This window comes from Enterococcus sp. DIV1316a, assembly GCF_050536915.1.
Lineage (GTDB): Bacteria > Bacillota > Bacilli > Lactobacillales > Enterococcaceae > Enterococcus > Enterococcus faecalis.
The window spans coordinates 1,784,628-1,899,970 of sequence record NZ_CP172913.1 but is presented as its reverse complement, the minus strand read 5'-3'; the positions used below and the strand labels follow the sequence as shown (position 1 = coordinate 1,899,970).

The following is a 115,343-nucleotide window of genomic DNA, read 5'->3' as shown; positions in this document are numbered from 1 at the left end:
CCGATGAAGCTAGTTTAGATCAATCATACCGTGATTACGAAAAAGCTTACTCACGCATTTTTGAACGCTGTGGACTAGAATTCCGTGCCATTATTGGGGACGGTGGTGCCATGGGTGGTAAAGATTCTAAAGAATTTATGGCGATTTCTGAAATTGGGGAAGATACTATTTGTTATTCAACAGAAAGTGATTATGCTGCCAATTTAGAAATGGCAACAAGTCTTTATACACCGAAAAAATCACATGAAACACAATTAGATTTAGAAAAAATTGCAACACCAGAAGTGGGTACAATTGCCGAAGTGGCAAACTTCTTTGAAGTTGAGCCACAACGTATTATTAAATCAGTACTATTTATTGCCGATGAAGAGCCAGTAATGGTCTTGGTTCGTGGCGATCATGATGTCAATGACGTCAAATTGAAAAACTTCTTAGGCGCTGATTTCTTAGATGAAGCAACAGAAGAAGATGCCCGCCGTGTCTTAGGAGCTGGCTTTGGTTCAATTGGTCCAGTCAATGTTTCCGAAGATGTTAAAATTTATGCAGATTTAGCTGTTCAAGATTTAGCCAACGCCATTGTTGGAGCTAACGAAGATGGTTATCATTTGACAAATGTAAATCCAGATCGTGATTTCCAACCAATTAGTTACGAAGATTTACGCTTTGTTCAAGAAGGCGATCCTTCTCCTGATGGCAATGGTGTCTTAGCCTTTACTAAAGGAATCGAAATTGGTCATATCTTTAAATTAGGAACGCGTTATAGTGATGCTATGGGCGCAACAGTTTTAGATGAAAACGGTCGTGAAAAATCAGTGATCATGGGTTGCTATGGCATTGGCGTTAGTCGTTTACTTTCAGCAATCGTTGAACAAAATGCAGACGAGCGTGGTATTAATTGGCCAACAGGAATTGCGCCATTTGATTTACACGTGGTCCAAATGAATGTGAAAGATGAGTATCAAACAAAACTATCACAAGAAGTTGAAGCAATGATGACCGAAGCGGGCTACGAAGTATTAGTTGATGACCGCAATGAGCGCGCAGGTGTAAAATTTGCTGATGCTGATTTAATTGGTTGTCCAATCCGTATCACAGTCGGGAAAAAAGCAGTCGATGGTGTGGTAGAAGTCAAAATCAAACGTACTGGTGAAATGTTGGAAGTACGCAAAGAAGAATTAGAAAGTACACTTTCTATTTTGATGAACACAACATCAGAAGCGGAATAAATAAACAAACTTAATAACAGTATAAAGCTTAAAACGAAATCAAAGTTTCTCTGATTTTGTTTTAAGCTTTTTTAATGTAATAAAAAACTTAAATGTCTCAAGCTATAAACAATATTCGATTTTAAAGATTAATCTATATAAAATTATTTCATTTATTGTTTTTAATAATAGAGGAAATAAATAAGTGATTTAAGCTGATTAAATGATATTTTTTTGTTTTTAAACAAATTTTTCATATATAGATAAGATTTAAAATTATATTTACATAAATTATATGTTAATGATATTATAAAATGGTGACTAATTCATTAGATTAAATAGAGGAGGTTATAACTAATAAAAAATAGGTTAGAAAATTAAAGAAAATACTCTTTCAGAATAGAAACGATTGAATGAAGTTAGGTTAGTAAAGGGAACCCAGTAGCATTGGCGCTGTACTAGTGAAAGGGATTTATGGGACGAATCCAGTAGAATGTTAAAACACGATTGTACATAAAAAGAAAGGAGGAAAGCCAGTGGAAAAAGGAAAATGGTGGTTAATTGGTTTAGCTACTATCGTGTTAATTATTTTAGGAATCGGAGGGAAACAATACATGGATAAAAAAGCAATAGAAAAAGATTACCAACAAGGAATCGATTTAATTCAAAAATATGTATCGAACTATTTAGTGGAAAACTATGAAGGCATTGAGAAGATTGAGTGGCAAGGCGTTGGCGTGGAATGGCGGAATGCAAAAGGATATGGGCCTTCGTTGTTGGGGAATTATGTGGATAGCGATGTGAGAATTTATGTATCTGAGGATAATTATTTTACGATGTCGTTTACGTTAAATTACAATACTGAGTACGATGATAAACTTGAAAAATATATTCAATTAGATTATCTAAGACCTCAAAAAATAGATTCTATTTTAGTGTTGGAGGTAGAAAATGCAACAAAAGGCTTGAATATAGGAGACAAATTAGAGATATCAGAGTCTAAAAAAATTAAAAAATCTTCTGAAGGAAGTTCAAATGCAAAAGTAATCTCTAATTTAGAGATTCATGAATTAGTTTATTAGGAGGCATGTTTTAGTGAGTGATGAAATGACTACTGAAGTTTTAGCAAAATCAATAGATTCAGCAAAAAAAATCGTTCAAAATAGAGAAAATGGAAATAAAATATCTATTCAAGGGCTAGAGGAAGATTATTACCTTATAAACAAAGCCGCCAGCACCCAATCCAGCCAACTAAATGCCATGGCCATCGCGCCTTTAGATGACCAAGGTAAACCTGACTATAACAACGTCGCTGTCGTGTACGCTGGTACCAATTCCTTTGGGGATGAAGGTAAAAAAGGCTTTGAAACAGCTGGAACAGCTTTTGTAGGTGGACTTTCTGAAGAATATCAGGAAGCTGAAAAATTTTTAAAACAAACGCAGCAAAAAATCGCCTCGCAAAACGGCACAATTACCGATGTTGCAGGCTTTAGTCAATCAGGTGGCTACATGATGAAAATGGCAGGGAAATACGGGCAAGAAATGGGCTTTCGTACCACCAGTTTTGATGATTGGGGCCGCAATCAATTTGAACGTTTAACGGCGAGTGAAAAACAGTGGCTACAAGAAAATCCAGAATTTTTGATTCGCTACCAAAATGATTCGTGGGCAGCACTATCAGGACGTGATAGTAAATATGGCACGATTTTTTCGATTTCAGGGGTTGGTGAACATAATACTTTAGCCAACTATTTTGATGGAGACGACTTGGATTTGGATCGTTTAGCCAAAGATGGCATTTTCGCACCGAATATGACTTTGGAGCAAGTCAAGTTAGCAGCAAAAGTCTGGGCAAAGAAAAATGGCGACTGGGATCCCACCACAAATAATGAAGCCGAAGCGAAAAAACGAGTGCAGGAGTACTTAGAACTCTATGGCGAATTTGCGCAAACGAATGCGAATTTGGAAAAATTAAAACCTAGTACTGATAAAGCTATTCGTTCTTTACATACAAAAATTGCCAGTGCTTCTGGCGGTCAAAAAATCAAGTTACGAGCAGACTTGGCATTACAAGTAGCTAATCAGGCTAGGACAATCGGTGAAGAAGCGGAGAAATTGCTGAAACAAAGCCAGCAAGACACAGAACAAGCGTTAGCAGAAATTTCCAAGGAAATTTTAACAAGTGCCAATGAAATAAGACAATATTTGTCTTATTCTGAGGTCCAAGCAATGATTGCACCCTATGAAAAAAGTCGTTTGTGGGACGAGGCACAGGCCAGTCACAATCGGAAACAAGTTCAACAGTATAATCAAAAACTGATGACATTTAGTGAAAAGTTAACAACTGCGGCTAAAAATATTCAAGAATACGATCGCCAAGCAGGGAATCAGTTATTTGCACAGAAATGAAAGGATGTCGCACATGGATGAACTGGAAAGAGAACTTCAATTGGAATTAGAACGCGTACAAAAGATACAAGAACGCCAAGCCATTCAAGCTGTGATTACAGCAAAACAAACCAGAATCGCAACAATCAAACAAACCTCCACACATACAAACAAGAAACTTTCAGAATTGATGAGCAAACAATCAAAAACTGCGTTGCCATCTTCCTTAAAAGGTGCGTTCCAAGGGCAAGTGGCGGACGCAGCGAGCCATTATTTGAAAACGATTCCTGACGCAAATTTAAAAACACCAGCAAAAGGAGGTTAAGAGATGACACCGGAAGAAAAACGCCGCAGTTACCAGATGATTGAAGACAACTATTATCAAGAAAAGCGCAGAATCAATCAACAACAGCAACATGTTTCCGCTGAAATCCAGCGATTTAGACAACAAACGAACCAACTAGTAGACAAGGTGGCTTATTTTACTAGAAATGATACTTGGGACAAACGAATGTTTCATCATCAAATAGCCACCAGTTTAGATGAAGTGAAACGAACAGAAAATCGGTTTGTTTCAATCCTAGAAGAAACAGAACAAGCCATGCGGAAAAATTATCGAAAAGAGATTGAGAAATTGGAAGAAATGGCAAGAATGGATTTGTAAGGGATTGGTAAATACGGATTGACAGGATGTCTTTTTGTTCAATATGTTCAAACAAATAATGGAATTCTTCAGGAGTACATTACTCTTGTTCTCTAATTTTTAGCAAGCCAGTGACGGAACAAGATTGTTTTTTTACAAAAAACGAGTATACTTAATAGAGAAGCGAATGCAGAGAAACCGAAAAAAGGCACTTGACAGATTTGTCTGAGGGCCTTTTTTCAATGATAGAAGGAGGTTCATTTTGTGACAGAAAAAGCACGCGATTTATTTGATAAACTGATGACGCAAATTCAGTTAGATGACACAGCGAAAGAACATCCCTTAATTCAAAATGGCCGGATTGACAAGGTCATTGTTCACCAACAAAGTCGCTTATGGGAATTTCATTTAAGTTTTGATGAATTGATGCCAGTGATGCTATATCAAACATTTATGCAACAATTGGAACTAGCTTTTCAACAAATTGCGCAGGTTTCCGTTCAAATAACCACAAATCAGACAACATTTACTGAGGAACAATTAACGGATTATTGGCAATTGGCCTTGTTAAATAGTCAATGCAATACACCGTTAGTTCAGAAAGTCTTAAAAACACAGACACCACAATTTGAAGATCGGAAAATTATCTTACCTGTTGATAATGAAGCAGTTATTCCTTATTTGAAGCAACAATATTTACCAATTATTGAGGAACTTTATTTCTCTTATGGGTTTCCTAAATTTCATATTGAACCAAAAATGGATCAACAGCAAGCTGCAGAAGTGCTGAAAAAGTTTGAAGAGCAAAAATTAGAACAAGCCGCAGCCTTTCAACAACAAGCTGCTGAATCGCTTGTTAAACATGAACAAATGAAAAAAGAAAAACAACAACAAGCGCCTGCGTTTGATGGTCCAATTCGTTTAGGTCGGAATATTCCCAATGATGAACCCATTATGCCAATGGGAAATATACTGGAAGAAGAACGTCGGATAACGATTGAAGGCTTTATTTTTGATAAAGAAGTGCGTGAATTGCGTTCTAAACGAAAAATTTTAATTTTGAAAATAACTGATTATACTTCCTCTTTCGTGGTGAAGAAATTTTCGAATGGGGAAAAAGATGAACAAGTTTTTGATGCGATTCAACCACAAAGTTGGATTCGTGTTCGTGGTAGTGTACAAGAAGATACCTTCATGCGTGATTTAGTCATGAATGCTCAAGATTTGATGGAAGTCGCCCATGCGCCAAGAAAAGACTACGCGCCTGAAGGTGAAAAACGTGTAGAATTACACATGCATAGTAACATGAGTACAATGGATGCGACCAATAAAGTCGGTGACTTGGTGGCGCAAGCGGGGAAATGGGGGCACAAGGCCATCGCAATTACGGATCATGGCGGAGCCCAAGCGTTTCCTGATGCCCATGCTGCAGGTAAAAAAGCAGGCGTTAAAATTTTATACGGCGTGGAAGCCAATATTGTTGATGATGGTGTACCCATTGCTTACAACGAAGAACATATTGAATTAACAGATGCTACCTATGTGGTCTTTGACGTGGAAACAACGGGGCTTTCCGCTGTTTATGATACAATTATTGAATTGGCCGCTGTCAAAATGCACAAAGGAAATGTCATTGAGACTTTTGAGCAGTTTATTGATCCTGGTCATCCATTATCTCAAACGACGATCAATTTAACTGGGATTACAGATGAAATGGTGCGCGGCTCAAAGTCCGAAGAAGAAGTTTTACGCATGTTTAAAGAGTTTTCAGAAGGAACTATTTTAGTGGCCCACAACGCTTCTTTTGATATGGGGTTCTTAAATACAAGTTATGGCAAACATGGAATACCTGAAGCGGCTAATCCCGTCATCGATACATTAGAATTATCCAGATTCTTGTATCCACATTTCAAAAGCCATCGTCTAAATACCTTATCGAAAAAATTTGGCGTCAACTTAGAACAACATCACCGCGCCATCTATGACTCGGAATCAACAGGTCATTTGTGCTGGATTTTCTTAAAAGAAGCGAAAGAGAATCATGATATGCATTTCCATGATGATTTGAATCGTCATATTGGCGAAGGAGACTCATACAAACGAGCTCGACCTTTCCATGCAACGATTTTAGCAACAACTCAAGCAGGATTAAAAAATCTTTTTAAATTGATTTCCATGTCCAATGTAGATTATTTTTTCCGAGTACCACGGATTCCTCGTTCGCAATTATCGAAGTTAAGAGAAGGACTTTTAATCGGTTCCGCATGTTCAAACGGCGAAATTTTTGAAGCAATGATGCAAAAAGGTGTCGAAGAAGCAAAAAATCGTGCCAAATTCTACGATTATATTGAAGTTATGCCCAAACCAGTTTACGCGCCATTAATTGAACAAGAATTGGTGAAAAATGAAGCAGATTTGGAAGAAATTATTAGTAATCTGGTGAAAATCGGTGACGAACTTGGTAAGCTGGTTGTCGCCACTGGAAATGTTCATTATTTAAATGAAGAAGATGCCATCTATCGGAAAATTTTAGTCGGGTCTATGGGTGGCGCTAATCCGTTAAATCGCCATAGTTTACCAAAGGTTCATTTCAGAACCACCGATGAAATGTTAACGGAATTTCAATTTTTAGGACAAGACGTCGCTAAGCGAATTGTAGTAGAAAATCCCAACAAAGTCGCTGATTTATGTGAAGAAGTTATTCCAGTAAAAGACGATTTGTATACGCCAAAAATTCCTGGGTCTGAACAAGAGATCACTGATTTAAGCTACAATCGTGCGCGCGAATTGTATGGCGATCCTTTACCAGAAATTGTCGAAAAACGGTTAGAAAAGGAACTGAATTCGATTAACGGGAATGGTTTCTCGGTCATTTATTTAATTTCTCAAAAACTGGTGCATAAAAGTAATGAAGATGGCTATTTAGTTGGTTCACGGGGCTCTGTCGGTTCGAGTTTTGTTGCGACAATGACAGGGATTACTGAAGTAAATCCTTTAGCGCCACATTATTATTGTCCTGAGTGTCAATATTCTGAGTTCTATGAAGATGGTTCCTATGGTTCAGGGTTTGATATGCCTGAAAAAGCCTGTCCAAAATGTGGCGCTCGATTGTTTAAAGATGGTCACGATATTCCTTTTGAAACGTTCTTAGGATTCCATGGCGACAAAGTTCCTGATATCGATTTGAACTTTTCTGGCGATTATCAAGCCGAAGCCCATAACTACACGAAAGTTCTTTTTGGTGAAGAATATGTCTACCGGGCAGGAACCATTGGTACAGTAGCCGACAAAACAGCGTATGGCTTTGTTAAAGGATATGAAAGAGATCATAATTTACATTTGCGTGGTGCTGAAATTGATCGCTTAGCCAAAGGTTCAACAGGGGTTAAACGGACGACTGGGCAGCATCCCGGCGGTATTATTGTAATTCCTGATTACATGGATGTTTATGACTTTACGCCAATTCAATACCCTGCTGATGATCAAGAGGCAGAATGGAAAACGACGCACTTTGATTTCCATTCCATTCACGATAATATTTTAAAACTTGATATTCTAGGACATGATGATCCGACCGTGATTCGGATGTTACAAGATTTATCTGGGATTGAGCCAAAAACCATCCCAACAGACGATCCAGAAGTGATGCGTATTTTTGAAGGACCTGATGTTCTAGGTGTGGATGCAGAGCAAATTTATTCTAAAACAGGAACTTTAGGAATTCCTGAATTTGGGACACGTTTCGTTCGAGGTATGTTAGAACAGACGCATCCATCAACTTTTGCAGAATTACTTCAAATTTCTGGACTGTCTCACGGAACCGATGTGTGGCTAGGGAATGCAGAAGAATTGATTCGCCGTGGCGAAGCCAATCTTGCTGAAGTAATTGGTTGTCGGGATGATATCATGGTTTATTTAATTCATGCTGGTTTGGACAGTGGGATGGCCTTTAAGATTATGGAAACGGTACGTAAAGGACAATGGAATAAGATTCCTGATGAACTACGGGATACGTATTTAAATGCGATGAAAGAAAACAACGTCCCTGACTGGTATATTGATTCTTGTTCTAAAATTAAATATATGTTCCCGAAAGCCCATGCGGCAGCATATGTATTAATGGCGTTGCGGGTCGCTTACTTTAAAGTTTATTTCCCAATCTTATATTACTGTGCATTTTTCTCCGTTCGGGCGGATGACTTCGACTTAGTGGCAATGTCACAAGGGAAAGAAGCTGTGAAAGCACGAATGAAAGAAATTACGGACAAAGGGATGGACGCCTCCACTAAAGAGAAAAACTTATTAACGGTTTTAGAATTATGTAATGAAATGCTGGAACGGGGCTATAAATTTGGCATGATTGATTTGTACAAATCAGATGCTGAAAATTTTGTGATTGAAGGGGATACCTTGATTGCACCTTTCCGAGCAGTGCCAAGTTTAGGCCTCAACGTAGCGAAAGCCATTGTCGCTGCGCGAGAAGAGCAACCGTTCTTGTCGAAAGAAGATTTGGCAACACGAGGCAAAGTTTCTAAAACGTTGATTGAATACATGAATGAAAATGGTGTCTTAAAAGACTTGCCAGATGAAAACCAATTATCATTATTTGATATGTTATAAAAGAAAAATCTCTTAGAAAAAGGCCGGTGAAGCAACTTATTCATCGGCCTTTTTTAGTCATCAAATAAATTAGAAAATCATTGCTAGAAGCGTTTTAATTACTTATTAAAAAGCCATCTTTATTTAATTATGTTGAGCTTGTGCATAAAAAGTAAAATGCTTATGATAAATGAAGAGCTTTATTTTTTTAATAAGAAAGGAATTGGTTATATGGACAAAAAGCAATTACGATGGTTCACCGTCGGGTTAATTGCCTTTAACATGGTCTGGGGTCTTGGAAATGTTGTGAATAATTATGCACAACAAGGGATTTCAGTGGTCACTTCATGGCTTTTGATTTTAGTTTTATATTTTATTCCCTATGCGTTAATCGTAGGACAGTTAGGTTCAACATTTAAAGACAGTAATGGTGGGGTTAGTTCGTGGGTGCAAAATACCAGTACTAAACGTCTAGCCTATTATGCAGCATGGACTTATTGGGTAGTGCACATTCCTTACTTGGCACAAAAACCACAAGCAATTTTAATTGCCTTAGGTTGGGCAGTTCAAGGGAATGGAAACTTAGTCAATACGATGCCAATTGTAACGGTATCATTTATTTCATTAATAATTTTCTTGGTTTTCTTGTTATTATCAACAAAAGGGTTAACCACCTTAAAAGTTATTGGTGGTTTAGCTGGAACCGCCATGTTTGTGATGTCTATTTTATTCATTTTATTAGCGGTAGGCGCACCATTTATTAATTCAACGGTTGAATTTGCGACGCCAAACATGTCACAAGTCAGCACCTATATTCCTAAATTTGACTTTAGTTATTTTACAACCGTATCAATGTTAGTTTTTGCGGTAGGTGGCGCTGAAAAAATTTCTCCTTACGTAAATGCAACTAAAAATCCAGCCAAAGAGTTCCCTAAAGGAATGATTTTCCTAGCAGCAATGGTTGGTTTATCGGCTGTTTTAGGTTCATTTGCAATGGGAATGTTATTCTCAAGTGACAATATTCCTAAAGATTTAATGGCAAATGGTGCCTATAGTGCCTTCCAAAAATTAGGCGCGTATTATGGTGTCGGTAATCTCTTAATGATTGTTTATGCGTTAACGAATACAGTGGGTCAAGTGGCTGCGTTAGCCTTTTCAATTGATGCTCCACTGAAAATTCTTTTAGCTGAAGCAGATCCAGAATTTGTTCCAAGTTGGTTACGTAAACGTACGAAAAAAGGTACGTTAATTAATGGTTACTTATTAACAGGTATTTTAGTAAGTATTATTATCGCTTTACCAATGTTTGGGTTGAAGGACATGAACGAAGTGGTTAAATGGCTAACTAACTTAAATTCTGTAGTTATGCCAATGCGTTACTTATGGGTCTTCTTTGCCTATATGCTTCTAAACAAAGCATACAAACAATTTAATTCAGAATATAAATTTGTTAAAAATCCTAAAATTGGTTTTGTGTTTGGTCTTTGGTGTTTCCTATTTACAGCCTTTGCTTGTATCCTAGGAATGGTGCCTAAATTTGAGTATGCTTCAGACCCTCAAGGCTGGTTGTTCCAATTAGCTTCTAACATTGTGACACCAATCGTCTTAATTCTATTAGGAATGATTTTACCAGCAATTGCACGTCGCGAGAAAAAAGACACGATTTTGCCAATTGATTCAGCAGAATAATTGGTTACATGTCCAAGGATAAAATAGTCAGTTTAAGTATTTTACGTGAGATAAATGGTCAATAGGACTGTTTATCTCACGTTTTTTTTTCTGTCGATTTTTCTCTAAAATTTCTATTGTCTCTTAAAAATATGAGAAAATCAGAAGAATTTCTCCTGTATACTAAAAGTATCTATCATTAAAAAATGGTTATTAACGGAGAAAAAGGAAGTGAATCTCATGACTAAAACACTTGAAACACAACCAGAAGAGAAAACGGTCTTTCTTTGTAAAGAAACGAATCCAGATTTTTTAGGACGAGAAATTTATGCAGATAATGTTGAAACACCGTATAATTTTTACTTAATTCGCAAGCTTTATTTAGCGAAAGAGTATCAAAATTTAGCAGAAGGGGAACAATTTTTTGAGGCTTTATGTGAAAGTTGGGATGAATCAGAACAGTTTGAAGAGTTAATTGTTAAAAAGATTTATGTTTATGTTGAAACGGAGTTAATGTACTACACTGTTTATTTTGGAAGTTTTGAGCCGACCACTCGTGACTTACGATCCGCACTGAAGCAATGGATGTATGAAATACCAACAACTAAAAATAAAAAAACAGTCCGTATGAATGAAACCAATGTGCAAGTAGTGCCGCAAGAAAATCAATTAACGGAATTAGCTGGTGAAATTGCTGTCTTACGTGAAATGTTGACACTTTTAAAAGAAAATTTAGCCTCCTTAAATGAAGCCGTTAATCAAACGAGAAATCCCGTCATTTCTAGACAAATAAAAACGATCCATTTGAAAAGAGCTTCTCCTGTAATAGCCGCAGAACAGGCATCGCTGAAAGTATCAGAGGATACTAATCTGGAACAACCAGACGTCAATCTATCGCCTGATAATCTGGAAAATCAAGAAGGTGAAACAACTGTAGCAACAAGTGAAGCAGTGCTTCCCGTTAACAAACTAGTGCTTGAAGAACCAGCGAAAGAACCAGTGTTATCTGAACCAGCGCCAATTAAAGAAGCGCTGCCAGAAAAAAAACAAGAAAACCAGCAGAGTACCGCGGCAAAACCTTTATTTACTTTTCCACAAGAAACAGAAAAAAGCTCGCTAAATTCAGTAAATAAGTCTGCCGAAAAAGAAGAGGAGCAGAAGCCAGAAAAAGAAGCTGTCTCTATGGAAAGTGAGAAAGAAAATTCATCAAGTCGGACAATTCCTGCGGACTTTCAACGACAATTGGACGAACTAGAAGAGGAAATTTATCGTCGCTTTATGAGTCGCCAGTTAGAGGATACTGATGGAAATCAAGCAGTACCGAAAATAACGATTGAAAAAAGACAGTTAGAAGCACAAATGTTTGAAGCAAAAGCATTCTCACAATCATTTAAACAAGTTCAAAAGAAAAAGGCAGGAGACGTGCGAATTTGCAATCAGTTAAGTTGTATGAAATTAGAAAAAGGATTAGATAAATTTTTAGACGAAGTTACAGAATATGTTGAAAAGCGGACACTATTTAATAAAAAGGTTCGTTGTCCGCTCCCAGTAATCAGAGAATTGGAAGGCTATGGGCAATTAAACCAGTATATGCAGAAAATCCTTGACTGTTATTAATCGTTTATTTAGGAGAAGGTAAGACAAAACCGTTCAGTTTATCAGCTTTTAAGCCTGAAACAAAAATCACTTTGGATTTTTGTTTCAGGCTCTTTCTTATTATTTCTGGAAAAGATTTCAAGAGAATTTTTGAAATACTAGTGAAAATCCTATAAATTGTAGTATAATTTTCAAAGATGAATGAAAGGCGTGAAGTCATTGAAAGACAAACAAGTGTATGCAGTAGTTGACCTTGAAACGACTGGAACAGATCCTACAAGTGATCGGATTATTCAGTTTGGATGCGTTCTCGTTCAAGATGGAAAGATTATTGCGAACTTTGCGACAGATGTGAATCCCAATCAAGTAGTACCAAAACAAATTCAAAGTTTAACGGGGATTAGTAATACGCAAGTTCAAAAAGCGCCTTATTTTGAAGATGTAGCACATACAATTTATCATTATCTGGAAGATACTATTTTTGTGGCGCATAACGTCCACTTTGATTATAATTTTTTAGCTCGTGAACTGGTACGGTGTGGCACGCCGCCACTTACTATTCCAGCCATTGATACAGTGGAATTGGCACAGATTTTTTTACCGACAGAAAAAAGTTTCCGTTTAAGTGATTTGTCGGAAAGCTTAGGTTTGTCTCATGAGAATCCCCATCAAGCAGATAGTGATGCGCAGGTTACAGCCGAACTTTTGTTATTAATTCAAGAAAAAATGAAATCTTTACCATTAGTCACTATGGAAAAAATTGCGGAATTAAGTCAACAGACAGCGCGGGAAACCAGTACTTTTATTCAACAAACGTATGAACAAATGAAAAAACAAGTCACACCATTAAATCCAGCTTATCAAGTGGTCAGTGGCATTGCTTTACGCAAAAAAGAAGTTCCTCTTTTTGAAGAAACGTTCTATCAGACTAGTACGTATCCCAAAACTAAAAAAGCCAAAGAAAAACTGTTTGGCGAACGTTTCGCTTATCGTGCGGAACAGAGTCGGATGATGAATTTAGTCTATGATCATTTTACAGAAGGAACGACAAAAGATTTATTTATTGAAGCGGCGACTGGAACGGGAAAAACATTAGGCTATCTGTTGCCGATGAGCTATTTAGCAACGCCAGAAAAACCAGTCATCATTTCAACAGTTTCGATTGTTTTACAAAATCAATTAGTGGAAAAAGATTTACCATTAGCCAATCAAATCTGCCAAGGGAAATTACGAGGCATTGTTATTAAAAGCCATCGACACTATCTTGATTTACAACGCTTTAAGGCAACGTTGAATCAGCCAACTCCGCAAAAACAATACGCTCTTTATCAAATGGGCGTTCTCGTCTGGTTGCTAGAAACAGAAACGGGCGATTTAGATGAACTACAATTGACGAATTTAAATCATTTATTCTGGAAAGAAGTTACACATCGCGGATTGGATTTTCTTTCAAAAAAAGATGAACTTTATGAAGTTGACTTTTTAAGACATCTGTATAAAAAAGTCGCTCAAAGTAACGTGTTGATTGTTAATCATGCATTTTTGGCGCAAGAGTCGCTAAGAAAACAACCGTTATTACCTGAAAGTCCGTGGCTAATTATTGATGAAGCACATCATTTACCAGACATCGCTAGTCGGATGGCAAGCGAACGAGTAAACAGTGTGATACTAAAAAAACAAGTCACGCATTTTATTGAAAAAGAACAACTTTTTGTTGCTTTACAGCAAATTTTTCAACAGTTTTCTGAAGAGCAGCGGCTTGTAAAAATTTATCAGCAAGGTTTACTGGATTTTGTGGATGAATGGCAAGATTTTCTTTTTGAACTGCATCGTTTATTTAGTAAAACGCAGAAGCGAATAGACCATCAGGAGTTGCTTTTAACCAAAGAACGTATTGATTATTTATCTGCTGCGGGAGAAAAACATAGTCAAACGCTCCAGCTTTTACTGCAGGAGCTGTTGACTATTCAAAGTAAGTTACAGCAAACAATTATGAGTCAGTTGGAAACCTTTAGTTTGGCTGATCGCATCGTTTTTGTTCGCTTGTTTCAATTTTTTGATGAAATTGAACGTATTCATCACTGTTTTACCATTTATCTTGATGATTGGCGTCCACGTTGGGTAAAAGAATATTTACCACAAAATGAAGACCATGGCTTGATTGAAATTCATGACTTAGAAGCTAGTTTGCTTCCTGAAACAAAGTGGTATCCGCGGTATGAACGAATTATTTATACAAGCGGCACATTGAAGTTTGGCAACAATAAAAAGTATTTACCGCAACGGTTAGGTTTAACAGAGGTGACGTTCAAAACCCTGCCAACGCCATATAACTATGCAGAAAATGCGCGAGTCTATGTACCGGAAGAAGCAGTAGCCATTCAAAATGCCTCTTCCTATGAAATGGGTCAATACATTTCAGATACCATTGAAAAATTGATGGCGCAAGAGGAACGTTCGATGTTGGTTCTTTTTACTTCGCATGAATTATTGTCCACCGTGTATCATCAAGTCCAGCCGAGATTATTGGAAAAAGGACAAGAGGTCCTCGCCCAAGGGATTAGCGGCAGTCGTGAAAAAATTCTTAAACGGTTCTCTAATGGAAAACCAAATGTCTTGCTAGGAGCCGATAGCTTTTGGGAAGGTGTGGACTTACCAGGAACAGCTTTACAGTTATTGATAGTCACGCGTTTACCTTTTGAAAACCCGAAACGACCACTTGTGCAAGCAAAATATGCGTATTTAGAAGCAGAAGGGATACAACCATTTGCTCAAGAAGCGGTACCGAAAGCAGCCTTACGTTTGCGACAAGCACTGGGCCGTTTAATCCGTTCTGAAGAAGACAGAGGGGCATTGCTGATTCTGGATCGTCGTTTAGTCACTGCAAAATATGGCAAACGATTAATCAAAGCGTTTCCTAAGGGACTCTCAGTAAAAGAAGCGCCCATGCCTGAAATTTTAGAAGAATTAAAGGAATTTTTAAACAAATAATCGATTATTTTTAGGTCATATTTGTGAAAGGCCGCTATTTTTCTGCTATAATAAGACCCAGTAAGTTTAGAGAGGATGGAAGGATTTTTGGAGGAATTAGAAGAAAAGAAAGAGAAGAAACGGATTACTGTCCTTTTAACCCTATTGGCAATCCTTTTAGCAATTCTTGTAACAATAATTATCTTTTTTGTACGAACCAATCAACCAATGGCTCAAGCCAAAAAAGAAGCAACCGCAATTGCCAAAACTTCTGCTAATTTAGAAACAGTTGATAAATTTTACTGGTTTACACGCAAAAATACGTATTTTACTTTAACCGGCAAAAATGATAAAGGCACAGAGATTGTCGTGATTGTCCCTAAATCGGGAGAAAAAGTCACGGTCTTAAATCAAAAAGATGGTCAAACTGAACAACAAATAACAGACATTGTTGCTAAAGCCCATCCCGATGAATCGGTGATGAAAGCTACGTTAGGGCTTTATGATAAGCGCCCTGCATGGGAAGTGGTCACCGAAAATGATCAAGGAGTACTAACATATTATCTTATGAGCTTTGATAAAGGCGAAGAGATCAACGTTGTCAAAGATATTTAATTTAGATAGGTTTTGATGAAAGTGGGAGTGAAAGGTGTATGAACGTATCAAATCGAGCACAGCAATTGACTCCTTCTGTTACATTAGCAGCTGCCGCCAAGGCGAAAGCATTAAAAGCAAAAGGTGTAGATGTTTTAAGCTTAACGGTTGGGGAACCAGATTTTGTAACCCCGAAAAATATTCAAAAAGCAGCAATTGCTTCAATTGAGGATGGAAGAGCAAGTTATTACACACCTTCTGGCGGCATTCCTGAATTAAAGCAAGCAATTGTCTCTTATGTGGAACGAGAATATCAACTTCGTTATCAACCCAAGCAAGTTATTGTGACAGATGGTGCCAAATATGCGCTGTATCTATTATTTCAAGCCATTTTGAACGTTGGGGACGAAGTGATTATCCCTGTCCCTTATTGGGTAAGTTATGGTGAACAAGTCAAATTAGCAGAAGGCAAGCCAGTATTTGTATCAAGCACGCAAGAGCAATCATTTAAAGTGTCAGTCGCACAATTAGAAGCTGTACGAACGGACAAAACAAAAGCAATCATTTTAAATTCACCATCTAACCCAACTGGTGTTATTTATACGGAAGAAGAATTACGCCAAATTGGTGAATGGGCAGTTGCTCATAATATCCTCATTATTGCAGATGATATTTATGGTCGTTTGGTGTACAATGGACATCGGTTCACACCAATTGCAACCATCTCAGAAGCAATTCGTCAACAGACAATCATTATTAATGGTGTTTCCAAAACATATGCAATGACAGGCTGGCGCATTGGTTTTGCAGTCGGTGATGAAAAAATTATTCAAGCAATGACACAACTCGCTTCACAATCCACCAGTAATCCAGTCGCAGTTAGCCAATATGCGGCAATTGAGGCTTTAACAGGTGAACAGTCGACAGTTGAAGACATGCGTCAGGCCTTTGAAAAACGCCTGAATCATATCTATCCAAAAGTAGCAGCTTTGCCAGGTGTTTCGCTAATAAAACCTGAAGGCGCCTTTTATCTATTCCCGAATGTCAAAAAAACGTTAGAAATTTGTGGGTATGATAACGTGACTAACTGGGTGGAAGATTTATTACAAGAAGCGCATGTTGCTCTGGTAACGGGAGAGGGCTTTGGTGCACCAGAACATGTGCGGATGAGCTATGCGACAGATTTAATGACGTTAGAAAAAGCGATTGAGCGAATGAATGACTTTATAGAAAAGAAACGAATTCAGCACAACGCCTAAAAGAATAAACTAAGAAATGAACGGAGAGACAAACGTGGAACAAATTCAAATTATTGATTCAAACAAACATGTTGGAGAAACAGTAAAAATTGGCGCTTGGATTGCTAACAAACGCTCAAGCGGGAAAATTGCCTTTTTACAATTACGTGACGGGACAGCCTTTTTCCAAGGTGTCGTGTTCAAACCAAACTTCATTGAAGCCTTTGGTGAAGAAGCTGGTACAGAAAAATTCCAAGAAATTAAACATTTATCACAAGAAACAGCAGTCATGGTTACTGGTGTTATCAAAGAAGATAGCCGTTCTAAATTCGGCTATGAAATGGATATCACTGATTTAGAAGTCGTTGGCGCTTCAGAAGATTACCCAATTACGCCGAAAGAACACGGCACAGATTTCTTAATGGATCATCGTCATTTATGGTTACGTTCAAGCAAACAACATGCGATCATGTTAGTTCGTAACGAAATTATTCGTGCTACTTACGAGTTCTTTAACGAACAAGGATTCATTAAAATTGATAGCCCAATTTTAACAGGCTCAGCACCAGAAGGCACAACAGAATTATTTGAAACAGATTACTTCGGACAACCAGCATTCTTATCACAAACAGGTCAATTATATGCAGAAGCTGGTGCGATGGCATTTGGAAAAGTCTTTACTTTTGGACCAACTTTCCGTGCGGAAAAATCCAAAACTCGTCGTCACTTAACGGAATTCTGGATGATTGAACCAGAAATGGCATACACAACTCATGAAGAATCACTAGATATTCAAGAAGCCTACGTAAAACATTTAATTAAATCGGTATTGAAAAATCAACAATATCCATTGGATGTTTTAGAACGTGATACAGCGTTACTGGAAAAATATGTTTCGGAGCCATTCAAACGTATTACTTACGATGATGCGATTGAGTTATTACAAAAAGAAGAAGCAAACAATGATTATGATCACATTGAATGGGGCGAAGACTTTGGTAGCCCACATGAAACCTTTATTTCAAATTACTATGGCGTTCCAACATTCATTTTAAATTATCCAAAAGCAATTAAAGCCTTCTATATGAAACCACATCCAACACGTGAAGATGTTGTAATTTGTGCCGATTTAATTGCACCAGAAGGTTATGGTGAAATTATCGGTGGTTCAGAGCGTGCAACTGATTATGATTATTTGAAAGAAAAAGTAGCTGAGTTTGGCTTATCAGAAGAAGAGTACAGCTGGTATTTAGATTTACGTAAATACGGTTCTGTGCCACATTCTGGCTTCGGATTAGGTTTAGAACGTGCTGTTACGTTCATTACTGGTAATGAACACATTCGTGAAGCGATTCCGTTCCCACGTATGTTAAACCGTATTTATCCATAGAGAACAAATAAAAAAGAGAACTTCAGCAAAAGCCGAAGTTCTTTTTTTAATTCTGCCATAATTTTTGCATCTGGTCCAAAATATCAATGACTTCTGTCGTGAAAAATAAGGAGCGGTTGGGTTGTGTACCTTTGATTGCTTCAACCATATTGTAGATTTCATAATTCATGGCTTCAGCTGAGTACCCAGAAACGATGGTCTCAACCGTACCGTCATTGTAGTGAACAATCGCTTCATCTGCACGTGGATAATCTGTAATGGTAATATAGGCATCTTCAAAAGCAACAATTCCTTGCTTTGGCATTTTTGCTTGGAATGTTAATGAAATAGTAGCCAACTCATTTTCTTTATTCCGAAGCAATGTCACCGATTGTTCATCAACGCCAGTAGAGAAGGGAACCATGCTAGAAGCTAAAACGTCTGGCTGTGAGCTGAGAAACCAACGAGCAAACGAAACCGCATAAGTACCAATATCTAACAATGCGCCGCCTGCTAAGTCAGGATTAAAAAAGCGATTTTTAGGATCGGGTTCTTTGTAACTTCCAAATGGTGCTTGAATCATTTTTAACTGACCAAATTTGCCAGCATCCATCAAGCGACGTAATTCGTCGTATAGTGGCATGTTAAAAATAGTCATGGCTTCTGCTAAAATAAGGTCATTTTTTTCTGCAACTGCCAAGGCTTGTTTTAATTCTGCCGCGTTCATCGTAATAGCTTTTTCACACAACACATGTTTTCCGGCCTGGAGCGCTTTTAAAATGTGTTCAGCATGTTGTTTATTTGGCACTGCTATATAAACAACATCGATTGTTTCATCTGCTAGCAATTCTTCATAAGAACCATAGGCTTTAGGGATTGAATAATCAGCGGCAAATTGTTCTGCTTTAGTCAATGTCCGTGAAGCAACAGCTGCAAGTTGGCTAGTTTCTTGTTTAAACGTTGAAGCAAATTCGTGGGCAATTCCACCTAATCCTACGATGCCCCATTGATATAATTTTTTTGTCAAAAGAAGTCCTCCTAATCTATGCAATTTCTTCAAATCTTCTTCATTATTTATTATACTGTAAACAAGAGAAATTAGAAAACAAGGACAATTTTGTAAATATGATAAAATCCAGAGATAAAAAGATGCTTTTTTTAGAGAATTTCAGTAAAATAGAAAATGGAGGCGAATGATTATGCATCAAGTTTATGTAGATATTATTGTTGACGCAATTATTGAACAGTATCAAACAGAAGAAAATTTTTACTCCGCTTATCAAATTCAAGCAGCCGATTGGCAAGCTTGGAAAGAAGGCCAATTTGGTTTGGACAATGAAGTCATGCAAAAAATTAAGAATTTGTTTACGGATTATGAGTGGATGCTGACTCAAAAAATACTCCGCCAAACCATCTTATTTCCGGAAAAACGTAACCTAGCTGTTTCGGAATATAAACGGTTAAAAACAACAATTGCCAAAAAATGGCTACAATCTGATTTGGGCGTTGTAGAATTAATTCCTAACAATAAACAAGAACAAGAAATTGCTGCTGGTTATATTGATTTGAAAGTGACGCTGGCCTATGGTGAATGGGGTTTTGATGATATTATTACATTCCGGTTACCAGCTACGATTCAACGACAATTGGAAGGTTCAAAAGTTGAATTATTAGATTGGGTCAATGAAAATCTGATGGATACTTACGTAGGTGAATAACGAATAGGAAGGATGGTCTTTTGAAATACACAATTGCTGGGATTTTATCTGTGATTATTATGTTTGGTGCGGTAATTTTTGTCTTTTTTGGCAAAAAGCCAGTTGAAGAATCTGTTCACACATCAACTGAAACAACAGTGAAATCATCCACTAAAATTTCTGAAAGTAGTACAGTTTCTTCAACTGCTACCACTGAATCAAGTACTGAAATCACGAGCGTAAGCAGTGATGAAAGTTGATAATTTTCTGTGAAAATGATACAATTATTCGGTTATAGTAACAAATGAAATCAATCACGAAAGTGAAAGATAGTGAAACATTTTATCGGAAAATAAAAGATGAAGTGGGGAATTAATGAAGTGAGCAACTATCAGAAAAAAAGAAAAAAGCAGCTGAATTTGCCAAAGTTATTCTTAGGCGTAGTTGTCGTCGGTTTGGCCTTTGTCTTTTCGTTATCTGTCCTTTCTGATTCAGATAAGGGACAAAGCGAGTCAGTCAATCGCCAAAATGAAAACATCTCAAAAGAAGAATTTGTTGCTGAAATCACACCGTATGCACGTGAATTACAAGAATCTTACGGGGTATTACCAAGTATTATTATGGGACAAGCAGTTTTAGAATCAAATTTTGGACAAAGTCAATTAGCATCGAAATATAACAATCTTTTTGGGATTAAAGCATATGGCAATCAACCAAAAGTCAATTTAGAAACAAAAGAGTATGTCAATGAGGTCTGGATTACGATTCAGGGTGATTTTCGAGTTTATGACAATTGGGAAGAATCCATGCGAGATCATACCAAGTTATTTGTTGATGGGGTCGATTGGGATCCAAATTTATATGAAAAAGTCTTGTTAGCCAAAAATTATAAAGAGGCTGCACAAGCGCTTCAAGATGCTGGATACGCAACGGATCCTACATACGCTGATAAGATCATTCATGTAATTGAAGAATACAATTTAAATAAATACGACCGTTAAGCATGGAGGAACGATGACAATGAGCGAAAAGTGGATTCCAGAAATTATGACGCCGCTGAAACAAGATATTGTAAAAATGCCAGAGATTATTCGGCAAGCCAGTGGCATTAAAATTTTTGGCCGTAAAATAAAATCAATTATTTTTACGACAGATATTGCGATTATCCGCAATACGGATGCACAGGCAGTGATTGCTGTATATCCTTTTACACCGCATCCAGCGATTACAAAAGGCATTATTGAAGCAGCGGATATTCCTGTCTTTTCAGGAGTCGGCGGCGGTTTAACGCAAGGCATGCGTTCTGCTTATATGAGTTTATTTGCAGAAGCACAAGGCTCAATGGGTGTCGTTTTGAATGGTCCTACACCAATTGAAACAATTAAAATGGTGGATGAAGCAATCGATATTCCTATTATCAGTACAGTAACTTCTATTCATACACCAATTGATGAAAAACTTGCGGCTGGCGTGGATATGATTAATATCAGTGCAGGAAAAGACACTGCAGCCACCGTACGCTATTTCCGTGGCAAGTATCCAGAATTACCGATTATTGCAACAGGAGGACCAACTGAATCGAGTATTCATGAAACCATTATCGCCGGAGCGAATGCTATTACATATACGCCCCCTAGTAACGGTGAATTATTCAGCAAAAAAATGAAAAAATATCGTGAACAAGAAAAAGCAACCGATGAAGAATAAAAAACGCTTTGGCAGTCTATCCTGCCAAAGCGTTTTTGGCTATTTAATGTTCGCTTTTACGGAACAATGGAAGAATGAACCAATTATTTGAAAATTCTAATGAAAAAAAGTTGTTAAACCATTGAAAGTTAGAGATTTTTGTACTATCCTAGAGAAACATAGAAGCTTGTATAAGGTCAAAATACGGTTGACCGTCTCTACCCAGCACCGTAAATGCTGGTCTATAAGTGAAGAAGAGCGGATAGCCCTTTTTTGCTTTGGCAAAATGGGCTTTTTTCTTTTGTTAGAACACGAATATAAATAGCACTTTGTTTTATTTCGTTCGTTTTTAACGAACCGTCCTTTCCTCAGGATGAGAACAAAGCATCTATCGAAAAATAAGTAAAGGAGTTCATATTGTGAAGGAATTAGTCGAACGTATTAAAAATGATGGCCGTGTATTAGGTGAAGGTGTTTTAAAAGTAGATAGTTTTATTACGCACCAAGTGGATCCAGAATTGATGGAGGCTATGGGTAATCGTTTTGCTGAGGTTTTCGCAGAAGCAGGCATTACCAAAGTAATTACAATTGAAGCATCAGGAATCGCTCCTGCCTTATACGCAGCGCAAAAATTAGGCGTGCCAATGATCTTCGCTCGTAAGGCAAAAAGTTTAACCATGGATGAAGAGCTCTTAACGGCTTCAGTTTATTCATTTACAAAACAAGTGACAAGTCAAATTTCCATTTCAAGAAAATTTTTATCTGATGCTGATAAAGTGTTGATTATTGATGACTTTTTAGCTAACGGACAAGCTGCCAAAGGGTTGGTAGAATTATGCCAACAGGCTGGTGCAAAGGTTGAAGGAATTGGTATCGTAATTGAAAAATCATTCCAAGATGGTCGTCAGTTATTAGAAGACATGGGCTTAAATGTAGTCTCTTTAGCACGTATTGCTTCATTAAGTGAAGGAACGGTGACGTTTTTAGAGGAGGATGCATAATCTTGGAAACAAAACAATTGAATACACCACAACAGACGGAAACACCAAATGGGAAAGCCGCCGTTTTAGGATTGCAGCATTTATTAGCGATGTATGCTGGAGCAGTTGCCGTACCTTTATTAATCGGAACCGGCTTGAATTTTGATTCGCAACAAATGACGTATTTGATTTCAATCGATATTTTTATGTGCGGCGTTGCGACACTTTTACAATTAACGGTGAATAAGTTTTTTGGGATTGGCTTGCCAGTCGTTTTAGGTTGTGCCATTCAAGCAGTTGCGCCTTTAATCATGATTGGTACGAACAAAGGGGTTGGTGCAATTTACGGTTCAATTATTGCTTCGGGCATTTTTGTCGTTCTTATTGCAGGATTTTTCTCAAAAATTAAACGTCTATTTCCGCCTTTAGTCACCGGCACAGTCATTACAGTTATTGGTTTGACCTTAATTCCTGTTGCTGTTGAAAAAATGGGTGGCGGCTTAGCAACGGACAAAAGTTTTGGTGATCCTAAAAACTTGCTCCTCGCATTTGTAACAATTGCCTTAATCATTGTTGTGCAAGTTTGGGGACGTGGCTTTATCAAGTCAATTGCCGTGTTAATCGGCCTAGTCGGTGGCACAATTTTAGCTGCGTTTCTGGGATTAGTGGATTTATCTCCTGTTGGTCAAGCTACGTGGTTTCATTTTCCACAGCCATTTTATTTTGGCAAACCAACGTTTGATCTTTCTTCTATTGTGTTGATGATTATTATTTCAATTGTTAGTATGGTTGAATCAACAGGTGTTTATTTTGCCTTAGGAGATATTACAGGGAAGAAAATTGGCGAAGATGATTTACGTCGTGGGTATCATGCAGAAGGTTTAGCCGTCATTTTAGGGGGGATTTTTAATACGTTTCCTTATACAGGTTTCTCTCAAAATGTCGGGTTAGTTCAATTATCTGGGATCAAAACACGTCGACCAATTTATTTTTCTGCTTTTTTCTTAATTATTTTAGGCTTATTACCAAAAATTGGTGCGATGGCCCAAATTATCCCAGAGCCGGTTTTAGGCGGCGGAATGCTGGTTATGTTTGGAATGGTGGCTGTCCAAGGAATGCGCATGTTGTCAAAAGTTGACTACTCAAATGACAAAAATTTATTAATTATTGCCATCTCGATTGGCTTTGGTTTAGGCTTTAATATTATGCCGACGCTCTTTAATAAAGTACCAGAAACTGTTAGCATGTTTACTGGTAATGGAATTGTCATGAGCAGCATTACCGCAATTATTTTAAATCTTTTATTCAATGGTTTAAAAGAAACCTCAGAAAGTAACGAATAGTTTCAAAAAAGTATGATAGATAAGGTCAGGTGGCTTTTCTTTCATACTTTTTTGACCTAATCATCGTTTAGAAAAATTTAATGTTTTCATCAATCTGAAGAGAAAAAGAGAAAAAAGCTTGGTTACAAAGAGACGAGTAGTAAGTTACCGCTGTTTTATCCTAAAGTATGTTAATAAATTCTGATGAGAAAACCTAATGGAAACACTGCTGGCACTTGAAGTTGAGCCTTTTTCCTTGTATCATGTAAAAAGAGCACTCTTAAAGGCTAGACTGCGACGAGAAACCGCAGAAGGATTTTAAGGATAAAACTGTGATGGAAAGTTGTGATGAACTTGGATAAACCACTATTACCTGGTCAAGTGATTGGTATCATTGGTGGCGGACATTTAGCAAAAATGATGGCCCTTAGTGCAAGAGAAATGGGGTTTCGAGTGGGTGTGCTAGATCCACAAATTGATTGTCCTGCTGCACAAGTTGCCGATTGGCAATTATTAGGAGCATATAATGATCCTGAAGCGTTAGAGAAATTGGCAAAACGTGCCCAAGTGATTACGTATGAATTTGAACATGCAGATGTTGATGCGTTAACAGCGATTCAACATTTAGCGAATATACCACAAGGAACAGACATTTTAGCGATTACGCAAGATCGTTTAATGGAAAAAAGTTTCTTGGAAGATAATAATATTGTAATTGCACCTTATGCAACGATTGTTAGTCCGACTGATATTCAAGAAGCAATTGATGGCATTGGTTATCCGTGTATCTTGAAGAATACGCGAGGGGAAGGTCGTTATGTACTACATAGTACTTCAGACTTAGCGCCATCCATGAATCTTCTGAGAGAAGGAACCTGTGTCTTGGAAGCTTGGATTCCTTACGAAAAAGAATTATCTGTTCTGATTTCTGGTAATGGTCGTGGCGAATTTGCGACATTTCCAGTTGTGGAAACAATTAAAAAAGAGCGTAAGCTACATGAAACGATTGCGCCAGCCCGAATTGATGACGAAGTCAGTGGCGAGTTGCAACGAATTGCTAAGGTGATTGCTAAAGCAGTTGGTTTAGTCGGCACCCTTTCAATTGAAATGTTTTATACAGAAACAGGCGGGATTTATGTAAATAAAATTTTACCTCGTCCAGAAGATGCTGGGAATTTTTCAATAGATGCTTGTTCTTTTAGCCAATATGATACGCATATTCGTGGTTTATGTAATTGGCCAATGCCAACGATTCAACTGTTGTCAGAAGCGGTTACGGTCAATGTGCTTGGGAATGAAGCCTATGAAACGATGGACATTATTAATGAACATCCAGATTGGCATTTCCACTATTATGGCCACAGTGAAGCAAAAGCGCAACGAGCGATGGGGCATATTACTATATTAACCAAAGAAATCGATGAAACACTGGAAGAAATTAAAGAAACAAAGATTTGGTCGTAATTATTTTTCAAAAATTGAGGAGTAAAGAGGGGATAAGGCACAATGATTGATCGTTATACAAGACCCGAAATGGGCGCAATTTGGACAGATGAGAACCGCTACAAGGCATGGCTAGAAGTTGAAATTTTGGCGGATGAAGCTTGGGCAGAACTTGGCGAGATTCCTAAAGAAGATGTACAAAAAATCCGAGAAAATGCATCATTTGATGTTGCACGTATTTTAGAAATTGAAGCAGAAACACGTCATGATGTTGTCGCTTTTACTCGTGCCGTTTCAGAAACGCTTGGTGAAGAGCGAAAATGGGTACACTATGGGTTAACCAGCACAGATGTTGTGGATACTGCCTATGGTTATCTATTGAAACAGGCGAATGATATTTTACGGAAAGATTTACAAACATTTACGGAGATTGTCGGAGCCAAAGCCAAAGAGTATAAACATACGGTCATGATGGGAAGAACGCATGGCGTTCATGCAGAACCGACTACATTTGGTTTGAAATTAGCGTTGTGGTATTCTGAAATGAAACGCAACATTGAACGTTTTGAACATGCAGCCAAAGGTGTCGAAGCGGGTAAAATCAGTGGAGCCGTAGGTACCTTTGCCAATATTTCACCATTTGTTGAAGAATATGTTTGCGAACATTTGGGGATCCGTGCTCAAGAGATTTCGACACAAGTTTTACCACGTGATTTACATGCAGAATATGTTTCTGCCATGGCATTAATTGCGACAAGTATTGAAAAATTTGCAACAGAAATTCGTGGTCTACAAAAATCAGAAACACGTGAAGTAGAAGAATTTTTTGCAAAAGGACAAAAAGGATCTTCGGCAATGCCGCATAAACGGAATCCAATTGGTTCTGAAAATATGACTGGTTTGGCACGTGTGATTCGTGGTCATGTCATTACTGCCTTTGAAAATGTGAGTTTATGGCATGAACGAGATATTTCTCACTCGTCTGCTGAACGGATTATTATTCCCGATACGACGATTTTACTAAATTACATGTTGAATCGTTTTGGTAATATTGTCAAAAACTTAACGGTCTTCCCAGAAAATATGAAACGTAACATGGATGCGACCTATGGTCTAATTTACAGCCAACGTGTCTTGTTAAAATTGATTGATCATGGCATGACACGTGAAGAAGCGTATGATCTGGTCCAACCAAAAACAGCTTACGCATGGGATCATCAAACGGCGTTCCGTCCGTTGCTAGATGCGGATGAAAAAATTACTTCTGTCTTATCAAAAGAAGAGCTAGATGATGCCTTTGATTACCATTATCATTTAAAAAATGTTGACACGATTTTTGAACGTGTTGGTTTAGGATAACAAGAAAGCGAGAAGAAGGATGATTCTTCTCGCTTTTCTCTTATAATGTTATAAACTGAAGGATTAAAAAACAAACGTATTGTTAAATACGTTTGTTTTTTTCTATACTTTTTTCGATTTATCCTTTATAATGTAACTTAAATAGTTACATTAACTATTTAATGCAAACAAAGGAGGAGAAGTATGGATAAACAACAGCGAGGCATTCAAGTGATTAGAATTTGGCTAGGGGTGACGATGCTAATTCATGGAGTGATGAAAGTAACGTCATTGGAAGATGCTTTAGCGTTTTTTGCTAGTATTGGTTTGCCAAGTCTTTTTGTTTATGGTGTAGCAGCAATTGAATTAATTGGTGGATTATTTATGATTATTGGCTTTTTAATTCCTTTGGTATCAGTAGGATTCATAGCAGTTTTAGTCGGAGCTATTTTTTCTTTTGGTTTGGCAAGTGGTTTTAGTGGTTATGAGTACGAATTATTTTTAGCGATAACCAGTTTGGCTATTTTGGTTAGCTATGCCGATAAAAAGTATCTTACGTTAAAACTTTATTTTTAATAAATCAAAGCAATAAAGAGTTGGTCAAACTAGTTGTGATTGCGAAAAAAGCCCTAAAACAGTGATATTTAGTTGTTTTAGGTTTTTTTTATCAAAAAGGTCAAAAAAGGTCAATTTATTTATTGACCTTTACTGACCAATGGGGTATAATAAATTTATAAGGTTTACGAATACCTTAACTTTTGAAGAAATCCATCAAAAGTCGGATAATAATAATTGTAAAGAATGTTAAAATAAAAAAGACAAAATAATAAACGGGAGGGATCGTTTATGAATATTGAAAAAATGACAACCACGCTTCAAGAGGCGATTGCTGAAGCTCAAAAAGTTGCGGTGACACGGCAACATCAAGAAATTGATATCGCACATTTATGGAAAATTTTTCTTCAACCAAACCATTTTGGACGTAATTTTTACACAGATGCTGGTTTAGATGTTGACGCATTTGAACGAGAAGTAGATAACGCGTTAGATGAATATCCAAGTGTGGCAGGCGGTAATGTACAATATGGTCAAAATTTAAGTCAAAATTTGTTCCATTTATTGCAAGAAGCTGATTCACTTCGAGAAGAATTCCAAGATGAATTTTTATCAACCGAAATTGTACTTTTAGCTTTAATGAAATTGAAAAATTATCGTTTAACAAAATATTTAATGCAACAAGGCATTACGGAAAAAGAGTTAAGAAAAAATATTGAAGAGATGAGAGGAGGAGATCGTGTGACTTCTCAAAACCAGGAAGAACAATATAAAGCACTAGAAAAATACGGTGTTGACTTAGTACAACAAGTAAAAGCAGGAAAACAAGATCCAATCATTGGTCGTGACGAAGAAATTCGTGACGTTATTCGGATTTTATCAAGAAAAACTAAAAATAATCCAGTCTTAATTGGTGAACCAGGTGTTGGTAAAACAGCGATTGTTGAAGGATTAGCACAACGAATCGTTCGTAAAGATGTTCCCGAAAACTTAAAAGATAAAACCATTTTTTCTTTAGATATGGGTGCCTTAATTGCGGGAGCAAAATTCCGTGGCGAATTTGAAGAACGGTTAAAAGCTGTTTTAAAAGAAGTGAAAAAAAGTGATGGCAAAATCATTTTATTCATTGATGAAATTCATAATATCGTCGGAGCTGGTAAAACTGAAGGCAGTATGGACGCTGGGAATTTATTAAAACCGATGCTAGCACGTGGTGAATTGCATTTAATCGGTGCCACAACGCTTGATGAATATCGCCAATATATGGAAAAAGATAAAGCCTTAGAACGTCGTTTCCAAAAAGTATTAGTCAAAGAACCAACAGTAGAAGATACAATTTCTATTTTGCGTGGCTTAAAAGAACGATTTGAAATTCACCACGGCGTGAATATTCATGACAATGCTTTAGTTGCTGCCGCTACTTTATCCGATCGCTATATTACTGATCGTTTCTTACCAGATAAAGCGATTGACTTAGTCGATGAAGCAAGCGCAACGATTCGAGTGGAAATGAATTCGATGCCAACAGAGCTCGATCAAGTAACACGTCGGTTAATGCAACTAGAAATTGAAGAAGCAGCCTTGAAAAAAGAATCAGATGATGCAAGTAAAAAACGGTTAGCCAACTTGCAAGAAGAATTAGCAGATTTGCGTGAAGAAGCCAACTCAATGAAAATGCAATGGGAAACGGAAAAAGAAGAAGTTAATGCGGTTTCCAACAAACGTGCAGAGATTGATAAAGCAAAACACGAATTAGAAGATGCTGAAAATAATTATGATTTAGAACGAGCTGCTGTTTTGCGTCATGGAACAATTCCGCAATTAGAACATGAATTGAAAGAATTGGAAGAAAAGAACGCTAAAGATAACGTCAAAATGGTACAAGAATCGGTTACTGAAAACGAAATTGCGCAAGTGGTCGGTCGTTTAACTGGCATTCCTGTGACAAAATTAGTTGAAGGCGAACGAGAAAAATTAATGAAACTGAATGAAACATTACACAAACGTGTGATTGGTCAAGATGAAGCCGTCGATGCTGTTAGTGATGCGGTGATTCGTTCAAGAGCAGGCTTACAAGATCCAAATCGCCCACTCGGTTCGTTCCTTTTCTTAGGACCAACTGGTGTTGGTAAAACAGAACTTGCTAAAGCTTTAGCTGAAGATTTGTTTGATTCTGAAGATCATATGGTACGGATTGACATGAGTGAATACATGGAAAAACATGCCGTGTCTCGTTTGGTTGGTGCCCCTCCAGGCTATGTTGGTTATGAAGAAGGTGGCCAGTTAACAGAAGCTGTTCGTCGAAACCCTTATACAATTGTCTTATTAGACGAAATTGAAAAAGCGCACCCAGATGTCTTTAATATCTTATTACAAGTTTTAGATGATGGTCGTTTGACAGATTCTAAAGGTCGGGTCGTTGATTTTAAAAATACAGTTTTAATTATGACAAGTAACATCGGCTCTCAGCTTTTATTGGAAGGTGTGACACCTGAAGGAACAATTCCAGAAGAAGTTGAAAATCAAGTCATGAATATTCTAAAAGGACACTTTAAACCAGAGTTCTTAAACAGAATTGATGATACTATTTTATTTACACCATTGAGCTTGGATAATGTTAAAGGAATCATTGGTAAAATGACCGCACAACTTGCTCATCGTTTAGAGCAACAAGAAATTGTGTTGGAAATCACTGATGAAGCTAAAACATGGATTGCTGAAAATGGGTATGAGCCAGCTTATGGAGCTCGTCCGTTAAAACGTTTCATTACTCGTGAAGTCGAAACACCATTAGCAAAAGAAATTGTTTCTGGTCGAGTAATGCCAAAAACAAAAGTCACGATTAGTCTATTAGACAATCAATTAGTTTTTGAAAATGAACCGATAGAAGAAGTATAAAAAAAGAACGAGCGAATTCGCTCGTTCTTTTTTATTATGACAATCGTTGCTTAATTTCTTCCAACAAATCCTCTTCTGAAGAAACAACCCGACCATTCAATTTAATCAAACCAACTGTATAAAGGTTTAAATAATGGAATTGATTTTCAGCGACTTCGTTCAAAGCATCAAGCTTTTGGTGATTATCAGCACCTTGTTGGCGGCTGTCTGTGTAAAGGGCAACCACTGGGATTCCTTTGGCATAAGCAACACCAATTTCCGAAGCTACGCCCGCATCAATGGTTGGGCCGTCTAATAAAGCAACCAATAAATCGCTAGCAAGGACGTTTTCTGTATCTGCTAAGGCAATCATTTTACTATCGGCATAAGCAGATTTGTCGTTAATCGCCGCATTTTCTTGTGGTGAATAAAGATCGATTGTTTTATCCAATTGTCGAATTTGTTCGACTAAATAGGCATTATAACGTAAGTCAGCTTGCGAAAATAAAGGTCCTGCAAAATAAATTTTTGTCATTTGTCTGTCTCCAATCCAAGGGTTTAGAAATAATCACTGAAATAAGCTTCTTGATCAGGAAAAATCCGTTCCAAAGAATTTAAAGTTTCTTTATCTGTATCAATGCGCTCAATTCGATGTAAGTACGAAGGGCGTCGGTAATTCATGACTAAACAAGTTAGTGTTTGAATATCTAAGTGAACGGCGGTGCCTAAAGGTTCATCCGTAATGGTCACTTGATCATTTTCATCCCAAATTAAGCCAAAAATACCATTATTCCACTCAGCGACAGGATCTTTAACAACAAAATGGAAGGGCTTAGCCGTACTTTCAAAAGGAAAGTTTTCTAAAAAGGCTTTGACATCAACAATTCGCGCCATATAATAGGGTTCAATGCTTTCTTTAATTTGGCTGTCTTCTAAAAGAAAGGCTAGTGGTTCGTTTTTATAGATATCGCCCTTGACCCAATAAACCATCGAAAAATGCGCAGTAATAAAATTCCACAAGCCATTTCGGGCTTCTTGGTTCAAGTAAAACATTTCCTTAATATGAAATACCTCATCGGCCACCCAATAGAAAAGTACTCCTAAAGGTTCTTGATTGGTACCATAATAGACAGCAGCAGTCCGTTCTTCCTCGTTTTCGAAACGCCAATATTCTTCCCAGTTGAAGGCACTACGAATGAGTGCGCCGTGATTTTGACGAGCGAATCGCGCATAGACATCAAAGACATCTGGGTGATCGACAGCTAACCGTTCAATCATTCCTGGAACAGGAACGGTTTTTGGTAATTGCGTATCCCGAATTTTAAAAGATAACTTGTCGGACATAATTTCCCAACCTTTACGTCGGTAATAAGGGATGTTGTAAGGGAAAAGATAAGAAATCCACTGTTTATCTTGGCGCATTTCTTCTAATGCCGTTTGAATCAAGTCTTTCATTAAACCGTGGTTGGCATATTCAGGATAGGTACCGACACCAGTAACGCCGCCCATTTTATACAAAGCACCATGGATATTGACTTCGCATGGATAGATAGCAATTTGTGAAATTAATTGATTTTCGTGAAACCAGCCAAATACTTTTGAAAGTTCTAAAATCGGTTGTTTTGATTTGATAAATGCGCGTTTGTTTTCAAAACCACTTTCTTCAATATCTGCTTCAGTCACTTGAAAAACATAGGAAAGAAGTTCATTAAATTGATCAATGTGTTCTTCCTCAACAGGCTTTAAGGTCAGTTGCTTTCGAAATTCTTGTTCATCCATTTTTCCATCTCCAATAAATTTACTGTTTTTAGTATACCAAATTTTTCGAAACTCTGTTAGCCTTTCGAAACCAAAAGAATAAAAGGGAAGTGCTTTAAATCTTCTTCAAAAATTGGTATAATGAAAAGTGCTGATTATCCTAGACCTTTAAACATGATAATTTGATAAAAAAGGCAACTAAAATATAACAATTGATTGATGAAGCTAGCAGGGAGCTAGCTTTTCTTAAAAGAAATGAGGCAAAAAATGAACAATAAAGAAATGAAAGCAAGACAAGAGAAAATTCGTAATTTCTCGATTATTGCCCACATTGACCATGGGAAGTCAACTTTAGCCGACCGGATTTTGGAAAAAACAAATACAGTTAGCAGTCGAGAAATGCAAGATCAATTACTTGATTCAATGGATTTAGAGAGAGAACGCGGCATTACCATCAAATTAAACGCAATTGAATTAAACTATACAGCCAAAGATGGTGAAACCTATACTTTCCATTTGATTGACACACCAGGACACGTCGATTTCACCTATGAAGTTTCTCGTAGCTTGGCAGCTTGTGAAGGGGCTGTTCTAGTTGTTGATGCGGCGCAAGGAATTGAAGCGCAAACGCTAGCAAATGTCTATTTGGCATTGGATAATGACTTAGAAATTTTACCTGTTATTAATAAAATTGATTTACCCGCCGCTGATCCAGAGCGTGTTCGGACAGAGATTGAAGACGTAATTGGAATTGATGCATCGGAAGCTGTTTTAGCAAGTGCCAAAGCAGGGATTGGGATTGAAGATATTTTAGAACAAGTGGTGGAGTATGTACCAGCTCCATCAGGCGATATTGAGGCTCCTTTAAAGGCTTTGATTTTTGACTCTATTTACGATAGTTATCGGGGGGTCGTTTTAAACATCCGTGTAATTGACGGTGTCGTTCGTCCTGGGGATAAAATCCAAATGATGAGTAACGGCAAAACGTTTGATGTAACAGAAGTCGGCGTTTTTTCACCGAAACCAATTGCTCGTGATTATTTAATGGTTGGTGATGTGGGTTATATCACCGCTAGCATTAAAACGGTTCAAGATACACGGGTCGGGGATACAGTGACTTTGGCCGACAATCCAGCAGCAGAAGCACTACCAGGCTACCGCAAAATGAATCCAATGGTTTATTGTGGCTTATATCCAATTGATACGTCGCGCTACAATGATTTACGGGAAGCATTAGAAAAATTACAATTAAATGATGCGGCGTTACAATTTGAACCGGAAACATCGCAAGCTTTAGGGTTTGGTTTCCGTTGTGGTTTCTTAGGTTTGCTGCACATGGACGTTGTTCAGGAACGTTTGGAACGAGAATTTAATTTAGAGTTAATTACAACAGCACCGTCTGTAATCTATCACGTTAATAAAACTGACGGAACAACCGTTGTTGTTGACAACCCAGCTGAATTTCCAGAACCAGTAACGATTGAATCTGTGGAAGAACCTTATGTTAAAGCGCAAATCATGGTGCCAAACGATTATGTAGGAGCAGTAATGGAATTATCACAACGTAAACGTGGCGAATTCATTACAATGGATTACTTAGACGATTATCGTGTAAACGTAGTTTATGAAATTCCGTTATCTGAAATCGTGTTTGACTTTTTCGATAAATTGAAATCAAGTACAAAAGGCTATGCATCCTTAGATTACGAAATGGCTGGCTATCGTACCAGCCGCCTAGTGAAAATGGATATTCTATTAAATGCTGAAAAAGTGGATGCTTTAAGCTTTATTGTTCACCGAGATTTCGCATTTGAGCGTGGTAAAGCGATTGTTGAGAAACTGAAAAAACTAATTCCACGTCAACAGTTTGAAGTCCCAGTTCAAGCGGCGATAGGTCAAAAAATTGTGGCGCGTTCAGATATTAAAGCCTTACGCAAAAACGTACTGGCTAAATGCTATGGTGGCGATGTTTCTCGTAAACGTAAATTGTTAGAGAAACAAAAAGAAGGGAAGAAACGGATGAAACAAATTGGATCCGTGGAAGTTCCTCAAGAAGCCTTTATGGCGGTTCTGAAAATGGACGACCAAGATAACGCGAAATAGCTTGTTTCCAACGGAAAACCCTGTTATATCAATCTTTTTGAGTGGCGAAAAATCTGTGATTTACCCGTTTAAAAAAGTTTCAACTGTCATACGGTTGTCACAACTTAACAAAAAAGGACAAAAAAGGAATAATTTCCTTGAGGATTTTTACTTGTCAGCGTATGATGAAAGCATCTCTCATAAGGAGGTGCTTTTTTCATGCAAATAAATAAAGATGAGTTAATCAAAATGGGAAATCATTTAAAAGAAGCTAGGTTATCTAAGCAATTAACTCAAGAAGAACTGGCAAGGTTATCAAATATATCACAAGCTACAATCGTAAAATATGAAAATGGATTACGCAGCATATCTAAAAAGAACGATAGAATTTTGAGTGACGTTCTCGGCGCTGAATCATTTATTAAAGATATGATTCAAAGAAAACAACAAGTCTTGATTGATTTAGAAAAATATCAAACTAAAAATATTTTTTCTCGTGAGGATTTATCTAAGAAGTTAGGAATCGAAATATCTCTTCTAAATAAATTCTTAAATCAAAGTCGACCATTATCAAAAAATGCAATTGTGAAAATCACTCAGTTATTGTCTAACGAGGGTAAAGAAATTTTGATGGATATAAAACAAGAGGATGGTTCGTTTAAATTACCCATCATCGATAAAATAGCGATGGGAAAACGAATCCAAGAGATTCGGAAAAATCGAGGTGAGACACTGGAAAAATTTGGTAAGAACTTTACTCGACCAGCGGGTAAGAATGTTGTGAATAGATGGGAAAAGGGTACGAATATTCCTGATATCGAAAGATTAATGAATGTTGCCTATCTTGGGAAAGTGGCCGTCCCTTATATTTTGTATGGAGAGACTTTTAGTAAGATGTTGAAGAAGGGAAGTAGGATTAGCAAGTTTGAAAAGTTAGATTCCTTCCGAATGGGGCTAAGACTTCGGAAGATTCGAAGGGATTATCGCTTAGAAAGAGAAGACTTTGGAAAGTTTTTTTCACCGCCTGTTACAAAATGGTCAATGGACAAATACGAGAACGGAAAAGATATCCCAAATACGGATCGTATTATTCAGTATGCCTATATAGGAAAAGTCTCTTTGAATTTTTTGATATATGGCGTTAATTAGTTTAAAAAAAAATATCTTAAAAACAATTTTGAGGAGAATCATCGTTTGTTATTAAATTGTGGTAAAATAACAGTGAATTCCAATTTTGGAGGGAACTATTATGACAATTTCAAAGGTAAAAGCTCTTAGAGCTGTTCTTTCAGAGAAAAGAACGACATTCTTATTTGGAGCAGGTGCTTCGGTACCATTTTTTTCAAGCTTAGGAAAAATTGAGGAATATATGACTAGCAAAGATATAACTGAAGAAGGTAAAAGACTAGTTATGTTTGCTTTTTATTATATAGCAATCAAAGATAATTCAATATTGGTTGAATATATAAAAAAAGGTGAATCGGAAAACCACTTGGATTCTGGGTCTTCTGTGATGAATCAATATTCTAGATTTATTTTTAATTGCGTGGAGTTCCTAAAACTGAGAAATAGTCGTGTTTCCCCAAGAAGAACTAATATCTTTACTACGAATTATGATTTGTTTCTTGAAATAGCTGTCGAAAAAAATATAGAATCAAATCCCAAAATTTTCTTTAATGACGGGACGAATGGTTATATGAAAAGATATCTCAGCACTGAAAATTTTAATAAGACAATGTTGTATGCCGGGGCCTTTGATAATTATGCCAACGAATTACCAACAATTAATTTGGTGAAATGTCATGGATCTGTGAATTGGCTGAATGAGCAAAACTTTATCGGGAGAGATAGAGTGCTTGTTGATAACAGCCTTTTGGACACTATTAAAACTGCTGAAAAAGCAGAAGAAGTTTGGTCAGAACTCCAAAACGATATAGTTCATGATACAAATTTTCAACGGTCATTTACCATTGAGATATTGAAAGATGTCATACTAGGCAAACCTGTTGATGGATTTATTGATAGTCCTACTGAAGTAATCAATTATTTTGGTAAAAAGTATTATAATCAATTACAAGGCATAAGTGAGAAAATTAGTGAAATACAGATTGTTTTACCCACAAAAAGGAAATTTCAGTCTACCTTAATTGAAGAGCAGTATTTTAATATGCTTAGATTCTTGTCTTACGAGCTTGAGAAGGAACAATCGGTTTTAATAGCATTTGGTTTTTCATTTTTAGATGAGCATATAACAGATATTGTCCAAAGATCTTTAAATAATCCAAATTTATTGGTATTCATTTTCTGTTATAAAGATGGTACTAAAGGTGAAATAATAAATCAATTTAGTTTTGGAGCCAATGCAGTTCCATCCAATATTGTGTTTATAACACCTTCAGATTTTATTATGGAACAAGCTGAAAACGAAGAAGAGACGCCCCTACCGTTAGAAACAAATCAGATTAGATCAAATGATAGTACTATTGTCACTTATTCTGAGGAAGTATCAGTTTACGATAATAAAGATGCGGTTATAGATTTTGAAGCTTTTAACAGGATTATCGAAGGAAATCTTTCTGAAAAGTATATTGATAGTCAATATACGGAGGTAGTAGATGATGACGAATAATTCTAATATAGAGGTTGCTTTAGTTGTTGAAGTGAACGGAATCAGGTGTAAAGCTATCACTTTTGATGATATGAACCAAGCGACATATATTAATAATGGTGAAGTGATAAAAAACTTAAGTGTAAATAGTTTTGTAGTTATTCGTCAGAACTTTATTAAAATAATAGGCAGAATCAATTCTGAATCAATTTGGGATACTCAAAATAATAAGCAGAACTATCAGTTGGATAACAGATTCAGTAAGAATACCATAAAAAGAATTCTTGATATCCAAATTATTGGATATATTTCAGAAGGCTGTTTCACTACTGGTACAACATATATTCCAATGATTGGAAATATTTGTTCAATACCGACAACTGAAGAGACACAAACTATCTATGTAAATAGCTTCGATCATTTTAATGGAGATCAAACTATTAAAATCGGGAAAAGCTTAAATGAGCAAATTGAGGTTAACTTACCAATAAGTTCTTTTTTTGCGTCACATATTGGTATTTTTGGAAATACTGGTAGTGGCAAGTCAAATACACTTCATAAATTGTATTTTGAGCTATTTAAACAATCGTTCCCATTGCTAAGAGAGAAAAGTAGATTTGTTGTCATAGACTTTAACGGTGAGTATGTGCATGATAACTCATTTGGTGTACCTAAGAGCGAAAAAAATATATATGAATTATCCACTAGAACCGTTTCAAATAAGAGGTTACAGATTAAAAGGGATATCTTTTTTAGTTCTGAGATCTTGTCTATTCTTTTTTCAGCGACTCAACAAACTCAAAAACCTTTTTTGGAACGTGTTCTTAAAGGGATAAATAAGTTTGGTTTTGGTGAAGAGTCACTGCAAAGATGGATAAGTTCTATACTTAGAGAGATATTTACGACTTTTCCCAATATGGATTTAAAAAATAGATTTGTAAGTATCCTGGGTGAATTTTATGATTCTAGTGAAGCTTTGGAGCCAATCAAACAGGCACAGATATACAGTAAGGATGACTCTGCAAAATTTATTGTAAACGGTACTTTTTTTGATGGAAATTGGGAATCTAAACATATGCAGGCAGTTAATCTTGAACAAGTTGAAAATGTGATTCTAACGGAAAAATTAAATATATTCAAAGAGTTTGAACTTAGATGTAAATTACAATTAGTCAAAGACTTACTATATCGAAATGTCATATCGGATCATATAGACCCGCTTCTAAAGCGAATCGATAGCCGTATTGAAGATTTCCAGAAGTATATAGAGATAGTGGGACAGATCGACAATGTCAAATTTCTTGAGATAATTTCTTTACGTGATTTGAATCAAGAAGCTAAACAAATTGTAGCGATGTTAACTTCAAAAATGTTTTTCGATGAGCAGAAGACGAGTAAAGATAAGGTTAGTTTCCATCTTATTATCGATGAAGCACATAATATTTTGTCTGATCAATCAAGAAACGACAATACGTCATGGAAGGATTATAGACTTTCTACTTTTGAGGAAATCATTAAAGAAGGTCGGAAATTTGGTTTTTTCCTTACTTTATCAAGTCAAAGACCAGCGGATATTTCACCCACACTTCTCTCACAAGTTCATAATTTCTTTCTACACAAGCTAGTGAATGAGCGAGATCTTCAAATAATTGATAATTCATTATCAACTCTAGATAGAGTTTCTAAATCAATGCTTCCAGGTTTATCACAAGGTATCTGTATTATCACTGGGACAGCTTTGTCCTTACCAATGATTGTGAATGTTGATTTTATAAGTGATAAAACTTTACGTCCACAAAGTGATACTGTGGATTTAGTGGAAGCTTGGGTGAATGAATAACGTAAATTTTTACGATGAGACCGTCAAAAATTGAGGGTCTTTTTTTATGTTCAAAAAGAAAGGCGGGCTTTATGAATAAATGTAAGATGGATAAATACGAAGACGGAAAAGATATTCCGAATACGGCTCGCATTATTCAGTATGCCCATATAGGAAAAGTCTCTTTGGAGTTTTTGATATATGGTATCTGATAATCTTTGAAAAAAATAGTTTTAAACATTTGAGACATTCAGAGGTGAATGTCTCTTTTTTATTACTCAAAAACGAAAGGGGATTAATTATATGAAAAAAACAACATTTAAAAATTGGCCGTTATTTGCGACTTTGGCTCTATTAAGTCAAACAATTGGCGGAACGATTGGTCCTACGATTGCTTTTGCCGATGAAATTACTCACCCTCAAGAGGTAACAATTCATTATGACGTAAGTAAACTGTATGAAGTTGACGGAACTTTTAGCGATGGCAGCACGCTCTCAGAACGTACTACGTCATTATATGCAGAATACAATGGTGCAAAACAAACAGTATTTTGTATTGAACCAGGTGTTAGTATTCCAACAGAAGTGACGCACGGTTATCAGAAAAACCCTTTGCCATCAATGTCTGATAAAGCGAAACTAGTATCGGTTCTTTGGGAAAAGGCTGGAACAGATATTGATACAAATATGGTTGCACAAAAGATGATTTGGGAAGAAGTGAACGGTTATAAACTCCATTCCATAAAAAGATTAGGTGGTGCTTCAGTTGATATAAAATCTATTGAAGGAAAAATTAATAAGGCAATTGAGGAGTATCAAAAAAAACCAAGTTTTCATAATACCACTGTAAAAACAATTTTAGGTCAATCGACAACTTTAATAGATAAAAATGAATTAAATTTATCTGAGTTTGATAAAGTCGTCCAAAATACGGCGAATATAGATTACCGTGTAATTGGGAATCAATTAGTGCTTACTCCAAACTCTAATTCCAAATCAGGAACATTAACATTGAAAAAATCAGCTGGTACTGGAACTCCAGTCGCTTATAAAAAAGCAGGACTTCAAACTGTGATGGCTGGTGCGCTTGATAAGCCCAATACCTACGCTATTAAAATTGATGTGGAAACTAAGGGTTCTTTAAAGATCAAAAAAATCGATAAAGAATCAGGTGATATTGTACCAGAAACGGTTTTCCATTTAGATTTTGGGAAAGCTTTACCTTCAAAAGATGTGACAACAGATAAAGATGGGATTTCTATTTTGGATGGAATTCCCCATGGTACAAAGGTAACTATTACTGAAAAATCGGTGCCAGATCCTTATATGATTGATACCACACCCATGGCTGCCACCATTAAAGCGGGCGAGACCATTTCCATGACTTCGAAAAATATGCGACAAAAAGGTCAAATTCTTTTAGAGAAGACTGGGGTAGAAACAGGTACTGATCTTTGGAATGACAATTATTCTCTAGCTGGAAATACATTTGCCATTCGTAAAGACAGCCCAGCTGGTGAAATTGTCCAAGAAATAACAACGGATGAAAAAGGTCGTGCGGAAACACCAAAAGAGCTTGCTAATGCTTTGGAACTGGGAACCTATTACGTGACAGAAACTAAATCTAGTAATGGTTTCGTGAATACCTTCAAACCAACAAAAGTCGAGTTAAAATATGCCAATCAAACCGTGGCTCTTGTTACCAGTAACGTAAAAGGGCAAAACCAAGAAATTACTGGGGAAACCACTTTGACAAAAGAAGACAAAGATACCGGTAATGAGAGTCAAGGGAAAGCTGAGTTTAAAGGAGCTGAATATACTCTCTTTACTGCAAAAGATGGTCAAGCTGTTAAATGGAGTGAAGCTTTTAAAACAGAATTAGTGAAGGGAACGAAAGCTTCTGATGAAACAGTGACTTTGGCTTTAGATGAAAAGAACCAAGTTGCCGTTAAACACCTAGCAATTAACGAGTATTTCTGGCAAGAAACCAAAGCACCTGAAGGATATACTTTGGATGAAACGAAGTATCCTGTATCCATCAAAAAAGTTGATAATAACGAAAAAAATGCCGTAATTACTCGAGATGTTACGGCAAAAGAACAAGTTATTCGCTTTGGCTTTGATTTCTTTAAATTTGCTGGATCGGCTGATGGCACTGCCGAAACTGGATTTAACGACTTATCTTTTAAAGTGTCGCCATTGGAAGGGACCAATGAAATCACAGGTGCTGAAGATAAAGCGACCACAGCTTGTAACGAGCAATTAGGTTTTGATGGCTATGGTAAGTTTGAAAATCTTCCTTATGGGGATTATTTACTTGAAGAAATAGAGGCTCCAGAAGGATTTCAAAAGATTACACCACTAGAAATCCGTTCTACATTTAAGGAAAACAAAGACGACTATGCGAAGAGTGAGTATGTCTTTACCATTACCGAAGAAGGACAAAAACAACCAATTAAGATGGTGACCGTTCCTTACGAGAAACTAACTAACAACGAGTTTTCTGTTAGTCTGAACCGTTTGATGCTTTATGATTTGCCCGAGAAAGAAGATAGTTTGACTTCTCTTGCGACTTGGAAAGACGGAAATAAAAAATTGAATACCCTTGATTTTACCGAGCTAGTTGATAAATTGAGATATAACTTGCATGAAATCAAAGAAGACTGGTATGTCGTAGCTCAAGCCATTGATGTGGAAGCCACAAAAGCTGCCCAAGAAAAAGACGAAAAAGCCAAACCGGTGGTGATTGCCGAAACAACCGCAACGTTGGCGAACAAAGAGAAAACTGGAACTTGGAAAATTCTGCATAAATTAACCGCTGAACAAGTTTTGGATAAAAGCATCGTCTTGTTCAATTATGTGTATGAAAACAAGGTAGCCTTTGAAGCAGGCAATGAGCCAGTAGCGAAGGATGCTAGCTTGAACAATCAAGCACAAACCGTCAATTGTACGATTGAACGCCATGTTTCCATCCAAACAAAAGCCCACCTAGAAGATGGTTCGCAAACTTTTACTCATGGTGACGTGATGGATATGTTTGATGATGTGTCGGTTACCCATGATGTACTGGATGGCTCAAAAGAAGCTTTCGAAACAATTCTGTATGCTTTACTACCAGATGGTACGAACAAAGAAATTTGGAAATCTGGCAAAATTGAGCATGAAGTGAATGATAAAGAATTTACCAAAACCGTACTTGCGGAAAAGTAGATACCGGAAAGTATCCAGAAGGAACTAAGTTTACTTTTACGGAAATCAATTACGAAAAAGATGGAAACGTGAATGGAAAACACAATGAAGATTTGAAAGAAAAATCTCAAACCTTAACACCAAAAGAAGTGCCAACCATACCGAGTACGCCAAAACAACCGGAAACACCAGCTGTTCCAAGTAATTCTCAAGAATCTAGTCCCACAGTGAAGACATTCCCGCAAACTGGGGAGAAAAATTCCAACGTTCTACTGTTAGTTGGCTTTATCTTGATTTTTTCGACTGCTGGGTATTATTTCTGGAATCGCCGCAATTAAGGTGATGAGATGAAACAAGTGAATAGTAGGAACCGACTTGTGCGACCGCCTCCTAAAAAAGTGGTCGCGCTATTTTTGTATCCAAAACTAACAATGAAAAGAGGAAAAGAATATGGAATTGAAATTTGTCGTGCCGGATATGGCCGAAACCTTTGGAAAGTTAGGTTATGCTGGTGAAGGAGAAATTTTAACAGAAGGATATGGCCGAAATACTGTGGTGATTGGTCGTAGCTATCATCTATATTCCAGTAAACAACGAGCAGATGATATTGAAGTGGTGGTAGCAGCGGAAGCCGGCGAAAAAGATTTTGACCAAGATCAACCGCTGAAAGCTGTGAATCCCCATTTAGTTGCCAAAGGGTATGCGATTGAAAACCGCGGTTTTACCGATTATGTGTTGTATGTCGATGATTTAGTGAAAGCATAGGAGGATAAAAATATGAGATTGACAGAAGGTATTGTAGTAGATTCAGGACTAACGTTTGGCAAGTTGCGTTTTTCTGCATTACGCCGAGAAGTTCGGAAACAAAATGAGGATGGAACGGTTAGTAATGAGGTCAAAGAACGAACCTATAATTTGAAATCCTCAGCACAAGGTCGAATGATTCAAGTCAGTATTCCAGCAAATGTGCCATTACGAGAGTTTGCCTACGATACAGAAGTAGAGTTGGTCAATCCAATCGTGGACACGGTCGCAAATTATGCTTTTCGAGAAGGAACTACCGTCAATTGGTTTATTAAGGCGGATGATTTAGTCTTGAAACGGCAATCGAATCAAGGAAATACCCATCAAAATGAAGGAAAGAAATAGGTGAAGAGTATGGAGATTGATGTTGAACATATTTTTGATTGTCTAGATCGCTATGGAAAAGGAGAGCTAACCGAAAAGCAACTCACTAAAGGGGTGACCGATGATGAGAAAATGTTTCTGATTATGCATCAGGGGCTACTTGGGGGAAATACCGATAGTGAAGAAGAGTTCAATGTTCTGGATTGGTTAGGGGAAGAGGAATCCTTCTTTATGATTGTGGAAATAAATGAAAACTTATGTCGAAAAGCTGAGTCTATTTTAGAAGAAATCGGTGTGGAGATGCCGGATGTCATTGAAAGCTTTTTAAAACAATTGGTTGAAACGAAACAGCTTCCCGTAGTAGTAAATGACTAGCATAACTTTTTGAAATTGCCCGATAAATCCTATTGGGCAATTTTTGATTGGAGGTGGAAACCATCAGATGTACAAAGGACATCGCATACGCGCAAGAAATCAGCATTTAATTTATCACTTTGTTCTTGGCTGGCTACTTGCTTTGTTCATTGGTTGTATGAGCGTCTTTTATTTTCAAGAGCTTAGACAATTTGAGATTTCTAAGCTATCATTCTCCACTAGTGAAATTGATTGGTCCACGAAAGATTTAATCTGTTTACTAGGAAGTTTTGCTCTTTCAGGAGGTATGATATTGCTTTATATTCACTTTTTTCAGGATCATTGGCGCAGTTTATGGCATCGACAAAAGCTAGCTCGGATGATTCTAGAAAACCATTGGTATGAAGTGAAACAAACTCAAAGTGAAGGTTTTTTCAAAGATTTGAATGGTAGTCGGACCAAAGAAAGTATCAGTTACTTCCCCAAAATTTATTATCGAATGAAGGATGGCTTACTTTCTATTCGCGTTCAAATTTCACTGGGAAAATATCAAGATCAACTATTGAAGCTAGAAAAGAAGTTAGAAAGCGGACTGTATTGTGAGTTAGTAGAAAAGGAACTCAAAGACTCCTATGTGGATTATACCTTGCTTTACGATATGATTGCCAATCGAATTGGGATAGAAGAAGCAGTGGTAGAAAATGGAGCTTTGCGATTGATGAAAAATCAAGTATGGGCGTATGATTTCTTGCCTCATATGTTAATCGCAGGTGGTACAGGTGGTGGGAAGACTTACTTTTTACTCACCATCATCGAGGCTTTACTGAAATCTGATGCAGAACTATTTATCCTTGATCCCAAAAATGCGGATCTAGCAGATTTAGGCACAATAATGACTCACGTATATTCCCAAAAAGAACAAATTTCCGCTTGTGTAGAAGATTTCTATGAACGTATGATGGTTCGTAGTAGGTTGATGAAAGAAATGCCAAACTACAAAACAGGAGAGAATTATGCGTATCTTGGTCTTTCACCAAATTTTTTAGTTTTTGATGAATATGTGGCTTATATGGAGATGTTAACGACTAAGGAAAGCGCGGTAATTTTGAATAAGCTCAAACAAATCGTCATGTTAGGTCGGCAGTCCGGTTTCTTTCTGATTCTGGCTTGTCAAAGACCGGATGCGAAATATTTAGGAGACGGAATACGGGATCAATTCAACTTCCGTGTGGCTTTGGGTCGTATGAGTGAACTGGGGTATTCTATGATGTTTGGTGAGGTTGATAAAATTTTTTTTATGAAACAAATCAAGGGGCGAGGCTATGTAGATACAGGTGGGGGTGTTGTTAGTGAGTTTTACACGCCTTTAGTTCCGAAGGGGTATGATTTTTTGGAATCTACCAAAACCATTGTGCAAAATAATATAAATATCTAATTTATATTAAAGAAATATAACATAAAAAAGATTTTCGCCTTCTTTTTGTGATAAAATTACTATAGTAATTAGGTAAATTAAGTATTCCCAAAAGGAGATGTATCTATGACAGCTGACACTACTTTTAATATTTCAATCCCATCAGATTCAGATGGATTTATTTTCTTACAATGCACTTTGTGTGGTGAGTATTTTAAGCTAACGCCTAAGGACTTGGAAGATGAATCTCAATTGCATGTTTGGTGTCCTAAGTGTGGTCTAACTCCAGATAGTTTGTTTACTGATGAAGTAATAGAATTAGCAATGAAAATTGTAAATAATCATGTATCTGATTTACTTAATGATTTTGGTAAGAATTTGAGTAAATCATCAAAGAATGGAAGCGTAAAATTCAAATCAGGTTCAAAAATTAAGAAAGATCCTGTTGATCCGATTATTTCAAAACTAGATAACTTGGAACTTCAAATTTATGACTGCTGTCATAAAGAAGCAAAAATTAGTCCAAGCTTAAAAATGGAAGGCGGATATTGTCCGTTCTGTGGGGAGATGCAAGATGGAGATTAATATCAATAAAAAAGATTTAAAAAAGGCAAGTAGGAAATTTAAACAATTAGCTTCTAGAGTTCTTAATGCTCATTACAGTGAAGTTAATTCTATCATTAAAATGTTTGTTGAATATATAGATAGCACTCCTGTTATTTATGAGTATATTCAAGATGTTTTTGTAGAATATCCAAATCTAGAAGATGAAATTAAGCAAGTATCTGAAAGCTATGGCAGACTTATTTTAACTACTGGAAAGACACCAGAACAAGAGGTAAGTTCTGTATATCAAATTTTAAAATATATTAGCGAGAATCTTTCTACTAACACTACTTTTCTCGGCTGGGGATATACTTCCTCTAGAGCCTATCAAGATATGGTTAAGGAATTTGGAAATCGTGTAGTAATGCCTTTTGTAGATCAAGTAAATGTTTACTTATCTGATATTGCAACAGATATGGGATATGATGAGGAGAGAAAATATATGATACATGTAAGTGGTGGACAAGCTCAGGTAAATATTTCCAACGATAACAGCACCATAAATGCTAACCAAAATGTTCAAATCAATCAATCTAAAGTTGATGATTTAATTTCTGATTTGAAAAGTAATATTGAAAAGGAATTAGTGGATAATGAACCTATTAAAGATGTTTTGTTATCTCAATTGGCTCTGATTGAGTCACAACAGACTGAGAGTGAACCTCAAAAAAATGTTTTGAAGACGGCATTTGAGACAATGCAATCTTTACTTAAGACTGCCCCATTAGCAGTAACTGCTGTTGAAAGTTGTAATAGATTGTATGAACTGATGTCACCTTTATTTAATTAGGAGCAAAAATTAAAATAGTTTTAGAAGCCAAGAGCAAAAAATGTTCTTGGCTTTTTACTTTGCAATGAATGAGGTTATTTATGACATTTTTAGATTTATTTGCCGGGATTGGTGGTTTTCGTTTAGGTATGGAACAAGCCGGCCACCACTGTATCGGCTTTTGTGAAATTGATGATTTTGCCAGACGGAGTTATAAGGCAATTTATGATACAAGTGAGGAGGTGGAAATGTATGACATCACAAGTGTATCAGATGAGTTTATTCAATCCCTCGGACCAGTGGATATCCTTTGCGGCGGATTTCCGTGCCAAGCTTTTTCAATTGCGGGAAAACGGCAAGGATTTTCCGATACTCGAGGTACTTTATTCTTTGAAATCGCTCGGTTCGCCGCTCTTCTCCAACCTAAGTTTTTATTCCTTGAGAACGTCCGGGGATTACTCAATCACGAAGGAGGGGCTACGTTCGAGACAATCCTCCGAACGTTGGATGGATTGGGGTATGATGTGGAATGGCAAGTGCTTAACTCAAAGGCCTACGTTCCCCAAAGCCGCGAGCGGGTTTTCCTTATCGGACATTCTCGAGACATATGTACCGAACAAGTATTTCCTATCATTGAATCGTCTGCAACATCTGATCAAAACCTCAGAAACTTGTTAAATACCAATCCTTCCAACCGAGGAATGAGTGAACAAGTCTATGGTTCAGATGAGTTTGCCCCAACCGTAACAGGCGATGAAGGAATTAAAATCGCACTACCAGTAAATGATGGAATTTCTGTAGTGGGTATGTTGCCGGGAAATTTTGAACAAGGTAATCGGATTTACGAGGTAACTGGAACAGCTCCCACCTTGTCAACGAAGCAAGGGGGAACGAAGATTATGATTCGAAAAAATAAAATAGAATATCAAGAGGTTAAGCCAGAGGGCAGTGTGAATCTGGCTTTTCCTCATTCCAAAAGTCGCCGAGGTCGTCTTGAAAAGCAAAGCGTCCATACGTTACTAACAGGAGATCAACAAGCAGTCATTACAGACCAGTATCAAATTCGGAAGCTTACACCAAGAGAATGTTGGCGTCTTCAGGGTTTTCCCGATTGGACTTTTGATCGAGCCTCTCAAGTCAATTCAGATAGTCAGTTGTATAAGCAGGCCGGAAACTCTGTAACAGTTCCGGTCATTTTTGATATTGCCAAGAGATTAAAGGAGGTGAAAACGGATGATTTATGATGAATTGATTGGAGAAATCTAATGGGTGATTGGCAAGATTCACTCAGATCCGGAACTGAAAGAAGAATTACGTCAGCTTAATTTTGATATTCGCAAAAATGTTGTGAAAGTCACTGGTGATTCGTATGTAATGGACGAGGGAACAGATACTCGAATTGAGCTGAATCAAGTCATCAAAGAATTAGAACGGATTGCGTACCTTGCGAAAGAATCGGATATCCGTCAATACTTGTTTGAGATAAAAGCAGAACTGGAAGTAGGTGGCATTACTGAAGGGTAGCAGCCGAATAAACTAACTGATGGGCGCCGACCGCGGGGGATTTGCGAAGCAGAAATCCTCTGTGGTGCTGTGCCTGTTCATGGACGGCGTCAGCCGGCCATGATGTCTCACCCCCCGTATCTAACAGGGGGGTACAAAAACACAAAAAATGAGCAAGTAATCATTAAGAATTATTGGTGTAGCAAGGATATTAAGTAATTTGCATAGGTGTTAACTCATTAAAAAAAGTTAACACCTTGAATTTGGAGGTGAGAACTTGGCACAACGGAATTTAGATTATCGATTATTAAAAGACCGACGTAATGAATATGGTGTTTCACAAAATAAATTAGCTATCGCTTGTGGGCTTAGTCGGACCTATTTAAATCTGATAGAAAACGGTGGCGTAACTGCCTCTACAAAAACCATGAGAAAAATTTTTGACCAACTGGAAAGTTTTAATCCCGATTTACCTTTAACGTTACTGTTTGACTATGTAAGGATTCGTTTTTCCACAACGGATGTGCGGAAGATTATTCAAGAGCTTCTCCATCTGAAATTTGAGTATATGCTTCATGAAGATTACGCCTTTTACTCCTATCAGGAACAATATGTCATGGGAGATATTGTAGTGATGTTGTCTCATGAAGAAGATAAAGGTGTTCTTTTGGAATTAAAGGGTCGTGGTTGCCGGCAGTTTGAAACTTTTTTACTCGCTCAAAAGCGTAGCTGGTACGACTTTTTCGAAGATTGTCTAAAAAACGGTGGTGTGATGAAACGCTTGGACTTGGCAATCAATGATCGAGTGGGGCTACTGGATATTTCTGATTTAACGAAAAAATGTCAGAAGGAAGAATGTATCTCCTTGTTTCGTACCTTTAAAAGTTATCGTTCCGGGGAACTTTTAAAAGCTGATGAAAAGGATGGCATGGGAAATACCTTATATATCGGCAGTCTCAAGAGTGAGGTTTATTTCTGCTTGTACGAAAAAGATTATGAGCAATATATCAAGTTAGGGATTCCATTAGACCAGACTGAGACGAAAAATCGTTTTGAGATTCGACTGAAAAATGACCGTGCTTATCATGCGATTCAAGATTTGTTAAAAGGTCGTAGCATTGAGAGCACCACGTTTTCTATTATCAATCGTTACTTGCGATTTGCGGATAAGGTGGAAGGCAAACGGCGAACCAACTGGCCCTTGAATGAACAATGGGGTCGCTTTATTGGACGGAATCGGAATGAAATTCAATTAACTTCTGAACCGAAACCTTATACCATTGAACGAACCTTGAATTGGCTTGGACGTCAAGTCGCCCCTACGTGGAAGATGGCAAAGGAATTGGATCGGCTGAATCAGACAACGTATATACAGGATATGGTACGGAATGCACGGTTATCAGACCAGCATAAAAAAATTTTGGAACAACAAAGTATGGCAATCGAAAATTTGATTGTATGAAAAGAGGAATTTTGATGGGAATTGTAAAAGATATTTTATTGGTATTTGGTGGCAGTATGCTTGGTGTTACTGTGATGTGCTTGATGCATGCAAGTACAGCAGCAGACCGAGTAATGGAAAAGAAAGGAAAGTGACGAGATGAATTTTGGACAAAATTTATATCAATGGTTTTTGACCAATGCTCAATCCTTAGTCTTACTAGCGATTGTAGTCATTGGTTTATTTTTAGGATTTAAGCGGGAGTTTTCTAAATTAATTGGCTTTTTGGTGATTGCCTTGATTGCGGTAGGTTTGGTCTTTAATGCTTCTGGTGTGAAGGATGTCTTACTCAATTTATTTAACCGAATTGTTGGTGCATAAGGGGGAATCACGATGGAGCAGATGCGTGTTTATATTGCGAACCTTGGAAAATACAATGAAGGAGAGTTGGTGGGGGCGTGGTTTACTCCACCTGTCGATTTTGATGAAGTCAAAGAACGAATTGGGTTAAATGATGATTATGAAGAATATGCGATTCATGATTATGAACTACCCTTTGAGATTGATGAGTATACATCAATTGAGGAAATTAATCGATTGTGTGGCTTAGCGGAGGAATTAGAAGGAACGCCAATTGGTGAGGTTGCTTCAGAGATTCAGCACGCTTTCTTTAATTCTTTCGAGGAAATGGTGGAGCATGTGGATGATATTGTGTATTATCCAGATTGTAATGATATGGAAGATTTAGCTTATCAAATGGTAAATGAGGGGTATTTAGGAGATGCTCCAGAAAATTTTGTAAGGTATTTCAATTATTCCTCTTTTGCTCGCGACTTGGAGATTGAGGGAAACTATTTAGTTACTAATCGAGGTATTTTTGAATATCCAATCTAAATATAAGCCATTCAACTTGAATGGCTTATATCTCAATTTATTAGTGGAAGTTTATCAGTGTTAGAAAGCGCCCAAACAATTGCATTACCTGCTAAAGTAACAATTTTAGGATGTTTTTCGAGAAAATCAGAAAATCTTTCTAAAACGTTAGGTTTAAAATCTTTAGTTTCTACGATATTGATAAGCTCTTTGCCAACTTGTTGCTCTTCAGGTGGTAAAGCATCAATATATTCTTTTAATTCATCAAGAGAATTATTCCAATTGTTTGTAACGGTATTATTGTTTCCGAATGTCGCTCCTCTATAGTCACCTGAAGAGTTAAAATTAAAGGTATTTGTCGTCTGAATCGATTGACTATTTTTTTCTGAAGGATGAATTTTCTCTGCCCCCTCTTCTGTTAGTTCGACATCATCAGTCCAAATTATGGGGTACATTTTGGTTTTTGTTATGGATGCACCTCGGATGTAGCCAGATTTTGTTGCGCTTTCCAGTAATGATGCGAATTCTTGTTGAGATAACTCCAATAAGTCTGACGTAACTGTAATTCCATCATAAATGAAGTTTAAGAGCTGCTTTAACTTCTTTTCTTTGGTTCGATAGTCCAATACTAATCTCTCCTTTTAATTATTATTGGTTGTGTTGTTACTGCCAAAACTCGCACCCTTTTGATCTCCACCATAGATATTGTATGTATTACTGATGGTTGCTCCGGGTGTATTATTTTTTGGATAGGGAGTATCTAATACATCATATCCCTCTGTAGTAACCCTTGCAAATTGAGATAAAAAAAGATGGGGTTTATTGCTAGCATATCGAATAGCAATTCCCTTAACGAGATTTGAATCAATAGCATATTTAATTAAGTCGTAGTAGTCAATTTCTTGAACACGATAATTTGGAGTTCTTAAATCAGCGTCATGGTCATCTAATCGTTTGAGAAATATCTGAAGTTGTTTGTATCGATTCTCACGATTCATTTTAATAGGTTTATCTGCTTCACCAATTTGATTAATAAATGCATATCCTTTATCTGTGATTATTGCTTGGCTAGCATCTATATTTGGACCGCTGTAATAGTGTTCTATTTTTAAATTATAAACTAATTCTTTAGAGATAAGATATCCATAAAAATCTGCGTCTGATTCTGAAATGTCAGCATTTGTTAGTGTGTCAGATTCATTTTGGATTTTCAATAGCAACTCATATAATTTAAGATTAAGCTCTTCTTGTTTCAAACTTATCTACCCCCTAATTAATTTTAATTATAACAGAATATTTAATTTAAAAAACAATATATTTGGAGATGAGTTAATGAAAAAAATAAAAAGCTACACCAGTATCTGGGCAGTTGAAAAAGTCATTTACGCAATCAATGACTTTCAGCTGCCTTTTCCTGTAACTTTTAACCAAATGGCTTGGTTTGTTTTATCCTTGCTGTTTGTCATTGTATTTGCCCATGTGCCTCCACTATCTGTGATAGAGGGGGCATTTTTAAAATACTTTGGCATCCCGGTGGCGATTACTTGGTTTATGTCGCAAAAGACTTTTGATGGCAAGAAACCATTGGGATTTTTACGATCCTTTATCAGTTATCATTTACGATTTAAGGTCACTTTTGCAGGAAAAAAAGTTAAAGAACAGAAAAAACGATGGGATGAACCCATTACCTTAGTGAGGAGTGTGAACTATGTACCCGATTAAGTATATCGAAAATAATCTTGTTTTTAATCAAGAAGGAGAGTGTTTTGCTTATTATGAGTTAATACCTTATAACTATTCCTTCTTATCTCCTGAACAAAAATATCAATTGCATGATAATTTCCGCCAATTGATTGCCCAAAATCGAGAAGGTAAGATTCATGCGCTACAAATTGCGACAGAAAGTAGTATTCGTGCCACTCAGGAACGATCTAAAAAGGAAGTTATAGGTAGACTCAAAGAAATAGCATTACAACGGATTGATTTACAGACAGACGCATTAGTATCCATGATTGGCGATAGTCAGATTGATTATCGCTTTTTTATTGGTTTCAAACTGATTGCTACAGATGAAGAAGTGAATTTGAAAAGTCTCAAAAAATCCTTCTTTTCCGGCTTTCAAGAGTTTATCTATGAGGTCAATCATCATTTGATGGGCGATTTTGTTTCATTATCAAATGAAGAAATTCGCCGATATACCAAGCTTGAAAAACTGATGGAAAGTAAATTAGCGCGGAGATTCAAAGTCAGACGAGTGAATCCCAGTGATCTTACTTACTTGATTGAACATATTTATGGCGAAAAAGGTAAACCGTTTGAAGAATACGCCTTTCAGTTACCAAAGAAAAAATTGAAATCAGAAACTTTGGTGAAACGCTATGACTTATTACGTCCCAGTCGTTGTTTGATTGAAGAGAAACCTCGTTACTTAAGGATTGAACATGAGAATCATGAGTCTTATGTAACCTATTTGACAATTAATACCATTGTCGGGGAGATGGAGTTTCCTTCCTCAGAGCTTTTCTATTACCAGCAACAACAATTTGCTTTTCCGATTGATACTTCAATGAATGTAGAAATTGTCACCAATAAAAAGGCATTAGCTATCGTTCGCAACAAGAAAAAGGAATTAAAAGATTTAGACAACCACGCTTACCAATCTGACAATGAAACGAATTCCAATGTTTTGGATGCTTTGGATTCCGTTGATGAATTGGAGACCACCTTGGATCAGTCAAAAGAATCCATGTACAAATTGAGCTATGTGGTCCGGGTGAGAGCAGAATCAGTGGATGAACTAAAACGCCGTTGTGATGAAGTGTTCGATTTTTATGATGATACCAATGTGAAACTAGTCCGGCCCTTTGGCGATACGATGGGGCTACATGAAGAATTCCTACCAGCTAGTAAACGGTATATGAATGACTATATCCAGTATGTAACATCTGACTTTTTAGCAGGACTTGGCTTTGGCGCCACTCAAATGTTAGGAGAGTTGGAAGGGATTTACTTTGGCTACAATGCGGATACGGGGCGTAATGTTTACCTGAAACCCGCATTAGCCTCACAAGGAGTAAAGGGCTCAGTAACCAATGCATTAGCTGCGGCTTTTCTTGGTTCTCTTGGTGGCGGAAAATCCTTTAGTAACAATCTCTTAGTATACTATGCCGTCCTTTTTGGTGGGCAAGCTGTAATTGTCGATCCAAAGGGGGAACGTGGCGGCTGGAAAGAAACTTTGCCAGAAATTGCGGAGGAAATTAACATTCTCAACTTAACCAGTAAGCCAGAAAATCAAGGGTTACTGGATCCCTATGTAATTATGAAGAAAAAGAAGGACTCTGAAAGTCTGGCAATTGATATCCTGACTTTTTTAACAGGGATTTCTAGTCGAGATGGAGAGAAGTTCCCTATTTTGCGTAAAGCCATTCGAACAGTTACTCAAAGTGATCAGCGTGGTTTACTACAAGTCATTAACGAACTTCGAAAAGAGGACTCACTAGTCGCAGAAAATATAGCGGATCATATTGAATCTTTTACCGATTATGATTTTGCCCATTTGCTTTTCTCAGACGGTTCGATTAACCAATCGATTAGTTTAGATAAGCAGTTGAATATCATTCAAGTGGCGGATCTGATTTTACCAGATGCAGAAACAACTTTTGAAGAATACACTACGATGGAATTGCTTAGTGTTTCCATGCTAATCGTCATTTCGACTTTTGCGTTGGACTTTATCCATAGTAATCGAGAAATTTTCAAGATTGTCGATTTGGATGAAGCTTGGTCGTTTCTTCAAGTGGCTCAAGGAAAGACGTTATCCAATAAGTTAGTCCGTGCAGGTCGGGCCATGAATGCCGGAGTTTATTTCGTCACTCAGAATAGTGATGATTTATTGGATGAACGATTGAAGAACAATATAGGGTTGAAGTTTGCTTTTCGCAGTACCGATATTCATGAAATCAAGAAAACCCTGGAATTCTTTGGATTAGATCAAGAGGATGAAAGCAATCAAAAACGTTTACGAGATTTGGAAAATGGTCAATGCCTAATGCAAGATTTGTATGGTCGGGTAGGTGTGGTTCAGGTTCACCCGGTCTTTGAAGAACTCTTCCATGCCTTTGATACTCGCCCACCGGTTCAAGAGAGAATGGAGTGAAGGAGATGAAAAGGAAAATTTTACGGATTGTAGGCATTGTTTTGACTAGTCTATTTTTCCTCATCATTCTTTTGAGTTTAGTTGGAAAGGTAGCGGAAGCGACTGGATTAGTCGATGATACAGTGAAAGCTGGTAATCTCTATTCTCAATATTCTCTTGGTAACTACCAACTAGATTTTTTTGTAGACAATTCTTGGGACTGGCTACCTTGGAACTGGGGGGATGGTTTAGGAAAAAGCGTGATGTATGGTCTCTATGCCATCACAAATTTCATTTGGACCGTAAGCTTGTATTTGTCGAATGCCACGGGTTATGTGGTTCAAGAAGCTTATAAATTGGATTTTATTTCAGATACGGCAGAAAGTATCGGGAAGAATATTCAAACTCTAGCCGGGATTAACGAAAATGGACTTCAGCCATCTGGTTTTTATTTTGGCTTTTTGATGTTAATGATTTTGGTTTTAGGCATTTACGTAGTCTATACAGGATTACTTAAACGGGAGACTACCAAAGCAGTGCGAGCTGTTATTAATTTTGTAGCGATTTTTCTACTTTCGGGTTCCTTTATCGCCTATGCCCCTAACTACATTACGAAAATCAATGACTTTAGTTCGGATATTAGTGAATCTGCATTGAGTCTTGGCACTAAGATTGTCGTACCAAATTCTGAAAGTCACGGTAAAGATAGTGTTGACTTAATTCGTGACAGCTTATTCTCAATTCAAGTCCAACAGCCGTGGCTCTTGTTGCAATTTGATGATTCCAATGTAGAAGAAATTGGCGAAGAGCGAGTTAATAAAATTCTATCCGTGAGCCCGGATGAAAATAAAGGGAAGGATCGCGAGGAGGCGGTTAAAGCCGAAATTGAAGACAATGAAAATGCAAATTTGAGTATAACAAAGACCATGAGCCGATTAGGGACCGTGGTTTTTTTAGTATTGTTTAATATTGGAATTTCCTTCTTTGTCTTTCTATTGACAGGAATAATGCTATTTTCCCAAATTCTTTTCATTATCTTTGCGATGTTTCTCCCAATTAGTTTCCTGTTGTCCATGTTACCGACCTATGAAAGTTTGGGAAAGAAAGCGATTGTTCGCTTATTTAACACGATTATGATGCGAGCGGGAGTGACATTGGTCATCACGACAGCATTTAGTATCTCTACGATGTTTTTCAATATTTCAGCAACCTATCCGTTCTTTATGGTAGCATTTCTACAAATTGTAACCTTTGCCGGGATTTATTTCAAATTAGGCGACATTATGAGTATGTTCAATCTCCAAAGTAACGATAGTCAGTCTATGAGTAGGCGTGTGATGCGAAAACCTCAAATGTTAATGAACCGTAAATTTCGTCAACTCAATCGAAATGTTGGCCGAGCGTTGGCTTTTGATGGCGGTGTAGCAGTTGCAGGTAAATTAGCAACTGATTCTACAAAAGAAAACAGAGGTTCAAAAAGCAAAAGATTATCTAATCGAAGAAACCAATCGATACAAAGTAATCATGAGCAAAATACTGATCCGAAGAAACAAGAAAAGACTACTAATAGTAGAACCACTCGATTGAATCTTATGGGTAGGAAAGCTGGAAAGGCAATGGATTCAAAATCTATCGTGAAGGACAAAGTAAAACAAGCAAAAGACCATGTAATTGATACGCCAACAAATTTGAAATATAACCTGCATAGAGGAATTGAAAAGGCGAAAAATGCCCCAGGGGAATTTAAACGCGGGCTTGTGCAGGAGAAAAAAGAACGAGAAGAACAAAGAAAAGCTAATCACCAACAACGGCAGAAAAGAATGGATGAAAAACGCCAAGTGTTAGGGAACCGGAGAACTTCTTTTTTAAAACGTCGAACTAATGTTTCAGCTAATACCTTTCCAAATTCTAAAGATCATTCTTCACTTAGTCAACGTCAAGTAGCAAAAGATTTCCATAATGTCTCGGTTTTACAAAATAGACAAAAGGATTCCCTACAAACCATTTATCCTAAGATTGCACCGAAGATGATGAGTATCAAAAAAATGAAAAATCAATCCACTCTAACGAAAAATGGAAAGAAGCAATATCAAAAGAATTCTATAAACCGGGAGAAGGTAAAGACAGGTGATATGGCATGACAATCAAAAAGTTAAGTACCGTTCTATTAGTTCTTTTAACGGTTTTGTTTATGGGAATTTTGATTTGTGTCGGTCTATTATTTGGTGACGATAGTGAAGGAAATAGCAGTACTGGATTGTCCTCTGGAGGGAGTAATGTTTCCTTAGAAGTTTTAAAGCATCGTCCACTTGTAGAGAAGTATGCTAAAGAATCGGATATTTTAGAGTATGTTCCGATTCTTCTAGCAATTATTCAGGTAGAGTCTGGCGGTACGATGGAAGATGTGATGCAAAGTTCTGAATCAGCGGGATTCCCACCTAACTCGTTAAGCACCGAAGCTTCAATCAAGCAAGGGTGCATTTATTTTGCTTCCTTAGTCAATCGAGCAAAGGATATCGGTTGTGATCAAGAGAGCATCATTCAATCGTATAACTATGGTGGTGGATATTTAGACTATGTTGGAAAAAATGGAAAGAAGTACAGCTTTGCCTTAGCGGAATCTTTTTCAAAAGAAAAATCAGATGGGGAAAAAGTGACCTATTCGAATCCAATCGCTATTAAGGAGAATGGTGGTTGGCGTTATAACTATGGAAATATGTTTTATGTAATGTTAGTGAAACAATATCTTACTACAACGAAGTTTGATGATAAAACCGTTCAAGGAATTTTTGATGAAGCTTTTAAGTATGAAGGGACGGCATATGTGTTCGGAGGTTCAAGTCCAGCAACAGGTTTTGATTGTAGCGGATTAACGCAGTGGTGTTATGCCAAAGTTGGTTTGCAACTTCCCAGAGTCGCGCAGGATCAGTATGATGCTATGTCTCATATCGAGTTGAAAGATGCTAAGCCAGGAGATTTAATTTTCTTTCACTCAACGTATGATGCAGGAACTTATGTGACACATGTAGGTATCTATGCTGGAGACAATCGGATGTTCCATGCAGGTGATCCCGTTGGATGGACTAATCTTACCGAAACTTATTGGCAGCAACATATCATTGGTGCTGGTCGGTATAAAAATAGAAAAGGGGACAGATGATGAAGATAAAAATAGAACGAAATAAAAAGAAGATTTCGGGAAAGAAAAAAGAAAAAGTTGTTTCAATGGGGAAGCATCGAAAAATGGTGCTTGTCCTTTGGTTATTACTTCTTAGTAGTTTATCCTTTGGAATCTACAAAAATTTCACCGCTATTGATCAACATACAACTCATGAGAAAGTGGTTGTGAAGGAAAAAATTGTGAATACCTCAGGTGTAGAAAATTTTACTGTAGATTTTGCCAAAGAATATTTCTCTTGGAAAAATGATAGAGTAGCAATTGAAAAAAGAATACGTTCTCTAGGGCATTATCTTACAAAAGATGTACTAGATTTAAGTCAAGATATGGTTAGAGCAGATATACCAACAAGTTCTAAGGTGAACTCAGTGAAAATTCTAAATGTTGAGAAAAAGTCAAAATGGTTCGTCGTATCATTTTTGGTGGATCAAGAAATAGTAGAGGAAAAAAAAGCTTTACAAGAAAAAACAGCATACCGAATTTCTGTTTTTGAAGATAGACTTGGAAATTGTATTGTGACTTCTTTGCCAACAATGATTAGTAAACCTGTTAAAGCAAATTATAAAACTAAGCAGTTTACAGATGATTCGATGATTAAAGAAAAGAACAAAGAAGAAATTGAAGAATTTTTAGAGGTTCTATTTAAATTATATCCAACAGCTTCTAAAGAAGAACTAGGATATTATGTAAAAAAAGATGTGTTAGAGCCAATTTATAAGAATCTAAAGTTTGTTGAAATTAGCAGTATCAATTATCAGAAAAAAGGACAAGCAATAAAGACAAATATTTTAGTTAAATATCTTGATCCTACATCTAAGATTACATCAAAATTTCAATACGTTTTAATATTACAAAAAGCAAAAAAATGGGAAGTCATTGCTAATGAATGACTATTTCCTATGCGTATAGACTTATTGTTATCACTTGTACTTCTATAATTGTATGTAGTAATCATTAAATAGAGTAAAAACTCCTTTAAGCTGAACAAAAATATCCTTATATACAAACTATCTCTACAATCATTTATATTAGCACTACAGATAAAAGAGTAAAGGATAGATTTTGAAAAGGTAAATTAAAGGGTATTCTTCATTCTTTAATAAGAATACCCTTTATAATTCCCTTAGATAGTAGATTATCGAATATTTTCGAAATTTAATTGAATGACAATCAAAGTACGAGGCGATACATTGCTGATAATTTTTTAGAGTATTGAAATAGCAGATACGCTATTTCAGGATCAATTGCTAAATCACGTTTAAAAAGTACTTCAGGTATTTTTAATGTTTTTAAATTGCAGTCTAACAAGTTTTGGATTAGAGACAATACGTAACATAGAGAGTCAATTGTATTTTCAATAACTGTAATATCATTTTCTGTAATTTTTTTACTGTCAATAAGTAGTAAAAGTTGTTCAACTATAGTAATCATTTGCCAAGATATAGATAAAAATTCTTTGTAGGATATCTGTTTCAATTTATCGCTTTTGCCGAAATAATTCTTAATTTCACCATGGAGTAAGTGATAATTCATTTGTAAGTCAGCGATTGTGCCATAATCAATCTTGTGATGAAATGAATTTTGAAGGAATATTAAACTAGTCTGATGAATATGAAAAAGTTCTTGTAAATTAAATCGAAATTGATTTTTTATGCCTGTTGGAAGAATGAATTGATTGACGAGAAAAACTAATGAACAAGCTAATAAAACATAAACAAAGCGCAATCCAGCGGCCATTAAATTAGACATAACTAATGATGATAGGAACAATGCGAAAATAGTTGATAAAGTTGCTTGAAATGTAGTTCCTGGAATTATCGTAAAGGCACAGATCCCTAATAAGCTAGCCAAAATTAGATGGAGTAAGTTGTTGCTAAAGAGCTGCACAGTGTAGATACTTATCAAACATCCAAAGATGGTTCCTAAAAAACGAGTCTTTAAGCGATAAGTAGTCTCTTCATTCATTGGTTGAAGCAGTAAGAAAGCATTCATCGGTAACCAAGTTCCACGAGTAATATGAGTCAATGTGCATAAAGAAAAACAGAAAGCCAGAACGATACTGAAACGTAGTGCAACACGTAATTCAAATGAATCAATTCTAAATTTGTGTTGGAAAAGATATTTGGTCTGGTGATGGAGAGGCGTTGACCAATGATTATTGCTTATTTCTGGATCATTATCCAATAAACGTAATATAAATAAACTGTGAATAAGCAGGTTTCTTAAAAGTATCAGTGCTACTTCATCGGAGTGTTCTAAAGAAGTTATAAGTATTTTCCCTTGTATTCTCAACTCATTTTTTTCAATAACTGACATCGTAGTAAACTGACTGGACTTTTCAAAAAAATCAGAAATTCTTGTCATCCATTTTTCAATAATTGAATCTGGCTTTACCAATTTATCAATACTTGTAAAAAAATATAGAGCACGTTGGGATAAAAAGGCATAGTTGAATGCAATACGAGTTTTAGGAGTAATTTTGTTTTTAGAACTAGAAGAAAGATATGCTTGGAAATACAATTGTTGAGTCAATTTGGCTAATTTGTTTAAGTTAGCTTGATATTCTTGTTCGTTACCATATGAATTCAATAAATCAGCGAAAAAGCTAAACTCATTTTTTTCAGATGTTCTTTTTGCATAATATTGAGAAACAAAGCTATAGAATTTCACTGCGATTAAAAAAAGAAGTAATCCGGCTAAAAATGCTTTAGATTGTTGGATAAAAGTCATTTTAATTGGGAGAAATTGGCAAAAGGTAAAAGTCATTAAATTGATAAAGTAGCCTTTGGGGTTGAATTGCGATGATTTTGTATAAATTAAGTAAAAAGGTACCAGTAGATTCAATCCGATGGTCAGGGAGATACTTAAGGTAGCAATATAGGCTACGACGTTTAGGAAAAATTGAAAGCTACAAAAATTCACTAAATCCCAGAAAGTGCAATTTTTTTTTATAATTAAGTTTAAACATTACAGTAAAAATTGAAACAAAAATCAAATATTGAGGTCCAAAACCAAAAAGAAGGAAATAGAATACAAGAATGAAAAATATTACTGTTTGAAAATTTTGAACAATGTACTGATTGCATCGATATTTTCTTTCTCTAAAAAGGCAAATCAAAGACTTAGCCATACTAACGCTTCCTTCATTAATAATCATAAAATTTCACTGATTTGTTTATTGTATAGATAAAATGAACAGTATCTAGTGTAGTAGTGAATTTTGATTTAGTCAAGTGAATCAATGAACAAATTGTTTTGTTTATGGTAGACAAAAATAAAGGTGGGAGAATAGCCTTTTTGTTTATAGATATTCGTAAGGCGAATAAAATTGTCCTCTTTTAGTTCATAAAAAGTGGCATAAATTTTTGTAGGTGGTTGGTTTTTGATAGTCATTCGCTTCATCATTCATTTAATCCGGTCAGTATTTTTATAAGCTAATTATACTAAAAAAGAACTCAAATTTATTGAAATCAATTCCCAAAAACTTCCGCCCTTTCATGCCAAGCTTTTAGCTATGATTTTGGTGTGCGAAATTTGAGCAAATAATTATTACTCATTCTATTTACATAAATATAAAAGTTCTTTACAATGAAGATTAACGGTTAACGTGTTAGGAGAGGATCATATGTTGCCTAAATATGAGATTATAAAGCGGGATATCATAGAGAAGATTGAATCTGGAGAGTTTAGTACGGGTGAGAAAGTTTATTCAGAAGGTGATTTAAAAAGAAAGTATAATGTCAGTAATACAACAGTAGTAAAGGCTTTGAACGATCTGGTAAATGAAGGGTATTTAATTCGGCGTCAGGGCGAGGGAACCTTTGTCAGAAAAAATTTGAAGCATAGAAAAGTTTTCTTCTCAGAGAAGTTATCGATGTCCAATAACGAAAAACAAAAGTCGGTTGAGGAAACGATCACTTTAGTTTCGGAAGAATTTACTGATAAAGAGATCGCACAGATATTAGGCGACAAATCAGGCAGCAAAGCGTTGCTTAAGCTAACCCAAATTGCATTAACGAATGATTTTCCATGGAAAATTCAAAATCGCTATCTCTTTGCAGATAAACTTAGGGATGATTCAGTAAAACGCCTGATTGAAGGAGCTAGTTTATCCGATGAATTGGGTCTTCAAGGAAATATGGCTAATCTTCCGATGACGATGGAGGTGAGCACGATTTTATTAACGAAGGATTCAGATGAACTAGAGCCGTTGAGAATAATAAGAAAAAGTTTTGGTGAAGAAGATAGCTTTTCATTATTCAATATTAAACGTTTGATTAGAGGAAACGATGGGGTTCCGATTGAATATAGTCAAAGTTTCATACTTTCTGATTTTTATCAGATTGAGATTATTAGTGAGTAAATTTTTACAAATATAACTACCTTTTTTTAAGGCCGTAAACATAGTCCATTTTATGGACTATGTTTATTTATTTTTTTTTAGAAAGCGGTTTACAAATCTGAATCAGTATTGTATGATGTACTCACACCGGTTAACGCGTTAAGTTATTGTGAGAAAGGATACTTATGAAAAAGATAACACAAGAAAAATTATTATCTAGCGAGCGATTTTTTGGTCAAGGAATACTTACGGAAGACTTCATCGATCAATCTATTGATAAGGTCTTAAAAAAAGTTGAAAAAAATATTCAAAAACTGGGAGATAAATTCCCAACACCAGCAACAACGGACAATACGTATATAGCTATGGATAATACAGAATGGACAAACGGTTTTTGGACAGGAATATTATGGCTGTGCTATGAAGTTTCTGGGGAAAAGCATTACCGTGAAGTTGCAGAACAAAATGTCAAGAGTTTTATTTACCGAATTGAAAATGAAATTGAAGTCGAGCATCATGATTTGGGATTCTTATACAGCTTATCCTGTGTAAGTGCGTATAAGTTGACTGGAAATGAAGCTGCTAAGAATGCCGCGATAAGTGCAGCAGAAAAATTATTGCAGCGCTACCAATCTAAGGGAGAATTTATCCAAGCTTGGGGAGAATTGGGCAATCAAGATAACTATCGTTTGATCGTAGACTGCTTACTTAATATTCCATTATTATTTTGGGCGTCAACAGTGACTCAAGATAAACGTTATCGTGAAGTAGCCGTTAAACATTATCATACGACAATCGATAATGCGATTAGAGAAGATTCATCTGCTTACCATACGTTTTTCTTCGATGCTGAAACGGGCGATCCTTTGTATGGAAAAACCCGCCAAGGATATTCCGATAGTTCAAGCTGGGCGAGGGGACAATCGTGGTTGATTTATGGTTTGGCATTGTTCCGCTCCTACTGTCCAGAGGAAGAGAATACAGAAATTTTTGAGGCGATTACGAATTATTTCTTGAATCGCTTGCCGAAGGATTTTGTTAGTTATTGGGATCTGATTTTTATGGATGGTTCCGAACAGTCCCGAGATACTTCTGCGACAGCGATTGCTGTTTGTGGTATGAGTCTAATGGACGCGTTTTTACCTGAGACGAACAGTCATAAGTTGGTTTACAAGTGTGCGCAGCATTCCATGCTAAGAAGCTTATCTGAAAACTATACTGAATCCAAAACAGACGGAATTACAGCTTTACTGAATGAGGGTGTTTATTCTTGGCATAGTGGTAAAGGCGTAAATGAAGGTAATATTTGGGGTGATTATTTCTATCTAGAAGCTTTAGTGCGATTCAAAAAAAATTGGAAAATGTACTGGTAAAAACAGGAGGAAAGAAAATGCAAAAACCCAATGTAAAAATGGTGCGTGTAGATGAACGTCTGATACATGGACAAGGTCAACTATGGATCAAGAGTTTAGGAGTGAACTTAGTTATTTGTGCCAATGATAAAGCGGCAGAGGATAGCTTACAGCAGACGCTGATGAAAACGGTAGTCCCGAAAGAAACAAATATTCGTTTTTGGACGATCGAACGTACGGCAAAAGTTATTTGGAAAGCAGCCCCTAGTCAAACAATTTTTGTAGTCGTTGGAAACTTGCATGATGCCTTAGAACTATGCAAATTGGGCTTTCCAATGGAGCAGTTAAATATTGGGAATATTCATGCTGACGAAGGCAAGGAGAAAATCTCTCAATTTATCTATTTAGGTAAAGAAGATAAGCAAGCTCTCTGCTTGATGCGAGATAACTATGGTGTAACTTTCAACACCAAGACTTCACCACTTTCAAATGATGGCTCACAGTACTTAGATGTATTGATGGAAAAAATATCTAATTAAATTAGAAGGAGAAGGAGAAGGAGAAGCAGATGGAGATTTCATTAGTTCAAGGTATATTGATCGGATTGATCACAGCTTTTTGTTATTCGGGGCAGCTATTAGGAATTTACACAAACCGTGCACTGGTTATGTCCTTTTTTGTAGGTGTTGTTTTGGGTGACATTCCAACGGCTTTAACATTTGGTGCTTTAGCCGAGTTGGCTTATATGGGATTTGGTGTTGGAGCAGGCGGAACCGTACCACCCAATCCAGTTGGACCCGGAATCGTTGGTACGATTATGGCCATTACGCTTAAACATCAAGGGGTAACACCTGAATCCGCGTTAGCACTATCATTTCCCTTTGCAGTATTGTTCCAACTGGTAACAACGGCGATCTATACTATATTTTCTGGGAATGTTAAATGGTCGAAGAATGCAATTGAGCAAGGGAAATATACACGTTTTAATCTGATTGCTAATTCAACATATATAGCTTTTGCCGTTGCAGGATTTATGATTGGACTATTAGCGGCCTTGAGTCGTCCTGGATTGCAGGCATTTGTTGAAGCGTTACCAAATTGGCTAATCAATGGCTTTTCTGTTGCTGGCGGGCTTATTCCAGCGATAGGTTTTGCAATGATCATGTCTGTGATGCTCGAAAAGAGTCTGACACCTTATGTGTTACTAGGCTATATTTGTGCAGCTTATTTAGAGCTGCCTACGATGGCTGTCGCAATGGTAGGAACTGTCTTTGCGTTGATTCAATATTATGGAAAAGATAAAACGATTGTTGGAGAAAAGAGCATAAGAGACGAAAGCCAAACCACCTTGATGGAAGAGGAGGATTTTAGTAATGGAATCTAGGACACCAAAATTAAGCCAAAAAGACTACATGAAGACAGCACTACGGTCGTATTTGTTACAGAACGCTTTTAATTATACATCTTATCAAGGGGTAAGTTATTTATACACGATCATGCCAGCGCTGAAGAAAATCTATAAAGATGAACCAGAGAAGCTGAAAGAAACGGCGAGTGCAAACTTAGAGTTTTATAATACCAACCCTCAAATGCTGCCATTCATTACTAGTATGCAGTTGGCAATGTATGACAATGGACAAAGTGTCACGGATACGCGCAGCATCAAAATGGCGCTAATGGGACCATTATCGGGAATTGGAGACTCAATCGCTCAATTTGGGATTGCTCCTTTATTCTCAACAATCTTTGCCGGGTTAGCAATGGATGGTTTGGGTTTTGCACCGATGGGCTTTTGGTTTTCAATGCTAATCTCGATGTTGATTATCAAGTTATTAATGGGCTATTTAGGCTTTAAACTTGGAACGAGTGTCATCGAAACATTGAGTGATAAGATCGGGAAAATTTCTTCGGCTGCTAATATTGTCGGAGTAACTGTTATAGCGGCATTAGCAACATCATTTGTTAAGGCCAACATCGCCATAAAGTATTCGCATCACGTAGAATCCGGTGAAAAACAAGTAATCGCTATTCAGGATATTTTAGATAAGATTATGCCTAAAATGCTTCCAGTAATTTTAACTATCTTAGTGTTTTATTTGATCAAGAAGAGAAATTGGAACACGTATAAACTATTGATCTTACTATTTGCTATTGGGATAGCAGCGTCTGTCCTAGGAATTTTAGCATAGTAAACGAGGGTAATCAGAAACAAGATTTTTAATTTTTGGAAAATTATTCTTGTCTCCGTATTTGTCACTTTTCGGAGTGAATGAGGAAGTATACTGTAATTTTAAGCCTGAGGCGAATAAAAATTTGAAAGCGGGAACACGATGAATCTTCAAAGAATCGAAGACTACCAACTAAAATTTTTTCAACAAGATTGGCTTTCAGAGTACTTGGAGCAACAGTCACAATTTTTGAAGCCACTTTTTGAACGTACTTCTTATTTGCTGAAAGATCAGATTATTTACAATGATGCAATGGATATGGAAGCTTGCTCCATTCCTTATTCTTTAAAAGAGTATGCGTGGAATCGGTATCCTGATGATGATCCAGAATGGCTCTTTATGTTGAGTCGTCAAAGCTTTCTTGTAGATCTGGCACAAGCATATGCACTTACTAAAAAAGAACGTTACTTACAGAAATGGCACAGCTTGCTTATTGATTTTATTAACGATGAGGGTGAGCCAAATTCGACGAATAGGGATGTTTGGCGTCCGTTAGATGTTGGGATTCGAGTAACAAACTGGATGAAAAGCTTGACGTATATTCCAATCGCTGATTTCAGACTATTAGGAATTGATGATGTGTTGAACAACGCCTTGCTGATCCATCTGGACTATTTGGAGCGGTCCTATATCGATAAATACAGGCTCAGTAATTGGGGTGTGTTGGCAATTGGTGGAATGGCAGCTATTGATTTATTTCTTCCAGAACTGGTGACCAGTAAACAGAGGGATCTAATATGGTCTCGTTTAGCTGAACAGCTTGATCTACAATTCTATTCAGATGGAATTCATTGGGAGCAGAGCCCGCTGTACCAGCACGAAGTTTTGATGACATTCGTGTATCTATTGCAGATTTCTGAATATCTTGAAGTCCAGTTACCATTAGATCTTCGCATGAAATTAAAAACACCTATTTTCTCTACCCATTATTTGGCGGATAACCAAGATATCCTAAATCCGATCAATGATAGTGATCATGTCAACTTTCATTACGTATATGATATCTATCGCAAATTAGGTTTCATATTTGAACCCTCCATGACTGCGAATATGGCAAGGCTTTGGACGGGGGATCTTTATGAAGAAAGAATCTGGGAAACAATGAAGCCAAAAGAACTTTTTCGTGGCGAATCAAGTGGGCTGATGGCGTACAAAGCAGAGGATATCTATTTTACACTTTTTAACGGTCTGCATGGGAGCGCACATGGTCATGCTTCTACAGGTGGATTTACACTACAACTACAAGGGGATGACTTATTTTCCGATAGTGGTCGTTACAGCTATGTCAACAAATCAGAGCGACTTCAGCTAAAAGAGTGCGCTTCGCACAATACGATGTTTATCGCAGAAAATCCCCATACTTTAGTTTCCGATACGTGGGGTTATGACAAATTACCGACACCCTTATTTCAGCAAATAAAAGAACTTTCTGTCGGTTTTTTTGCAGAATGCGGCTGGCTGGATAAGGCGGATCAGAATCCAATGATTTTTGAGCGCAGCTTCATCTATTTAAAGTCGATCAACTCCGTAGTTATTATTGATAGCTTTGCAGGACAGAAAGAGACTGAAATTACGAGTACCTATAATTTGGCACCGTCGATAAATTGTCAAAAAGAAGCGCATCGGTTTGCTTTAACTACGAACAAGCATAAGTACACACTCCTTTTTGCTGGAGGCCAAACACAGCAATCAGTGGCAAAAGGTTCAGAGATTTATAACCAGCTGAATGAGCACCCACGCTTATCAAACAAGTTTTGTTACAAAACGGGAAAAGAAATTCAAGCAACAGTCATTTCTCCGTTAGAGGATATCCAAATTACGCCAATAAAAGTGAGTCAAACAGGAGAAAATGAGCAATTCTGTCAGGCTAAGGGATTTCGGATAATCGCCGGATCGGAAAAATTTGATCTCTTTGTTATGCGGGAAGATATTGTCAAAGGGAATAAACTATTAGTGAGTGAATATGGCCAATTTTTTTATGGTCGGCTTGTTTTGATTGATCAAAAGGAAGCAAAGATTCGGATTAAATAAAGGAGCAATGAGATGAAATTATTAATTACTGGGCATAGTGAATTTTCGATTGGGATGCAGAGTGCTTTAGCGATGATTGCTGGAGAACTAGAAGATGTGATCATTATTCCCTTTTTAGCCGAGGAGACGGTAGATGAGTATCGCCAAAAAGTAGCGGCAGAAATTCAAATGTTTGATCAAGCTATTTGTTTCACAGATTTGTTGGGTGGTACCCCATTTAAAACCTGTGTTGAATTCTCTGAGGAAAAAGATCAAGTTTTTGTTGTGAGTGGCACAAACTTAGGAATGCTATTAGAAGGCTTGATGATGCGAAATAGCGTCACGGATTCATTTGAAATTGCTGAAACAGTCGTACAGGCTGGAAAGAGCAATATTATGCTTTTTGAAAAAAACAATGAAACAGAAGAACTGCCAGAAGAAGGAATTTAAAAAGAAGTAGCGCGGTATAGTCAATCTGGTGCTCGTATATTTGATTCCATAAAGCTTTATAAGAAAGGCGTAGACGAATGAAAAAAGTTGAAGTATTGAAACGCTTAGAAAATGCGGGAGTTATCGCAGTATTGCGAGCAGATTCTAAAGAGGAAGCTTTGAAAATTAGTCATGCAGTAGTAGAGGGCGGAATGATTGGATTAGAATTGACTTTTACAGTCCCTCAAGCAGATGAAGTCATTCGGTCATTAGTTGAAACATATCATGACGAGAAAGATATCGTGATTGGCGCGGGCACGGTGTTAGATGCTGTGACGGCTCGCCTAGCTATAATGGCCGGAGCCGAATTTATTGTAAGCCCTAGCTTTAATCGGGAGACAGCTGAAATTTGTAACTTGTATCAAGTTCCTTACTTGCCAGGATGTATGACAATTACTGAGATGCAGACAGCTTTGAAGAGCGGAGTAGATATCGTGAAGTTATTTCCGGGAAGTACCTATGGTCCGAGTATTATCTCTGCATTCCAAGCACCTTTGCCGTACTTGAATATTATGCCCACAGGCGGTGTTAGTCTGGATAATATGGCGTCATGGTTTGAGGCGGGTGTGACGGCAGTGGGTGTTGGCGGAAACTTATTAGCTCACGCTAAAACTGGTGAGTTTGGTAAAGTAACGGCTTTGGCAAAACAATATATGGCCAAATTTAGAGAAATAAAGGAAAACTAATTATGGCAAACATACTAACTTTAGGCGAAATTATGTTGCGACTTTCAACGGATATAGGTGTTCGTCTTAACGAAACACAGCAATTGATCTGTCACTATGGCGGCGGCGAGGCAAATGTAGCTATTTCATTAGCCAATTTTGGTCATCAGGTTTCTTTTGCAAGTAAAGTGCCTGATAACTCACTAGGTCAAGCGGCAGTGAAACATTTGCGTCGAAACGGTGTGATGAGTGATTTTGTACAACTTGGCGGAGCGCGTTTAGGAACTTATTACATGGAAACGGGGATCGGTGAACGTGCTGCTAGTGTAACTTATGATCGAGCGGGGTCAAGCTTTGCGGAAGTAACAGAGTTTCCGTGGTCTTATGAAAAGCTTTTTTCTGGGATTGAGCTATTTCATATTTCAGGCATTACAGCAGCTTTGTCAGTGCAATGGTGTCAATGGACGGTTGAATTAGTGAAAGTCGCAAAGAAATTTGGTGTGTTAGTCAGCTTTGATATTAATTATCGTGGGAAACTATGGAGTCAGGCAGCAGCTGGGAAAGCATTAAAAGAAATCTTGCCTTATGTCGATTATTGTTCAGCTGGAGAATTGGATGCGCGTTATTTATTGGAGATTCCAGAAGACCGGATGAATTCAGGATTCGTTTATTATTATCAACAAATGCAGCAGCAGTTTCCCAATATTAAATGCTTCTATTCAACGAAAAGGATCGTTTCTTCGGCTAGCAACAATCAGTTGGTAGGGACTTTATGGCTGGAGAATACGTATTATGAGTCTGAAGTTCATAAAATAAATCCAATCGTTGATCGAGTTGGCGGAGGTGATGCTTTTGCGGCGGGGATCTTGCATGGATTGATCTCAGATTTTGACGGGCAAAGAACCGTTGAATTTGCTACGGCTGCATCAGCATTGAAGCATACTGTTCACGGGGATTGTAATCAATTTTCAGAAATAGAGATCGAACAATTTTTGACAGCAGGTTCTGGTCGAATCGTTCGTTAAATATTAAGTAAAAGAGGGAAATAAACATGCAGAATATGGATACGAGATATACGCACAGTCCAAAAGATATTAGTCATTATTCAACAGAAGAATTGAGGGAAGAATTTTTAGTTGAAAAAGTATTTGTACCTAATGAAGTCAGTTTGACGTATACCCACAATGATCGCATGATCTTTGGCGGTGTAACACCGACGACTGAGTCGTTAGAGATTATTTTGAACAAAGAATTAGGTGTCGATTATTTCTTGGAACGGCGTGAATTAGGAGTCATTAATATTGGCGGTCCGGGTTTTATTGAAATCGACGGTCGAAAAGAAGCGATGAAGAAGCAAGATGGCTATTATGTCGGGAAAGAAACTCGACAAGTGATTTTCTCTTCAGAAGATGCAGCTGATCCTGCGAAATTTTACATTAGTTCTGCTCCGGCGCATCACAAGTACCCAAATGTAAAAATCAGTATTGATGAGATTAAGCCAATGGAAACTGGGGAAGCATTGACATTAAATGAACGTAAAATTTATCAATATATTCATCCCAATATTTGTGAAAGCTGTCAGCTGCAAATGGGCTATACGATTTTAGAGCCGGGCAGTTCTTGGAATACCATGCCGTGTCATACGCATGAACGTCGAATGGAAGCGTATGTTTACTTTGATATGGAGGAAGATACAAAAATTTTCCATATGATGGGTGACCCAGCTGAGACAAAGCATCTGGTAATGGGGAATGAACAAGCCGTGATTTCACCGAGTTGGTCGATCCATTCAGGTGTAGGAACAAGCAACTATTCATTTATCTGGGCGATGTGTGGAGAGAATATCACTTATACCGACATGGATATGGTTCCAATGGATGAACTAAAATAGAACGAATGAAAGTGGGAGAATAGATGGATTTTAATATGGATATGTTTCGCTTAGATGGGAAAGTCGCATTGATTACGGGCGCAGTTTATGGAATTGGCTTTGAAATCGCCAAATCATTAGCGGCAGCAGGAGCAACGATCGTTTTCAATAATTTGACTCAAGAATCAGTCGATGAAGGATCGGCAAATTACAAAGCAGAAGGCATTGAAGCAAAAGGCTATGTCTGTGACGTAACGGATGAAAAAGCAGTTCAAGCAATGGTCAAGCAAATCAAAGAAGAGGTTGGTTCAATCGATATTTTAGTTAATAATGCTGGAATCATAAAACGAATTCCAATGACAGATATGTCAGCGACAGATTTCCGACAAGTCATCGATGTTGATTTGAATGCGCCGTTTATTATGTCAAAAGCGGTTATTCCTGAGATGATCGAGAAAGGCGGGGGTAAAATTATTAATATTTGCTCAATGATGAGTGAATTAGGTCGTGAGACTGTTAGTGCTTATGCCGCGGCAAAGGGTGGTTTGAAGATGCTAACAAAAAATATTGCTTCTGAATATGGTCAATTCAATATCCAGTGCAACGGTATCGGTCCTGGTTATATTGCGACACCGCAAACAGCGCCGCTGAGAGAGCTGCAAGAAAACGGGGAACGTCATCCATTTGACCAATTTATCGTCGGTCGTACGCCAGCAGCACGCTGGGGTGATCCGGTCGATCTTGCAGGTCCATCAGTCTTTCTTGCCTCACAGGCCTCTGACTTTGTAAATGGTCATGTTCTGTATGTTGATGGCGGAATTTTAGCTTATATTGGTAAACAACCTTAAGAGAATAAAGAGGGGAGGAAACGGTTAAGGCCGCCTCTCCTTTTATTTATTGCGGGTAAGTTTTTAAAGAAAAAGTAAAAGGAGCGAAGAAAGTATGCAAATAGAATTATCAATTATTAATCAAGAAAATGAAGTAGTTATGTGCAGCAGTGGAGTGGATGAAGCAGTTTTGGCAACGAAAAAGTATGCTTTTCAAGCAGGAGATAAATTTAAAGTTGTAACCGCAGAAAAACAATTAGTTTATGTTCAACTAGACAATGCTTTAGGATCCTCTTTAGTGTATTTATCAAAAGGCGAGTGGGTCTATGAAATTCCTACGACGGAAAAATTGCGAGAAGCCTATCCACCAGCGGCTTTTCTTGACGAGAAGCATTACTTTTTTGTCAGAAAGGCTTTTGCTGAAGAACAGACTAGTTATCGTAACTGGGCGCTCAATCCTCATGATCAAAAAGATGTGGCCAATGTTTATCCCCACGCTTATGCAAATGTTGAAACACGAAACGATGCGACTTTTTTTGCTAGAAATGCAATTGATGGAATTCTGGCCAACAGAGATCATGGATCGTACCCCTATCAATCTTGGGGGATCAATCAGCAAAAAGATGCTGAAATAACAATTGATTTTGGCCGAGAAGTTGAACTCGATAAGCTTGGATTGGTATTACGTGCTGATTTTCCCCATGATAGTTATTGGAAACAAGTAACCATAGCCTTTTCCGATGGTTCAGAAGAAATATTCACTACGAGTGATGCGATAGCAACGCAATACTTCACCTTCTCTCCACGAACAGTAACGACTGCTACATTGAAACAGCTGATCAAAGCAGAAGATGAATCACCATTTCCAGCGTTAACTCAAATTGAACTATTTGGATATCAGAAATTGTAGAACTAAAGAGAGCAGATATTTTTCGGGGTATGCGATTTCGTATCTTAAATGATGATATTTTAAAAGCACCTTATTAGATTTTTTACTCTAGTTTCAGTTATTCCAAGTTATCCGGATAGCTGTCTAAATAATCGGCACTATCAATATTCTAGGTTGCTGAATACAAATTACTTTAAAAAAGAGGAGATAACGCTTATCCAATTGAATAAGAGTGCTCGTCGAATCAACGATGGATGAGCAAGATAACGAGAAATAGCTTGTTATCAATATGAAAGCCTATTAAATAAGGGTTTTCGAGTTGCTGGAAAAGCGTGATTTTGCTGTTTAAAGAAATTTAAACTGTCATATTACTGTCACAGCTATAAAAAAATTAACAAAAATGGAATATTTTCTTGAAGATTTTTTTCTATCAGTGTAGGATAAAAGCATCTCATTAAGGAGGTGCTTTTTATTTTTGAAAATAATAGTGGGAATATCCTAAAATCTTTAAGGAAAGAACAAAAATTGACTCAAAAGAAGCTATCTGAGTTAACAGGGATTTCTCAAAGTGCTTTAGTCAAGTATGAGAATGGTACAAGAGGTATTTCAAAAAATGTAGATATTGCGCTAAGCAAGGCTCTGAATGTAGATTCATTGCTTAAAAATGAAGTAGAGAATTTGAGTTATATGATTAACCGAATAATAGAGTATAGGGATCTAAATAATTTATCTAATAAAAATTTAGCAAATAAAATCGGAATTAGTGAAGCTTTACTAAGTTATATTTTAAATGGAAGGAGAAAACTTTCAAAAGAGATTCAAAGAAAAATTGCATTATTTTTGTTAAATGATGGAAATGAAAGTTTGATAGATACTAAGTTAGGTGGTGCTTCTTTAAATTTTCCGAGTATTGATAAAAATTTGATGGGGAACAGAATAAAAACTATTCGAAAAAATAGAGGAGAGAGTTTAGAAAAATTTGGTCAAAACTTCACTTGTCCAGCTAGAAAAAATGTGATTAATAGATGGGAAAATGGTGTAAATATTCCTGATGTAGAAAGATGAAACAAATAGCAGTATACATGTTTTGACATCATTTTTTCTACGCTCCTTTAAAACGTTTTCATACATTAAGTATAAAAGAAAAAACTGTAGACGTCATCCCCTTTTTGGGGACTTTGTCTACAGTCTGAGAATTTACATAGTTAAAATCTGTAAAGTGTTATTTTTTTATTGTTCGTTTTAATCTTACCATAAACTTCTTTAATGAAAAAAAAGTTTATGGTAAGATTACATAGAACCCTTTTAATGATTATATTTAAGAAAATTCTTTATTTAATTTGTTGATTCATTTATACTTGAGATGGATGATTTTTATGTTATGAAAAAGCACTTATTTTTTTACTCATGTATAATAAATGATTAGGAGTGAATATATGGAGAAGCCGATTGTTAAAATATTCGCTGTTACTGCGGTAGGATTAGGCGCGGCGGTGATTTGTGGATTTGGCTATTACATAAATAACCAAAAACAGCATGAACAACGCATTGCATATGCTGAATCTGCCATCCTCGATCAAAAAGATACCTTAGCTTCTTTATCACAAGAAGCAGACAATTTATATAGCACAAAAGAGAAAGTTTTTCTGAAACCAGAAGCAACAAAGGACGAGACCTCTAGACTCTCCAGCAGATTATCTTCCGTCAAGTTGTCAGCAGACGACCACGGCATCGACCAATCAGAACTTCCACAAGAAGTTGCTGCTATCCAAACCACAAAAGAAACTGTATCGAACCAATTAAAAGATGCAGAAGCAAAACTAAACGTACAAGAATCTGTGAATCAACTTTTTACTGAAAAAATCTCTAATTGGCAACAAGCTGAAGATGATGTAATTATTAGAGAAAATATAACGGAAAAGGATATTGCCAACATACGTGATAACTTGAACTTTTTCAAAGAAAACGCTTGGAAAACATCGATGATCCAGTATTTAGGATTTGCTGACGCACAAGTCGCACAGGTCAATGAATTAAATCAAGCATTTGATACTTTATTAAAAGACGGTCAAGTAACTGCTGAGGCTACTTATGATCAATATTTGACAGCGCTTAATCAAATCGAACAAGTCCAAAACGAAAAAATAAAAGAAAAATACACAGCGATGGCAGAAACAGTCGCTCAACAAATGGGCTACGGTACGGTGAGTTATTGATGAACAAGTACAAGAGTTTCGTTAACGGAGGGGAAAATGGCAAAGCAAACAAGAAAATCAAGAGGGAAAAAAATATTTTTGATTATTTTAGGAATCGTTGTTGTACTGGTTTTAGCAGTTGTTGGGGTGGGAACTAAACTGTATCTAGATCTCTCCCATTCAATCAAGGAAACCTATCAAACAGTGGAAAGAGCAGAGGGTCCTAGAACAACACCAGTTGATTTAGCAAAGCAAGAATCTTTTTCGGTTTTATTGATGGGGATAGATACAGGAGATTTAGGACGTGTAGACCAAGGCCGTTCTGACACGATGATGGTTGCTACAGTAAGTCCAGAAGATAAACAAACAACCATCGTCAGCATTCCTCGAGATACCTATGTCGAGATTGTTGGACATAATACAACAGATAAAATCAACCATGCCTATGCATTCGGCGGAGCAGCCATGGCGATGGATACTGTTCAAAATTACTTAGATATTCCAATCGATCATTATGTATCCATCAACATGAAGGGTTTAAAAGAATTGGTTGATGCTGTGGGCGGTATCGAAGTCAACAATGACATCACTTTTTCACAAGACGGTTATGATTTCATCATCGGAAAAACCACATTAGATGGCGATCAAGCATTAGCATATTCCCGGATGCGTTATGAAGATCCAAATGGGGACTATGGAAGGCAAGAACGTCAACGGAAAATCGTTGAAGGAATAGCGAGAAAAGTCTTGAGTCTAAATGGTATCAGCAACAACCAATCCGTCTTAAATGCTTTAGAAACAAATATGAGAACTGATATGAGTTTTACTGATATGCGAAAAATCGCTTTCGATTACCGCGATGCATTTGGCACGATCAAACAAGATCAAATGCAGGGAGAAGGATTTATGCAAGACGGCATCTCCTATCAAAGAGTAAGTGATCAAGAGCTTGAACGTGTACAAAAAGAATTGAAAGACCAATTAAATCTAGAGACTAAATAGGAAAGTGGAGAAAAAATGGAAGAGACAATCAGCTTAAAAGAAATTTTTGAAACATTGCGTAAACATTTGGTAACCATCCTTATTTCAATGTTTGCCGGTTTAGCAATCGCAGGAGTTACAACATTCTTTATCTTAACACCTAAATACAGTTCACAAGCACAGCTGATCGTGACCTTGCCGCAGTCAGATACGACCAATGCAAATGATGTCAATATGAACTTGCAAATGATCAATACGTATAAAGATATGATCGTCAGCGACTTGGTTTTAAATGAAGTCAAAGACCGATTGGAAACGGAAGACAACGTGAAAATGACGGCTGGAGAAATAAAAGAATCTATTTCAGTTAATCAGTCTCAAAATTCACAGATGTTCTCGATCCAGGCAACAGATACGAATGCAGTAACGGCACAAAAAGTCGCCAATATGACAGCACAAGTCTTTCAAGAAAATGCTAAAGATGTGATGAATGTTGATAAGATCTCAATTATTTCAGCAGCTGTTGCGAATACGACACCTGTTTCTCCAAATAACAAATTGAACTTAGTCATTGGTTTGATATTAGGTTTAATGGTCGGTATCGGGATTGCGTTCTTGATGGAATTGCTTGACCGAACAGTGAAGGATAAAAAATTCGTAACTGAAACATTAGGCTTCCAGGTTTTAGGAACAGTTCCTGAAATGTCAGCGAAAGAATTAAATGCTGGTATTCGCAAAAAAGGACCCGCTCCTGTACATCCTGGAACAGTAAATGAAAAAAACGGCCCTTCACGCAGAAACCGCTCAAGAGTCTAGGAGGAAGAAAAATGGCACACAAACAAAAAACACCACAAACACAAGCAGTCAGCTTGATTACATTGACAAACCCTTCTTCACCGGTAGCTGAACAATACCGCATAATCCGAACGAATATCCAATTTGCTTCACCAGGTGGTCAGCAAATCAAAACGATCGTTGTTACTTCTTCTGGACCAGGAGAAGGAAAATCAACAACTGCAGCGAATATGGCTGTTGTATTTGCAAAATCTGGCCAACGCGTTTTATTAGTAGATGCCGATTTGCGGAAACCAGTTTTATATAAAACGTTTAAATTGACCAATATCAGCGGGTTAAGCACGATCCTCAGCACGGCAGGGAATATTGCAGATGAAGTACAGAAAACACCAATTGAGAATCTGTCTGTTTTGCCTAGTGGTCCTAAACCACCAAACCCATCAGAATTGCTGAATTCCCCAAGAATGGATCAGCTTTTAGCAGAAGCAAAAGATCTTTATGATGTCATTATTTTTGACATGCCGCCAGTCGTTGCAGTCACAGATGCCCAAATCATGTCTTCAAAAACAGACGGTACGTTATTAGTTGTACGCGAAAACACGTCACGCAAAGAGTCATTGACAAAAGCAAAAGAACTGTTAGACATGGCTCAAGCAAAAGTCCTCGGCGTTGTGTATAACGGAGCAGAACACAGCAAAGATGCAGTCTATTATTACGGAGATTAACTTATAGGAGACGAGAGAAATGATTGATTTACATTGTCATATTTTACCAGGGATCGATGACGGTGCAGAAACACTAGAAGCAAGTATTGCCATGGCGGAAAAAGCAATTAGCCAGGGCATCACACATATTCTGTGTACGCCCCATCACAACAATGGAAAGTATCGAAATGAAAAGTCGGAAGTGATTTCTCTGGTCTCTTTTGTGCAATCTGAATTTGACAAACGACAGTTGCCAATAACGTTATTGGAAGGACAAGAAATAAGAATCACCGGTGATTTGATTGAAGACATCCGTCGAGATGAAATCTTATTTACAGACCTAGATGATACCTATTTATTGATTGAATTTCCGACACTGGAAGTGCCGTTATATGCAGAACGGCTTTTTTTTGAATTGCTGCAAATGGGAAAGAGACCCGTCATTGTTCATCCAGAACGCAATGCACACTTCAGAAAAAATCCCAATCATTTAGTGCCCTTCCTCGATATGGGATGCCTTGCTCAATTGACTGCACCCAGTTACATGGGTGTGTTTGGTAAAGATATCCAAAAAACAGCCAAAACAATGGTCAAACATAATCTGGTCCAAATGACTGCGTCAGATGCCCATGGTATATCTAAACGAACCTTTTATCTCAAAGAATGCTATGAGCAGATAGCCAAGGATTTTGGACAGGAAAAAGTAGCGCAGATGAAACAAGTAGCAAAGGATTTAATCAATGGAGATGAGGTTGTTTATCCAGAATATACAGAAGTGAAGAAGAAGTTTGGGTTATTTTAGGGGGAATATAGGGTGTTTGTATTAACAAGGAGAAGAAAGATCATTACCTTGATTTTAGTGGATAGTTTATTATTGATTGCCGCCAATATAGAAGCTGTAGAGTTCATGAAACCATTTGTCGGTATACCAAGAAATCTTGTTTTTGTTTCAGCAGGTTTATCTGTGGGTTTCTACTTGTTTTATGGCAGTTTATTCAAAGTATTTACTAGGATTAACCGCTATACAAATTTAAGAGAGATGATTGTGATTTTCGGCTCGCTAACCGCAAGTGCAGGTTCAAGTATTATTGTTTTATCTTTTTTCAATGAACGTTATAGTCTACGCTTAGTGACATTCATTTATCTTCTCTCATTATTGTTGATCATAGGCAGTCGTTTGGTCTGGCGGATTTATGTCGAAAGAAAAAACAGAAGCTATTCATCCGTTGAATCAGCTAAAAATACAATCATTGTTGGTGCTGGTGAAGGCGGCCGTATTTTATATAACAGTTTTATAGGGTCTAAAACTGCTCAAAGTATTCGTGTAGTGGGGTTTGTCGATGATGATCCTAACAAACAAAATATCTATCTTTCAGGTAAAAAAGTATTAGGGATGCTAAAAGATTTGCCTGAATTAATTCAAAAATATGATGTCGAAATGGTCACTATCGCTATTCCTTCCTTATCACGAGAAAAATTACGTGAACTATTTGAATTAGTTGAATCTTCTCATGTCAAAGTCAGCACGATGCCTTCCATGGAAGAACTTGCTTCGGGAAAAACTAGCGTGTCTAAGTTGAAAAAAATCGATGTAGTCGATTTGTTAGGAAGAGACGAAGTAGAACTGGATATTGAATCGATCCAAGACCAAATCACAGAAAAAGTGATTCTTGTCACAGGTGCGGGCGGTTCGATTGGTTCAGAAATCTGTCGCCAAATCATTCAATTTTGTCCTGCGAAGTTATTGTTGCTAGGTCATGGAGAAAATTCGATTTATCTCATTGATCGTGAATTGCGTATAAATGATAAAAAGAAACGTACAGAAATTGTACCGATTATTGCGGATATCCAAGATCGAAAGAAAATCCATGAGATCATGGCGCAGCATCAGCCAGATATCGTCTATCATGCAGCAGCTCACAAGCATGTTCCATTAATGGAATGCAATCCAAAAGAAGCAGTCAAAAACAATATTTTTGGAACAAAAAATGTGGCAGAAGCAGCGAAAGTAGCCAAGGTCAAGAATTTCGTCATGGTATCGACAGATAAAGCTAACAACCCGCCAAATGTCATGGGTTCAACCAAACGAATCGCTGAAATGATCGTGACAGGATTGAATGAAGAAGGATGCACGAAGTTTTCAGCAGTGCGTTTCGGGAATGTACTGGGTTCTCGAGGCAGTGTGATCCCAGTCTTTCGTGAACAAATTGCAAAAGGCGGACCAGTGACGATCACTGATTTCCGCATGAGCCGCTATTTCATGACGATTCCTGAAGCAAGCCGATTAGTGATTCAATCAGGAGCGTTAGCAAAAGGTGGCGAAATCTTTGTTTTAGATATGAGTGAACCAGTGAAAATCGTTGATCTGGCAAAAAATATGATTCGTTTGAGCGGCTATAGTGAAGATGAAATCGAAATTGTTGAAACAGGGATTCGCCCAGGTGAAAAATTATATGAAGAATTGTTATTGGATAAAGAAAGAAATGATGAAGTAGTTTACGAAAAAATCTTTGTCGGGAACATCAAAGGGTATTCGATGAAGACCGTAATGGAATTTGTTGATAGCTTGCCGCAAGATGACAAGCAGTTAGCCAAAGATATTGTCGCTTTTGCGAATGCTTCGAATAAGTAGGGGGAGTTACGTGAAAACAATTATTGTAGGCGCAGGTGGATTTGGTAAAGAGATTGCTTTTTTACTGCAAAGTTTCCCTGAATATGAACTGATTGGTTTCGTTGATGATGAATCAAACATACACGGTGATAAAGTAGTAGGCAAACCTGTTTTAGGAAATATAAAATCTCTAATGAATATAGACAAGAAAACTGCTGTCTTTATGGGGATTGCTTCTCCCCGTATAAAAGAGAAAATATATCAAACGTTAAAAGGAAACACTAATTTGATTTTCCCAAATTTGATTGCGTCTAGTGCATTAATAGGAATAAATATCCATTTAGGTATTGGGAATATCTTGATGCCGTATACGTCTTATACAGCCGATATTGTTCTAGGAAATTTTAATATGATCAATATCAGTTCTACTATTGGTCATGATGCAAAAATAGGTGATTATAATTCTATTTTTCCTAGTGTAAACCTTTCCGGGAAAGTTACTTTAGGCGATAAAAATCAAATAGGTGTCGGAACTAAAATTATACAAAATATAGCTATTGGTAATGGAAATATTATAGGTGCAGGAAGTGTAGTGATTAGAGATATCGAAAATCATACTAAAAATGTTGGTGTACCAGCTAGAATCATAGAAAGATGGGATTAAATTGGATAAAAAAAGAATATTATTAGCTTCTCCTCATATGAGTGAAGAAGGTTATGAACAAGCGTATGTAAAAGAAGCGTTTGATACAAATTGGGTGGCTCCTTTAGGCATGAATGTCAATGGTTTTGAAGAGGAATTAGCAGAATATGTTGGAACTGGACATGCTGCGGCACTTTCTTCAGGTACTGCCGCTATACATTTAGCATTAAAAGCAGCAGGGGTCGGTAAAGATGATATAGTGATTTGCCAATCCCTAACTTTCTCTGCCACAGTGAATCCAGTTATTTATCAGAATGCTGTACCAGTATTCGTAGATAGTGATTATGAGACTTGGAATATGAGTCCAAGTCATTTAAGAGAGGCTTTAGAAAAATATCCTCAGGCAAAAGCTGTTTTAGTGGTGCATTTGTATGGTTTATCAGCTAATTTAGATGAAATAACGCAAATATGTGATGAGTATGGTGTGACCTTGATAGAAGATGCTGCCGAATCTTTAGGGACTACGTATAAAGGAAAATTTACTGGTACATTTGGTGAATATGGAATCTTTTCTTTTAATGGAAACAAAATAATCACTACATCAGGTGGAGGAATGTTAGTTTCTGAAAGCAAAGAGAAGATAGATAAAGTAAAATTTTGGGCTACTCAATCCCGTGAGAATGCACGTCACTATCAGCATAATGAGATTGGTTACAATTATCGTATGAGCAATATCGTTGCTGGTATTGGTCGTGGACAACTCAAAGTTTTGAAAGATAGAATTGAAAAGAAACGCTATATTTACGATTTTTATAAAAAAGAACTATCAAATCTGTCAAATATCCAATTTATGCCAGAAAATAGTTGGAATGAGCCTAATTATTGGTTGAGTGTAATAACAGTTAATGGGCTTGATTCTACTTTCCTTATTGATGAATTGGACAAAGACAATATAGAGGCGCGTCCAGTATGGAAACCAATGCATCTGCAGCCTGTTTTCAAACAATATGATTATATTGGTGATAATGTTGCAGAGACTTTATTTGAATCAGGTGTTTGTTTGCCTTCAGACACAAAAATGTCAGATGAAGATTTAAATCGCGTAGTAACTACCATTAAAAGAGTGATCAATCATGCGTAAAAAAACGTTTTATCAACTTATTGGAAAAAGAGCACTAGATATTTTATTATCAGGAATTGCTCTTATCATTTTATCTCCGATTATTTTGATTGTCGCAATATTAGTAAAAACTAAGCTTGGTTCTCCTGTTATTTTTAAACAAGAGCGTCCAGGTAAAAATGAAAAAATTTTTTCTATGTATAAATTTCGAACAATGGCTGATGAAAGAGATCAGAACGGAAATTATTTACCAGATGATGTTCGCTTAACAAAGTTCGGTAAAATGCTTAGAGCAACCAGTTTAGATGAACTACCTGAACTATGGAATATTTTAAAAGGGGATATGTCGATCGTTGGGCCTCGTCCATTATTAGTGGAATATCTGCCTCTCTATAATGAAAAACAGAAGAAAAGACACAACGTGAGACCTGGTTTAACTGGATTAGCCCAAGTTAACGGAAGAAATGCAATTAGTTGGGAAGAAAAATTTGATTTGGATCTCCAGTATGTGAAGAAAATCAGCTTTTTTGGTGATATAGCGATTATAGTTAAAACTTGCGCAAAAGTAATTATGAAAGAGAATATCTATGCAATCACCAACAGTACACCAGAAAAATTTAAAGGGAGTTAAATGCATTATGTCATTGAACGTTCTATTTCTTACTCTTTTAGATTTCGAAATTTTGGAGGAAAGTAATATTTATACTGATTTGCTCTCTGAATTTGTAAAAAACAAACACAATGTTTCAATCATATCTCCAGTTGAAAGAAAAAAAAATACAAAAACTCATTTAATCGAAATCAATGATAAATGTAAAATTTTAAAATTAAAAATAGGAAATATCCAAAAAACTAATTTGTTAGAAAAAGGTATTTCTACAATACAGATAGAACAACAATTTATAAACGGAATCAAGCATTATTTTTCAGATATAAAGTTTGATTTAGTGGTTTACTCTACCCCTCCGGTGACTTTTGCTAAAGTGGTTGATTTTATAAAGAAAAGAGACAACTGCAAAAGCTATCTTTTGTTGAAAGATATATTTCCACAAAATGCAGTTGATCTGGGCAAAATCTCGAAAAAAAGTTTGATTTATAAATATTTTAGAAAAAAGGAAGTTTCGTTATACGAAGTATCTGACTATATAGGAACAATGTCAGAAAAAAATTCTCAATATATACTCCACCATAATGAATTTGATAGAAGAAAAATTGTGGAAATAAATCCTAATTCTATTAGAATCAAAAACGATAAGGTAGACTGTCAACTCCTCAAAAAGGAAATAGGCAGTGAATATGGTATTCCAGAAGATAAAGTGGTAATGCTGTATGGCGGCAATTTAGGAAAGCCCCAAGGAGTTGATTTTCTTTTAGAAATAATAAAAAGTCTAGAAGAAAGAAAAGATTTTTTCTTATTAATAGTTGGTTCTGGAACAGAATATGAGCGAATAAAAAAATATTTAAGTTCTAATGATATAAAAAATACATTATTAATTAATGGATTACCTAAAAATGAGTATAAAAAAGTGGAATCTATTGCAGATATAGGTTTAGTATTTTTAGACAAAAGATTCACTATCCCAAATATTCCTTCTAGAATACTAGGATATATGGAGTCAAGAAAACCTATTTTAGCAGCGGTAGACAGATCTACAGATTTGAAAGAAATGATAGTGGAGGGGCAGTTTGGATATTGTTCAGAACACGGAGATTTAAGAAAATTTGTAGGTAATATGGAAAAACTGAAAGATAAGAATACCAGAAATATCTTAGGGGAAAATGCATTTATTTATTTGAAAAATAATTTTGATGTAGAAAAAAGCTATACTACAATCATGAAGCATTTTAAATGATAAAAAGGGAGAACAAAGCATGTTCAAAGATAAAATATTATTAATCACTGGCGGAACTGGCTCTTTTGGTAACGCAGTAATGAAACGATTTTTAGATTCTGATATTAAAGAAATCCGCATTTTTTCACGGGATGAGAAAAAACAAGACGACATGCGGAAAAAATACAATAACGATAAATTGAAATTTTACATTGGTGATGTTCGTGATATTAATAGCGTGAAAAATGCGATGTATGGGGTTGATTATGTGTTTCATGCTGCTGCACTTAAACAAGTACCTTCTTGTGAATTTTTCCCTATGGAGGCTGTAAAAACAAATATTGTAGGAACCGACAACGTGCTGACAGCTGCCATCGAAATGGATATTCAAAAAGTGATTTGCTTATCAACAGATAAAGCAGCTTATCCTATCAATGCAATGGGGATTTCTAAAGCGATGATGGAAAAAGTGTTTGTTGCAAAAGCAAAAACTGTTTCGGAAGAACGCACGACGATATGCGGGACTCGTTACGGAAATGTAATGGCTTCTCGCGGATCAGTCATCCCGCTTTTTATTGACCAAATCAAAGCGAATAAACCTTTAACTGTGACAGATCCTGAGATGACACGTTTCTTGATGAGTTTAGAAGAAGCTGTAGAATTAGTTGTTTTTGCCTTTAAGAATGCAAAAGCCGGAGATATCATGGTACAAAAATCACCTGCTTCGACAGTTGGGGATTTAGCCCAAGCAGTGAAAGAACTATTTCAGGCAGAAAATGAAATTCATGTAATTGGGACACGTCATGGAGAAAAGCAGTATGAAACGTTATTAACGAAAGAAGAATATTTAGTAGCCCAAGATATGGGTGACTTTTATCGCGTTCCGGCAGACACACGTGATCTTAATTATGATAAATATTTTGTGGAAGGCAGTAAGGAATTAACACAAGAAGGAGAATACAATTCAGACAATACGCAACGCTTATCTATTGAGCAAATCAAGGAAAGACTTCTTGAATTAGATTACGTTAAAAAAGAATTGAAAGAGTGGCAAAACAAATGAATATCTTAGTGACTGGAGCAAACGGCTTTGTTGGGAAAAATCTGATTGCTGAATTAAAAAATGAAGGCTACACAGATATTTTCAGTTTTGACATAGATACACCAAAGGATTTATTAGATGAATATTGCAAAAAAGCAGATTTTGTTTTTCATTTAGCTGGTGTCAATCGACCAAAAAATGAGGTAGAATTTATGGAGGGGAATTTTGGTTTCACTTCAGAATTGCTTTCAAAATTAAAAGAGCATCAAAATACTTGTCCTGTGATGATTTCTTCTTCTATCCAAGCAGCACTCGAAAATTCCTATGGAAAAAGTAAAAAAGCTGGTGAAGAACTCTTGAAATCCTATCAAGAGGAAACCGGAGCACCTGTTTATATTTATCGTTTTGCAAATTTATACGGAAAATGGTCACGACCAAATTACAATACGGTAGTAGCAACATTCTGTTATAAAATCGCAAGAAATGAAGAAGTCACAGTCAATGATCCAAATGCGGCCGTTGAACTTTGTTATATCGATGATGTAGTAAAAGAATTACTTCATTGTCTGAATGGTAAACCTTATATGGAAAATGGCTATTGTGCAGTTCGAGAAACAGATGAAGTGACGATTGGTGAGCTAAAAGAACTGATTACTTCATTTAAAAACAGCCGAACAGATTTGAGTGTGCCAAACCTTGCCAGAAGAGTAGAAAAAAATCTGTACAGCACATATTTGAGTTTTCTGCCAGAAGATGATTTTTCTTATTTTCTAAAAATGAATATAGATAATCGTGGATCGTTTACTGAATTTTTACGAACAAAAGATCGCGGACAAGTATCCATCAATATCTCAAAACCAGGAATCACCAAAGGAAATCACTGGCATAACACAAAAAACGAGAAATTTTTAGTTGTAAGCGGGCAAGGTGTTATCCGTTTTAGAAAAATCGATTCAAGTGAAGTAATTGAGTATTTTGTTTCTGGAGAAAAGTTGGAAGTAGTAGATATTCCAGTGGGATATACGCACAATATTGAAAATCTAGGAACAACAGACATGGTAACTGTGATGTGGGTCAATGAGCCATTTGATCCAGAACATCCAGATACTTATTATGTGGAGGTTTAATCAATGAAAAATTTAAAAGTGATGACAGTGGTAGGCACGCGCCCAGAAATCATTCGTTTATCTGCTGTAATCAATCGTTTAGAAAGTTCAGAAGCTATTGACCATGTATTGGTACATACGGGACAAAACTATGACTATGAGCTAAATGAAGTGTTTTTTGAAGATTTCAAGTTGAAGAAACCAGACTATTTTTTAAATGCAGCAACAGGTACAGCAATCGAGACCGTTGGGAATATCTTAATCAAGATTGATCCTATCTTGGAAGAAGTAAAGCCAGATGTCTTTTTAGTATTAGGTGATACCAATAGTTGTTTATGTGCGATTGCAGCAAAACGTCGTCATATCCCTATTTTTCACATGGAAGCCGGTAACCGTTGTTTTGATCAGCGTGTCCCAGAAGAAACGAATCGTAAAATCGTCGACCACACAGCTGATATCAATTTGACATACAGCGACATTGCACGAGAATATCTTTTGCGCGAAGGATTACCTGCAGATCGTGTCATCAAAACAGGCAGCCCAATGTTTGAAGTATTGAATTCAAGAAAAGAAGACATCCAACAGTCAGATATCCTTGAACGATTAGAGTTAAAAGAAGGGCATTATTTTGTGGTCTCCGCACATCGTGAAGAAAATATCAGTTCAGAAAGCAATTTCTCAAATCTAGTAGATAGTTTAAATGCAATTGCTGAAACCTATCAACTACCAATTATCGTGAGTACGCATCCGCGTACGATGAAAATGATCGAATCAAAAGGAATCAAGTTCCACGAGTTGATCCAAACGATGAAACCTATGGGATTTAATGATTACAATAAACTGCAGATCCATGCAAAAGCGGTACTAAGTGATAGCGGGACAATCAGTGAAGAATCCTCTATCTTGAATTTCAAGGCACTAAATATCAGACAAGCGCATGAACGTCCAGAAGCAATGGAAGAAGCCAGTGTGATGATGGTTGGACTAGAAAAAGAGCGGATAATGCAAGGACTAGAAGTATTGGGAACACAAGAAAAAGATACTTTGCGCCATGTGGCAGACTACTCTATGCCAAATGTTTCGGAAAAAGTTTTGCGCATTATCCTATCTTATACCGACTATGTGAATCGGGTGGTGTGGGGTGAGTGAAGAAAAAAATATTAATAGTTGCTGAAGGATATTTTCCTGCACAAAAATATGGTGGGCCACCGGTCAGTATACTAAACTTTTGTGAGCTATTAAAAGATAAATATACTTTCCATATTGTTACGCGTGATCATGACCTTAATGAAAATGAACGGTTGCAGGGCATTAATGAGGGATGGAATATAAGGCCAGAAGCGAAAGTTCTCTATGTAAATAGAGAAAAAAGTTTTTCTAAACTTATGGGTAGTGTAATCAAGGAAATAAAACCTGATTTAATATATATAAATAGTTTTTTTGATTATAAATTAATAGGCTCAGTTTTTTATACCAACTTTACTATACCGTTACTAATTGCGCCTAGGGGACAGTTGCTAGACGGAGCTAGAAGTAATAAAAGTATGAAAAAAAATGTTTATATAAATGTTTTTAAATTAGGAAATATATTCCATAAAAATATTTATTTTCAATCGACAAGCAATGAAGAGGATAACGTTTTAAAAAATCTGTTTCCATCAAACGATACAATATTATTTACCAATATCCCTAGTCCAAGCAAAGTGAATAACAAGAAGAATAAACACGAAAAAAAATTAAATTTGGTCTTTTTATCTCGAATCGTTCCCAAAAAAAATTTAGATTATGCAATTGAAATTTTAAATACACTTGAAGAAAATGTATATTTGGATATTTTTGGTCCTATAGAAGATAAAAATTATTGGGAGATTTGTCAAAAAAAAATAGCAGCTTTGCCTGCTAATATAGAGGTTAATTATAAAGGAAATATAAGTCATGAGGATGTTGATGGAGTATTTAGGAAGTATGATGCTTTCTTATTTCCTACTAAAAGTGAAAATTACGGACACGTTATTTCGGAGTCTTTGTCAAATGGATGCCCAGTTATTCTTAGTGATAAAACCCCGTGGAATGATATAGAAGATGGTCAAGAAGGCTACATTTGTTCTTTGGAAAATATTGAAGGATTTAGAAAAGCAATCAAAGCCTTATATAATATGTCTAATGAAGAATATCAAGTAATGCAAAATAACATCAAAGCGTTTATGAAATCCAGAATTGATTTCTCAATTTTAAGAGATGATATTTCTTTGAAACTCGAAAAGATAATGAATAACGGCAAGAAGTAATTTTATACGTCTGTAGATATAGCTAAAAAATTGATAAGTAAAAAACAGCTGTGATATGTGTTTATCTAATCTATTATTTGTTTGAAAGCAGTATGCAAAGCATCGTCAATATTTCAAGTTTCTTTTTTTGTTTATAGTATGTACTGGACAAGTGAATAATAAATAACGTTATGGAGAGTATACTTAATTATGAATATTTCAGTATTCGGCCTCGGCTACGTCGGTTTAGCGAACGCTTTGCTGCTTAGCCAGCATGAAAATGTTAAAGCATATGATATTGTCGAAGAAAAAATCGATATGCTACAAAATAAGAAGTCACCTCTAGAAGATAAAGAAATCCATGAATTTCTTGAACGAGATGATTTGAATGTAGCATTCACTAAAGATTTTGAAGAGGCAGTTTTATTTGGAGATTACTTGATTGTCGCGACACCAACGGATTACGATGAAAAGAAAAATTACTTTAATACTGCTACAGTTGAAGATGTTATTGAAAAAGCATTAGCTATTCGTCCTGATGCGACATTCATTATAAAATCTACTGTACCAGTGGGGTATACGGCAGACGTAAAAGAAAAATTTAAAACAGAAAATATCATTTTCTCTCCAGAATTTCTGCGTGAAGGAAGAGCTCTATATGATAATCTCCATCCTTCTAGAATCGTAGTAGGGGAATGTTCTGATCGCGGACAAGAAATTGCGGATATGTTTAAGCGAAATGCCTTAGATCAAGAGGTATCAGTTTTATTGACTCATGCTACTGAAGCAGAAGCAATCAAATTGTTTTCAAATACCTATCTTGCGTTACGTGTGGCCTACTTCAATGAGTTGGATACTTACGCTGAATCTCGAGGTTTAAATACAAAACAAATTATTGAAGGAGTAGGTTTAGATCCACGAATTGGTTCGCATTATAATAATCCTTCTTTTGGTTACGGGGGATATTGTTTACCTAAAGACACGAAGCAGCTAAGAGCCAATTATGAGGAAGTTCCAAGCAACATCATAGGCGCTATTGTGGAAGCAAATACAACAAGAAAAGATTTCATTGCAGAACAAATTTTAGCTAAAAAGCCGGAAACAGTCGGTATTTATCGTTTAACAATGAAAGCAAATTCTGATAACTTTCGATATTCCTCTATTCAAGGGATCATGAAAAGAATCAAGGCAAAAGGGATTGAAGTGGTGGTTTATGAGCCAACACTGGATGCCGAAGAGTTCTTTCATTCACGAGTAATCAAAGATTTTGAAGAATTCAAAAAAATGGCAGATGTGATTGTTTCGAACCGTATGGAAAGTCATCTGGCTGATGTTCAAGAAAAAGTTTATACGAGAGATATTTTTAGACGGGATTAAAATATGAAAAATATAGCAAAAAATTTTTTTTACCAGAGTTTATTCCAAGTCGCTAAAATAATTATTCCTATCATTACAATACCAATAGTATCAAATGCTCTTGGACCAGCAGGGCTGGGAATTTATAATTACACGTTTTCGATTGCTCAGTATTTTGTTTTGGTCGCTGGCTTGGGTGTGACAATATACGGAAATAGGGAAATAGCTCTAGCTTATAATAGAAATAAACAGGAGCTGTCAAAAGTATTTTGGGAGATTTTTGTTTTTAAAGCCCTCATTACAATCGGTGTTATCGTGGTATATTTCATTGTGGCTTTATTTCTAGACAATAGGATATATTTATTTATCCAATCTTTAACAATATTAACAGTATTTTTTGATGTTTCATGGTTTTTTATGGGGATCGAAGATTTTAAAAAGGTAAGTATGTCAAGTTTGTTTGTCCAATTAATTACTTTCGTTTTGATCATTTTGTTTATTAAAAATGAAGGGGACACAATCAAATATACAATGATACAAGCGACAGGCATCCTTCTTTCCCAAGTAGGGGTGTGGCTGTTTATCCCTAAATATATTCATTTTACAAAGATACACATAAAAAATAGCTTGAATCATTTGAAAGGTTCGTTTGAATATTTTATTCCTCAAATCGCAATCATGCTGTATACTAATTTAAACAAAACACTCTTAGGATTTACTTTGGGAAGTGTGGCTGTGGGTTATTTTATTAATTCACTGCAGTTAAATACAGTATTTATTACCGTCATCACAACCTTAGATTTAGTTCTTTTGCCACACATGACAGGAATTTTTGCTAAACGGAATACTGATAAGATTGTAAGAACGATGGAGAAAACAATTCATTTGCAGTTGTTCTTTTCTATTCCTATTATGTTTGGTATGCTGACTATTTATGACAAACTCGTACCTTGGTTTTTTGGAGAAAAGTTTCTGTATATAAATAATGTTATTCCTTTTTTTACAATACTTATAGTAATTATCCCATTAGGTATTTCTATATCTAGGCAATATTTGATGCCGATTGGACAAATAAAAGAATATAATAAATCAGTGATGATTGGTGCAGGTATTAATATTGTATTTAATCTGATTTTGCTGCCAACTATTGGGTTTTTCGGTGTAGTATTTTCAAATATTTTAGCCGAATGTTTTGTTACTTTTGTAAGAACAAAATCTTTCTTAGAGAGTACAGATTTTAAATTTGAATATCATAAAATTGGAATCTTTTTACTAGGAGGAATGTTGATGTGTACAGTCACACGTTATTTAACAAGTAATTTATCAAGTAGTATTTTTACTAATATTATACAGTTTGCTATTGCATTGCCTATCTATTTAACAATTACTACTCTATTTAAGGTAAATCCATTACTTGATTTATTAAATAAAAAATAGTTTTTACAAGTATGTTTATAAATTAGAACTTTGTTAAGGAGGTTATTATATTTTATGCTATTTTTTATAACAGTTTTACTGTTGTTAATATTAATGATTCCGTTAGTAAAATGGACAAAAGCAGGTAAAGATTTATTTAATCCAGTAACGATTTCATTTTTTTTTCTAATTATCACGTCTGTGCCTTATCTGTTTTCTATTGCAAATGATGTCTACATCATCCAACCACAAGTATTACGAGAAATTGGCATAGAAAATATTCCTAAAGAAATAATATATTTTGTCGTAATTTTATTGATAGGTGCGTTTTCTTTATATTTTGGTATGAAAGTACCTATGATTAAAAAATTTTCAAACTTACCTGGCCTTCCTAAATCAGAAAACAGAAAAAGATATATTGTGGGAACTTTGCTGTCTTTTTTTGTTGGTATGTTAGGCTATCTAATTTTTTTGAGAGGCGTAGGCGGATTTAGTGTTTTAACATCAAACCTTAATATTAGAACTCAAATGACAGCTGGCAATGGATATCTTTTGTCGCTGACAACAACTTCATTAACGATTTCTGTTGTTTGTTATATATATACGTTCAAATATAAGAAATCATTTATTAAATATTTCTTTTTATTGTTATTAATTTTATTTGTAGCTTTTCTCTTAACATCTTTAGGAGGAAGAAAACAAACGCTTCAATTAGTTACGTTTAGTTTGATCTCTTGGCATTATGGAGTTAAAAGGGTAAAAAAAATACCTAAAAAGATATGGCTGTTAGTTCCTCTTTTAGTAATTTATATTGTTGGAATACCTATTTTAAGAAGTCCTGATGGAATAGAAACACTTCTAAATAATCCTAAATATTTAGCGAGCGAAGTGAAGGATAACATTGGAAAATCTACAAAAGAGATAAGTTACATTGACACCTACTTGTTTATAACTAATCATTTTGATGTTAGTAACATATGGCTAGGCAGCAGTTTTAAAGATTTGTTATCTGCTCCCATCCCTAGTTCTATTATGCCCGAGAAGCCGCCTGTAGATGAAGGGGTCTATATAAGGACACTTGCAGAAGGGAATAGGAATATCAAACCATCAATGCCATTTAAAGAATTGTTTCCATCATCGTGGCCTCCAGAAACAATTGGTACTATGTACATGAACTTTTGGATTCCAGGTGTAATAATAGGGATGTTTCTTTTAGGGAAAATATATAAACTTGCTTATCTCTATATGAAAAAATGCGATTTTAACGCACATTCGGTAATGATTTATTGTTATATTTTATTAAATTTTCATTTAAGTAATTTAAGGATAACTCAAACTATTACGAGTATCCTTGTTATCTCAGCTTTCTTTTTTATGATTTTAGGATTTAGTATAAAAAAGAACGAAAAAGAAAAGAGGTATATAGTCAATATATAAATTAAACCCTTATGGCTAGTTAATTTTAAAATCAAAAGGGCAGATTATACTTATAGTGCAAAGGTTGATAAAAACCTCTGCACTATATTTTTTTAGTTTGAGGAGAGATGTATGAAAGTCTTTAAGTGGTTCGTAGAAACAATCGTATACAAAGAGGATACTTCGTTAGAAATGTTTGGTTTTGAAGTAGAAACATTGAATGATTCGAAACAAACAGTATTTGAAATTGTAAAGTATCGAACAAACGAGTTGTTAAAACAAAAAGGACAAAAAGCGAAGCGAACAACGATTTGTTGGATAGAGCTAAAAAGTGTTCAACATATGAGTAAATATCAGCGATTTGTTCGATTATACGAAACTAAAAGACCTCGTAAAGCAATTATGAATATCTTGAAAATTCCTTTTTGGAAACTACGACAATTCGAGGAATATTATAACGAAAATACGAAGCCATTGACGAAAAAAGGATATTTAGAATTAAAAACTTTTTTGAGTGATGAAGAAATTCGTAGACACCATAAAATACCTGAATGTGAGTTTCAGCAGTTTTTAAAAGGAATGTAAAAAAAATAATCTTGTGTACTATATAACTGGATATAATAGGCGCATTTCATGCGTACAGGGTTGAGCAATACTACTGATTTCAATAACCAAACTTTTAGGTAGTATACCCTTTATCAAAGCTCATAACCCACTTGCGATGGCGGGATAACCAAGCTGTTTACAAGATGCAGTGTAACCGTGGGGGTAAGAGGCGGGCTGATAATTGTTTATTTATAAAGAAATGTAGATTATTTGCATGATGGTTCTGTAATAATGGTTCGATTCCATTAAATGTAGTTGGCTATTATGTGTTTGAGATTTAGTCTTTTGGCTATCTACAACCCATTTAATCCTTTCTTATGATTTTGCATGGAAAAGTAAAACTTTTTTTGCTCTTAAACTTTTAAGCTGAAAGGAAGAATTTTTGAACACATGATAGTAAAAAAAATGTCTATAATTAATAGACAGCCAGACTGTAGACAAAGTCCCCAAAAAGGGGATGACGTCTACAGTTTTTTCTTTTATACTTAATGTATGAAAACGTTTTAAAGGAGCGTGGAAAAAATGATGTCAAAACATCCAATGAATGGAAGAGATCAATACATGATGATTTCCTTGGAAGATCTTGTGCCAAAAGATCACTTGATTCGAAAAGTAGATAAAGCAATCGATTTTACCTTCATTTATCCAATTGTTGAATCAACTTATTCGACCTTAGGTCGACCAAGTATTGATCCTGTGGTTTTAGTAAAAATCGTCTTCATTCAATATCTCTTTGGTATCCGTTCCATGCGTCAAACGATAAAAGAAATAGACACTAATGTCGCTTATCGTTGGTTTTTAGGCTACGATTTCAATGAAACCATTCCGCATTTCTCTACCTTTGGAAAAAACTATGTTCGCCGCTTTCGAGATACCACACTCTTTGAAGATATCTTTGCCTACATACTGGAACAAGCTGTCAAGGCTCGGATGATTACGGAAGATGTTCTCTATATGGATTCTACTCATATCAAAGCCAATGCAAATAAGCATCATTTTACTAGAGAAATGACGCATATTGAAGCAAAAGCCTATCAATCAGAATTAGAGAAAGAAATTAACGAGGAACGCATCAAGGCAGGAAAGCGACCTTTTATTTTCCCAACAGAAAGTGAGATGAAAGAACGAAAAGTAAGTAAAGTAGACCCGGAGAGTGGATATTATGTAAAAGGAGAACGAGAAAAACAATTTGCTTATTCTGCTCATACTGGTTGTGATGAACACGGATTCATTTTAGACGTCATTGTGACGCCTGGTAACCGTCATGATAGTCAAATTGCTCCTGATTTAGTTGCCTCTATCTGTACTAAATTTCCAGCGATACATGCTGTGGCTGCTGATGCTGGGTATAAAACTGCCACTTTTATAGAATTTCTCCGACGGAGAAATCTTCATCCTGTTCTTCCATATACACGACCTAGAGGTGATCGAACGTTACTAGCCAAAAATCAATTTGTCTATGACGAATACTACGATTGTTACCTGTGCCCTGAAAATCAACCCTTACGTTTTTCTACACTTACTCGAGAGGGATACCGTGAATATAAGTCAAAATCTTACATTTGTCAGAATTGTCCGCAATTGAAACAGTGCACAAGAAGTCAAAATCATCAAAAAGTAGTGACTCGTCATATCTGGCAAGCTGGGGTAGAGAATGCAGAACATCTTCGTCATACTTCCTTCAATCGAGAAACATACCGCAAACGTAAAGAAACCATTGAAAGAGTATTTGCTGATGCAAAAGAGAAGCACGGGATGCGCTGGACAAAATACCGAACTTTGGAAAAAGTCGCAGTGCATACGAGAATAATTTTTGCTGTAATGAATTTAAAGAAATTAGCCCTGTGGGGCTAGAAAAAGGCGAATGCCTTTATTTTTTTACTTTGATTTTGATACTAAGTTAAAAAAATACGCTCAACACTCTATTTTCTGAATGTTGAACGTATTTGTCTACAGTCTGAGACTTTTAAGAAAAGCCTTTTTATTTTTTTGATCTAAATATTTATTCTTTAATCAACTATTATTTTAGTAAAAAATAGATTAATTTACTAAAATAATATATAATAAAGGTAAAATTAGGAGGGAAGCATATGACGTGTATTTCATTATCGATTTTAAATCAAGAACAAGAAATTAGAAAAGCTAAGATAGATGATTCAGATTCTTTGAAAGAGTTAACTATTACAGGAAAAGATTTTGTTTGTTTAGCTGCTCGGGATTGTCAATTACAAGACGGCGATGTGATTCAAGTTTGTTTAGATACGCCCAATACTTATTTAATGGTGAAGTTAGATGCTACGCTTGATAGCAGTTTAATTTATGTTCCAGAACAAAAATGGACGTTTCCAATCAAAAAAAATGAAAACGCTATCGAAGCGCGAGCAGCGTATCGTTTTGAAACCAAGAAACCTTATATAAGTGTGCGTATTGCCACTAAAGAAGAAATTAAGAGTTATCGTAATTGGGCGTTAAATCCGCATGATTTACAACATTTTACTGGTGCGTATCCTCATGCATCTGCCAACGTGGAAACGCGAAATGATGCCACTTTTTTTGCTTGCAATGCGATTGATGGTACCTTCGCTAATCTTTATCATGGGCCGTATCCTTATCAATCATGGGGGATTAATCAGCAGTTAGATGCCGCATTAAAAATTGAATTTGGGCGTGAAGTCTTGTTGGATAAAGTGATCTTAACATTACGAGCGGACTTTCCCCATGATAATTATTGGCAACAAGTGACTTTAAAATTTTCCGACGGTACACATGAAGTTTTTAAAACTGTTAAGACTGAGCAACGCCAGAGCTTTACCTTTGCGAAACGGGCAGTGGAGTGGGTGATACTAACAGAGTTAATTCAAGCAGATGAACCATCACCATTTCCAGCATTAACACAAATTGAATTATTTGGTCAAAACAAATAAAAAATAAGGACGGTTCCTTTATAGGAGCGGTCCTTATTTTTTATTTCTGGCGTGGGCTAGTTGTCGATTGGCGGACAACCAATTCTGTGTTTAACAGGACTCTACGAGGAATGCTAGGCATTTGAATTCGTTTGTGCAATAAATTAATGCCTGTCTCGCCCATTTCTTCAGTAAAGGCATGGACAGAGGATAGCGGCGGTGAGACATATTGAGAAATAGAGATATCATTGATCCCCATGACACTAATTTCTTCAGGAACCTTTATACCGTGTGCGGCTAACGTATGTATCACACCGATTGCAAAGGCGTCATTATAAGCAAGAATCGCAGTAGGTAAATCATTTCCCCATTTTTCTAACGCTTCTTCTGTCAATTGTTCCCCCGTTTTGACATCCAACATGCCATTTTCTTTTAAGATAAAATAATCTTCGTTAAACAAGTGATAATGCTGCATAATGTCAAGATAAGCGTTGGTTGTCGGTGTTTTATAGCGACGGAAACCATACATATTTTCGCTTTCTTCGGCACCAATAAAGGCAATTTTTTCGTGGCCCAATTCTAAAAGATGAGTTAAGGCAATCTCGGTTGCTTGATAAAAATCAGTATTTACAGAATCAAATTCTTCCAATGGGAAATTACTGCCAATTACACAAAGATTGGGATGCAGTTGCTGCAACTCTTGTAACGTCTTTTGAGTGAATTTGCCAATTGCCAAAATGCCATCAATCCCTTGAAGGTTATGTTGTTCCAATTGAGAAACTTTTAGAATATTGTAACCTAACTCTTCGGCCCGTTTTTCAGCGCCTAAACGAATCGACATATAGTAAATATCCGTTAGTTCTTCGTCATCTGAACGCCACTGAACGACGGCAATCGAAGGCTCTTGCGGAGCTGTTTGTACGGAAAGGTTAGGTGTCAGTTGCTCCTGCTGTTTGTTTTTATTTTTAGTTTTATATTTCGTATAATTCAGGGTTTCTGCTGCTTCAAAAATTTTTCGCTTGGTTTCCTCTGTAACGGATAAGTTTGGATCATAGTTCAGAACTCGCGATACAGTTGAAATTGAAACATTCGCGACTTTTGCGATATCTGTGATAGTTGCCATTCTAAATGCCTCCTTCTCAAGTACTATTATAGCATATAGTATATTTCTTTTTAGTAAAAAAAAGCAAGAAAAAGCTTTTTTTACTTTTTTTTAGCAAAAACTATTGATTTTTTGACTAAAAAAATATACTATAAAGTCAAAGAAAGCGCTTTAATTCGATGGAGAAGGTGGTTTAGTGAAAAGATTTTCACTTTTTTTACTAATTTTACTTGCTTTAACAGGTTGTAAATCCGGTGAAAAAGAATTTGATGAAGAATCTCTTCAAAATCTAAAGGAAACGGCGCAGTCTTATTCAGAAACAGAATTACAAAATGGTGACGTTCGTTTAAATGAATATATTTCTTTGAAAGGGGAGATTGTTGAGAGCGACAGTCGTTCCAGTTTAATAAAAAAAGGTGATCGTTTTATTTTGAAAAGTGGTTCTAGTAAATATCAAGTTTTTAATGAGCAAAAGAAAAAATTGAAGATTGGTGACGAAGTGACAGTTTACGGAGAATATTACGGCTTTTTGAAAGGGACATTAATTGAAAGTGAGGAGAATCATGATTCAGCCACGAATTAGACAGAATCCTTTTGAAACATACGAAGAAGTTGCAGAAGGATTTGAAGATTTATTAGCGCCACTGGAATTGTTTTTTGATCGAGAATATCAAGGTCATCTGGATTTAGGGACACACGGGACAGTTTATTCTAAAGGAACACGTGACGCGGAGGCATTTTTACGACCATTATGGGGACTAGGTCCTTATGTAACGCAAAATGAAAGTGAGTATTTGAATGACTTTCTAACGGGAATTATCGAAGGAACCGATCCTGAGAGTTCATCTTATTGGGGAAAAACAAAAGATTATGATCAATTGATTGTTGAGATGGGAGCATTAAGTACATTTCTTTTGTTAAACAAAGAAAAAACGTGGGACCAATTAACAAAAGAACAGCAAAACAATTTACACAGTTGGCTGATACAAGCCAATGAAAACATTATTCCGCCAAATAATTGGCATTTCTTTAGAGTGTTGCTGAATTTAGCGATGAAACATTGTGAAATGCCGTATTCAAAAGAACAGATCGCTGTTGATTTGGCTGTTATTGATCGTTTTTATGTCGGTAATGGTTGGTATTATGACGGAGTCGAGACACAAGTTGATTATTATGTTTCTTTCGCTATTCATTATTATAGTTTATTGTATTGTCGTTTTGCCCCGGAAGATACCGCAAGAGTGGCTATTATGAAGGAACGAGCAACTTTGTTCGCGCAAGAGTTTAAATATTGGTTTACTCAGCCAGGAGAAGCGATTCCCTTCGGACGTAGCTTAACGTATCGTTTTGCTCAAGTGTCATTTTTTAGTGCCTTAGTTTTTGCAGATGTTGAAGCATTGCCGTGGGGTGAGATCAAAGGTCTAATCAGCCGACATCTTCATCAATGGATGAACAAAGATATTTTTACAACAGATGGATTATTGTCGGTAGGTTATGATTATCAAAATATGGTCTTTGCCGAAGGCTATAATGGTCCTGGTTCACCTTATTGGGCCTTTAAAACATTCATTTTGTTAGCGGTACCAAAAGATCATCCTTATTGGCAAGCAGAAACACAGCCTATTAGTTTTCCAGAAAAACACTTACCTTCACCAGAAAGTCGGAACTATTATCAAGTAAATGATGCAGGAACACATGGTTTAATGTTTCCAGCGGGACAATTTATTAATTATCAAGCTCATGCGCATGATAAATATAGTAAATTTGTTTATTCTTCCCATTTTGGTTTCAGTACTATAAAGAGTGATTATTGGTATTACGAAGGTGCTTATGATAGTTGCTTGGCTTTAGCTGAAGACGACCATTATTTCCGCACGAAAGGATTAGATGATCAGTACGAAATTCTTGATGATCGTATCATTCATCAATGGCATCCTTGGTCCGATGTAGCAATCAAAACGACAATTGTACCATTAGAAGGCCAACATTTACGGATCCACGAAATTGAGACACAACGTGCATTAGTGGCTTATGAAGGTGGCTTCTCAATCCCGCTCTTCGATGAAAAGGTCACTTGCGTTTCTGATCAAATGGCTGAGGTAAAAAATAAAAAAGGTGTGTCAAAAGTAGAAAATATCAACGGCTTTTCTGAAGCTGCGATTATTCGAACAGAACCGAATACAAATTTACTTTATCCGTTAACGGAGTTGCCATATTTGAAAGCAAACTTGTCGAAAGGGAAACATCTTTTAATTTCATTGGTGACAGGCGTACTACCGAATGAACAAATTGAGCCAGTTAAAGTTAGGTTAAAAGAAAATCAGCTTTTAGTTGAAGAAAAAGTTGTAATTTTGGGGAATTAGGGGGAGAAATACACAATGACAGAAAATGGACAGATTGAGTGGTTGCCGAAGCAAATCAGTTTTGCTTTAAACAAAGTTCGAGGAAATTTAGAGACATTTAAAGAATTAGTTCCACCCGCGGCAAGTTTAAATCAAATTTATTATCCTGAAGAAAATATTGACTGGACGGCCAGCTTTTGGCCAGGAATGTTATTTTTAGCAAAGGAATTAACAAATTCAACAGAGTTCGATGAAGTGATTACCACACAGATGGCTTCTTTTCAACATCGCTTGGATGAACAAATTGAGCTGGAAACACATGATATAGGCTTTTTGTATATTTTAACAGCCATTGCCGATTATCAAGTCAATGGTCATGAGGCCTCAAAAGAAATGGCCTTGCAAGCTGCGGACTTATTAATGAAACGTTATTCACCAAAAGCCAAGATTATTCAAGCTTGGGGGAATTTAGACGATCCAGAGCAACGAGGTAGAATGATTATTGATTGTTTAATGAACTTACCATTATTATACTTTGCAGCAAAAATGACTGGCAAGCAAGAGTATTATGAAGCTGCCTACAATCATGCGAAACAAACACAAAAATATATTGTGCGAGAAAATCACACTACGTTCCATACGTATTATTTTGATACGGAAACAGGCGAAGCTTTATACGGTAAGACGCAACAAGGATATTCAGACGATTCTTGTTGGGCTCGCGGCCAAGCCTGGGGAATTTACGGCTTTACGTTAAGTTATTTATATACAGGAGATAGTAGTTTTCTGGAAACAGCAAAAAATGTTGCTGATTACTTTATTCAAGAATTACCAGAGGACAAAATCTGTTACTGGGATTTAATTTTCAATGAAGGGAGTGAAGAAGAACGTGATAGCTCATCTGCTGCAATTGCCGCATGTGGCTTACTAGAATTATCTCGTCAGCTTCCATTAAATGATGAAAAACATGGCTATTATGAAAAGGTTGCGCTAGAACTATTACAAGCATTAGCGGAAAAGTATACAACGGTTTTACAACCAGAGTCGAACGGCCTATTGCTTCATGGTGTCTATGATAAAAAAACAAATACAGGAGTCGATGAATGCATGATTTGGGGCGACTACTTTTATTTGGAAGCGTTAACTCGTTTAGCGAAAAGCTGGTATTCTTTTTGGTAATTCATGGAGGAAAACTCCTAAAAAATAATAAATAGCGGAGGTAGTACAAATGAAATTTTGGAAAAAAGGCTTAACAGCGGTAGCGTTGTTAGCAGTGGCGGCAGTAACTTTAACAGCATGTGGTGGTTCAAGTGAAAAGAAAGCAACTGAAAAGAGTGAAGATGGCAAAACAAAATTAACAGTAACTACTTGGAATTATGACACGACCCCAGAATTTGAGAAATTATTCAGAGCTTTTGAAGCGGAAAATCCTGATATCACTATTGAACCGGTGGACATTGCTTCAGATGATTATGACACAAAAGTAACAACGATGCTTTCATCAGGAGATACGACGGATATTTTAACCATGAAAAACTTACTTTCATATTCTAATTACGCGCTACGCAATCAATTGGTGGATTTAACCGATCACGTTAAAGATTTAGATATCGAACCTGCCAAAGCAAGTTACGAGATGTATGAAATCGATGGTAAAACCTATGCTCAGCCTTACCGTACAGATTTCTGGGTATTGTATTACAATAAAAAAATGTTTGATGAAGCCGGAATTGCCTATCCCGATAACTTAACTTGGGATGAATATGAAGCGTTAGCGAAAAAATTATCTAAACCAGAAGAACAAGTATATGGTGCCTATCAACATACTTGGCGCTCAACCGTTCAAGCGATTGCTGCTGCTCAAAACAATGCCAATTTGATTGAACCAAAATACAATTATATGGAAACTTATTATGATCGCGCATTGAGAATGCAAAAAGATCAATCACAAATGGATTTTGGAACAGCAAAATCAACAAAAGTAACGTATCAATCACAATTTGAAAATTCAAAAGCGGCGATGATGTACATGGGTAGCTGGTACATGGGGACTTTATTAACAAACATTGATGATGGCAAAACAAATGTCGAATGGGGGATTGCCGAAATACCACAACAAGAAAAAGGCAAAGCAACTACCTTTGGCTCACCGACAAGTTTTGCAATTAATAAAAACAGTAAAAAACAAAAAGCTGCTCAAAAATTCTTAGACTTTGCTTCAGGTAAAGAAGGTGCAAAACTTTTAGCAGAAGTAGGGGTGGTTCCTTCTTATAAAACAGATGAAATTGATAAAATCTACTTTGCAAGAAAAGGAATGCCTTCAGACGAAGTCTCACAAAAAGCCTTTAACCCAGATACAATTAATTTAGAATTCCCATCTGATAAAAACGGTGCCGCAATTGATAAAGTATTACAAGAAGAACATGATTTAATTATGGTCGGCGACGAAAAACCAAAAGATGGTATTGCTAACATGGAAAAACGTGTCAAAGCAGAGATAGACTAATTATTATTTTCTGCAAAAACACAAAAGATTGATGAAAAAAATAAGCTGAAATGAGTAACCTACAATGAATTTCAGCTTATTTTTTTAAATAAAGAATGTAGCTTGAGTTTGGAAGGAGGGCCTGTTAAGTTCACTTAACAGAATACAATTATGGAAATTACTTCAAAAACAAAAACAGCAAATAAATTGAGACGAAAAAATACGTGGACTGCGTTATCTTTTATCGCACCAAACTTTATTGGCTTTTTCCTCTTCACTTTAATCCCGGTTATCTGTTCACTGATTTTAGCTTTTATGAGTTGGGATTCTTTTTCAACCCCTGAATTTGTCGGAATGAAAAATTTCACCAAAATGATTCATGATGATACGTTTTGGATTTCGTTAAAACAAACGTTTATCTATACGATTGGTGTTGTTCCGTTAACATTGATTTGCTCATTAGGACTAGCGATTTTGTTGAATCGTAAAATTAGAGGGATGAAATTTTTTAGAACGGCTTTTTTCTTTCCTTATGTAACGTCATTAGTTGCGATTGCGGTCGTTTGGAATATGCTATTTCATCCAACAATGGGACCAATTAATCAATTTTTGAAATTATTTATTGAAAATCCTCCTGGCTGGACATCTAGTTCTACTTGGGCTTTACCAGCAATTATCATCGTTAGTGTGTGGCGCTTTATGGGGTATTATATGATTTTGTATTTAGCTGGTTTACAAAGTGTGCCAAGAGAATTATATGAAGCAGCGTCAATGGATGGCGCGGGTAAATGGAATCAATTTTTAAATGTTACCTTACCTTCATTACGACCAACGACCTTTTTCGTGACTATCATGCTTGTAATTAACTGTTTCAAAGTGTTTGACTTAGTTCAAGTTATGACTGGTGGTGGACCAGGACGTGCAACGAATGTGTTAGTTTATGAAATTTACAATGAAGCATTTGTCAAATTTAATTTTGGTTATGCATCAGCCATTGCGATGGTCTTATTCATCATCGTTCTAGCGATTACTGTGGCCCAATTTAAATGGAATCAACATCAAGAGAAAGTTTAGGAGGAGAAAAGATGGAAGCAACTTTTTCAAAAAAAGAAAATACTCGAAAAGCAAAAACGAAAAAAGCAGAAAAAGTCACACCTGGTGGGATCCTTGTAATCATTCTCTTAACTTTACTTGCGTTAATTACTTTGGTGCCTTTCATTTGGATGGTTTCAGCATCATTTAAAACAAACAATGAAGTTTTCACCATTCCAATTCAATGGATTCCTAAAAGTTGGCATCCAGAAAACTATTCCGTTATTTGGGAACGCATTCCGTTGTTAACTTTCTTTAAAAATACGTTATTTTTAAGTATTGTGATTACGATTATTCAACTATTTACTTCAAGTTTTGCAGCATATGGCTTTTCAAAAATGAATTTTAGAGGAAGAGATACACTTTTTATTACGTACATCGCAACAATTGCTATTCCTTGGCAATCGTATATGATTCCACAATTTATTATGATGCGTCAATTAGGTTTGACTGACACGTTATGGTCACTTGTTTTATTACAAGCATTTAATGCATTTGGAGTCTTTTTACTGAAACAATATTACAGTAGTATTCCAGATTCACTATGTGAAAGTGCGCGGATTGATGGGTTAAGTGAGTGGGGAATTTATTGGAAAATTATTTTACCATTAACCAAACCAGCTTTAGCCAGTCTCACGATCATTACTTTTGTGAATACATGGAATGACTATATGGGACCTTTCATTTATTTATCTTCTACTGAGAATAAAACGATTCAGTTAGGTTTGAAAATGTTCGTCGGTTTATTTGATGCTGAATATGCCTTAATCATGGCCGCATCAGTGGTTTCTATTTTACCAGTAGGGATTGTCTTTTTAGCAATGCAAAAATACTTTGTTGAAGGTATTGCTACATCTGGAATGAAGAATTAGGAGGAAGTTTGAATGTTTACTAAGCAAACCTTTGATAATAATATCTATATGAAAATTTTTCGCTGGCTTTACATTTTATTTATCGGTAATCTAGGGCTTCTCTTAGTGAACATTCCTTTTTTCATAGCGGTGATTAGCTTAGACATTGATCCACGAAACCTCCCACTTTTTGTAGTAACGTTGTTGCCGATGGGGGCAGGGATGATTGCACTTTTAGGCTTAATCGATACTTTTAAAGAAGAAAAGGAGCTGGATCCATTTAAAACTTTTTTCCAAAAGTTTCGTCAGTTTGGGTTAAGAGGCTTTCTTATCAGCTTGCTAGGCTTAGGAAGTAGCATCATCAGTGTGACAGATATATTCTTTTTTGCCAAAACAACGATTGGTAAATGGTTTATTCCATTGATGGTCCTTCTGCTAATTTTTGGGTTAGCTATTATGCTGAATGGTTGGTATTTTCAAGTACGAAATCCGCAAGCTTCTTTTAAAGATGTGTTTCGGATTTCAATTTACTATGGACTACGGAAATGGTATGTCAGCTGTCTAAATGTTTTTTTACTATTCTCAATGTTTGCAATGATGTTTTTGAAGCCACAGTTTGGGTTTGTTGTAACCCCTGTCCTTTTCCTAGGGATTATTTATTTAAATACTGGGAAATTGCATGAAAAGCAAAAAAAGAATAAATAATTTTTACATAATAAGTAATCTCGATTTTCAGGAAAATGAATGAAGGTGGGGTTGCTTATTTTGTTCTTGCCTTGTTTATTAAAGTGGAGGGAGCGAACGAATGAAGAAAAAAATAATTATTTTAAGTAGCTTTTTGATAGGTGCTATTTTTGTGGTCGTTATTTTTACTACCAGCCAGCAAAGTATGATTAATAACGAAGCAATCCAAGTCGAAGAATTAATTGTTTATGGCGATAAAAATATGAATCGTGTAGCGAAGCAATTCTCTGATCAGAATAATTTAACTTCGTTTGGGAAAAATTTCTGGCGCAAAACGTATAACGGAAAATCACCCACTCAGGAACTACTGAAGGTTGCAACGGAGGATTTAGTACAACATAAAATGATTAAACAGCTGGCAACGGAGTTAGAAATAGCCCACTCACAAACATTTGGTCAAGAAAAAAAAGAATGGCAAGACCAAAAGAGCAGTTTAACGCTCTGGCAATTTTTAGATGCAAAAGATCAACAATTACAGGACCAAATAAAAGAGAAATTAATGGAGAAAGAAAAGCCAACGCAAAAAGAATTGCGGCAGGCCTTTGAGCAATTGGATGATAAATATAAAAAGACCGATTACTTTGTTGAAGCAATTGAAATTCCAAATTTTTCAGGTAAGCAAGCAGAATTAGAAAAAATAGCCGAAGCAATCTCTCCGAATCTATCTTATGAGGAGACATTATTGGAGTGGCAAAATAAATTACCTAATCTTGTTATTGAATCGTATCAATTGAAGAGTGCAGAAATCCAAAAAGAGGATATTTATTCGTTGTCTGTTGGGGAGATTCTTAGTGAAAAAGCTGTTGGTACCGTGGTAAAAGGATACCACGAAAACCAATACTTTTATATTTTTAATAAGGAAGGAGGGCAACTTTTACAGTTTGAAGAAGCACCACAATTTGGCAAAAATGCCTATATCAACACGTGCTACAAAGAGAAATTAGCTACGTATCAACAAGCAACTAAAGTGGACTTGTTGGAGAAAGACAGAGAAAAGTTTTTTCAAAATTATCAAAATAAAAACAGTTAAGGAGCAGAAAATGAGAAAAAAAGCGTATTTTAAAAGTGTAACCATCTTCCTTTCTATTTTGCTTGTTTTTTCCCAGCTTCAATTATTTAGTCTTCCTGCTTATGGGGAAACAGTGAGTGATCAACCGTTACTTTTTCGTTCAGTAGGTGTCGCTCAAAGTGGGACGACCTACTATGTGGATGGGGAAGGAGGAAATAATGCCAATGATGGGCAGTCGCCAGCCAGTGCTTGGCGTGATTTTGAAAAAGTGAATCAGACGGAGTTTCAGCCAGGCGACCATCTTCTGCTGAATGCGCAAAGTACCTGGAATAACCAATTGTTGCATCCAAAAGGGAATGGGACAGCGGCACAAAAGATTGTCATTGATTTTTATGATACGAATGACAAAGGAGAAACCATTTTTGAAACAACACGGCGTCCGATTATTAACGGTGGTGGCACCTACAGCACAGGGACTTTCAAACGTGCAATCTCAGGGGCCGTGCAGTTAGTGAACCAAGAATATTGGGATATTTCAAATTTAGAAGTGACAAATACACCAGAGCTAGATAATCTCGAAGGCTATAAGAAACCAGGAGATGCTCAAAGAGCGGGGATATTAGTACTAGGATATGAACAAAATCGAACGTTCAATAGTGTCACGATAAGGAATAACTATGTTCATGATGTTCAAACAGAATATTATTTGAATCTAAGTGGGAATACTGCAACCAAACGATTAAAAGCGGTAGGTGGAATTATTGTTTTAGGAAGTTGGTTTGATGAGAATGGCAATGTAGTAACGGCAGCCAATGATCATCGAACAACGACTGGATTTAATGATATTTTGATTGAAAATAATGTGATTCAACGAGTGGGACTTGAAGGAATTCGAACAAAAGCTGATTCAGATACCTCAAGAGGCAACACTTTCTACAAAACGTTTTCTAATATTACGATTCGTAATAACTATTTAGAAGATATTGCTGGCGACGGGATTGTCTTGTCAGAAGCCAAAAGTGGCGGTGTCGTCGAAGGAAATGTTGCTGTCCGAATGTGCAATGCCGATTATGGTACACAAAATTACGCGGGCGTTTGGGCAATGTCTGTAGATGACGGACTGTTCCAATATAACGAAGTATACGGAATCAAATATGGATTTAACGATGCTGAAGCTTATGATGTGGACATGCAGTCAAACAATGTTATTTATCAATATAACTATTCACATCATAATACTGGCGGCTTTTTATTGCTTATGTCTGATCAAAAAAATTCGGTTATTCGGTACAATATCTCAGCTAATGACGGCGGTGGTAACCGAGGAACAGGTAAAGACAATCCAGGCGGAGCTGGTGGCTACAATTATAAAGAACAAAGCATTTTCCATTATTGGGTGAAAAATGATGGAGCGGCAATGCCAACTATCCACAATAATACGATTTATGTTGGCGACGGTATTTCAACATCATTATTTGGTGAAGGAAATAGTTCTGACAACAGTGGTACAGTAGCCAATTTTTACAATAATATTTTATACAAAGAAGGTACCGGACAATTAAAATTCTTATCTAATTATCCAACAAATGGGACACAACCAATTGAACGTAAAATGGTCGATAATCCAGAAAAATATTTCAAAAATAATGTTATTTGGCCAAAAGAAATTGCTACAGAAAAAAGTGGTGCAACTGTTGAAAAATTAGTATCAAGTGGAAACATTTTTGAAAAACCACAATTAGAAATCACAGATAACCCTGAAAAAGTGAAAGAGTTGGCAGAGCAAGAATTTACGACATTGAAACCAACAAAAGATAATGTGGTTGAATTTACTTCCAAAGAACGCTTACGTCAGCGAGCACAAATGTTCCAATTAAAAGAAACCTCTCCAGCGATTGGTAAAGGTTTGTCGGAAGTGAACAGTGCGGCAGAAGACTTCTTTGGAAATAGCTTGAAAAATAAAGTTTTAGATATTGGTGCGCAACAAGCATCCACAATTGAAAAAAGTATTCGTTATCAAAATCAAGTGTTAGAAATTAGTTCGGCAACAGGTGTGTATCCTAATTTGCCAGAGCAAGTTGAACTAACGTACGAAGAAGTCGTTAATGAAGAAGTGGTTGCGACAGGCAAAAAAGAATTTAAGTTACAATGGGAAGCAATCCCTCAAGAAAAAATTAATACAGCAGGTACAATTGAAGTTGCAGCAACAGTTATCGGCTTACCGATAGATGCTGTCAAAGTAACAGCCAAGGTCTCTTTTGAGGGCGAACTTGGTGAAGGAAAAGACACCGTTAAACTAAAAACAGCCCAAACTGCCTATGTTCAAAAGAGTGATGGTAACCGAGCATACTCTGCTATAGCAGGCGGTACTGCTGCCATTAGTTCAGGAGACGCCTATAAATATCCTTATGGAGTAAACTATACGGGCAATTACGCATTAAAATTAAAAAATGCTAGTTCTGCGGGGTATAATCGCCGGATTTACGTTGAAATTGATACACAAGAATTGAAGAACTATCAATCACTAAAAAGTGCCAATTTAGAACTAAATGTGATGCGTTATGATGCGTGGAATGGTGCTGGAAATACAAATGATGAACGTTTGAAAAATACGCAGTTCCAAGTAGATGTTTATGGAACAGATACTAATTGGATGAGTAACACCATTACTTGGAACAATGGTCCAAATAATTTAAATGTACCAAATGAAGAATTTATTGCTCGACAATCTTTTACAAATAGCTCAATTATGAATAATCAAAATACAATCTCTATTGATATTAGTAACTATCTACGGAAGCTAATTCAAAGTGGTGAGAAAATTCCAGCCAAGTTAAGTTTCTTATTAGCGATTACAGACAGTCGTTTGCCTGGTTATGATTCTGATAATGCTGGGTTTGATGCTTTTTCAAAAGAAGGCGCACAAAAGGCCTATCAAGACTTTTTAGCAGGCAAATTGACCTTGCCAACTGGTCAACAGCTAACAGAGGATAGTTTAGCTCCTAAAATTGTTTTATCGAATGTTTTCGAAGTCAAACATGAGTCGATTGAGGTCACGACAGAAGCGGGTCAAGCCCCTAAACTACCAGAAAAAACAACTATTTTTTATTCGGATGGTTCACAACGAGAAGTGACTGTCAATTGGTCAGAAGTTCCAGCATCTTCTTATCAAAAAGAAGGAACATTCACTGTTGTAGGACGAGCAGCAGGTGTCTCAATGCCAATTATTGCCAATGTAAAAGTCACCGCTAAACATATTGTTGGATTCAAGGAATTGCCTACGCTGGATCGACTAACAGGCACCTCGCGAGGCGAACTGAATTTGCCAACTGAAGTAATTGCAAAATTAGATGATGGTAGCGAAACGAAATTGAAGGTTATTTCTTGGGATGACGATGTTAGTAATTATTCGCCAAGTAGCCCGCCAGGTACTTACCAGTTCCCTGCTGCAGTAGAAGAAAAAATAGGAATTGCGAATCCCGATGAACGAAAAATCTTCCAAGTCGTGCAAACTCATGCGATTCCTGAAAGAATTCAATTTGCTACAGAAACAGCCACTATAAAATCAGGCGAAAATTATCAAATTCAATCTAAAGTGATTGGTCAAGCGCCGCACACAGAAACGGATGCTTGGAGCTCGCAAGTAACGTATGAGTTGGTTACACCAGATGCTGGCAATACAGTAAGTGTAGATGAAAACGGTCTGATTAGGACAGAAGCAACGACTGCTGCAGGAAATTATCAAATCAAAGTAACAAGCAAAGTTTTACCGATAGTGACTGCACAATTTTCAATTAAAGTCACAAAATAAATAAACTGTTTGAAGAGACTGGAACAAGAATTGCTGTACCTTGCAATCTTTCTAGTCTCTTCGATTATCTAGAATCAATAAATATTCTATTGCCTACTATTCATTCTTTTTAAAACAAGGTAAAATAATAAATGAAAGTAAACGATAAAGGTGTGTAGACAATGAATACTATCTTAACAGGTGATCGTCCAACTGGTAAATTGCACCTAGGACATTACGTAGGTTCCTTAAAAAAACGAGTAGAAATGCAAGCAGACCCTACAAATCAATTATTTGTCATGATTGCAGATTTACAAGCATTGACAGATAATGCAAAAAATCCCGAAAAAGTTTCAGCCAATGTTTTAGAAGTTGCTTTGGACTATTTAGCAGTTGGTTTAGACCCTACGAAAACAACAATTTTTATCCAATCGCAAATTCCACAGTTAGCTGAATTAACAATGTACTATCTAAATTTAGTGACCACGTCACGTGTTCGTCGGAATCCAACGGTCAAAGCAGAAATTGAGCAAAAAAAATTTGGGGAAGGTGTTCCGACAGGATTCTTTATTTATCCCGTTTCACAAGCTGCTGATATTACTGCCTTTCAAGCGAACTTAGTCCCAGTTGGGGAAGACCAAAAACCAATGTTGGAACAAGCGCAAGAAATTGTGCATAGTTTTAATCAGACGTACGGTGAAGTTTTAGTTAGACCGGAAGCTGTGTTACCACCAAAAGGCATGGGACGCTTGCCAGGAATTGATGGCAACGGAAAAATGAGTAAGTCTTTAGGCAATGGTATCTATCTTTCAGATCCAGCTGAAGTGGTACAGAAAAAAGTAATGAGTATGTATACCGATCCAAATCATATTCGTATAGAGGACCCAGGACAAGTTGAAGGAAATATGGTCTTTACTTACTTGGATGTCTTTGGGAAAGAGAAAGAATATATTGAAGAATTAAAAGAGCACTATCGTCATGGCGGTTTAGGAGATGTGAAAATTAAACGTTACTTAATTGATGTCTTAGAAGAAGAACTCGCACCGATTCGTCGACGTCGTGAAGAGCTGGCTAAAAATCCAGAAGCGATTATGGAAATGTTGCATAAAGGAAGTCTTGCTGCTGAAAAAGTGGCAGCACAAACCTTAACAGAAGTCAAAAAAGCAATGGGAATTCAATATTTCTAAGCAATAAAAGAACTGGAACGAGTCAAAAGAAGAATGACTTGTTCCAGTTCTTTTTAAGTGGTTTGAAATTGACTATTATATAAGCTGGCGTAAAGAGTCGGAGCTTGTAATAGTTCCTGATGCGTTCCTTTTTCAATAATATCGCCATTTTTCATCACTAAAATTAAATCAGCATTTTCAATCGTGGATAATCGATGAGCGATAACGAAGCTTGTTCGATTTTCTGTGACAGTTTCCATCGCTTTTTGAATATGGGCTTCTGTTCGTGTGTCCACACTCGAAGTTGCTTCATCGAGAATAACAACGGGCGGATTTGCTAAAATGATTCGGGCGATGGTTAATAACTGTTGTTGTCCTTGTGATAATGCACCATTTTCGCTAGAAATAATTGTGTCATATCCTTGAGGAAGGGTCCGAATAAAATGATCACATTGAGCAATTTTAGCTGCTTCAATTATTTCTTCACGAGAAGCGTCTTTTTTTCCATAGGCAATATTATCTGCTACGGTTCCTTCAAATAGCCAAGTGTTTTGTAAAACCATGCCAAATAAATTTCTTAGATTTTGTCGAGAAAGTTTCGTAATATCAATCCCATCAAAAGTAATGGCACCTTGATTTATTTCATAGAAACGCATTAATAAGTTGACTAATGTTGTTTTACCAGCGCCGGTGGGTCCCACAATGGCCACTGTTTTTTTCGGTTGAACAGAAAAATCAACATTTTTCATTAAAATTTTTTCTGGTGTGTAGCCAAATTGAACATTTTTAAATTCAATGGCTCCTTTAGGAGAAGAAATAGTTTCTAAATGAGTTGCTTCTGGCTGTTCATCAGCTTCATCTAAGATAACAAAAATCCGATCAATGGAAGCCATCGCTGCTTGAATTGAGTTAATGACATAAGAAGCGGTAGAAATCGGCTCAGAAATTTGGTTGATATATTGCAAATACGCTTGCAAGAAACCAATCGTAATACCACCAGATAAAACGAGCATTGCGCCTAAGATAGCACTAATAATAAAAGCCAACTGATTAATAAAACGAATAGCTGGATAAATCGCAAAATTTAGAAACTGTGCTTTTTTAAAGGCACGATAATGTTGTTGATTAACAGCATCAATTGTTTTTTCAGCATTTTGCTGTTGATTAAAGGTTTTTGTGACCAAATTTCCTGCTAAATATTCTTCCATCTTATTATTTAATTGACCTAATTCAGCTTGACTTTGATCAGCAAACACCTTGTTTTTATTCGCAATTTTTGTCGTCATGAAAGTACTGCCGCCAATTAGCAGCAACACTAAAATGGTTAACTTTGCATCAATATAGAACAACATGATTCCTGCAAAAAGGATAGTCACGACGGAAGTGAAAAATTGGTTGATGCCTGTTAAAAGAACTTGTGACAATTGGTTTAAGCCAGTTGTTGAACGACTAATGATATCGCCCACTTGATGATTGTCAAAGAAGGCCATTGGTAAAGTTTTAAACTTTTTTGTCACTTCTTTTCTAATTCTTAAAGTAACCCGTTCGCTTAAAGAAGCCATTGCTCGTTCCTGAATAAAAGAAGTGATACTACTAATGATTGAAAAGAGAATTAAAAGTAAGACGGGACCTAAGAGCGCTTCTTCAACTAAAGGAAGTGTCATACCTTTGAGCCCGACACGCTTGATAGCTTCTAAGAGGTTATCAATCCCGATTGCCATAATATAGGTCATGGCAACAATTAATAAGTTTCCAATTAAACTGCAGATCATTAGACCATAAAAGATTGGATGCTCAGGTTTAATCATTTTCCAGAAACGTTTAAAGCTTTGAAGATTCATTGTTTTTTTCATTGTATGGCTTGAAAAGAAAACTTTCTTTCAAGCAGTCACATCCTTTCTTTAATTACTTGGGTAAGATACCTTGCGATTTAGCAAAGTCTTGGTAATAGCTATTAGTGGTAAGTAAATCAGCGTGGGTGCCTTGACCAACAATCCTTCCTTCATCTAGGACGATAATATTGTCAGCGTTCATGATTGTACTTAACCGTTGAGCAACAATGAGTAAAGTTTTGTCCGACATTTGTGCATGTAAAGCGGCACGTAGAGCGGCATCAGTTTTGTAATCTAATGCGGAAAAGCTATCATCGAAAATATAAACGTCTGCCGGTTTGATTAAGGCTCGTGCAATACACATTCTTTGTTTTTGACCACCAGAATAGTTGGACCCGCCTTGTGCTACGAAACTTTCAATCCCTTGTGGTAAGGAATCGATAAATTCAGAAGATTGTGAAATTTCTAGTGCCGTTCTTATTTCTTCTGTAGTTGCTTTGGCATTTCCCATTAATAAGTTTGATAAGATTGTCCCACTGAAAAGAAAGGCTTTTTGTGGCACATAACTGATGACTTGGCGAATCGTTTGCTGAGATAATGAGCGGATATCTGTGCCAGAATAGCTAATCGTGCCGGCTGTGACATCATTTATTCGTAAAAGTAACTTAACTAAAGTACTTTTACCAGCGCCAGTTGCCCCAACAATCGCCGTTGTTTTTCCTTTAGGGATGACAAAACTAACATTTTCTAAAACAGGATCAGCTGTTTCTGTGTATTGAAACGTGACGTGATCGAAGCAAATCAAGGCTTTCTCAGGATGATAAGCAATGGTTGCTTCAGTGTGAGGATCGCTAATTTCAATTTCTTCTGACAAAACTTCTTGCAAGCGATTCAAGGAAGCAACGGACCGTGGAATGACAACTAATACCATAGCCGCGATCATTAAGTAGGCCAAAGTTAGAAGCGTATATTCAATCACAGCTGTAACGGTGCCAATTTGTAGGGTGCCTACCGCCACTAAATTACCGCCAAACCACAAAATAGAGGCATACACAACGCCCATTAATAAAAAGGCAACGGGAGTAATCCAAGCAAAGATTCGATTCACTTTGCTCATGCGTTCAGCATAATTTTTAAATGTTTGATTGGTTCGCTGCTCTTCAAAATCTTGATTATTGAACGCACGAATCATATTAATTCCAGTAAAGAACTCTCGTAAAGTCGTAGTAATTCGATCCATTTTTGGTTGAATTTTTAAAGATAAAGGGGTACCTTTTTTCATTAAAAAATAAACAACGACTAAGTAAAATACGATGGAAGCCAATGTTACCCAAGCGAGTGAAACTGAATAAGAAAATGTCATCACTAAGGCAAATAAACTAATAATAGGCGCTGGAAAGATTAATTGGCAAAATAGCACAATCATTGTTTGAACATTATCTACATCGTTGGTCATTCTAGTTAGCAAAGAATTTGAACCAAATTTATCAACATTTTTCATCGAGAATTGTTGAAATTTTTTAAAGAACAATCCTCTAACTTGAAAACCAAATTTAGCAGCTACTAAAGCAGACAAATAGCTAGAAATAATTGCGGCAATTGTTCCAATGAATGTCACAAGAAACATTTGTATGCCAATCGTTTTAATTACTTGTTGGTCACCGCTAACGATGCCCACATCAATCAACTTGCCAACTAATTTAGGGACGCCAAGGGTTCCTGCGATTTGCAAACAGATGGTTAAAGTTGTCGCAAGAACAATCCATTTATTTTCTTTAATAAACTCTTTCATTAATTTCATGAAATTTCCTCCTTAAACAATACCGTTTTAGCTGTTACAAAGAGTCATTGTACACGTTCAAGTAACTTGAATGTCAACAGTAGAAATGCTAAACTTTTTGATGGAGGGAACAGTATGGAAAAAAATTACACAATAAAAGATGTTTCTGAGTTGCTAAATATCCCTAAGTCCACGATTCGTTATTGGGACGAGCAAGGGTTGATTAGTACAACACGCAATGAAGAAAACGGATATCGAACCTTTGATTTAGAAGATTTGTTCAAAATATATGATATTGATTTTTATCGAAAAATGGGGATTCCTATCAAAGATATGTTGAATTTATATAAAAAGACACCTACCGATCTCTATGCCACCATGGAAGCAACAGAAGAACAACTGGGGCAAGAAATAAAAAGGCTTCAGCATAAATACAAAGAAATCAAGAAAAGAAAATTACATTTACATGCGTTAATTGATTTAGAAACATTGGTTTTTTCAGATGAACCAATTCCTTTTGATAAAATTGTTGTTGTTGATATTGAGGATCCAGAAGAGATGAAAGTTTACATGGAACACATTTCAACTTTAGGTATTTACGGGGATTTAAGTGAATCCAATGAACTGACGTATGGGATTTGTTTGGCAAATCATGTGAATAAAAAAAGTTTAGATAAAGTGATTTGGCTCAAAGAATCAAGTAGCCAATACAAAGGCTTTATTTTAAAAGTCAATACACAAGATACCCGTTTGAATAATATCGAAGAAGTAAAAAAGCGTTTAGCAAAACAAGGATTTGAAACAGGCATCGTTGTCGGAGAGCATATCTTGACACAACTAGAAGAGGAAAATCAATATATTGAATATTATTATGGTTGGATTGAAATTTTAGGGGAAAAGTAAAACAATTAAAAAAAGGAACTAGCAATAGCAAATGTAGCTAAGCTAGTTTCTTTTTTTGGTAAATGTAATGAAAATTACATGAAAAAAGTTTTAGTTTTTAAAACAATTTAGAACGAATGTTATTAAAGGGAAAACAATAAAAAAATTACTCTTAAAGCTAGAACTTACCTATGTTTGTATTTTTTTAGGGAAAGTCAATATATTTGCTTCATATAAAACGTGTTATTTAATTCACGATTTTTTGTTGAAATATCGGGTTTTTTTCTTTTTTTAGCTAATATAATGTGTTACTTTTTGATTATAAGGAGAAACGGAAAATCGTACGTTAAAAAAAGTTGTTGTAGCTAAATAAAGAAAGAATTGAAGGTTGAAAAGTATTTTATGGAGGTGGATGTTGAGAAACAATTAGTAATTGTAAAAGTTGTTTGAAGATGATTTGTTTAAGTAAATGAAAAGAACGAAGGAGAATGTAAATGAATAAAGCAGTTAAAAATTTTGTGAGTTACCTTATGATTACCATGCTGTTTATTTTAAATTTGTTACCAATGATGAACGCATTTGCTCAAGAAGTAACAAGTGATGCTGAGAAGACTGTTGAAAAAGACGGGCTCAAAGTAATAGGGAAAATAGAAGATACATCGTCTCAAGAAGATATTAAAACGGTCACTTACGAAGTAACAAATACGCGAGATGTACCAATCAAAGATCTCATTTTAAAACAAAAAAATACCAATGATAGTCCAATCAAATTTGTATTAGATACTTTAAGCGAAGAGCGAGGACCTACGTCTTTAGAAGAACAAGCAAAGGTTGAAACAAATGAGAAAGATCAAACAACCGATATTAAACTGCTTAACCTTCAACCAAATTCGACAAGAAAGATTACCATAAATGGGCAAATAACTACAAAAGCGTCGAGCAAGTTATTGGTCAGCGTACTAATAGAAGATAATGAAAAAGGAACACTAGTAATTGATTTACCTAGTAAAGATATACTAGCAGATAAAGAGTCGGTTTCGAAGGAAAAACAGGAAACTTCAGAAACAAAAGTAGAAAATCAGGCAAACGAAACAGTCTCTTCTACAAATGAAATGACCGCAACTACTAGTAACGAAACAAAGCCTGAAGCAGGAAAGGCGACAGAAAGTATTCAAGAGACTGCACTAACGCAGGCTACCGAAAGTCCTGAGCAACCTCCATTAAAGGCGCAACCTACTGGTCCGTTAGTGCCACCAACACCTGGTCGGGGGTTTAATACACCGATTTATCAAAGCGTTCATAAAGGAGAACTTTTTTCAACGGGAAATACCAACTTAAAAATTGCGAATGAAAATACGGCGGCTGCACAAACATTTTTAAACACACGAGGAGCAAGTAGTGGTTATGCAATTAACAATTTTCCTTTAGAATTTGCAGATGTTGACAATGATCCAAATACGTATAACTCTAGTCGGGCTTATATTGATTTAAATGGTGCAAAAGAGATTGCTTGGGCGGGCTTATTTTGGAGTGCATCTAGATATAAAGGCCCTTTTACAAGGGGATAAAAGTGCGACA

General features: G+C 36.4%; 97 protein-coding genes, 2 pseudogenes and 1 riboswitch (2 of these 100 cut by a window edge). Of the genes and pseudogenes, 90 read left to right on the top strand and 9 right to left on the bottom strand.

Going from position 1 to position 115,343, the window contains the following annotated elements; translation table 11 throughout:
* The 12 genes from IGL56_RS09040 to asnS all read left to right on the top strand — a co-directional run.
* On the top strand, positions 1-1,226 hold the 3' portion of the coding sequence (locus IGL56_RS09040; RefSeq protein ID WP_002356780.1) for a proline--tRNA ligase. Its footprint begins 493 nt before the window's first position; 1,226 of the gene's 1,719 nt are visible here — the last part of the coding sequence; the start codon falls outside the window, past its left edge; it ends in the stop codon at positions 1,224-1,226.
* Between the two features lie 515 nt (positions 1,227-1,741).
* Positions 1,742-2,287 (top strand): hypothetical protein, encoded by a 546-nt coding sequence (locus IGL56_RS09035; RefSeq protein WP_002356781.1) that lies wholly within the window; start codon positions 1,742-1,744, stop codon positions 2,285-2,287.
* Positions 2,288-2,300: 13 nt separating this feature from the next.
* A complete protein-coding gene (locus IGL56_RS09030) occupies positions 2,301-3,614 on the top strand; it encodes a hypothetical protein (protein WP_002356782.1) in 1,314 nt (437 codons plus the stop codon).
* Positions 3,615-3,627: 13 nt separating this feature from the next.
* Positions 3,628-3,918: a hypothetical protein gene (locus IGL56_RS09025; protein ID WP_002385772.1), complete on the top strand. Its 291-nt coding sequence runs from the start codon at positions 3,628-3,630 to the stop codon at positions 3,916-3,918.
* A gap of 3 nt (positions 3,919-3,921) precedes the next feature.
* Entirely contained in the window at positions 3,922-4,257 is a 336-nt protein-coding gene (locus IGL56_RS09020; RefSeq protein ID WP_002356784.1) for a hypothetical protein, read from the top strand.
* A 243-nt stretch (positions 4,258-4,500) separates the two neighbouring features.
* Positions 4,501-8,856, top strand: coding sequence for a PolC-type DNA polymerase III (locus tag IGL56_RS09015; RefSeq protein WP_002381593.1), 4,356 nt, complete (start codon positions 4,501-4,503; stop codon positions 8,854-8,856).
* A gap of 210 nt (positions 8,857-9,066) precedes the next feature.
* On the top strand, positions 9,067-10,524 hold the full coding sequence (locus tag IGL56_RS09010) for an amino acid permease (RefSeq protein WP_002356790.1): 1,458 nt from the start codon (positions 9,067-9,069) through the stop codon (positions 10,522-10,524).
* Between the two features lie 219 nt (positions 10,525-10,743).
* A complete protein-coding gene (locus IGL56_RS09005; RefSeq protein ID WP_002385773.1) occupies positions 10,744-12,120 on the top strand; it encodes a hypothetical protein in 1,377 nt (458 codons plus the stop codon).
* A gap of 180 nt (positions 12,121-12,300) precedes the next feature.
* Complete coding sequence (locus IGL56_RS09000) at positions 12,301-15,090, top strand: ATP-dependent DNA helicase DinG (RefSeq protein ID WP_002362165.1); 2,790 nt, start codon at positions 12,301-12,303, stop codon at positions 15,088-15,090.
* A 75-nt stretch (positions 15,091-15,165) separates the two neighbouring features.
* Positions 15,166-15,684, top strand: a complete 519-nt coding sequence (locus IGL56_RS08995) for a DUF5590 domain-containing protein (RefSeq protein ID WP_002382785.1) — start codon at positions 15,166-15,168, stop codon at positions 15,682-15,684.
* 38 nt (positions 15,685-15,722) lie between these two features.
* A complete protein-coding gene (locus IGL56_RS08990) occupies positions 15,723-16,922 on the top strand; it encodes a pyridoxal phosphate-dependent aminotransferase (protein ID WP_002359774.1) in 1,200 nt (399 codons plus the stop codon).
* A gap of 16 nt (positions 16,923-16,938) precedes the next feature.
* Positions 16,939-18,291, top strand: a complete 1,353-nt coding sequence (asnS, locus tag IGL56_RS08985; RefSeq protein WP_002376912.1) for an asparagine--tRNA ligase — start codon at positions 16,939-16,941, stop codon at positions 18,289-18,291.
* Positions 18,292-18,337: 46 nt separating this feature from the next.
* Here asnS and IGL56_RS08980 read toward each other — a convergent pair whose 3' ends face one another.
* Positions 18,338-19,297 (bottom strand): Gfo/Idh/MocA family protein, encoded by a 960-nt coding sequence (locus tag IGL56_RS08980; RefSeq protein WP_002389307.1) that lies wholly within the window; start codon positions 19,295-19,297, stop codon positions 18,338-18,340.
* Positions 19,298-19,463: 166 nt separating this feature from the next.
* Here IGL56_RS08980 and IGL56_RS08975 point away from each other — a divergent pair, with 166 nt between their 5' ends.
* The 10 genes from IGL56_RS08975 (at position 19,464) to clpB (ending at position 30,189) form a co-directional block, all read left to right on the top strand.
* Complete coding sequence (locus tag IGL56_RS08975) at positions 19,464-19,988, top strand: hypothetical protein (RefSeq protein WP_002382789.1); 525 nt, start codon at positions 19,464-19,466, stop codon at positions 19,986-19,988.
* 59 nt (positions 19,989-20,047) lie between these two features.
* Entirely contained in the window at positions 20,048-20,227 is a 180-nt protein-coding gene (locus tag IGL56_RS08970; protein WP_002384259.1) for a hypothetical protein, read from the top strand.
* Positions 20,228-20,326: 99 nt separating this feature from the next.
* A complete protein-coding gene (locus tag IGL56_RS08965) occupies positions 20,327-20,968 on the top strand; it encodes a glycoside hydrolase family 73 protein (RefSeq protein ID WP_002366997.1) in 642 nt (213 codons plus the stop codon).
* Between the two features lie 19 nt (positions 20,969-20,987).
* Complete coding sequence (locus tag IGL56_RS08960) at positions 20,988-21,674, top strand: hydrolase (RefSeq protein WP_002356802.1); 687 nt, start codon at positions 20,988-20,990, stop codon at positions 21,672-21,674.
* A 146-nt stretch (positions 21,675-21,820) separates the two neighbouring features.
* Positions 21,821-21,918: riboswitch (purine riboswitch) on the top strand.
* A 154-nt stretch (positions 21,919-22,072) separates the two neighbouring features.
* The gene (locus IGL56_RS08955; protein WP_002356804.1) at positions 22,073-22,654 is read left to right on the top strand and encodes a xanthine phosphoribosyltransferase; all 582 of its coding nucleotides are present in this window, start codon (positions 22,073-22,075) and stop codon (positions 22,652-22,654) included.
* A gap of 2 nt (positions 22,655-22,656) precedes the next feature.
* Positions 22,657-23,976: a nucleobase:cation symporter-2 family protein gene (locus tag IGL56_RS08950; RefSeq protein ID WP_002382793.1), complete on the top strand. Its 1,320-nt coding sequence runs from the start codon at positions 22,657-22,659 to the stop codon at positions 23,974-23,976.
* A gap of 327 nt (positions 23,977-24,303) precedes the next feature.
* On the top strand, positions 24,304-25,419 hold the full coding sequence (gene purK, locus IGL56_RS08945; protein WP_002382795.1) for a 5-(carboxyamino)imidazole ribonucleotide synthase: 1,116 nt from the start codon (positions 24,304-24,306) through the stop codon (positions 25,417-25,419).
* Between the two features lie 42 nt (positions 25,420-25,461).
* Positions 25,462-26,757, top strand: coding sequence for an adenylosuccinate lyase (gene purB, locus IGL56_RS08940; RefSeq protein ID WP_002356808.1), 1,296 nt, complete (start codon positions 25,462-25,464; stop codon positions 26,755-26,757).
* A 183-nt stretch (positions 26,758-26,940) separates the two neighbouring features.
* The gene (locus tag IGL56_RS08935) at positions 26,941-27,312 is read left to right on the top strand and encodes a DoxX family protein (protein WP_010709702.1); all 372 of its coding nucleotides are present in this window, start codon (positions 26,941-26,943) and stop codon (positions 27,310-27,312) included.
* Between the two features lie 270 nt (positions 27,313-27,582).
* On the top strand, positions 27,583-30,189 hold the full coding sequence (gene clpB / locus IGL56_RS08930) for an ATP-dependent chaperone ClpB (RefSeq protein WP_002356811.1): 2,607 nt from the start codon (positions 27,583-27,585) through the stop codon (positions 30,187-30,189).
* A gap of 34 nt (positions 30,190-30,223) precedes the next feature.
* Here the strand turns inward: clpB and IGL56_RS08925 are convergent, their stop codons facing one another.
* Together IGL56_RS08925 and IGL56_RS08920 are read right to left on the bottom strand one after the other, a co-directional pair.
* Positions 30,224-30,703, bottom strand: a complete 480-nt coding sequence (locus IGL56_RS08925) for a nucleoside 2-deoxyribosyltransferase (protein ID WP_010709701.1) — start codon at positions 30,701-30,703, stop codon at positions 30,224-30,226.
* Between the two features lie 23 nt (positions 30,704-30,726).
* Entirely contained in the window at positions 30,727-31,947 is a 1,221-nt protein-coding gene (locus IGL56_RS08920; protein ID WP_010709700.1) for a GNAT family N-acetyltransferase, read from the bottom strand.
* Positions 31,948-32,193: 246 nt separating this feature from the next.
* Here IGL56_RS08920 and lepA point away from each other — a divergent pair, with 246 nt between their 5' ends.
* The 17 genes and pseudogenes from lepA to IGL56_RS08835 all read left to right on the top strand — a co-directional run bounded on the left by lepA (position 32,194) and on the right by IGL56_RS08835 (position 49,733).
* Positions 32,194-34,029 (top strand): translation elongation factor 4, encoded by a 1,836-nt coding sequence (gene lepA, locus IGL56_RS08915; RefSeq protein ID WP_010708102.1) that lies wholly within the window; start codon positions 32,194-32,196, stop codon positions 34,027-34,029.
* 198 nt (positions 34,030-34,227) lie between these two features.
* Complete coding sequence (locus tag IGL56_RS08910; protein WP_065813745.1) at positions 34,228-35,157, top strand: helix-turn-helix domain-containing protein; 930 nt, start codon at positions 34,228-34,230, stop codon at positions 35,155-35,157.
* A 100-nt stretch (positions 35,158-35,257) separates the two neighbouring features.
* Entirely contained in the window at positions 35,258-36,637 is a 1,380-nt protein-coding gene (locus IGL56_RS08905) for an SIR2 family protein (RefSeq protein ID WP_002383549.1), read from the top strand.
* On the top strand, positions 36,624-38,456 hold the full coding sequence (locus IGL56_RS08900; RefSeq protein WP_065813744.1) for an ATP-binding protein: 1,833 nt from the start codon (positions 36,624-36,626) through the stop codon (positions 38,454-38,456). Before IGL56_RS08905 ends, IGL56_RS08900 begins: the two co-directional genes overlap by 14 nt.
* A 282-nt stretch (positions 38,457-38,738) precedes the next feature.
* Positions 38,739-41,962: pseudogene (gene fss3, locus IGL56_RS08895) on the top strand (fibrinogen-binding MSCRAMM adhesin Fss3).
* A gap of 112 nt (positions 41,963-42,074) precedes the next feature.
* Complete coding sequence (locus tag IGL56_RS08890; RefSeq protein ID WP_002383555.1) at positions 42,075-42,389, top strand: YdcP family protein; 315 nt, start codon at positions 42,075-42,077, stop codon at positions 42,387-42,389.
* 12 nt (positions 42,390-42,401) lie between these two features.
* Positions 42,402-42,773 (top strand): YdcP family protein, encoded by a 372-nt coding sequence (locus IGL56_RS08885; RefSeq protein ID WP_002359806.1) that lies wholly within the window; start codon positions 42,402-42,404, stop codon positions 42,771-42,773.
* Between the two features lie 9 nt (positions 42,774-42,782).
* Positions 42,783-43,127: a hypothetical protein gene (locus tag IGL56_RS08880; protein WP_002359807.1), complete on the top strand. Its 345-nt coding sequence runs from the start codon at positions 42,783-42,785 to the stop codon at positions 43,125-43,127.
* A 67-nt stretch (positions 43,128-43,194) separates the two neighbouring features.
* Complete coding sequence (locus IGL56_RS08875; protein WP_002399949.1) at positions 43,195-44,541, top strand: FtsK/SpoIIIE domain-containing protein; 1,347 nt, start codon at positions 43,195-43,197, stop codon at positions 44,539-44,541.
* 105 nt (positions 44,542-44,646) lie between these two features.
* Positions 44,647-45,105 carry a hypothetical protein gene (locus IGL56_RS08870; RefSeq protein ID WP_002359809.1) on the top strand — a complete coding sequence of 153 codons (459 nt, stop codon included), beginning with the start codon at positions 44,647-44,649 and terminating at the stop codon, positions 45,103-45,105.
* Positions 45,095-45,916 (top strand): hypothetical protein, encoded by an 822-nt coding sequence (locus tag IGL56_RS08865; protein ID WP_263306703.1) that lies wholly within the window; start codon positions 45,095-45,097, stop codon positions 45,914-45,916. Before IGL56_RS08870 ends, IGL56_RS08865 begins: the two co-directional genes overlap by 11 nt.
* A gap of 80 nt (positions 45,917-45,996) precedes the next feature.
* Positions 45,997-47,139: a DNA cytosine methyltransferase gene (locus IGL56_RS08860; protein WP_002387062.1), complete on the top strand. Its 1,143-nt coding sequence runs from the start codon at positions 45,997-45,999 to the stop codon at positions 47,137-47,139.
* Positions 47,140-47,164: 25 nt separating this feature from the next.
* Positions 47,165-47,419, top strand: a complete 255-nt coding sequence (locus IGL56_RS08855; RefSeq protein WP_002359814.1) for a hypothetical protein — start codon at positions 47,165-47,167, stop codon at positions 47,417-47,419.
* Between the two features lie 256 nt (positions 47,420-47,675).
* Positions 47,676-48,860: a MobT family relaxase gene (gene mobT, locus IGL56_RS08850; RefSeq protein ID WP_430599741.1), complete on the top strand. Its 1,185-nt coding sequence runs from the start codon at positions 47,676-47,678 to the stop codon at positions 48,858-48,860.
* Positions 48,857-48,994: a DUF3789 domain-containing protein gene (locus tag IGL56_RS08845; RefSeq protein ID WP_002359816.1), complete on the top strand. Its 138-nt coding sequence runs from the start codon at positions 48,857-48,859 to the stop codon at positions 48,992-48,994. Before mobT ends, IGL56_RS08845 begins: the two co-directional genes overlap by 4 nt.
* A 4-nt stretch (positions 48,995-48,998) precedes the next feature.
* On the top strand, positions 48,999-49,220 hold the full coding sequence (locus IGL56_RS08840) for a hypothetical protein (protein ID WP_002298822.1): 222 nt from the start codon (positions 48,999-49,001) through the stop codon (positions 49,218-49,220).
* Positions 49,221-49,232: 12 nt separating this feature from the next.
* A complete protein-coding gene (locus tag IGL56_RS08835; protein WP_002359817.1) occupies positions 49,233-49,733 on the top strand; it encodes an antirestriction protein ArdA in 501 nt (166 codons plus the stop codon).
* Positions 49,734-49,765: 32 nt separating this feature from the next.
* Here the strand turns inward: IGL56_RS08835 and IGL56_RS08830 are convergent, their stop codons facing one another.
* Both IGL56_RS08830 and IGL56_RS08825 read right to left on the bottom strand, forming a co-directional pair.
* Positions 49,766-50,338 (bottom strand): hypothetical protein, encoded by a 573-nt coding sequence (locus tag IGL56_RS08830; RefSeq protein WP_002359818.1) that lies wholly within the window; start codon positions 50,336-50,338, stop codon positions 49,766-49,768.
* A gap of 15 nt (positions 50,339-50,353) precedes the next feature.
* On the bottom strand, positions 50,354-50,968 hold the full coding sequence (locus IGL56_RS08825) for a hypothetical protein (protein ID WP_002359819.1): 615 nt from the start codon (positions 50,966-50,968) through the stop codon (positions 50,354-50,356).
* A 76-nt stretch (positions 50,969-51,044) separates the two neighbouring features.
* On the opposite strand from IGL56_RS08825, the gene IGL56_RS08820 reads away from it, so the two are divergent.
* The 5 genes and pseudogenes from IGL56_RS08820 (at position 51,045) to IGL56_RS08800 (ending at position 57,915) form a co-directional block, all read left to right on the top strand.
* Positions 51,045-51,434 carry a conjugal transfer protein gene (locus IGL56_RS08820; RefSeq protein WP_002359820.1) on the top strand — a complete coding sequence of 130 codons (390 nt, stop codon included), beginning with the start codon at positions 51,045-51,047 and terminating at the stop codon, positions 51,432-51,434.
* Positions 51,421-53,868 (top strand): ATP-binding protein, encoded by a 2,448-nt coding sequence (locus tag IGL56_RS08815; protein WP_002359821.1) that lies wholly within the window; start codon positions 51,421-51,423, stop codon positions 53,866-53,868. Before IGL56_RS08820 ends, IGL56_RS08815 begins: the two co-directional genes overlap by 14 nt.
* Positions 53,869-53,873: 5 nt before the next feature.
* A pseudogene (locus IGL56_RS08810) lies at positions 53,874-55,299 on the top strand (CD3337/EF1877 family mobilome membrane protein); the annotation flags it as partial.
* Between the two features lie 739 nt (positions 55,300-56,038).
* Positions 56,039-57,007, top strand: coding sequence for a lysozyme family protein (locus IGL56_RS08805; RefSeq protein ID WP_394371227.1), 969 nt, complete (start codon positions 56,039-56,041; stop codon positions 57,005-57,007).
* The gene (locus IGL56_RS08800; protein ID WP_375345009.1) at positions 57,007-57,915 is read left to right on the top strand and encodes a conjugal transfer protein; all 909 of its coding nucleotides are present in this window, start codon (positions 57,007-57,009) and stop codon (positions 57,913-57,915) included. The genes IGL56_RS08805 and IGL56_RS08800 overlap by 1 nt, the downstream gene beginning before the upstream one ends.
* Positions 57,916-58,195: 280 nt before the next feature.
* Here IGL56_RS08800 and IGL56_RS08795 read toward each other — a convergent pair whose 3' ends face one another.
* Positions 58,196-59,869 carry an FUSC family protein gene (locus IGL56_RS08795; protein ID WP_228841363.1) on the bottom strand — a complete coding sequence of 558 codons (1,674 nt, stop codon included), beginning with the start codon at positions 59,867-59,869 and terminating at the stop codon, positions 58,196-58,198.
* Positions 59,870-60,650: 781 nt separating this feature from the next.
* Here IGL56_RS08795 and IGL56_RS08790 point away from each other — a divergent pair.
* The 33 genes from IGL56_RS08790 (at position 60,651) to IGL56_RS08630 (ending at position 94,711) form a co-directional block, all read left to right on the top strand.
* Positions 60,651-61,388: a GntR family transcriptional regulator gene (locus tag IGL56_RS08790; protein WP_002359827.1), complete on the top strand. Its 738-nt coding sequence runs from the start codon at positions 60,651-60,653 to the stop codon at positions 61,386-61,388.
* 164 nt (positions 61,389-61,552) lie between these two features.
* Positions 61,553-62,740 carry a glycoside hydrolase family 88 protein gene (locus IGL56_RS08785; protein WP_002359828.1) on the top strand — a complete coding sequence of 396 codons (1,188 nt, stop codon included), beginning with the start codon at positions 61,553-61,555 and terminating at the stop codon, positions 62,738-62,740.
* A gap of 17 nt (positions 62,741-62,757) precedes the next feature.
* On the top strand, positions 62,758-63,258 hold the full coding sequence (locus IGL56_RS08780) for a PTS sugar transporter subunit IIB (protein ID WP_002359829.1): 501 nt from the start codon (positions 62,758-62,760) through the stop codon (positions 63,256-63,258).
* A 29-nt stretch (positions 63,259-63,287) separates the two neighbouring features.
* Entirely contained in the window at positions 63,288-64,103 is an 816-nt protein-coding gene (locus IGL56_RS08775; protein ID WP_002387229.1) for a PTS mannose/fructose/sorbose/N-acetylgalactosamine transporter subunit IIC, read from the top strand.
* Positions 64,093-64,908, top strand: coding sequence for a PTS system mannose/fructose/sorbose family transporter subunit IID (locus tag IGL56_RS08770; protein WP_002359831.1), 816 nt, complete (start codon positions 64,093-64,095; stop codon positions 64,906-64,908). The genes IGL56_RS08775 and IGL56_RS08770 overlap by 11 nt, the downstream gene beginning before the upstream one ends.
* A gap of 141 nt (positions 64,909-65,049) precedes the next feature.
* A complete protein-coding gene (locus tag IGL56_RS08765; protein ID WP_002359832.1) occupies positions 65,050-66,978 on the top strand; it encodes an alginate lyase family protein in 1,929 nt (642 codons plus the stop codon).
* A 12-nt stretch (positions 66,979-66,990) separates the two neighbouring features.
* Positions 66,991-67,407: a PTS sugar transporter subunit IIA gene (locus IGL56_RS08760; RefSeq protein ID WP_002383565.1), complete on the top strand. Its 417-nt coding sequence runs from the start codon at positions 66,991-66,993 to the stop codon at positions 67,405-67,407.
* A 77-nt stretch (positions 67,408-67,484) separates the two neighbouring features.
* Positions 67,485-68,132, top strand: coding sequence for a bifunctional 4-hydroxy-2-oxoglutarate aldolase/2-dehydro-3-deoxy-phosphogluconate aldolase (locus IGL56_RS08755; RefSeq protein ID WP_002359835.1), 648 nt, complete (start codon positions 67,485-67,487; stop codon positions 68,130-68,132).
* A 2-nt stretch (positions 68,133-68,134) separates the two neighbouring features.
* The gene (locus IGL56_RS08750) at positions 68,135-69,136 is read left to right on the top strand and encodes a sugar kinase (RefSeq protein ID WP_002359836.1); all 1,002 of its coding nucleotides are present in this window, start codon (positions 68,135-68,137) and stop codon (positions 69,134-69,136) included.
* A 26-nt stretch (positions 69,137-69,162) separates the two neighbouring features.
* Positions 69,163-70,002: a 5-dehydro-4-deoxy-D-glucuronate isomerase gene (kduI, locus tag IGL56_RS08745; RefSeq protein ID WP_002359837.1), complete on the top strand. Its 840-nt coding sequence runs from the start codon at positions 69,163-69,165 to the stop codon at positions 70,000-70,002.
* A gap of 23 nt (positions 70,003-70,025) precedes the next feature.
* The gene (locus IGL56_RS08740) at positions 70,026-70,829 is read left to right on the top strand and encodes a gluconate 5-dehydrogenase (protein ID WP_002359838.1); all 804 of its coding nucleotides are present in this window, start codon (positions 70,026-70,028) and stop codon (positions 70,827-70,829) included.
* Positions 70,830-70,923: 94 nt separating this feature from the next.
* The gene (locus tag IGL56_RS08735; RefSeq protein ID WP_002359839.1) at positions 70,924-71,718 is read left to right on the top strand and encodes a discoidin domain-containing protein; all 795 of its coding nucleotides are present in this window, start codon (positions 70,924-70,926) and stop codon (positions 71,716-71,718) included.
* 504 nt (positions 71,719-72,222) lie between these two features.
* The gene (locus IGL56_RS08730; protein ID WP_010709698.1) at positions 72,223-72,762 is read left to right on the top strand and encodes a helix-turn-helix transcriptional regulator; all 540 of its coding nucleotides are present in this window, start codon (positions 72,223-72,225) and stop codon (positions 72,760-72,762) included.
* A 371-nt stretch (positions 72,763-73,133) separates the two neighbouring features.
* Entirely contained in the window at positions 73,134-73,913 is a 780-nt protein-coding gene (locus IGL56_RS08725; RefSeq protein WP_010709697.1) for a hypothetical protein, read from the top strand.
* A 36-nt stretch (positions 73,914-73,949) separates the two neighbouring features.
* Positions 73,950-74,894: an LCP family protein gene (locus IGL56_RS08720; RefSeq protein WP_010709696.1), complete on the top strand. Its 945-nt coding sequence runs from the start codon at positions 73,950-73,952 to the stop codon at positions 74,892-74,894.
* A 15-nt stretch (positions 74,895-74,909) separates the two neighbouring features.
* On the top strand, positions 74,910-75,689 hold the full coding sequence (locus IGL56_RS08715; RefSeq protein ID WP_010709695.1) for a YveK family protein: 780 nt from the start codon (positions 74,910-74,912) through the stop codon (positions 75,687-75,689).
* A gap of 11 nt (positions 75,690-75,700) precedes the next feature.
* Positions 75,701-76,393: a CpsD/CapB family tyrosine-protein kinase gene (locus tag IGL56_RS08710; RefSeq protein WP_010709694.1), complete on the top strand. Its 693-nt coding sequence runs from the start codon at positions 75,701-75,703 to the stop codon at positions 76,391-76,393.
* Positions 76,394-76,412: 19 nt separating this feature from the next.
* Positions 76,413-77,174 carry a tyrosine-protein phosphatase gene (locus IGL56_RS08705; RefSeq protein WP_010709693.1) on the top strand — a complete coding sequence of 254 codons (762 nt, stop codon included), beginning with the start codon at positions 76,413-76,415 and terminating at the stop codon, positions 77,172-77,174.
* Between the two features lie 12 nt (positions 77,175-77,186).
* On the top strand, positions 77,187-79,004 hold the full coding sequence (locus IGL56_RS08700) for a polysaccharide biosynthesis protein (protein WP_010709692.1): 1,818 nt from the start codon (positions 77,187-77,189) through the stop codon (positions 79,002-79,004).
* A 10-nt stretch (positions 79,005-79,014) separates the two neighbouring features.
* Complete coding sequence (locus IGL56_RS08695) at positions 79,015-79,647, top strand: acetyltransferase (protein WP_010709691.1); 633 nt, start codon at positions 79,015-79,017, stop codon at positions 79,645-79,647.
* A 1-nt stretch (position 79,648) separates the two neighbouring features.
* Positions 79,649-80,767, top strand: a complete 1,119-nt coding sequence (locus IGL56_RS08690; protein WP_010709690.1) for a DegT/DnrJ/EryC1/StrS family aminotransferase — start codon at positions 79,649-79,651, stop codon at positions 80,765-80,767.
* Positions 80,760-81,377, top strand: coding sequence for a sugar transferase (locus tag IGL56_RS08685; protein WP_430599736.1), 618 nt, complete (start codon positions 80,760-80,762; stop codon positions 81,375-81,377). The genes IGL56_RS08690 and IGL56_RS08685 overlap by 8 nt, the downstream gene beginning before the upstream one ends.
* Positions 81,334-82,599 carry a glycosyltransferase family 4 protein gene (locus IGL56_RS08680; protein ID WP_225596067.1) on the top strand — a complete coding sequence of 422 codons (1,266 nt, stop codon included), beginning with the start codon at positions 81,334-81,336 and terminating at the stop codon, positions 82,597-82,599. The genes IGL56_RS08685 and IGL56_RS08680 overlap by 44 nt, the downstream gene beginning before the upstream one ends.
* Before the next feature lie 19 nt (positions 82,600-82,618).
* Entirely contained in the window at positions 82,619-83,641 is a 1,023-nt protein-coding gene (locus IGL56_RS08675; RefSeq protein ID WP_010709687.1) for a polysaccharide biosynthesis protein, read from the top strand.
* On the top strand, positions 83,638-84,747 hold the full coding sequence (locus IGL56_RS08670) for a capsular polysaccharide biosynthesis protein CapF (protein WP_010709686.1): 1,110 nt from the start codon (positions 83,638-83,640) through the stop codon (positions 84,745-84,747). Before IGL56_RS08675 ends, IGL56_RS08670 begins: the two co-directional genes overlap by 4 nt.
* 3 nt (positions 84,748-84,750) lie before the next feature.
* On the top strand, positions 84,751-85,875 hold the full coding sequence (gene wecB / locus IGL56_RS08665; RefSeq protein WP_010709685.1) for a non-hydrolyzing UDP-N-acetylglucosamine 2-epimerase: 1,125 nt from the start codon (positions 84,751-84,753) through the stop codon (positions 85,873-85,875).
* Positions 85,872-87,014, top strand: coding sequence for a glycosyltransferase (locus IGL56_RS08660; RefSeq protein ID WP_010709684.1), 1,143 nt, complete (start codon positions 85,872-85,874; stop codon positions 87,012-87,014). Before wecB ends, IGL56_RS08660 begins: the two co-directional genes overlap by 4 nt.
* 189 nt (positions 87,015-87,203) lie before the next feature.
* Positions 87,204-88,370 (top strand): nucleotide sugar dehydrogenase, encoded by a 1,167-nt coding sequence (locus IGL56_RS08655; RefSeq protein WP_010709683.1) that lies wholly within the window; start codon positions 87,204-87,206, stop codon positions 88,368-88,370.
* A 3-nt stretch (positions 88,371-88,373) separates the two neighbouring features.
* A complete protein-coding gene (locus IGL56_RS08650) occupies positions 88,374-89,786 on the top strand; it encodes an oligosaccharide flippase family protein (RefSeq protein ID WP_010709682.1) in 1,413 nt (470 codons plus the stop codon).
* A gap of 54 nt (positions 89,787-89,840) precedes the next feature.
* Entirely contained in the window at positions 89,841-91,202 is a 1,362-nt protein-coding gene (locus tag IGL56_RS08645; RefSeq protein ID WP_010709681.1) for an O-antigen polymerase, read from the top strand.
* Positions 91,203-91,313: 111 nt separating this feature from the next.
* Positions 91,314-91,766 carry a hypothetical protein gene (locus IGL56_RS08640; RefSeq protein WP_010709680.1) on the top strand — a complete coding sequence of 151 codons (453 nt, stop codon included), beginning with the start codon at positions 91,314-91,316 and terminating at the stop codon, positions 91,764-91,766.
* Between the two features lie 543 nt (positions 91,767-92,309).
* Positions 92,310-93,641, top strand: a complete 1,332-nt coding sequence (locus IGL56_RS08635; RefSeq protein WP_010709679.1) for an IS1182 family transposase — start codon at positions 92,310-92,312, stop codon at positions 93,639-93,641.
* A gap of 236 nt (positions 93,642-93,877) precedes the next feature.
* Positions 93,878-94,711 carry a hypothetical protein gene (locus IGL56_RS08630; RefSeq protein ID WP_010709678.1) on the top strand — a complete coding sequence of 278 codons (834 nt, stop codon included), beginning with the start codon at positions 93,878-93,880 and terminating at the stop codon, positions 94,709-94,711.
* Between the two features lie 40 nt (positions 94,712-94,751).
* Here the strand turns inward: IGL56_RS08630 and IGL56_RS08625 are convergent, their stop codons facing one another.
* Positions 94,752-95,813, bottom strand: a complete 1,062-nt coding sequence (locus IGL56_RS08625; protein ID WP_002356832.1) for a LacI family DNA-binding transcriptional regulator — start codon at positions 95,811-95,813, stop codon at positions 94,752-94,754.
* Between the two features lie 175 nt (positions 95,814-95,988).
* Between IGL56_RS08625 and IGL56_RS08620 the strand changes: the two genes are divergently transcribed.
* The 10 genes from IGL56_RS08620 to trpS all read left to right on the top strand — a co-directional run bounded on the left by IGL56_RS08620 (position 95,989) and on the right by trpS (position 109,292).
* The gene (locus tag IGL56_RS08620; protein ID WP_002356835.1) at positions 95,989-96,375 is read left to right on the top strand and encodes a hypothetical protein; all 387 of its coding nucleotides are present in this window, start codon (positions 95,989-95,991) and stop codon (positions 96,373-96,375) included.
* Complete coding sequence (locus IGL56_RS08615; RefSeq protein ID WP_010709677.1) at positions 96,356-98,155, top strand: DUF2264 domain-containing protein; 1,800 nt, start codon at positions 96,356-96,358, stop codon at positions 98,153-98,155. The genes IGL56_RS08620 and IGL56_RS08615 overlap by 20 nt, the downstream gene beginning before the upstream one ends.
* Before the next feature lie 15 nt (positions 98,156-98,170).
* Positions 98,171-99,313: a glycoside hydrolase family 88 protein gene (locus IGL56_RS08610; RefSeq protein WP_002372110.1), complete on the top strand. Its 1,143-nt coding sequence runs from the start codon at positions 98,171-98,173 to the stop codon at positions 99,311-99,313.
* Between the two features lie 49 nt (positions 99,314-99,362).
* Positions 99,363-100,640: an ABC transporter substrate-binding protein gene (locus IGL56_RS08605; RefSeq protein ID WP_002372108.1), complete on the top strand. Its 1,278-nt coding sequence runs from the start codon at positions 99,363-99,365 to the stop codon at positions 100,638-100,640.
* Between the two features lie 150 nt (positions 100,641-100,790).
* Positions 100,791-101,693: a carbohydrate ABC transporter permease gene (locus IGL56_RS08600; protein WP_002356840.1), complete on the top strand. Its 903-nt coding sequence runs from the start codon at positions 100,791-100,793 to the stop codon at positions 101,691-101,693.
* Positions 101,666-102,583: a carbohydrate ABC transporter permease gene (locus tag IGL56_RS08595; RefSeq protein WP_002383582.1), complete on the top strand. Its 918-nt coding sequence runs from the start codon at positions 101,666-101,668 to the stop codon at positions 102,581-102,583. The genes IGL56_RS08600 and IGL56_RS08595 overlap by 28 nt, the downstream gene beginning before the upstream one ends.
* A 12-nt stretch (positions 102,584-102,595) precedes the next feature.
* Entirely contained in the window at positions 102,596-103,267 is a 672-nt protein-coding gene (locus IGL56_RS08590; RefSeq protein ID WP_002391717.1) for a hypothetical protein, read from the top strand.
* Between the two features lie 100 nt (positions 103,268-103,367).
* The gene (locus IGL56_RS08585) at positions 103,368-104,336 is read left to right on the top strand and encodes a hypothetical protein (protein WP_002372107.1); all 969 of its coding nucleotides are present in this window, start codon (positions 103,368-103,370) and stop codon (positions 104,334-104,336) included.
* A gap of 10 nt (positions 104,337-104,346) precedes the next feature.
* Positions 104,347-108,126: an Ig-like domain-containing protein gene (locus tag IGL56_RS08580; protein ID WP_002392721.1), complete on the top strand. Its 3,780-nt coding sequence runs from the start codon at positions 104,347-104,349 to the stop codon at positions 108,124-108,126.
* A gap of 161 nt (positions 108,127-108,287) precedes the next feature.
* Complete coding sequence (gene trpS / locus IGL56_RS08575; RefSeq protein ID WP_002356846.1) at positions 108,288-109,292, top strand: tryptophan--tRNA ligase; 1,005 nt, start codon at positions 108,288-108,290, stop codon at positions 109,290-109,292.
* A gap of 53 nt (positions 109,293-109,345) precedes the next feature.
* On the opposite strand, the gene IGL56_RS08570 is transcribed toward trpS, so the two are convergent.
* Both IGL56_RS08570 and IGL56_RS08565 read right to left on the bottom strand, forming a co-directional pair.
* Positions 109,346-111,124: an ABC transporter ATP-binding protein gene (locus IGL56_RS08570; RefSeq protein ID WP_002374418.1), complete on the bottom strand. Its 1,779-nt coding sequence runs from the start codon at positions 111,122-111,124 to the stop codon at positions 109,346-109,348.
* A 52-nt stretch (positions 111,125-111,176) separates the two neighbouring features.
* The gene (locus IGL56_RS08565; RefSeq protein ID WP_010709675.1) at positions 111,177-112,904 is read right to left on the bottom strand and encodes an ABC transporter ATP-binding protein; all 1,728 of its coding nucleotides are present in this window, start codon (positions 112,902-112,904) and stop codon (positions 111,177-111,179) included.
* Between the two features lie 66 nt (positions 112,905-112,970).
* Here IGL56_RS08565 and IGL56_RS08560 point away from each other — a divergent pair, with 66 nt between their 5' ends.
* The 3 genes from IGL56_RS08560 to IGL56_RS08550 all read left to right on the top strand — a co-directional run.
* On the top strand, positions 112,971-113,786 hold the full coding sequence (locus tag IGL56_RS08560) for a MerR family transcriptional regulator (RefSeq protein WP_002383586.1): 816 nt from the start codon (positions 112,971-112,973) through the stop codon (positions 113,784-113,786).
* A 473-nt stretch (positions 113,787-114,259) separates the two neighbouring features.
* The gene (locus IGL56_RS08555; protein ID WP_373879069.1) at positions 114,260-115,333 is read left to right on the top strand and encodes a hypothetical protein; all 1,074 of its coding nucleotides are present in this window, start codon (positions 114,260-114,262) and stop codon (positions 115,331-115,333) included.
* Positions 115,296-115,343, top strand: the 5' portion of a protein-coding gene (locus IGL56_RS08550; protein WP_375344977.1) for an isopeptide-forming domain-containing fimbrial protein. Its footprint extends 3,642 nt past the window's final position; 48 of the gene's 3,690 nt are visible here — the first part of the coding sequence; the start codon lies at positions 115,296-115,298; the stop codon falls past the right edge of the window. Before IGL56_RS08555 ends, IGL56_RS08550 begins: the two co-directional genes overlap by 38 nt.

Coding starts and splice junctions, on each gene's coding strand:
- IGL56_RS08920 (WP_010709700.1), bottom strand. CDS start 31,947: ATGGATGAACAAGAATTTCGAAAGCAACTGACCTTAAAGCCTGTTGAG.
- IGL56_RS08785 (WP_002359828.1), top strand. CDS start 61,553: ATGAAAAAGATAACACAAGAAAAATTATTATCTAGCGAGCGATTTTTT.
- IGL56_RS08705 (WP_010709693.1), top strand. CDS start 76,413: ATGATTGATTTACATTGTCATATTTTACCAGGGATCGATGACGGTGCA.
- IGL56_RS08905 (WP_002383549.1), top strand. CDS start 35,258: ATGACAATTTCAAAGGTAAAAGCTCTTAGAGCTGTTCTTTCAGAGAAA.
- asnS (WP_002376912.1), top strand. CDS start 16,939: ATGAACGGAGAGACAAACGTGGAACAAATTCAAATTATTGATTCAAAC.
- IGL56_RS08735 (WP_002359839.1), top strand. CDS start 70,924: ATGCAAATAGAATTATCAATTATTAATCAAGAAAATGAAGTAGTTATG.
- IGL56_RS09020 (WP_002356784.1), top strand. CDS start 3,922: ATGACACCGGAAGAAAAACGCCGCAGTTACCAGATGATTGAAGACAAC.
- clpB (WP_002356811.1), top strand. CDS start 27,583: ATGAATATTGAAAAAATGACAACCACGCTTCAAGAGGCGATTGCTGAA.
- lepA (WP_010708102.1), top strand. CDS start 32,194: ATGAACAATAAAGAAATGAAAGCAAGACAAGAGAAAATTCGTAATTTC.
- IGL56_RS08565 (WP_010709675.1), bottom strand. CDS start 112,904: ATGAAATTAATGAAAGAGTTTATTAAAGAAAATAAATGGATTGTTCTT.
- IGL56_RS08860 (WP_002387062.1), top strand. CDS start 45,997: ATGACATTTTTAGATTTATTTGCCGGGATTGGTGGTTTTCGTTTAGGT.
- IGL56_RS08615 (WP_010709677.1), top strand. CDS start 96,356: ATGATTCAGCCACGAATTAGACAGAATCCTTTTGAAACATACGAAGAA.
- IGL56_RS08605 (WP_002372108.1), top strand. CDS start 99,363: ATGAAATTTTGGAAAAAAGGCTTAACAGCGGTAGCGTTGTTAGCAGTG.
- IGL56_RS08670 (WP_010709686.1), top strand. CDS start 83,638: ATGAATATCTTAGTGACTGGAGCAAACGGCTTTGTTGGGAAAAATCTG.
- IGL56_RS08975 (WP_002382789.1), top strand. CDS start 19,464: ATGATTATGCATCAAGTTTATGTAGATATTATTGTTGACGCAATTATT.
- IGL56_RS08600 (WP_002356840.1), top strand. CDS start 100,791: ATGGAAATTACTTCAAAAACAAAAACAGCAAATAAATTGAGACGAAAA.
- IGL56_RS08925 (WP_010709701.1), bottom strand. CDS start 30,703: ATGACAAAAATTTATTTTGCAGGACCTTTATTTTCGCAAGCTGACTTA.
- IGL56_RS08890 (WP_002383555.1), top strand. CDS start 42,075: ATGGAATTGAAATTTGTCGTGCCGGATATGGCCGAAACCTTTGGAAAG.
- wecB (WP_010709685.1), top strand. CDS start 84,751: ATGAAAAATTTAAAAGTGATGACAGTGGTAGGCACGCGCCCAGAAATC.
- IGL56_RS09010 (WP_002356790.1), top strand. CDS start 9,067: ATGGACAAAAAGCAATTACGATGGTTCACCGTCGGGTTAATTGCCTTT.
- IGL56_RS08645 (WP_010709681.1), top strand. CDS start 89,841: ATGCTATTTTTTATAACAGTTTTACTGTTGTTAATATTAATGATTCCG.
- IGL56_RS08580 (WP_002392721.1), top strand. CDS start 104,347: ATGAGAAAAAAAGCGTATTTTAAAAGTGTAACCATCTTCCTTTCTATT.
- IGL56_RS08965 (WP_002366997.1), top strand. CDS start 20,327: ATGAAGTGGGGAATTAATGAAGTGAGCAACTATCAGAAAAAAAGAAAA.
- IGL56_RS08780 (WP_002359829.1), top strand. CDS start 62,758: ATGCAAAAACCCAATGTAAAAATGGTGCGTGTAGATGAACGTCTGATA.
- IGL56_RS08800 (WP_375345009.1), top strand. CDS start 57,007: ATGAAGATAAAAATAGAACGAAATAAAAAGAAGATTTCGGGAAAGAAA.
- IGL56_RS08770 (WP_002359831.1), top strand. CDS start 64,093: ATGGAATCTAGGACACCAAAATTAAGCCAAAAAGACTACATGAAGACA.
- IGL56_RS08845 (WP_002359816.1), top strand. CDS start 48,857: ATGAAAAGAGGAATTTTGATGGGAATTGTAAAAGATATTTTATTGGTA.
- IGL56_RS08630 (WP_010709678.1), top strand. CDS start 93,878: ATGACGTGTATTTCATTATCGATTTTAAATCAAGAACAAGAAATTAGA.
- IGL56_RS08555 (WP_373879069.1), top strand. CDS start 114,260: ATGAATAAAGCAGTTAAAAATTTTGTGAGTTACCTTATGATTACCATG.
- IGL56_RS08680 (WP_225596067.1), top strand. CDS start 81,334: ATGCAATCACCAACAGTACACCAGAAAAATTTAAAGGGAGTTAAATGC.
- purB (WP_002356808.1), top strand. CDS start 25,462: ATGATTGATCGTTATACAAGACCCGAAATGGGCGCAATTTGGACAGAT.
- IGL56_RS08570 (WP_002374418.1), bottom strand. CDS start 111,124: ATGAAAAAAACAATGAATCTTCAAAGCTTTAAACGTTTCTGGAAAATG.
- IGL56_RS08585 (WP_002372107.1), top strand. CDS start 103,368: ATGAAGAAAAAAATAATTATTTTAAGTAGCTTTTTGATAGGTGCTATT.
- IGL56_RS08625 (WP_002356832.1), bottom strand. CDS start 95,813: ATGGCAACTATCACAGATATCGCAAAAGTCGCGAATGTTTCAATTTCA.
- IGL56_RS08640 (WP_010709680.1), top strand. CDS start 91,314: ATGAAAGTCTTTAAGTGGTTCGTAGAAACAATCGTATACAAAGAGGAT.
- IGL56_RS08590 (WP_002391717.1), top strand. CDS start 102,596: ATGTTTACTAAGCAAACCTTTGATAATAATATCTATATGAAAATTTTT.
- IGL56_RS08775 (WP_002387229.1), top strand. CDS start 63,288: ATGGAGATTTCATTAGTTCAAGGTATATTGATCGGATTGATCACAGCT.
- IGL56_RS08750 (WP_002359836.1), top strand. CDS start 68,135: ATGGCAAACATACTAACTTTAGGCGAAATTATGTTGCGACTTTCAACG.
- IGL56_RS08655 (WP_010709683.1), top strand. CDS start 87,204: ATGAATATTTCAGTATTCGGCCTCGGCTACGTCGGTTTAGCGAACGCT.
- IGL56_RS08720 (WP_010709696.1), top strand. CDS start 73,950: ATGGCAAAGCAAACAAGAAAATCAAGAGGGAAAAAAATATTTTTGATT.
- IGL56_RS08960 (WP_002356802.1), top strand. CDS start 20,988: ATGAGCGAAAAGTGGATTCCAGAAATTATGACGCCGCTGAAACAAGAT.
- IGL56_RS08935 (WP_010709702.1), top strand. CDS start 26,941: ATGGATAAACAACAGCGAGGCATTCAAGTGATTAGAATTTGGCTAGGG.
- IGL56_RS08765 (WP_002359832.1), top strand. CDS start 65,050: ATGAATCTTCAAAGAATCGAAGACTACCAACTAAAATTTTTTCAACAA.
- IGL56_RS08885 (WP_002359806.1), top strand. CDS start 42,402: ATGAGATTGACAGAAGGTATTGTAGTAGATTCAGGACTAACGTTTGGC.
- IGL56_RS08870 (WP_002359809.1), top strand. CDS start 44,647: ATGACAGCTGACACTACTTTTAATATTTCAATCCCATCAGATTCAGAT.
- IGL56_RS08865 (WP_263306703.1), top strand. CDS start 45,095: ATGGAGATTAATATCAATAAAAAAGATTTAAAAAAGGCAAGTAGGAAA.
- IGL56_RS08760 (WP_002383565.1), top strand. CDS start 66,991: ATGAAATTATTAATTACTGGGCATAGTGAATTTTCGATTGGGATGCAG.
- IGL56_RS08755 (WP_002359835.1), top strand. CDS start 67,485: ATGAAAAAAGTTGAAGTATTGAAACGCTTAGAAAATGCGGGAGTTATC.
- purK (WP_002382795.1), top strand. CDS start 24,304: ATGAACTTGGATAAACCACTATTACCTGGTCAAGTGATTGGTATCATT.
- IGL56_RS08840 (WP_002298822.1), top strand. CDS start 48,999: ATGAATTTTGGACAAAATTTATATCAATGGTTTTTGACCAATGCTCAA.
- IGL56_RS08910 (WP_065813745.1), top strand. CDS start 34,228: ATGCAAATAAATAAAGATGAGTTAATCAAAATGGGAAATCATTTAAAA.
- IGL56_RS08805 (WP_394371227.1), top strand. CDS start 56,039: ATGGGAATTTTGATTTGTGTCGGTCTATTATTTGGTGACGATAGTGAA.
- IGL56_RS08740 (WP_002359838.1), top strand. CDS start 70,026: ATGGATTTTAATATGGATATGTTTCGCTTAGATGGGAAAGTCGCATTG.
- IGL56_RS08635 (WP_010709679.1), top strand. CDS start 92,310: ATGATGTCAAAACATCCAATGAATGGAAGAGATCAATACATGATGATT.
- IGL56_RS08835 (WP_002359817.1), top strand. CDS start 49,233: ATGGAGCAGATGCGTGTTTATATTGCGAACCTTGGAAAATACAATGAA.
- IGL56_RS08650 (WP_010709682.1), top strand. CDS start 88,374: ATGAAAAATATAGCAAAAAATTTTTTTTACCAGAGTTTATTCCAAGTC.
- IGL56_RS08610 (WP_002372110.1), top strand. CDS start 98,171: ATGACAGAAAATGGACAGATTGAGTGGTTGCCGAAGCAAATCAGTTTT.
- IGL56_RS08710 (WP_010709694.1), top strand. CDS start 75,701: ATGGCACACAAACAAAAAACACCACAAACACAAGCAGTCAGCTTGATT.
- IGL56_RS09000 (WP_002362165.1), top strand. CDS start 12,301: ATGAAAGGCGTGAAGTCATTGAAAGACAAACAAGTGTATGCAGTAGTT.
- IGL56_RS09005 (WP_002385773.1), top strand. CDS start 10,744: ATGACTAAAACACTTGAAACACAACCAGAAGAGAAAACGGTCTTTCTT.
- IGL56_RS08595 (WP_002383582.1), top strand. CDS start 101,666: ATGGAATCAACATCAAGAGAAAGTTTAGGAGGAGAAAAGATGGAAGCA.
- IGL56_RS08900 (WP_065813744.1), top strand. CDS start 36,624: ATGATGACGAATAATTCTAATATAGAGGTTGCTTTAGTTGTTGAAGTG.
- IGL56_RS08970 (WP_002384259.1), top strand. CDS start 20,048: ATGTTTGGTGCGGTAATTTTTGTCTTTTTTGGCAAAAAGCCAGTTGAA.
- trpS (WP_002356846.1), top strand. CDS start 108,288: ATGAATACTATCTTAACAGGTGATCGTCCAACTGGTAAATTGCACCTA.
- IGL56_RS08675 (WP_010709687.1), top strand. CDS start 82,619: ATGTTCAAAGATAAAATATTATTAATCACTGGCGGAACTGGCTCTTTT.
- IGL56_RS08995 (WP_002382785.1), top strand. CDS start 15,166: ATGGAAGGATTTTTGGAGGAATTAGAAGAAAAGAAAGAGAAGAAACGG.
- IGL56_RS08875 (WP_002399949.1), top strand. CDS start 43,195: ATGTACAAAGGACATCGCATACGCGCAAGAAATCAGCATTTAATTTAT.
- IGL56_RS08685 (WP_430599736.1), top strand. CDS start 80,760: ATGCGTAAAAAAACGTTTTATCAACTTATTGGAAAAAGAGCACTAGAT.
- IGL56_RS09025 (WP_002385772.1), top strand. CDS start 3,628: ATGGATGAACTGGAAAGAGAACTTCAATTGGAATTAGAACGCGTACAA.
- IGL56_RS08820 (WP_002359820.1), top strand. CDS start 51,045: ATGAAAAAAATAAAAAGCTACACCAGTATCTGGGCAGTTGAAAAAGTC.
- IGL56_RS08880 (WP_002359807.1), top strand. CDS start 42,783: ATGGAGATTGATGTTGAACATATTTTTGATTGTCTAGATCGCTATGGA.
- IGL56_RS08725 (WP_010709697.1), top strand. CDS start 73,134: ATGGAGAAGCCGATTGTTAAAATATTCGCTGTTACTGCGGTAGGATTA.
- IGL56_RS08815 (WP_002359821.1), top strand. CDS start 51,421: ATGTACCCGATTAAGTATATCGAAAATAATCTTGTTTTTAATCAAGAA.
- IGL56_RS08990 (WP_002359774.1), top strand. CDS start 15,723: ATGAACGTATCAAATCGAGCACAGCAATTGACTCCTTCTGTTACATTA.
- kduI (WP_002359837.1), top strand. CDS start 69,163: ATGCAGAATATGGATACGAGATATACGCACAGTCCAAAAGATATTAGT.
- IGL56_RS08715 (WP_010709695.1), top strand. CDS start 74,910: ATGGAAGAGACAATCAGCTTAAAAGAAATTTTTGAAACATTGCGTAAA.
- IGL56_RS08790 (WP_002359827.1), top strand. CDS start 60,651: ATGTTGCCTAAATATGAGATTATAAAGCGGGATATCATAGAGAAGATT.